The 115,343-nt window shown below is 42.2% G+C and carries 101 protein-coding genes (2 of these 101 only partly in view); 15 read left to right on the forward strand and 86 right to left on the reverse strand.

Annotated features, from left to right (window positions below; translation table 11 throughout):
- Both IGI92_RS08620 and clpB read right to left on the reverse strand, forming a co-directional pair.
- Positions 1–1,357 carry the 5' portion of an ABC transporter permease/substrate-binding protein gene (locus IGI92_RS08620; RefSeq protein WP_061054205.1) on the reverse strand. 185 nt of this gene lie to the left of the window's left edge, so 1,357 of the gene's 1,542 nt are visible here — the first part of the coding sequence; the start codon lies at positions 1,355–1,357; its stop codon lies off the left edge, out of view.
- A 167-nt stretch (positions 1,358–1,524) separates the two neighbouring features.
- The gene (gene clpB, locus IGI92_RS08625; RefSeq protein WP_042890726.1) at positions 1,525–4,128 is read right to left on the reverse strand and encodes an ATP-dependent chaperone ClpB; all 2,604 of its coding nucleotides are present in this window, start codon (positions 4,126–4,128) and stop codon (positions 1,525–1,527) included.
- A gap of 307 nt (positions 4,129–4,435) precedes the next feature.
- On the opposite strand from clpB, the gene IGI92_RS08630 reads away from it, so the two are divergent.
- Positions 4,436–5,962, forward strand: a complete 1,527-nt coding sequence (locus IGI92_RS08630) for an ABC-F family ATP-binding cassette domain-containing protein (RefSeq protein ID WP_042890725.1) — start codon at positions 4,436–4,438, stop codon at positions 5,960–5,962.
- 39 nt (positions 5,963–6,001) lie between these two features.
- Here the strand turns inward: IGI92_RS08630 and IGI92_RS08635 are convergent, their stop codons facing one another.
- From IGI92_RS08635 to IGI92_RS08690, 12 genes are all read right to left on the reverse strand, one after another.
- Positions 6,002–7,033, reverse strand: a complete 1,032-nt coding sequence (locus tag IGI92_RS08635) for a lysylphosphatidylglycerol synthase transmembrane domain-containing protein (protein ID WP_016620081.1) — start codon at positions 7,031–7,033, stop codon at positions 6,002–6,004.
- 27 nt (positions 7,034–7,060) lie between these two features.
- The gene (locus IGI92_RS08640) at positions 7,061–7,333 is read right to left on the reverse strand and encodes a DUF1294 domain-containing protein (protein WP_005235800.1); all 273 of its coding nucleotides are present in this window, start codon (positions 7,331–7,333) and stop codon (positions 7,061–7,063) included.
- A 33-nt stretch (positions 7,334–7,366) separates the two neighbouring features.
- Entirely contained in the window at positions 7,367–8,275 is a 909-nt protein-coding gene (locus tag IGI92_RS08645; RefSeq protein ID WP_016611838.1) for a diacylglycerol/lipid kinase family protein, read from the reverse strand.
- Positions 8,276–8,376: 101 nt separating this feature from the next.
- Positions 8,377–9,609 carry a peptidase T gene (gene pepT / locus IGI92_RS08650; protein ID WP_301389208.1) on the reverse strand — a complete coding sequence of 411 codons (1,233 nt, stop codon included), beginning with the start codon at positions 9,607–9,609 and terminating at the stop codon, positions 8,377–8,379.
- A gap of 11 nt (positions 9,610–9,620) precedes the next feature.
- On the reverse strand, positions 9,621–10,739 hold the full coding sequence (locus IGI92_RS08655) for a Nif3-like dinuclear metal center hexameric protein (protein WP_301389207.1): 1,119 nt from the start codon (positions 10,737–10,739) through the stop codon (positions 9,621–9,623).
- Positions 10,736–11,431 (reverse strand): tRNA (adenine(22)-N(1))-methyltransferase, encoded by a 696-nt coding sequence (locus IGI92_RS08660; RefSeq protein WP_008380063.1) that lies wholly within the window; start codon positions 11,429–11,431, stop codon positions 10,736–10,738. Before IGI92_RS08660 ends, IGI92_RS08655 begins: the two co-directional genes overlap by 4 nt.
- Before the next feature lie 95 nt (positions 11,432–11,526).
- On the reverse strand, positions 11,527–11,985 hold the full coding sequence (locus tag IGI92_RS08665; protein WP_008380064.1) for a hypothetical protein: 459 nt from the start codon (positions 11,983–11,985) through the stop codon (positions 11,527–11,529).
- A 23-nt stretch (positions 11,986–12,008) separates the two neighbouring features.
- On the reverse strand, positions 12,009–12,941 hold the full coding sequence (gene dnaI, locus IGI92_RS08670) for a primosomal protein DnaI (protein ID WP_008380067.1): 933 nt from the start codon (positions 12,939–12,941) through the stop codon (positions 12,009–12,011).
- Complete coding sequence (locus tag IGI92_RS08675; RefSeq protein ID WP_301389206.1) at positions 12,941–14,317, reverse strand: replication initiation and membrane attachment family protein; 1,377 nt, start codon at positions 14,315–14,317, stop codon at positions 12,941–12,943. Before IGI92_RS08675 ends, dnaI begins: the two co-directional genes overlap by 1 nt.
- A gap of 13 nt (positions 14,318–14,330) precedes the next feature.
- Positions 14,331–14,801, reverse strand: coding sequence for a transcriptional regulator NrdR (gene nrdR, locus IGI92_RS08680; RefSeq protein ID WP_005226004.1), 471 nt, complete (start codon positions 14,799–14,801; stop codon positions 14,331–14,333).
- Between the two features lie 203 nt (positions 14,802–15,004).
- The gene (locus IGI92_RS08685; protein ID WP_301389205.1) at positions 15,005–15,646 is read right to left on the reverse strand and encodes a FusB/FusC family EF-G-binding protein; all 642 of its coding nucleotides are present in this window, start codon (positions 15,644–15,646) and stop codon (positions 15,005–15,007) included.
- 246 nt (positions 15,647–15,892) lie between these two features.
- Positions 15,893–16,222, reverse strand: coding sequence for a hypothetical protein (locus tag IGI92_RS08690; protein ID WP_008380072.1), 330 nt, complete (start codon positions 16,220–16,222; stop codon positions 15,893–15,895).
- A gap of 177 nt (positions 16,223–16,399) precedes the next feature.
- On the opposite strand from IGI92_RS08690, the gene IGI92_RS08695 reads away from it, so the two are divergent.
- Positions 16,400–17,179: an ABC transporter ATP-binding protein gene (locus IGI92_RS08695; RefSeq protein WP_016620074.1), complete on the forward strand. Its 780-nt coding sequence runs from the start codon at positions 16,400–16,402 to the stop codon at positions 17,177–17,179.
- Positions 17,180–17,354: 175 nt separating this feature from the next.
- Here IGI92_RS08695 and coaE read toward each other — a convergent pair whose 3' ends face one another.
- The 27 genes from coaE to IGI92_RS08830 form a co-directional block, all read right to left on the reverse strand.
- Positions 17,355–17,948 (reverse strand): dephospho-CoA kinase, encoded by a 594-nt coding sequence (gene coaE / locus IGI92_RS08700; RefSeq protein ID WP_086299408.1) that lies wholly within the window; start codon positions 17,946–17,948, stop codon positions 17,355–17,357.
- A complete protein-coding gene (gene mutM, locus IGI92_RS08705) occupies positions 17,945–18,787 on the reverse strand; it encodes a DNA-formamidopyrimidine glycosylase (RefSeq protein WP_016620072.1) in 843 nt (280 codons plus the stop codon). Before mutM ends, coaE begins: the two co-directional genes overlap by 4 nt.
- Positions 18,788–18,802: 15 nt before the next feature.
- Positions 18,803–21,448, reverse strand: coding sequence for a DNA polymerase I (gene polA / locus IGI92_RS08710; protein ID WP_086299407.1), 2,646 nt, complete (start codon positions 21,446–21,448; stop codon positions 18,803–18,805).
- A 126-nt stretch (positions 21,449–21,574) separates the two neighbouring features.
- Positions 21,575–22,267: a Bax inhibitor-1/YccA family protein gene (locus IGI92_RS08715; protein WP_087664096.1), complete on the reverse strand. Its 693-nt coding sequence runs from the start codon at positions 22,265–22,267 to the stop codon at positions 21,575–21,577.
- Entirely contained in the window at positions 22,260–22,733 is a 474-nt protein-coding gene (locus IGI92_RS08720) for a MaoC family dehydratase (protein ID WP_005235769.1), read from the reverse strand. The genes IGI92_RS08715 and IGI92_RS08720 overlap by 8 nt, the downstream gene beginning before the upstream one ends.
- Before the next feature lie 141 nt (positions 22,734–22,874).
- Complete coding sequence (gene murC / locus IGI92_RS08725) at positions 22,875–24,209, reverse strand: UDP-N-acetylmuramate--L-alanine ligase (protein WP_301389204.1); 1,335 nt, start codon at positions 24,207–24,209, stop codon at positions 22,875–22,877.
- 114 nt (positions 24,210–24,323) lie between these two features.
- Positions 24,324–24,788, reverse strand: a complete 465-nt coding sequence (locus IGI92_RS08730; RefSeq protein ID WP_301389203.1) for a SprT family protein — start codon at positions 24,786–24,788, stop codon at positions 24,324–24,326.
- Entirely contained in the window at positions 24,785–26,971 is a 2,187-nt protein-coding gene (locus IGI92_RS08735) for a Tex family protein (protein ID WP_301389202.1), read from the reverse strand. Before IGI92_RS08735 ends, IGI92_RS08730 begins: the two co-directional genes overlap by 4 nt.
- A 135-nt stretch (positions 26,972–27,106) precedes the next feature.
- Positions 27,107–27,841 (reverse strand): metallophosphoesterase family protein, encoded by a 735-nt coding sequence (locus IGI92_RS08740; RefSeq protein WP_194188481.1) that lies wholly within the window; start codon positions 27,839–27,841, stop codon positions 27,107–27,109.
- A gap of 163 nt (positions 27,842–28,004) precedes the next feature.
- Entirely contained in the window at positions 28,005–28,376 is a 372-nt protein-coding gene (locus IGI92_RS08745; protein WP_008380092.1) for a VOC family protein, read from the reverse strand.
- 22 nt (positions 28,377–28,398) lie between these two features.
- Positions 28,399–28,812, reverse strand: coding sequence for a DUF1149 family protein (locus IGI92_RS08750; protein WP_008380094.1), 414 nt, complete (start codon positions 28,810–28,812; stop codon positions 28,399–28,401).
- 93 nt (positions 28,813–28,905) lie between these two features.
- The gene (locus tag IGI92_RS08755; RefSeq protein WP_005235759.1) at positions 28,906–29,958 is read right to left on the reverse strand and encodes a SepM family pheromone-processing serine protease; all 1,053 of its coding nucleotides are present in this window, start codon (positions 29,956–29,958) and stop codon (positions 28,906–28,908) included.
- Complete coding sequence (coaD, locus tag IGI92_RS08760) at positions 29,948–30,442, reverse strand: pantetheine-phosphate adenylyltransferase (protein WP_301389201.1); 495 nt, start codon at positions 30,440–30,442, stop codon at positions 29,948–29,950. The genes IGI92_RS08755 and coaD overlap by 11 nt, the downstream gene beginning before the upstream one ends.
- A gap of 1 nt (position 30,443) precedes the next feature.
- Positions 30,444–30,998 (reverse strand): 16S rRNA (guanine(966)-N(2))-methyltransferase RsmD, encoded by a 555-nt coding sequence (rsmD, locus tag IGI92_RS08765; RefSeq protein WP_430606771.1) that lies wholly within the window; start codon positions 30,996–30,998, stop codon positions 30,444–30,446.
- Positions 30,999–31,098: 100 nt separating this feature from the next.
- Positions 31,099–31,443, reverse strand: coding sequence for a YlbG family protein (locus IGI92_RS08770; RefSeq protein WP_005235753.1), 345 nt, complete (start codon positions 31,441–31,443; stop codon positions 31,099–31,101).
- Positions 31,430–31,858, reverse strand: coding sequence for a YlbF family regulator (locus IGI92_RS08775; protein WP_301389199.1), 429 nt, complete (start codon positions 31,856–31,858; stop codon positions 31,430–31,432). The genes IGI92_RS08770 and IGI92_RS08775 overlap by 14 nt, the downstream gene beginning before the upstream one ends.
- Positions 31,845–32,975: a CAP-associated domain-containing protein gene (locus IGI92_RS08780; protein WP_005235750.1), complete on the reverse strand. Its 1,131-nt coding sequence runs from the start codon at positions 32,973–32,975 to the stop codon at positions 31,845–31,847. The genes IGI92_RS08775 and IGI92_RS08780 overlap by 14 nt, the downstream gene beginning before the upstream one ends.
- 15 nt (positions 32,976–32,990) lie before the next feature.
- Positions 32,991–36,419, reverse strand: a complete 3,429-nt coding sequence (locus IGI92_RS08785; protein WP_005235747.1) for a pyruvate carboxylase — start codon at positions 36,417–36,419, stop codon at positions 32,991–32,993.
- Between the two features lie 22 nt (positions 36,420–36,441).
- The gene (locus IGI92_RS08790; protein ID WP_042890716.1) at positions 36,442–37,605 is read right to left on the reverse strand and encodes an FtsW/RodA/SpoVE family cell cycle protein; all 1,164 of its coding nucleotides are present in this window, start codon (positions 37,603–37,605) and stop codon (positions 36,442–36,444) included.
- Between the two features lie 2 nt (positions 37,606–37,607).
- Positions 37,608–37,907 (reverse strand): YlaN family protein, encoded by a 300-nt coding sequence (locus IGI92_RS08795; RefSeq protein WP_010748186.1) that lies wholly within the window; start codon positions 37,905–37,907, stop codon positions 37,608–37,610.
- A 370-nt stretch (positions 37,908–38,277) separates the two neighbouring features.
- Positions 38,278–39,312, reverse strand: coding sequence for a diacylglycerol kinase (locus tag IGI92_RS08800; RefSeq protein ID WP_016620058.1), 1,035 nt, complete (start codon positions 39,310–39,312; stop codon positions 38,278–38,280).
- Between the two features lie 10 nt (positions 39,313–39,322).
- Positions 39,323–40,753, reverse strand: a complete 1,431-nt coding sequence (gene gatB, locus IGI92_RS08805; RefSeq protein WP_005225979.1) for an Asp-tRNA(Asn)/Glu-tRNA(Gln) amidotransferase subunit GatB — start codon at positions 40,751–40,753, stop codon at positions 39,323–39,325.
- The gene (gatA, locus tag IGI92_RS08810; protein WP_430606775.1) at positions 40,750–42,222 is read right to left on the reverse strand and encodes an Asp-tRNA(Asn)/Glu-tRNA(Gln) amidotransferase subunit GatA; all 1,473 of its coding nucleotides are present in this window, start codon (positions 42,220–42,222) and stop codon (positions 40,750–40,752) included. The genes gatB and gatA overlap by 4 nt, the downstream gene beginning before the upstream one ends.
- The gene (gene gatC / locus IGI92_RS08815) at positions 42,222–42,527 is read right to left on the reverse strand and encodes an Asp-tRNA(Asn)/Glu-tRNA(Gln) amidotransferase subunit GatC (protein ID WP_005225977.1); all 306 of its coding nucleotides are present in this window, start codon (positions 42,525–42,527) and stop codon (positions 42,222–42,224) included. The genes gatA and gatC overlap by 1 nt, the downstream gene beginning before the upstream one ends.
- Positions 42,528–42,742: 215 nt before the next feature.
- Positions 42,743–44,773: an NAD-dependent DNA ligase LigA gene (ligA, locus tag IGI92_RS08820; protein WP_301389198.1), complete on the reverse strand. Its 2,031-nt coding sequence runs from the start codon at positions 44,771–44,773 to the stop codon at positions 42,743–42,745.
- A 13-nt stretch (positions 44,774–44,786) separates the two neighbouring features.
- Positions 44,787–47,030 carry a DNA helicase PcrA gene (gene pcrA, locus IGI92_RS08825; protein ID WP_101699062.1) on the reverse strand — a complete coding sequence of 748 codons (2,244 nt, stop codon included), beginning with the start codon at positions 47,028–47,030 and terminating at the stop codon, positions 44,787–44,789.
- A 214-nt stretch (positions 47,031–47,244) separates the two neighbouring features.
- Positions 47,245–48,711 carry an alpha-amylase gene (locus IGI92_RS08830; RefSeq protein ID WP_005235728.1) on the reverse strand — a complete coding sequence of 489 codons (1,467 nt, stop codon included), beginning with the start codon at positions 48,709–48,711 and terminating at the stop codon, positions 47,245–47,247.
- Between the two features lie 205 nt (positions 48,712–48,916).
- Here IGI92_RS08830 and IGI92_RS08835 point away from each other — a divergent pair, with 205 nt between their 5' ends.
- Genes IGI92_RS08835 through IGI92_RS08845 form a run of 3 tightly spaced genes read left to right on the forward strand, consistent with a single transcriptional unit; the run spans position 48,917 to position 52,524 of the window.
- Positions 48,917–49,672, forward strand: coding sequence for a DeoR/GlpR family DNA-binding transcription regulator (locus IGI92_RS08835; protein WP_005235726.1), 756 nt, complete (start codon positions 48,917–48,919; stop codon positions 49,670–49,672).
- Positions 49,669–50,586 carry a 1-phosphofructokinase gene (gene pfkB, locus IGI92_RS08840; protein ID WP_016620054.1) on the forward strand — a complete coding sequence of 306 codons (918 nt, stop codon included), beginning with the start codon at positions 49,669–49,671 and terminating at the stop codon, positions 50,584–50,586. Before IGI92_RS08835 ends, pfkB begins: the two co-directional genes overlap by 4 nt.
- Positions 50,587–50,598: 12 nt before the next feature.
- Positions 50,599–52,524: a PTS fructose transporter subunit IIABC gene (locus tag IGI92_RS08845; RefSeq protein ID WP_005235722.1), complete on the forward strand. Its 1,926-nt coding sequence runs from the start codon at positions 50,599–50,601 to the stop codon at positions 52,522–52,524.
- A 42-nt stretch (positions 52,525–52,566) separates the two neighbouring features.
- Here IGI92_RS08845 and IGI92_RS08850 read toward each other — a convergent pair whose 3' ends face one another.
- Complete coding sequence (locus IGI92_RS08850; protein ID WP_016611865.1) at positions 52,567–53,898, reverse strand: hypothetical protein; 1,332 nt, start codon at positions 53,896–53,898, stop codon at positions 52,567–52,569.
- 130 nt (positions 53,899–54,028) lie between these two features.
- On the opposite strand from IGI92_RS08850, the gene IGI92_RS08855 reads away from it, so the two are divergent.
- Positions 54,029–54,205 (forward strand): SPJ_0845 family protein, encoded by a 177-nt coding sequence (locus tag IGI92_RS08855; protein ID WP_005235717.1) that lies wholly within the window; start codon positions 54,029–54,031, stop codon positions 54,203–54,205.
- 111 nt (positions 54,206–54,316) lie between these two features.
- Here the strand turns inward: IGI92_RS08855 and IGI92_RS08860 are convergent, their stop codons facing one another.
- Positions 54,317–55,198 (reverse strand): helix-turn-helix transcriptional regulator, encoded by an 882-nt coding sequence (locus IGI92_RS08860; protein ID WP_005235716.1) that lies wholly within the window; start codon positions 55,196–55,198, stop codon positions 54,317–54,319.
- A gap of 316 nt (positions 55,199–55,514) precedes the next feature.
- Here IGI92_RS08860 and tnpA point away from each other — a divergent pair, with 316 nt between their 5' ends.
- Positions 55,515–55,967 carry an IS200/IS605 family transposase gene (tnpA, locus tag IGI92_RS08865; RefSeq protein WP_008382269.1) on the forward strand — a complete coding sequence of 151 codons (453 nt, stop codon included), beginning with the start codon at positions 55,515–55,517 and terminating at the stop codon, positions 55,965–55,967.
- A 129-nt stretch (positions 55,968–56,096) separates the two neighbouring features.
- Here the strand turns inward: tnpA and yihA are convergent, their stop codons facing one another.
- The 7 genes from yihA to IGI92_RS08900 all read right to left on the reverse strand — a co-directional run bounded on the left by yihA (position 56,097) and on the right by IGI92_RS08900 (position 62,797).
- Positions 56,097–56,681: a ribosome biogenesis GTP-binding protein YihA/YsxC gene (gene yihA / locus IGI92_RS08870; RefSeq protein WP_008382206.1), complete on the reverse strand. Its 585-nt coding sequence runs from the start codon at positions 56,679–56,681 to the stop codon at positions 56,097–56,099.
- A gap of 70 nt (positions 56,682–56,751) precedes the next feature.
- Positions 56,752–57,996 carry an ATP-dependent Clp protease ATP-binding subunit ClpX gene (gene clpX / locus IGI92_RS08875; protein WP_005235713.1) on the reverse strand — a complete coding sequence of 415 codons (1,245 nt, stop codon included), beginning with the start codon at positions 57,994–57,996 and terminating at the stop codon, positions 56,752–56,754.
- Between the two features lie 225 nt (positions 57,997–58,221).
- Positions 58,222–59,505: a trigger factor gene (gene tig, locus IGI92_RS08880; protein WP_005235710.1), complete on the reverse strand. Its 1,284-nt coding sequence runs from the start codon at positions 59,503–59,505 to the stop codon at positions 58,222–58,224.
- Positions 59,506–59,624: 119 nt separating this feature from the next.
- Positions 59,625–60,572: a hypothetical protein gene (locus IGI92_RS08885; protein WP_301389851.1), complete on the reverse strand. Its 948-nt coding sequence runs from the start codon at positions 60,570–60,572 to the stop codon at positions 59,625–59,627.
- 37 nt (positions 60,573–60,609) lie between these two features.
- Positions 60,610–61,440, reverse strand: coding sequence for an RDD family protein (locus IGI92_RS08890; protein ID WP_301389852.1), 831 nt, complete (start codon positions 61,438–61,440; stop codon positions 60,610–60,612).
- A 2-nt stretch (positions 61,441–61,442) separates the two neighbouring features.
- The gene (gene sppA, locus IGI92_RS08895; RefSeq protein WP_005235703.1) at positions 61,443–62,474 is read right to left on the reverse strand and encodes a signal peptide peptidase SppA; all 1,032 of its coding nucleotides are present in this window, start codon (positions 62,472–62,474) and stop codon (positions 61,443–61,445) included.
- Positions 62,475–62,506: 32 nt separating this feature from the next.
- Positions 62,507–62,797: a hypothetical protein gene (locus tag IGI92_RS08900; RefSeq protein ID WP_005235701.1), complete on the reverse strand. Its 291-nt coding sequence runs from the start codon at positions 62,795–62,797 to the stop codon at positions 62,507–62,509.
- Positions 62,798–63,242: 445 nt separating this feature from the next.
- On the opposite strand from IGI92_RS08900, the gene glmS reads away from it, so the two are divergent.
- On the forward strand, positions 63,243–65,054 hold the full coding sequence (gene glmS, locus IGI92_RS08905; RefSeq protein WP_008382201.1) for a glutamine--fructose-6-phosphate transaminase (isomerizing): 1,812 nt from the start codon (positions 63,243–63,245) through the stop codon (positions 65,052–65,054).
- A gap of 289 nt (positions 65,055–65,343) precedes the next feature.
- Here the strand turns inward: glmS and glmM are convergent, their stop codons facing one another.
- The 4 genes from glmM to nifJ all read right to left on the reverse strand — a co-directional run bounded on the left by glmM (position 65,344) and on the right by nifJ (position 72,662).
- Positions 65,344–66,699: a phosphoglucosamine mutase gene (gene glmM / locus IGI92_RS08910; RefSeq protein ID WP_244731747.1), complete on the reverse strand. Its 1,356-nt coding sequence runs from the start codon at positions 66,697–66,699 to the stop codon at positions 65,344–65,346.
- Between the two features lie 39 nt (positions 66,700–66,738).
- A complete protein-coding gene (locus IGI92_RS08915; RefSeq protein ID WP_430606783.1) occupies positions 66,739–67,830 on the reverse strand; it encodes a CdaR family protein in 1,092 nt (363 codons plus the stop codon).
- The gene (gene cdaA, locus IGI92_RS08920; RefSeq protein WP_005235688.1) at positions 67,827–68,708 is read right to left on the reverse strand and encodes a diadenylate cyclase CdaA; all 882 of its coding nucleotides are present in this window, start codon (positions 68,706–68,708) and stop codon (positions 67,827–67,829) included. The genes IGI92_RS08915 and cdaA overlap by 4 nt, the downstream gene beginning before the upstream one ends.
- 270 nt (positions 68,709–68,978) lie before the next feature.
- Positions 68,979–72,662 carry a pyruvate:ferredoxin (flavodoxin) oxidoreductase gene (gene nifJ, locus IGI92_RS08925; protein WP_430606784.1) on the reverse strand — a complete coding sequence of 1,228 codons (3,684 nt, stop codon included), beginning with the start codon at positions 72,660–72,662 and terminating at the stop codon, positions 68,979–68,981.
- Between the two features lie 227 nt (positions 72,663–72,889).
- Here nifJ and IGI92_RS08930 point away from each other — a divergent pair, with 227 nt between their 5' ends.
- Positions 72,890–73,405, forward strand: a complete 516-nt coding sequence (locus IGI92_RS08930) for a DsbA family protein (protein WP_005235682.1) — start codon at positions 72,890–72,892, stop codon at positions 73,403–73,405.
- 88 nt (positions 73,406–73,493) lie between these two features.
- Here IGI92_RS08930 and whiA read toward each other — a convergent pair whose 3' ends face one another.
- The 7 genes from whiA to uvrB form a co-directional block, all read right to left on the reverse strand.
- On the reverse strand, positions 73,494–74,429 hold the full coding sequence (whiA, locus tag IGI92_RS08935) for a DNA-binding protein WhiA (RefSeq protein ID WP_005235679.1): 936 nt from the start codon (positions 74,427–74,429) through the stop codon (positions 73,494–73,496).
- Between the two features lie 18 nt (positions 74,430–74,447).
- Complete coding sequence (locus IGI92_RS08940; protein ID WP_008382192.1) at positions 74,448–75,449, reverse strand: gluconeogenesis factor YvcK family protein; 1,002 nt, start codon at positions 75,447–75,449, stop codon at positions 74,448–74,450.
- The gene (rapZ, locus tag IGI92_RS08945; protein WP_301389335.1) at positions 75,446–76,336 is read right to left on the reverse strand and encodes an RNase adapter RapZ; all 891 of its coding nucleotides are present in this window, start codon (positions 76,334–76,336) and stop codon (positions 75,446–75,448) included. Before rapZ ends, IGI92_RS08940 begins: the two co-directional genes overlap by 4 nt.
- Before the next feature lie 113 nt (positions 76,337–76,449).
- Positions 76,450–77,160, reverse strand: coding sequence for an amino acid racemase (locus IGI92_RS08950; protein WP_005225951.1), 711 nt, complete (start codon positions 77,158–77,160; stop codon positions 76,450–76,452).
- Between the two features lie 3 nt (positions 77,161–77,163).
- Positions 77,164–78,417, reverse strand: a complete 1,254-nt coding sequence (locus tag IGI92_RS08955) for a hypothetical protein (protein WP_016611874.1) — start codon at positions 78,415–78,417, stop codon at positions 77,164–77,166.
- A gap of 308 nt (positions 78,418–78,725) precedes the next feature.
- Complete coding sequence (uvrA, locus tag IGI92_RS08960; protein WP_301389334.1) at positions 78,726–81,542, reverse strand: excinuclease ABC subunit UvrA; 2,817 nt, start codon at positions 81,540–81,542, stop codon at positions 78,726–78,728.
- 13 nt (positions 81,543–81,555) lie between these two features.
- Positions 81,556–83,547, reverse strand: coding sequence for an excinuclease ABC subunit UvrB (gene uvrB, locus IGI92_RS08965; protein ID WP_008382187.1), 1,992 nt, complete (start codon positions 83,545–83,547; stop codon positions 81,556–81,558).
- Positions 83,548–83,817: 270 nt separating this feature from the next.
- Here uvrB and IGI92_RS08970 point away from each other — a divergent pair, with 270 nt between their 5' ends.
- Positions 83,818–85,971: an amino acid ABC transporter substrate-binding protein/permease gene (locus IGI92_RS08970; RefSeq protein WP_430606788.1), complete on the forward strand. Its 2,154-nt coding sequence runs from the start codon at positions 83,818–83,820 to the stop codon at positions 85,969–85,971.
- Position 85,972: 1 nt separating this feature from the next.
- Positions 85,973–86,710 carry an amino acid ABC transporter ATP-binding protein gene (locus IGI92_RS08975; protein ID WP_005235668.1) on the forward strand — a complete coding sequence of 246 codons (738 nt, stop codon included), beginning with the start codon at positions 85,973–85,975 and terminating at the stop codon, positions 86,708–86,710.
- A 52-nt stretch (positions 86,711–86,762) separates the two neighbouring features.
- Here the strand turns inward: IGI92_RS08975 and IGI92_RS08980 are convergent, their stop codons facing one another.
- A complete protein-coding gene (locus IGI92_RS08980; protein ID WP_008382185.1) occupies positions 86,763–87,002 on the reverse strand; it encodes a hypothetical protein in 240 nt (79 codons plus the stop codon).
- Between the two features lie 390 nt (positions 87,003–87,392).
- Here IGI92_RS08980 and IGI92_RS08985 point away from each other — a divergent pair, with 390 nt between their 5' ends.
- Positions 87,393–87,935 carry a hypothetical protein gene (locus IGI92_RS08985; protein WP_086299387.1) on the forward strand — a complete coding sequence of 181 codons (543 nt, stop codon included), beginning with the start codon at positions 87,393–87,395 and terminating at the stop codon, positions 87,933–87,935.
- A gap of 105 nt (positions 87,936–88,040) precedes the next feature.
- Complete coding sequence (locus tag IGI92_RS08990; RefSeq protein ID WP_086299386.1) at positions 88,041–88,796, forward strand: Tat pathway signal sequence domain protein; 756 nt, start codon at positions 88,041–88,043, stop codon at positions 88,794–88,796.
- 94 nt (positions 88,797–88,890) lie between these two features.
- On the opposite strand, the gene IGI92_RS08995 is transcribed toward IGI92_RS08990, so the two are convergent.
- The 11 genes from IGI92_RS08995 to IGI92_RS09045 all read right to left on the reverse strand — a co-directional run bounded on the left by IGI92_RS08995 (position 88,891) and on the right by IGI92_RS09045 (position 101,112).
- A complete protein-coding gene (locus IGI92_RS08995) occupies positions 88,891–89,346 on the reverse strand; it encodes an S-ribosylhomocysteine lyase (protein WP_008382180.1) in 456 nt (151 codons plus the stop codon).
- A 12-nt stretch (positions 89,347–89,358) separates the two neighbouring features.
- Positions 89,359–90,003, reverse strand: coding sequence for a class I SAM-dependent methyltransferase (locus IGI92_RS09000; RefSeq protein ID WP_005235661.1), 645 nt, complete (start codon positions 90,001–90,003; stop codon positions 89,359–89,361).
- A 2-nt stretch (positions 90,004–90,005) separates the two neighbouring features.
- Positions 90,006–91,151 (reverse strand): cystathionine gamma-synthase, encoded by a 1,146-nt coding sequence (locus IGI92_RS09005; protein WP_301389333.1) that lies wholly within the window; start codon positions 91,149–91,151, stop codon positions 90,006–90,008.
- Positions 91,141–92,106 (reverse strand): PLP-dependent cysteine synthase family protein, encoded by a 966-nt coding sequence (locus IGI92_RS09010; RefSeq protein WP_005235659.1) that lies wholly within the window; start codon positions 92,104–92,106, stop codon positions 91,141–91,143. Before IGI92_RS09010 ends, IGI92_RS09005 begins: the two co-directional genes overlap by 11 nt.
- A 406-nt stretch (positions 92,107–92,512) precedes the next feature.
- Positions 92,513–93,613: a glycerol dehydrogenase gene (locus IGI92_RS09015; RefSeq protein ID WP_008382170.1), complete on the reverse strand. Its 1,101-nt coding sequence runs from the start codon at positions 93,611–93,613 to the stop codon at positions 92,513–92,515.
- A 187-nt stretch (positions 93,614–93,800) separates the two neighbouring features.
- A complete protein-coding gene (gene dnaJ / locus IGI92_RS09020; protein WP_005235650.1) occupies positions 93,801–94,970 on the reverse strand; it encodes a molecular chaperone DnaJ in 1,170 nt (389 codons plus the stop codon).
- Between the two features lie 126 nt (positions 94,971–95,096).
- Complete coding sequence (dnaK, locus tag IGI92_RS09025; protein ID WP_005235649.1) at positions 95,097–96,926, reverse strand: molecular chaperone DnaK; 1,830 nt, start codon at positions 96,924–96,926, stop codon at positions 95,097–95,099.
- A gap of 52 nt (positions 96,927–96,978) precedes the next feature.
- A complete protein-coding gene (gene grpE, locus IGI92_RS09030) occupies positions 96,979–97,566 on the reverse strand; it encodes a nucleotide exchange factor GrpE (protein ID WP_005235647.1) in 588 nt (195 codons plus the stop codon).
- A 38-nt stretch (positions 97,567–97,604) separates the two neighbouring features.
- Positions 97,605–98,648 carry a heat-inducible transcriptional repressor HrcA gene (gene hrcA / locus IGI92_RS09035; RefSeq protein WP_005225934.1) on the reverse strand — a complete coding sequence of 348 codons (1,044 nt, stop codon included), beginning with the start codon at positions 98,646–98,648 and terminating at the stop codon, positions 97,605–97,607.
- Between the two features lie 182 nt (positions 98,649–98,830).
- On the reverse strand, positions 98,831–100,021 hold the full coding sequence (gene hemW, locus IGI92_RS09040; protein ID WP_301389331.1) for a radical SAM family heme chaperone HemW: 1,191 nt from the start codon (positions 100,019–100,021) through the stop codon (positions 98,831–98,833).
- Positions 100,022–100,464: 443 nt separating this feature from the next.
- On the reverse strand, positions 100,465–101,112 hold the full coding sequence (locus tag IGI92_RS09045; protein ID WP_005235640.1) for a hypothetical protein: 648 nt from the start codon (positions 101,110–101,112) through the stop codon (positions 100,465–100,467).
- A gap of 117 nt (positions 101,113–101,229) precedes the next feature.
- On the opposite strand from IGI92_RS09045, the gene IGI92_RS09050 reads away from it, so the two are divergent.
- Positions 101,230–102,096 (forward strand): aldo/keto reductase, encoded by an 867-nt coding sequence (locus IGI92_RS09050; protein ID WP_301389329.1) that lies wholly within the window; start codon positions 101,230–101,232, stop codon positions 102,094–102,096.
- Positions 102,097–102,232: 136 nt separating this feature from the next.
- On the opposite strand, the gene iadA is transcribed toward IGI92_RS09050, so the two are convergent.
- The 4 genes from iadA to truB form a co-directional block, all read right to left on the reverse strand.
- Positions 102,233–103,417 carry a beta-aspartyl-peptidase gene (iadA, locus tag IGI92_RS09055; protein WP_005235636.1) on the reverse strand — a complete coding sequence of 395 codons (1,185 nt, stop codon included), beginning with the start codon at positions 103,415–103,417 and terminating at the stop codon, positions 102,233–102,235.
- 30 nt (positions 103,418–103,447) lie between these two features.
- Positions 103,448–105,139, reverse strand: a complete 1,692-nt coding sequence (gene yfcC / locus IGI92_RS09060; protein ID WP_430608491.1) for a putative basic amino acid antiporter YfcC — start codon at positions 105,137–105,139, stop codon at positions 103,448–103,450.
- Positions 105,140–105,378: 239 nt separating this feature from the next.
- Positions 105,379–106,332, reverse strand: coding sequence for a riboflavin biosynthesis protein RibF (ribF, locus tag IGI92_RS09065; protein WP_008378129.1), 954 nt, complete (start codon positions 106,330–106,332; stop codon positions 105,379–105,381).
- 2 nt (positions 106,333–106,334) lie between these two features.
- Positions 106,335–107,261 (reverse strand): tRNA pseudouridine(55) synthase TruB, encoded by a 927-nt coding sequence (truB, locus tag IGI92_RS09070; protein WP_430606795.1) that lies wholly within the window; start codon positions 107,259–107,261, stop codon positions 106,335–106,337.
- 122 nt (positions 107,262–107,383) lie between these two features.
- On the opposite strand from truB, the gene IGI92_RS09075 reads away from it, so the two are divergent.
- Positions 107,384–107,962, forward strand: coding sequence for a phosphatase PAP2 family protein (locus tag IGI92_RS09075; protein ID WP_005235629.1), 579 nt, complete (start codon positions 107,384–107,386; stop codon positions 107,960–107,962).
- 51 nt (positions 107,963–108,013) lie between these two features.
- Here IGI92_RS09075 and rbfA read toward each other — a convergent pair whose 3' ends face one another.
- The 9 genes from rbfA to thrS all read right to left on the reverse strand — a co-directional run.
- Complete coding sequence (gene rbfA / locus IGI92_RS09080) at positions 108,014–108,364, reverse strand: 30S ribosome-binding factor RbfA (protein WP_144330617.1); 351 nt, start codon at positions 108,362–108,364, stop codon at positions 108,014–108,016.
- Positions 108,365–108,396: 32 nt separating this feature from the next.
- Positions 108,397–111,129, reverse strand: a complete 2,733-nt coding sequence (gene infB, locus IGI92_RS09085; RefSeq protein WP_196044286.1) for a translation initiation factor IF-2 — start codon at positions 111,127–111,129, stop codon at positions 108,397–108,399.
- A gap of 12 nt (positions 111,130–111,141) precedes the next feature.
- Entirely contained in the window at positions 111,142–111,444 is a 303-nt protein-coding gene (locus IGI92_RS09090) for a YlxQ-related RNA-binding protein (protein ID WP_016612174.1), read from the reverse strand.
- A complete protein-coding gene (gene rnpM / locus IGI92_RS09095) occupies positions 111,437–111,733 on the reverse strand; it encodes an RNase P modulator RnpM (protein WP_005225922.1) in 297 nt (98 codons plus the stop codon). Before rnpM ends, IGI92_RS09090 begins: the two co-directional genes overlap by 8 nt.
- A 16-nt stretch (positions 111,734–111,749) precedes the next feature.
- Complete coding sequence (gene nusA / locus IGI92_RS09100) at positions 111,750–112,964, reverse strand: transcription termination factor NusA (RefSeq protein WP_008378144.1); 1,215 nt, start codon at positions 112,962–112,964, stop codon at positions 111,750–111,752.
- Positions 112,965–112,985: 21 nt separating this feature from the next.
- Entirely contained in the window at positions 112,986–113,459 is a 474-nt protein-coding gene (gene rimP, locus IGI92_RS09105) for a ribosome maturation factor RimP (protein ID WP_008378146.1), read from the reverse strand.
- Between the two features lie 207 nt (positions 113,460–113,666).
- Positions 113,667–114,020 (reverse strand): DUF2752 domain-containing protein, encoded by a 354-nt coding sequence (locus tag IGI92_RS09110; RefSeq protein ID WP_034695542.1) that lies wholly within the window; start codon positions 114,018–114,020, stop codon positions 113,667–113,669.
- Positions 114,005–114,439 (reverse strand): DUF4234 domain-containing protein, encoded by a 435-nt coding sequence (locus tag IGI92_RS09115; RefSeq protein ID WP_008378150.1) that lies wholly within the window; start codon positions 114,437–114,439, stop codon positions 114,005–114,007. Before IGI92_RS09115 ends, IGI92_RS09110 begins: the two co-directional genes overlap by 16 nt.
- Before the next feature lie 174 nt (positions 114,440–114,613).
- Positions 114,614–115,343, reverse strand: the final stretch of a protein-coding gene (gene thrS / locus IGI92_RS09120) for a threonine--tRNA ligase (RefSeq protein ID WP_005235617.1). 1,211 nt of this gene lie beyond the right edge of the window; 730 of the gene's 1,941 nt are visible here — the last part of the coding sequence; its start codon lies beyond the right edge, outside the window — the gene reads right to left on this strand; it ends in the stop codon at positions 114,614–114,616.

The raw sequence follows: 115,343 nt of genomic DNA on the forward strand, positions 1-115,343 counted from the left end.
TCAAAGGCGCTCCTTGATAAGGTGGAAATAGTTCTTGATCGTCTTCTAGAATAACTAAGCCATATTGACGCAATTCACTGTCCGTGGAATAGGCATCCAGTAGATTGATGTCGCCATTATTGATGGCTTGATAACGCAATGCTGGTTCCATACTTTGGACACTTGGAAAATCTAGCCCATAGAGTTCTTGGATGCCCGCATAACCGTCCGTCCGATCAATGAATTCGAGGGTAAAGCCGGCTTTGATTTGATTTTCGATTTTCTTCAAATCAGAGATCGTGGTTAGTCCATTTTCCTCAGCAAATTCTTTTTTCACAGCCAACGCATAGGTATTTTGATACGCCATCGGCTGAAGCAAGGTCATCTCAAACTGATCCTTTAACAGATTGACTGCTTCGGTATAGGTTTCGTCAGAGTCAAGTTTTTGACTAGCGGTTTTTTCCGGTACATCCACTAAACTCTCCAACACAGTTCCAGTAAATTCTGGATAAATGTCGACTTGGTCATTGTCTAAAGCACTGAATAAGAAAGAAGTTTTCCCAAAGTTAGGTTCCAATTCAACCTGTGCATCAGGATCTTCTTGCTCAATCAATTCTTTGTACATGTTGATCAAGATATCAGGTTCAGACCCTAACTTCCCAGCGATAGTAATGGTTTTCGGCGCGAAAAATCCGCTCTGTGAAAAAGAAACGCCGCCAATCAGCAAGATGATCGCTGCCAGCGTAATCAAGGTATAGCGCGGTTTCAGGTGTTGTAGATAACGGATCAACGTACTGAAAATAATAGCCAGTAAAGCAGACCCGATCGCGCCGATCAACGTTAATTCAGGGGCATTCCGATCGATCCCCAACAAAATAAAGGAACCTAGCCCACCAGCGCCAATCAGAGCGGCTAAAGTCGCTGTTCCGATGATCAAGACCAACGCCGTGCGAATCCCCGAAATAATGACAGGCAAGGCAATCGGCAATTCGACTTTGATCAATCGGCGCATCCGAGACATACCAAATGCCGCCGCAGCTTCTTCGATTGATGGATCGATCTCCGAAAGGCCAATATAGGTATTTTGAAAGATCGGCAATAACGCATAAATAACTAGTGCGATCAACGCAGGCGGCGTTCCGATCCCCACAAATGGAATCAATAAACCTAACAGTGCCAGTGATGGAATCGTTTGTAGCACACTCGTTATTTGTAGGCCGACTTCCGCTGCCCGTTTATGATTAACCAGCCAAATGGCTAACGGGACAGCAATAACGATCGCCACCAGCAGCGCAATGATTGACAATGACAAATGCTCAAAGACAGCTGTCAGCAATTCCCCTTTTCGCTCATTCAACGTTTCAAAAAAAGTATTCATCTTTTCATTCCTCTCCTACTCCATAAGAACAGTATAATCGAAGTGCGAATTTCCTCCAAACAACAAGCAAGGGGAACTTTTTTGTCTTATGTTGAGCGGCAAAAAAACGACGGCTGCCAATGAAACGGCAACCATCGTTTTGCATTTATCCATTTTTTATCTTTTTATTACTCGGTAATTGGCGTATTTTCAAAAACCAGCTGTTCGTTCAATAATTCAATCGTGACTTGGGTCTTTGGTAAGACTCTGCCAGCAACGATTTCTTTTGCCAATGGGGTTTCGACTTCTCTCGTGATAAACCGACGGAGAGGTCGCGCACCATATGCTGGCTCATAAGCATTTTCAGCGATCCAGCGTTTGGCTTCTTCAGTGATCGTCAACAGTATATCTTGGACTTCCAGTCGTTGTGACAGCTGTGCGATGATCTTGTCGACGATGCCTGTCACATCGTTTAGACTAAGCGGTGTGAACAAAATCGTGTCGTCGATCCGATTTAAGAATTCTGGTTTAAAATGCCCTCTCAAGAGATTACGGACATTTTCAGCAACGTTTTCTGGGATCGTCCCTTCTGCGGTCACGCCATCTAGCAAGACTTGAGAGCCGATATTGCTAGTCATGATCAAGACTGTATTTTTGAAATCAACGACTCGCCCTTTTGAATCTGTCAAACGGCCATCATCAAGCACTTGTAATAAGATATTGAAAACATCAGGATGGGCTTTTTCGATCTCATCCAATAAGACGATCGTGTATGGATTGCGTCGAACAGCTTCAGTTAATTGTCCACCTTCTTCAAACCCTACATAGCCTGGAGGGGCACCGACTAAGCGAGACACCGAATGTTTTTCCATGTATTCGCTCATATCGATCCGAACCATATGCTCTTCTGAATCAAAGAGATTGACCGCCAACGCTTTCGCTAATTCGGTCTTACCGACGCCGGTCGGACCTAAGAACAAGAAGGAACCTAATGGTCGATTTGGATCTTGCAGGCCAGCTCGTGAACGAATGACGGCATCACTGACGGCATCGACGGCTTCGTCTTGTCCGATCACTCGTTGATGCAAGGTCTCATTTAATTTCAACAGTTTTTCCCGTTCGCCTTCCACTAATTTCGCAACAGGAATCCCTGTCAAACGTCCAACGACTAGGGCAATCTCATTTTCGGTCACTGATTCTTGGACCATCCGAATGCCTTCATCTTGATTTTTTTCTTCCAGTTCAGCTAGTTCTTTTTCCAGTTGTGGAATCGTCCCATGACGAAGAACAGCTGCCCGTTCCAAATCATAGTTATTTTCAGCATCTTCCAACTCATGCTTGGCTTTATCGATCTCTGCCCGTTTGTTGGAAACTGCATTGACTTCTTCTTTTTCCGTTTCCCACTGCATTTTCATGGTATTGACTTCTTCACGCAATTCCGCCAATTCTTCTTGTAAAATGCCTAAGCGTTTTTTCGATGCATCATCGGATTCCTTTTTCAATGCGGCTTCTTCGATCTCAAGTTGCATCAAACGACGGGTAACTTGGTCGAGCTCAGTAGGCATCGAATTCATTTCCACCCGAATCGTGGCACTTGCTTCATCGATCAAATCGATGGCTTTGTCTGGTAAAAAGCGGTCCGTGATATAACGGTCAGATAAGGTAGCCGCTGCAACAAGCGCGTTGTCATGGATGTTGACGCCATGATGGATCTCGAACCGTTCTTTCAACCCACGTAAAATTGAGATCGTATCTTGAACGGTTGGTTCCTGTACCAGCACTTTTTGGAAACGACGTTCCAAAGCTTTATCCTTTTCCATGTATTGACGGTATTCATCAAGGGTGGTTGCGCCAATCGTATGCAATTCTCCCCGTGCCAGCATTGGTTTCAGTAAGTTTCCAGCATCCATGCTGCCTTCCGTCTTACCAGCACCTACAATATTGTGGATCTCATCAATAAAGAGAATGATGCGTCCATCGGCTTTTTTCACTTCTTGTAAGACAGCTTTCAAACGCTCTTCAAATTCACCTCTGAATTTAGCACCTGCGATCAAGGCACCCATATCCAGAGAAAAGATCGTTTTGTCTTTTAGGTTTTCTGGGACGTCTTTTCGCACGATCCGTTGTGCCAATCCTTCAACGATGGCTGTTTTACCAACTCCTGGTTCACCAATCAAAACGGGATTGTTTTTTGTCTTCCGAGAAAGGATGCGAATCACATCGCGAATTTCTTCGTCTCGTCCGATAATTGGGTCCATTTTTCCGCTGCGGACTTGTTGCACCAGGTCAACGCCGTATTTTTCTAAAGCTTTGTATTGTTCTTCTTGATTTTGTGAGGTCACACGATCCCCTCCTCTTAATGTTTCGATCGTTTGCTTGATTTCTTTCGCGCTGATTCCTTGTTTCTTTAAATACACCGTCAATGGATGATTTTTCAATTTCATCAACGCATAAAGGACGATTTCTGTGGAAAGATACTCGTCTTGAAATTCATTTTTTAATTGATCTGCCTCAGACAAAAGATGAAACAGATTTTGACTCATGGATTGACCATAACGAACATTTCCTCCTTCAACCGAAGGCAGTTCATCTAATAGTCGGTCGACTTCCTTTTCAAAAGCATCGACATCGAGACCTGTGTCCGTGTAAAAATTGCGGCCGAATTGATTGGCTTGCAATAAAATCTTCCATAAATGCGGAATATCAATTTCTTGATGGTGACGGGTCATGGCAATCTGCTGGGCTTCAGCGATAGCACTTTGTAATGTAGTCGTCATTTTTTCTGGGTTCATACTTTTCCCTCCCAAAATGGTAGTCAGAAAAAAGTACGCTGCAAGCAGTATCCTTTTTTCTACTCTTCTATTATACAACGTTGGTCAGTAATGGTCAAAAGTTTTCCCTCGAACATCAAGATTTTTTTCAGTATTCTTTCATGAAAATTGACAGATGGGAAGCAGCAATGGTATGCTAGGTCCTGATTGGTCAGGAACAATCGATTTTCCTGATCGTTTTGATCGCTTTTTGGCGATTTTTATTCAGTAAGATTATCTACTTAGCTGTAACGTCTACTGTTTACAGCTTTTTTATATGGAGGAAATGATGTTAACATTAACGAATATTAGCCAACAATTTGGCGACAAATTGCTTTACGAAGACGTTTCCGTTCAAATCAACCGTGGTGAAAAAGTCGGTTTGATTGGACGGAACGGCGCTGGCAAAAGTACTTTAATCAAAATCATTACAGGAGAAATTCTCCCCGATGATGGCTTCGTCCAATTTCCGAAAAATTTGAAAATGGGCTATTTGGATCAATACGTCAATGTTGATGAAACGCAATCGATCCGTGATTTTTTGCGCTCTGCCTTTGCAGAAGACTTCGAAAAAGAGCAACAGATTGCCGATCTTTATACTTCTTATGGCGAAAGCCTCGACGATAAGCTTTTAGAAAAAGCGGGCGAATTGCAAAATCAATTGGATCAAGGAAATTTCTACCAAATGGATACATTGATCGATGATCTAGCAGAAGGGTTAGGTATTTCGGTTCTCGGAATGGATACCCCCCTCGCTTCTTTAAGTGGTGGTCAACGCTCAAAACTGATCTTGGCAAAAATGCTGCTAGAAAAACCCGACATGCTGATTTTAGATGAACCGACCAACCACTTAGATGATGAGCACATCAAATGGCTAGTTGAGTTTTTACAGGACTTTACCGGTACCTATTTAGTCGTTTCTCATGATCGTCAATTCCTTAACGAAATCACGACCCATATCATTGATATCGAATTTGGCAAGCTTTCTAAGTATACGGGGAATTTAGACAAAGCATTAAAACTAAAAACGCTGCAAAATGAAAGCTATATGAAGCAATACGAAGCACAACAAGAGCATATCAAGAAAACCGAAAGCTATATTCGTAAATACAAAGCTGGTTCTCGTTCAACGATGGCAAAGAGTCGTGAAAAGCAGTTGGCAAAAATTGATCGTTTGACCCCACCGCAAGATGTCCCTAAACCCCATTTAGGATTTGATTTGGCACCAATCGTTACCACCTTGGCCTTGGAAACCACCAATCTAGTCATTGGATACGACCAAAAGCCCTTACTCTCCCCGATCAACCTAACGATCCGCTATGGCGAAAAAATTGCTATACGGGGATTTAATGGGATCGGTAAATCAACATTGATCAAAACGATTCTTGGTGTGATCCCAGCAATTGAAGGGGTCGTTTCTTACCCACAGCATACAAAATTCAATTACTTTTCTCAAGACCTTGACTGGGAATATCCATTGCAGACCCCTCTTCAATACCTTGAGGATCTTTTTCCGAAGGCCACCAACAAAGAATTGCGACGGCAACTTTCTCGGGCAGGTTTACCTAGCCAATTAGCCCAGGAAGAATTGAAGCTATTAAGTGGTGGTGAACAGACAAAAGTCAAACTAGCCGAAATGATGTTGATCAAAAGTAACTTCTTGATTCTTGATGAACCGACCAACCATATCGATCAAGATACGAAAAACAATTTGGAAGAAACCCTAGCGGCCTTTCCTGGAACAGTTTTGATCGTTTCCCATGAAGGCGAGTTTTATGAATCCTTTGTTGATCGGATCATTGATTTGAAAGACTAAAAAAACACGCTTATCCTCTATTCGAAGATAAGCGTGTTTTTAACTTTCCACTTTTTCTTTTCTTAATTCAGTCAACTCTTGGCTAATATCTTTGCGTTTTTCTTTCATTACATAAGCAAAACCAATTATGAAGGGCCAAATGAATGTTGCTAAACGGTACAGTAGCATGGAAGACGCAGCATCGACCGTGCCAACTAATGGACCAAAAAGCAGCATATAAATAAATTCAAATGATCCGATCCCTGCCGGTGTTGGAATCACCCCGGACAAGACGACGGCAAAACTGATGAAGGATAACGTCAACAAGAAATCGATCTCTGGATGCTGCACAACAAGAATCACATAAGGAATCACATACCAAGGCAGCATCTTCAAAAGATTCCACAAATAGATACGCAAGAAAGCGGTGCGGTCGGTAATGATCGCATTGACTGTTTCTCGTAAAGAATAAATTTGGGTGTTGCATTTGTCAACGATTCCTCTTAATGTCGCACTTTTGAACAGCTTATTGCTGACGATCACGAAAAAGACTTGAATGTTGATGCTGACCGAAAGTGCTAACAAAGCGGCAATGATCAAAAAAACGAGTACGATCCCCGCTAAAATTACCCAAATCATATTGGGTGCATTGTCATAGAATAGCGAAAATTGAATGATCAACCCAGCGATTGCATAAGTCAATATGGCGAACTTATACATCACCATGTGTAAGGTGGTGACCCCAACGCCCTGTGACAACTGCAAGCCATTTTTACGGTAAAAATTCACCTCTGAGATTAAGGTGCCTGCCCCAAACGTCACAATCCGATAAAAACCACTGTAACAGACGGTCAGAAACCCCGCCTTGGTTGTGAATTCCGGTTGGAAAGTCACGGCAATCTCTTTGACTGTTCGTCCTTCAATCACTAGGTACAATGTGCCAAGCCCCATAACCAGTAAGACGACGAGAAAGCTGGTCTCTCTTAGCCCCGCCAAAATATCCATCATCGAGTTACGGACAAAAAAATACATCACACCCAGAATCCCTACTAGTAAAAGTAAATTAAGGGCGAACTTCACTTTAGTTTTCATATTAACTCCTTGCTTGTTATACCGAATTTATGCAAAAAAGACCATCAGCAGGATAGCAAAAACGGTGCCAAAAGCAAAAAAGAGGTGAAACTTCTTCTTTCTTGTTTTGTGGCGAAATACGCGTTGCGCAATTAAACCGCCTAATCCTCCGCCAATCGCCCCCATAAAAAGGAGATTTGCTTCGGGAACCCGCCAACCTTGTTTCACTGCCTGATATTTATCATACCCCATCAGACAGAAAAGATAAAGATTGACTGCAATTAAATAAAACCACAATGGATTGTAAATCAGTGCATTCATCCATTTCCTCCATATGATTGATCGTAGGGATCATTATTTTGATTCTTGTGCTTCTTCAGGTACCAGCATCGTCAAACCATGTTTGATAACTTTCATCTCAATCGGTAGATCATCCGTTGGGTCGCCATCGGTTCGAGTATGAACCGTTTTTTCTTTGGCCTTTATTGAGACCTTTGCGGCAGTGAAATATTCAACACTTGGTACTTTGGCAATTCTACCACGAATAATTCTTGGTAAATACAAAATAAATCGTAAAATATTCAGTTTTGGCAAAAGAATGATATGAAACAATCCGTCATCAGGCTTTGCTTCTTCATCGAAGTTCTTAAACCCACCTGCTGAATTCGACATGACGATCGTCAGTAATTGAGTTTTCCCCTGCCATTTCCGTTCGTCAGCAATGACTTCTAATTTGTATTGTTTCTTTTTGATCAACAGATGAATGAACCGTTTCATAAACGCTAACGGCCCATATTGCTGTTTTTCTTCTTGGGAAGTGGCTGCGGCGGTATCTGCCAGAAGACCAATGGTCATGGTCGAGATCATGACTTGATCATTGACCGTCCCGTAGTCGATCGATCGCTCAACCCCCGTTAAGATCGTCTCGAAGGCCTCTTCGGGCTTCACCGGTATCCCCAACATTCTGGCAAAATTATTTACGGTTCCACCAGGAATGATGCCGACCTTCAACACATCTAACTTTTCTTTAAAGGTTTGCAATCCATGATGGATCGTCCCATCTCCACCAATGATCACAATCGTATCGACTGCGTGTTTTTCGGCAGCCTCTCGAACGTCTTTGGGATCGACGTCTGGATTTGAGGCCTGCAAGAACGCTTGATGCTCTTCGCCTTGTTCTTTCACATAGGCTTGGAATTTTTCTGCTGTTTCTTTTGCTTCACTTTTCCCCGCTGTATCATTGTATAAAACGAGAATTTTCATCCTATTCACATCCTAAAAAGGCCGGGTCTTACGCAAGACCTGCGTGAAGAGTTCCCAGCCCAAGAGTTTTTCATTTATTCCAACAAATCAAAAATCAACGTTTATGCTTGAGCATTCAGTTCGGCGATTTTTACAATCACATCGGTCGCTTTCATCATTGATTGTAGTGAGACGAACTCATAACGTCCGTGCATATTTTCTCCACCAGCAAAGATATTCGGTGTTGGAATCCCTAAATAGGAGATTTTCGAGCCATCGGTTCCACCACGAACAGGTTCTGTGATCGGAGTGATTCCCACTGCTTCCATCGCATCTTTTGCTAGATCAATGATACTCATATCTTTTTCGATGATTTCTTTCATGTTGTAGTATTGATCATATAGATGAACGTGTACTCTCGGTTCATCAAAGCGGGCATTCAAGCTTTCTTGAACCGCTAATAATTGTGCTTTTCTTTCTTCAAAACGGGTCCGGTCATGGTCTCGAATAATGTATGCCATTTTCGCTTCTTCTACTGAGCCGCTGAGACTCATCAAATGGAAGAACCCTTCTGTCCCTTCGGTTTTCTCAGGAACTTCATCAGCCGGTAGCGCATTTTGAAAATCGACTGCTAGTTGCAAAGCGTTGATCATGGTGTCTTTAGCAGTTCCAGGGTGGACATTTTTTCCTTGGATCGTAATTTCAGCTTGCGCCGCATTAAAGGTCTCGTATTGCAATTCTCCTACTGGACCGCCATCCATTGTATACGCAAAATCAACATTGAAATCTTCAACATCGAATTTATCTGCACCAACCCCAATTTCTTCATCAGGGCCAAATGCGACTTTGATTTCCCCATGTTTGATCGTTGGGTTTTTAAGTAAAATTTCCATGGCTGTCATGATTTCTGCAATACCTGACTTATCATCAGAACCTAATAAAGTAGTACCATCAGTAGTGATCAAGGTTTCCCCAGCATAATTTTTTAAATTCGGAAAATCTTTTGTGTTTAATGTGTATTTTCCTTCTTTATCTAATTTAATGGTTGATTCGCCATCGTAATTTTCGATGATCTGCGGATCAACATTCTCTGCATTAAAATCGGCGGTATCCATATGGGCGATAAAACCGATGGAGCGTACGTCATGATCCACGTTACTTGGTAATGTTGCGATCACAAAACCATTTGATTCATTGTAATGAACATCGCTTAATCCTAATTCTTCAAGTTCTTTTTGCAGTTCTTTGGCAAACGCGACCTGTGTTTGGGTAGAAGGTGTTGTCGTGCTTGTCGCATCAGAGCGAGTTTCTGTTTTTACATAATTCAAAAAGCGAGGCAATAAATTTTCGTACATAAAAGATTCTCCTATCTATAGTCAAATGGATTTGTTGAAGTGGTGGAAGGAACAAAGGTCACAGCCCAGTTCTCTTCTGCTTTCCACTGGTTGAATTTCTCAATAAACCGAGGAATACATTCCTTTTCGATATTGTGCCCTGGATCGATCCCAATCAACCCATTGGCTTGCATGTCATGGGCGAAATGGTAACTGATATCGCCAGTGATGTACACATCCGCTTGATGGCGTAAAGCATCCGAATAAAACGATTGGCCACTGCCGCCGCAAATGGCGATTCGCTGAATTTTTTCAGGTGCACCAGGAAAGCTGACGAGGCGTAAAGCAGTCAAACCAAAGCGCTCTTTGACACGTTCGACAAACTGATCAAGGGAAAGAGGCTCAGCGAGGTTGCCAACCCGTCCGATTCCATAGGTTTTCGGCAAATTGTCTAAGGCATACAGATCATAAGCTGGCTCTTCGTAAGGATGAGCAGCGATCATTGCCGAAAGCACCTTTTTCTCGATCGTTTCTGGAAAAATGACTTCGATCTTCGCTTCTTGCACCTGTTCTTCTTTTCCGATCTCACCAATGGCAGGATGTGCCGCTTGCTGTGGCGTAAAGCGACCGGTGCCAATCAAGGAATAGCTGGTATTTTGGTAATTGCCTTGCTGACCAGCACCTGCTTTACCTAATGCCTTTCGTAACGCTGGTGCCGATTCAACAGGGGTAAAAACAGCTAGCTTCTTCATTTTTACTTGATGGGTTTGCTTCAAATACGTGTCGGGTTCAACTTCTAATAGTTCACAAAACCAATCGTTCAAACCATCTTCAATAATATCCATATTGGTGTGGGCGGCGTAAACGGCAATATCATGCTTGACGAGATCCATTAGCATCTTTTGTTGTGGATCATCTGTCAGCAAGCGGTTCAAAGGCCGAAAGATCGGTGGGTGTTTGGCAATGATCAAGTCGATCTTTTTCTCGATGGCTTCTGCAACCACTTCTGGACGTACATCAAGAGTCATCATGACTCGCTCGAGCGGTTTGTTTAATGTGCCAACATGTAGACCAACAGGATCGCCTTCTTCTGCCAACCACAAAGGGCAGTATGCTTCAAAGCGTTTGATAAATTCTTGACCAGAAATCATGCCAACACCTCCTTGATCCATTCGATCTGATCCTTTAATTCATTGATTTTTTCAGCAGGTGGTTCTTTGGCTTTCTCTAACTCTTTAATGACGCGTTGTCGTTGCTTTAATTCATGTTGCCATTTTTTAAGGAAAACTGGATTTTTTTCTTTTAATAAAAAAGGACCAAAAAATAATTGCTGGGACGTATACGTCGTTTTTCCAGTTTCCGCAACGATAATTTCATAGTTTTTGTCGTTTTCTTCTAAAAGTACTTCATGAATGATTATAAAGTTGTTGCTAACGAGCCATTCTCGCAAAGTCCGTTCCCCAACATTCGGTTGTAAGACCAAGCGTTTGACTCCCGCTAAGCGATTTTTCCGGCTACCTTCTTCTAAAATCGAACGTATCAGTGTGCCGCCCATTCCAGCAATGACAACGGTGTCGATGTTGTCTTCAGGTTGAATCGCGTCCAGTCCATCTGCCAAGCGAACCACGATTTTATCAGCTAACCCGTTCTTACGCACTTGTTTGCTGGCAGAATCATAAGGTCCTTGAACAACTTCTCCAGCTACAGCATAAGAGATTTTGTTCTGCAGCATCAATGCTACAGGCAAGTAAGCATGGTCGGAACCGATGTCGGCGAAACGTGCTTGGTCGGGAATTTGTTCGCCCACGCAAGCCAAACGATCCGATAATGCATGTTCGTTCATATTGTCACTCCTTCTTTTGTAGTATAACACGCTTTCCATAAATAGAAAAAAATGTGCGTCTTGACTGTGGTGCCATTGCCAAGGCGCACATTGCATTAATCGTTCACTAATTCAACCTTTTGAATCGAGTTACCGGGAATTTGCGGTGGGATCGACATCGTCATGATCGGTATGCCTTGCAACGTCACCTGGACGGTAGCACCTTCCGTCAATTCCTCCAGATCTCCTGAATAAGCCTCGACTGGGACATGTAGGATGACCCCATCATTTTGAAAACTTTGGACGACTTGATCGTCATCTTCCACTGCCGCCACCTCTTTCAAAAAGAGTGAAAAGGTATCATCCGATCCTGCTATCGCATCTTCTTGGATAACACCAGTAAAAATTGCGGCTGTTTCCGTTTCTGATGTACTATTTGATACGGAACTGGTCTGCTCGCTAGTTTCAGAAGTTCCAGTCTCCCCATTTGCAGCGCTGTTTCCCTGATTGCCGCAAGCTGTTAAAAGCAGCATTGCTGCAAAGGATAATCCTATTATTACCTGTTTTGTCATCATCTTCTTCCTCCAGTAATAGTCAGTTATTGGCCATCATTTCGTCGGTTTTTACCAGTCATTTGAATTTCTTGTGTCAAATAACGGATACGTTCCATAATGCGCTTGGCTTTTAATGGTTCGGATTCACCTCGTTGCGTCACCGAAAGATGCTGTTCCAACTCATGCATAGTAAAATTCGAAGTAAAGAAGGTCGGCAGTTGTTCTTGCATGCGGTATTGCAATATGACACCGAAGACTTCGTCGCGAATCCAGCTGCTCATCGCATCAGCACCGATATCGTCCATCATTAAGATTGGGGCTTTTTTCACTGCGTTCAGCTTATCCCCCACCTGATCTTTGCCGATTGCTTGCTTCATCTCTACTGCAAATGTCGGGAAGTGAACCAATGTCGTCGTGTAGCCTGCCTCCGCTAAATCTCTGGCGATCGCGCCAAGCAGATAGGTTTTTCCGATCCCAAAACTTCCCACAAAGTAAAGTCCTTTATGAAATTCTTGCGGATTCGCTGTCAACTCACTAATAAAATCAACGGCGGCTGCGATAGCCTCCATGCGTCCAGGCGTTTGCTGATAATCTGCAAAGCTCGCTTCTTGAATATCTTTAGGCATATCCATCGCTTTGATGCGACTGCGAATTTCTTCTTGTTTTTGATATGCCAGTAGTTCTTTCGTTGGTACATAGGTGACGTCAATAAAATGAAAATTTAATGCTAAGCGCGGCTCATAGCCCGGTGCGATCATGGATGGATCATTGATGCGGAATTTCCGCTTTTCTTGGACGAACTCATACAGTTTCGCATAGCTTTTTTGAATATCTGCTTCGGTCAATACCTCTTCATTTTCGGCAATAAACGCTTTGACATCAGGATCTTGTAAAACCTCTGCCATCATTGCTGAAAACTGATCACGGTAATTGCGTTTATCCAATAGTTTTCCTAAGTTTTTCCCTACATCTTCCATTACTTGTCACCAGCTTTCTTATGCAAGTAGTTTTGCAGTTTTTTATCTAATTCTGCTTGTCGCTCTGGTGTTAAGGCTGTCTCTTCCACTGGTTTTTCAGCCCAAGAAGGCAGCTTTTCTTCGCGAATGATTTTTTTGCCACTAGTTTGTGGTCGGCTGCGTTTTTCCTTGGCACTTCGAACAAGGCTCCGAACATGTTTGATGGCATCTTCTGCCGTGCCGATTTTTAATTCTGACCATTGGGCGGCGATATTGTTCACATAATTCCCTGACAAAGCGGCATTGTTTTGGACCACCAAGACATAATGAACCAGAACATTGATCACACTATTAGGCAATGGTGACCGTTCGACAAGGCTCTTGATCAGCCATTGTTCTGAATCCGTCATGAAACTGTTTTTCTCCGCTTTGATCGCCTTTAGAAAAGCGATCGGTGCATTGTTCTCACTTTCTTGAATCAATAATACATCATTTTCTGAAAAACCATTCTGTTTTAAGGTATTGAAGCGGCGCAACTGACTTTCCGCTTGGGGATCTTCTCTTTTTGATGTTTTCGTGAATGTTTGTCGTGATTTCTTCATGATGGCTTGTTCCAGCTTTTTCTGGTCGACCTCGCCTGTTGTCAAAGAAACATTGTCCGCCATCAAATCCAACAATTCCAACACATCATAGCCATATAAGGAATAATATAGAACTAACTTTTGTCGAAAACTTGGCGTGAAATTAGCGGCACGGATATACCGACGCTGCGCTTCATATAAAAGAAAGTCCCAATCCAACTGCTTTTCGTCAAGCACCAAGTTCGCATTGGTTTCTTGAAAAGAATCACTGACTGCCTGTAACGTTTCTTCATGGGAAGCAAAACGTGCGGTATTTAACCCATAGGCGGCTGAGAAGGATTGAGTCACTTCCTGATAATCGGTCAAGGAACACTGCTTTGGCTGATACAGCTTGACCAGCTGATTAAATTTACGCTCTCCGACTCTTTCCAACAACAGATAGGCATACAATTCATCTTGAAAAAACGCTGCTGGATGGACCGGTTCTTGCAACCAATACAGATAGGAGGATCCGTTTTGCAAATCTGCTTTTTCATATGATTTCAGCAAGCCGATACCTTCTAGGTTTTGCTTGGCTTTTATGAAGCGAGGCATTCCGACATTCATGGCATTCAAGATATCTAGATGCACGGTCGTCATCGACTCCTCGCCAGAAATGCTTTGGGCTTGGACATCGCTTGCTAGTGTCAAATACAACGCTAAAGCATCACTTTCAATAATTGGTTGATACAAATAAATGAGGGCGTCTTTCCCTTCCGTTGTAAGTGGACGGCTTTTGAACACTTTGTACGATTGATTCGGTAAACTATTGCCCACTTGTTGTCCCCCTCTATTCTTGTGGTTCTTTCGCTTTTTCGACGATGTCTTGTAGTTCTTTTAAGAAAACTGACATGTCTTTAAACTGGCGGTATACACTGGCAAAACGGATATAAGCGATCTCGTCTAAATCAACTAGATCTTCCATCACATACTCACCAATTTGTGTCGTAGATATTTCATTTTCACCAAGAGCACGGACACGACTTTCCACATGATCGACGATTGTTTCCATCTGATCCATTGTCACTGGTCGTTTTTCAGCAGAACGAATCAAGCCCCGTAAAATTTTTTCTCGGTTGAATTCTTCACGGGCACCATTTTTCTTGATCACAAGCAACGGTGCCTCTTCAATACGTTCAAATGTTGTAAAGCGATAGCCGCAATTTTCGCACTCACGACGACGGCGAATCACACGTCCATCATCGGCTTGTCGACTATCAACTACCCTCGAATTGTTATGATGACATTTTGGACATTGCATAGTTCCACCTCATTTTCTCTCTTATGCGCTTACGTTTTCACGTAAAGTCATCGGTTTCTATGATTAATTATAACATGAAATCCATTGGTACAATAGCCAAAGTGGTTTATTCTGTTCATTTAATACAAAATTTAAATAATGCTATAACTGTTGTTTTTTTCAATGAGAAAAAACGGCAGAAAGATTTCTGCCGTTTCATTTCGTTATTTATCTTTCATTTGCAGCAAAGAAACAAAATCATGCAAATTTGCTGGCTGTTCCAACTGCTGATTGCACCTTTGGCTATCACGGCAAATATAATTCCCGCGTTTCGTATATGTTCCATCGCCGTTGCTCTTGGTCAAAGAAAGAAACATCGACACATTTCCTTCATGCTGGCACAAGGGACAGATCCCTTTTTTGACCTCGGTTGACACATGACCGTGAAGTCCTGTAAATCCCTGCTCAGTGGCTATGATCATAAACTTGCTTTGACTACCGATATCATCCCAAGCAAGATAAGTGGTCTCTTTTAAATCAACGGAAGCAAAATCAGGTATTTTCAGTTTTTTTACTTTCCGAAACATTTTTTCAATTTGTTTTGTTGTCGGCACCTGAAAGGGTCGGACGTACTCTTTGAGTTCTGTTAACAGCTCATTGCTGCGACTGATCGTCATCCCCTGTTGAAAGAAAGCAGTTAAAATTTCACGTGGTGCTGTTTCTTCTTCAGGAAAAAAATGTTCTATGGCGTCTTTGGTCATCGTTTCAACCGTTTTGATCGTTCGAGGATCATTCACCGATTGATAGGTTCGAACTAATTGGTATACTTGATGTTTAATTGAATGAAATTGGTAAGGTTCGATCATAAAAAAGCCTTCTTTCTAATTTTCCGTTTCCTATTGCGGCTGTTCTACTTTCTTGACAGTCGTACACAATGCATAAATAAGCATTTGATGACCACCTCCCAATTTCTTTGCTTCTCTCTATGCGATCTTAATGGATTATAATGAGATGTTGAGCAATTGTCAACTGAGCAGTAGTCTCTTGACTCTTCATCCACTCTGGTTAACAAAAAAATGCCTCGTCTAGAAGACGAAGGCATCCGTGTTCAGTTATAATTTATCTTCAATTCCAGTATAATGCTTCAGCTGGTCTGCATCTCGACGATCGGCAGAAGAAATTTTATTGGCATCAGGATTTTCAGCTCGCAACAATTCTTCACTGCTGACATTTTCTGGGGTAGTTCGATCATTGCGGGCATCGCGCTCGTCATTTTGATCTTCTAATTCATTGACTCTTTTTTGATCGTGCTCTTTCTTGATCTGACCTTCGTGTGCTTGTTCTTTCCCAGAATGGGCAAGTTCTTCATTATTGGTCCACTCACCGATTTTTTCTTTAGCCTTGCCAACGATCACATCTTTTTCGTCTTTAAAAGTACCCATAGTTATCATCCCTCCTGTATAGTTTCATCATAACAAGCATTCTGAATTCTGACAAAAGATATGAATGCGATACCAAACAGTCAGCAAAATGTTTTTCTTTATGCTATAATATGAGCGATTATTTTCTGAATATTCTTACAACTGGAGGTGAAGAACCTGTTTAAGGTTCGACAATAGATGACAATCCTCGATTTCCAACAGGTTTCATTCGTTCGCGACAAGAACTATTTATTAAAAGCGATCAATTGGCAAGTGAAAAAAAATGAGCATTGGGTGATTTTAGGTCTGAATGGTGCTGGCAAAAGTTTATTACTCCAAATGATCACGGGAAGTTTATGGCCTTCTTCTGGTCAACGAACGGTCTTAGGTGAGCGTTACGGAAAAACGTCTGTGCCCGATCTTCAACGGCGCATTGGTTGGGTCAGTTCAGCGCTGCAAAGCAAGTTTTATGGTCGCGATCTTGCCGAAGAGATCGTTCTTTCGGGGCTTTATTCCAGTATTGGTCTTTATGAGTCCTATGAAGAAGAGCAGCTGATCCAAGCAAAAGCGCTTTTGACTGACTTAGGTTTGTCGCATTTGATCAATCGTTCCTATCACGTCCTTTCTCAAGGGGAAAAACAATTTGTCATGATCGCACGGGCCATGATGGCACAACCAGAGATCCTGATTTTGGACGAACCTTGTACGGGCCTTGATCTATTTGCGCGAGAAGAACTGCTAACCCGTCTGGAGGCTTTTTCACAACTGCCGAATACGCCGACTCTTCTTTACGTTACCCATCATACAGAAGAGCTACTACCGATTTTCACTCATTTGCTGATGTTAAAAAACGGCAAAGTCCACGCCGCTGGTCAACGAGAGACGATTTTTACTGAGGAGGTTCTCACCTCTTTTTATGATCAGCCGATCGTTCTTCACCCCTTTTCCAGCAATCGCGTGATCGTGACCCCAAAATAAATCAGGGCTGGTACTTTGATATTTAACCATTCATAAACGATCGTCTTACTTTCCAAACCAAACAGTTTCCGACATGTTTCAGCGCCAGTTGTTTTTTGGAAATGATAGGGCTAGGTTTGCTATTGAAAGATAAAATAGCAGGTTCCCTTTAGTGAAAGGGAACCTGCTGCTTTACCTATTTATTTATAGATGCGAGCCAATCATCGATCTGCTGATTGAGTTGGGCGATCGTTCCTTGATTATCAAAGACAATATCGGCCCGTTGTTTCTTTTTCTCAATTGAAAGCTGACTGTCGATTCGTTGTTGCGCGTCTTGCTCATTCAATTGATTACGTGCCATCAACCGCTCTTTTTGAATCGCTTCTGGCACATAAACGACTGCGGTTTGATCCATGTATTGGTCGTAGTCGGCTTCATAAAGCAAAGGAATGTCAACGATCAACAAGGGCACTTCCTGTTTTTTTTCTTCGATCTGAGACAAAATCTCTTGTCGAATAAAAGGAGATAACGTCTGATTCAGCATGCGGCGTTTTTCTGGATCGTTAAAAATCAAAGCACCGAGGGTTTGTCGATCTAGGTGCCCATCATCGGTCAAAATCTGCGGACCAAAGGCTTGCGTCACCGCCTGCAAGCCCTCCGTATTCGGTTCAACGACTTCTCTTGCGATGATATCGGCATCAATAATCGGTAAACCCAGTGATCGAAAATGCGCGACTGCAGTACTTTTTCCAGTGGCAATTCCCCCAGTGACGCCTAAAACAAAACTCATTTGTTGGACCTCACATGCAGTTTTTGACACTGAGGACAAAAATGCGTCCCCCGTTGGGCAACTTTGATCTTGACGATTGGTGTGCCACATCGGCCACAAGGATTGCCTGTCTGGCCATAGACATTTAATGACATTTGGAATTTCCCGGCTTCTCCTAGTGCATTGAGATAGGTCCGAATGGTAGTTCCGCCTGCTTCAACAGCTCGCTCTAAGACATCGATGATTGCTTCATGCAGCACATCTACTTCAGTTGGCATTAATGAATCCGCTGGTTGCTCTGGATGGATTTTTGCTTGCCACAGCGCCTCATCTACATAAATATTGCCCAAACCAGTAACGAGCTTTTGGTCAAGCAATAACGGTTTGATGGCTTTTTTCGAACGCTTCAATCCTTGTTCAAATGCTTCTAATAAAAACAATTCAGGCTTAGGTTCAGGACCTAATTGCATGATCCCTTTATAGGCTGCGCTTTGGTCTTTATCCACTAAGGTCATACGACCAAATTTTCTTACATCATGGTAATTTAACTGACTGCCATCTGTAAAATGGAAAATGACATGTGTATGTTTATCGACAATCGGGTCTGACTCAAAATACTCGTACTTGCCTTCCATTCGTAGATGAGAGATCAGATCATAATCTGTCAATTTAAAAATCAAAAATTTTCCACGTCGTTCAAATTTTTCAAAACGTTGCCCTTTCAACAGTGCCGAAAAGATCGGCACTTCAGGACTTTCGATGATTCGCGGCCAAAGGATCTCGACCGATTCGATCGTTTTATTTAAAACAAGTTTTTCAAGTCCTTTGCGGACCGTTTCAACTTCTGGTAATTCCGGCACCTCTGTTCACCTCATTTATTTTGCATCGTACCATGTTTTGCCCCAATTGCTGTCTGTCAGTAAAGGGACATGCAATGCAACGGCTTGCTCCATCACTTCTTTCACTAAAGCGTCAAGACGAGGCAATTCAGATTCAGGTACTTCAAAGACTAGTTCATCGTGTACTTGCAGCAGCATCGTTGCTGCTAATTTTTCTTCTTTCAAACGTTTCGCCAGATCGATCATGGCAATTTTTAAGATATCCGCCGCACTTCCTTGAATCGGTGTATTGATGGCGGTTCTTTCAGCAAAAGTTCGAATATTGAAATTGCGAGAATTAATATCAGGTAAGTAACGACGGCGATGATACAAGGTTTCAACGTACCCTTTGTCCTTCGCCTCACGAACCACATCCTCCATATACGTTTTCACACCAGGATATTTTTCAAAATACGTATCGATGTATTGTTGGGCGGCTTTTCTGGTGATTCCTAGATTCTGTGATAATCCATAATCAGAAATACCATAAACGATACCGAAGTTGACCGCTTTGGCTTGACGACGCATATTTGGTGTCACATCTTCTGCTTTTTCGATACCAAAGACTCGCATCGCTGTGCTTGAATGGATATCTTGACCTTCGATAAAGGCTTCTTTCAAATGGGTATCATCTGAAATATGTGCCAACACCCGCAATTCGATTTGAGAGTAGTCAGAAGAATAGATAACCCAATCAGCTTCTCGTGGCACAAAGGCTTCGCGGATCTTTCGACCTTCTTCTAAACGAATCGGAATGTTTTGTAAGTTTGGATCGACAGAACTTAAACGACCAGTTTGGGTCAAGGTTTGTACATATCGCGTATGGACTTTGCCATCTCCTTGGATCACTTTTAATAAGCCTTCTACATAGGTTGATTGGATCTTAGCGATTTGACGATAAGTCAAAATGTCTTCAACGATTGGTGCTTGCTCTTTTAGTTGTTCTAACACATCGACTGCGGTCGAATAGCCAGTTTTGGTTTTTTTGATAACTGGTAAGCCCATTTTTTCAAATAAAATCACACCCAGTTGTTTCGGCGAGTTTAAGTTGAAGGTTTCTCCAGCTTCGGCGTAGATTTTTTCTTCAATTTCATGCAACCGTTGTGCAAATTCGCCCTTCATCTGATGCAAGCGAGACGCATCAACTTTGATGCCGGTAATCTCCATCTCAGCTAAAATCATTGATAAAGGCAGTTCCATTTCTTCAAAGAGCGCTGTTTGATTTTTTGCTGCCAATTCTTCCGTAAGTTTTGGTGTTAGGTTTGTAATCGCCGCTACTTTACGGGCTAAATGAGCAAAGAAGTCTTCCTCATCCGCCGGCAGCCCTTTTTTCGCTCCTTTTCCATAAATCGCTTCATCCGATTGGATCGCATCATAGCCATAGTGAGCAGCAACACCTGCGATGTCATTATTCGTATCATTCGTGTCTAAAAGATAAGCTGCCAATAAAACATCAAAAGCGATTCCCTTTGGTGCTGTCGTGTACCGGTTTAACGCCACGTACGTGCGTTTGGCATCATAGACGAATTTTTTACGTTTCTCGTCTTTTAACCAATCGGTAAAGGCTGGACTTTCAAACAATTCTTCACGATTGCTGACATAAATTTTTTCTTGATTGCCCCAAGCAACACCGACAATGTCTTCCAAATGATAGTTATCCCCCATCATCTCGACATACAATGCTGTGTCTCCCTGGAACATATCTTCCGTTACTTCTTCAACGACCGAAAACAAAATGTCTTCCATCTCAACTGGTTCAGCTGTAATTTGCAGCTTATCTAAGAAGCTATTAAAGTTCATTTCTTGGTAGAATGGCACCAATTTCTCTAAATCTTTGCCTTCATATTTCAGTTTGTCGACATCGACCTCAATGGGCGCATCCACATCGATGGTTGCTAATTGTTTTGAAAGAAAGGCGATCTCACGGTCATTGATCAAGTTTTCTTTCATCTTGCTTTTTTTCATTTCATCGATGTGTTCATAGATTCCCTCAACGGAGCCATATTCCTTTAAAAGCTTAATGGCTGTCTTCTCACCAATTTTGGTGACGCCGGGAATATTATCGGAAGCATCGCCAGCTAGTCCTTTCATGTCGATGATTTGTAAGGGTGTTAGGCCGTCATATTTTTCAGCCACATGAGCGGGCGTATAACTTTCAATTTCGCTAACGCCTTTGACCGTAATGTCAACTTTCACGTGCTCCGTTGCCAGCTGGGTCAAATCGCGATCGCCAGATAAAACGACGACATCAAATAGCTCTTTATCGACTTTATTTGCCAATGTGCCAATGATATCATCGGCTTCATAGTTATCTAATTCGTAGTATTGAACACCTAACGCGTTGATCAATTCGCGAATGTAAGGCATTTGTTCTTTAAATTCCCCAGGGGTTTTTGAACGCCCACCTTTATAATCTTCATACATCGCTGTCCTGAAGGTGGTTTTTCCAGCATCAAAAGCCACTAAAACATGTGTTGGCTGTTCTTTTGCCATCACATTTTCAAACATAGTATGAAACGCATAGATGGCATTTGTGTGCAGCCCGTTGGCATTTTTAAACCGTTCTAATGAATTATGCAACGCAAAAAACGCGCGAAAAGCCACACTATTCCCATCAACGAGTAGTAATTTATTTTTTGGCATTTGATTACTCCTTTTCTCAAAAAGTTCCTCTTTATTCTATCAAAGAACGGGCACAAAAGCGATGAATTGCTTTGTTTTCTCTCTCATTTTATACAAAAAAAAAAGGCGAGTTTCCTCGCACTTTTTTTAGTTGTTTTTGCCAAAGATTCGCAATAACGCTAGGAATAAGTTGATGAAGTCTAAATACAGTTGTAATGCCATGAAAACGGCCACTCCTGTATTTGCGCCACCATTCGTTGCGAAGTATACATTGCGGATTTGCTGATTGTCATAAGCGGTGATTCCCATAAAGACAAAGACGGTCACGATCGATAAGAAAAAGTCAACCGGTTGACTGCGTAAAATAAATACATTCAAGAGCGTTGAGATGATGATCCCGATCAACAGACCATAGCCGATACGACCAACCACACTTAGATCACGTTTGGTCATGATCCCAAATGCTGACATGACACCAAAAGTGACGGCTGCTGAAACAAATGCCCCCACGATCGATCCAAAGTCATAGATCATCAATGTCACAGACAAGGTCAATCCATTCAAGAGCGAATAGACTAAAAAGCCAGCAACGGTCAAGGACGGATTTTTCTGCGCCTTCACACCTAATACAATGACTAAAATGATCTGTAAGATCCAAAGACCGGTAAATCCTAGCGGAAAATTGTTGATAAATTGCAGGGTTTGCGCTTTGAAGACTTCCCCAAAAATATAGGCCGAGATCGCACTGATCGCAAGCCCAACGCCGAAGAATAAATACACTTTTGAATAAAAGCGATTTAAGCCTTGAGCTTGGACGGTTTCATTGTTTAAATTATTCATCTTGTTGTTCCTCCTCATTTACTGCTACTGCTTTTGGCGGCTGGACCATGACCACAGCATCTAAAATACGATGATCTTCTGTGTTGATCGCTTCAACCGAAATAGTTACCACGTCTTTCATTTTATCCACTTTGATCACTTCGAATTCAAAGGTCAATGTTTCATAATGATATACAGGTTCAATAAAGTTCACCGAAAAATTGACTACATGAGAGCCAGGACCAGGCAAATGTTTCGATACGGCACTGGTGATGATCCCCATCAACATGATGGATGGTACGATGGGACGCTGATACTCAGTATTTTGCGTGTAGTCATGTTGAATATACAAAGGGTTTGCATCATTAGTAAGTCCTAAATATAACAACAGTTGATTGTCTTCGATCGATTCTGTTAAGGATAACGAATCGCCTTCCTCGATATCTTCAATACTTTTCCCTATTTTTCGCGGTTTTCCTATATTCAAAATTTAATTCCTCCAAAAAGAATAGTTTCATCTGAGTATATTCTATCAGATGCCGACAAAAGTGCAAGTTCGCGGTGCTGCTTTTGCAAAAACTTCAGATGTAAAAAACTCTTGCAGCAAACACGCCACAAGAGTCTTTGATTACAATACGTTACGAGTTGTATTGCTTAGTAGTTTTTCATAGGCTGTTTCAAATTTTTGCACATCGCCTGCTCCCATAAAAATCACGACAGCATTTTGATGATCTAGTAGCGGAGAAACGTTCTCTTCTTTGATCACAGTTCCGCCTCTTTGAATTTTATTGCCCAGATCTTCAATTTTAACATCCCCTCGGGATTCACGAGCAGATCCAAAAATATCACATAGATACACATGGTCTGCAAGATCTAACGCTTCCGCAAATTCATCCATTAAAGCGATCGTACGGGTAAAGGTATGTGGTTGGAAAACAGCAATAATCTCTTTATCCGGATATTTTTGACGAGCGCCATCAATCGTTGCTTTGATTTCTGCAGGATGATGGGCGTAATCGTCTACGATCGTCATATCCGCTACGATTTTTTCGCTGAAGCGACGTTTCACTCCAGGGAATGAGAGCATCTCAGCGGCAACTTCTTTCATGTCCAATCCTTCTTTGTAAGCCACAGCGATCACACTGAGTGCGTTATTGATGTTGTGTTGACCAAACGCTGGCAACACAAAATGGCCAATATTTTCACCATGGATAAAGACGTCGAACTCTGAACCTTGGGTGGTGCGTTCAATGTTTTTTGCTTGAACATCGTCGTTATCGTTGACTCCGTAATAGTAGATTGGGACATCTGCTTCAAGTTTACGCAGGTACTCGTCATCACCAAAAGCAAAAATGCCTTTTTTTACTTGACTTGCCATCGATTGAAAGGCTGAGAAGACATCGTCAATCGAGTGGAAATAGTCCGGATGATCAAAATCGATGTTGGTCATAATTGCATAGTCCGGTGAATAAGCTAAGAAATGACGGCGGTATTCACAGGCTTCAAATGAGAAGAATTCCGCATCAGGTTCCCCATGACCGGTACCATCGCCAATCAAGAAACTTGTTGGCCGGATGCCGCTTAAGACATGAGAAAGTAATCCTGTCGTACTGGTTTTTCCGTGAGAACCAGTCACAGCAATACTCGTATAGGGCTGAATGAATTGGCCAATAAAGTCATGATAACGAGTGACTTCTAAACCAAGTTCTTTGGCCCGTATGATTTCTTCGTGGGTGTCAGGGAAAGCATTCCCTTGGATAATGACCATTTCTGGTTGAATGTTTGCTTTATCGAAAGGCAACAATTTGATTGCTGCTTTTTCTAGATCACGTTGAGTGAAGAAATATTCTTCCACATCAGAGCCTTGTACTTGGTAGCCTTTTTCGTGCAGAATCAAAGCCAATGAACTCATACCGGAACCTTTGATTCCAACAAAATGATGTATTTTGTTTTGTTTTTCCATTATTATAATCCTCTTTTCTCAAATCCGCGTCGTAAAAAAACGCGTGTATTGACAAATATCAGGTTGTCACACGACCTACATTATCATACAAAATGAAAAAAATAGCAACGAGTTTTATTTTTCGACTTGACTTTTCTCATCATTTCCTATTTCTAGCAAACGTCCACGACATTTTCCACAATCATATTTTTTGATATCCACACGCCGCTGCCGCCGAATCTCGCAGCCGCAATTTTGACATCGATAGCGATGTTTAGCTGTCCTTTTGGCAGGAGGTGCATACCGCAGGCCTCCCGTTTTTGCCAGCAATGCTTTAAAAGCAGGATCTTGGTGACGATGACCAAGACCTGCTAAATGCAAATGATAGTGACATAATTCATGCTTGATAATGCCGATAAAAACCTCCATCCCGTGTTCAGTAAGCATCACTGGATTGAAATCCAAGTGGTGATCACTTAGATGGTAACGGCCACCGGTTGTTTTTAAGCGAGAATTAAATACCGCTCGATGCGTAAATGGTTTATTGAAAACAGACAGCGAAAGCTCTTCCACCAAACGCTGCAATTCTTGTTGGGTCATTTAGCATTTCCTGGATCGACCATTGTTAAACTGATACGGCCTTTTTTGACATCTACTTGCTCGATCCAAACGGTTACGACGTCACCAACGGAAACAACGTCTTTCGGATGTTTTACAAACGAACGGCTCAGCTTCGACAAATGAACCAGTCCATCTTGTTTGACACCGATATCGACGAAAGCACCAAAGTCGATCACATTTCGAACAGTTCCTTTCAGTTCCATTCCCGGTTTTAGATCCTCCATACTCAACACATCTTTGCGCAATAATGGGGCTGGCATTTCATCCCGCATATCACGTCCTGGCTGCATTAACGCTTTTAAGATATCTGTGATGGTTTCTTTCCCGACAGACAATTTAGCAGAAAGTTCTGCTGGACGCATTTGCGCCAACTTCACTTTATTTTCTTCCGATTGTTCTTTCCCAAGCCCCGCTAGAGAAATATCCGCGAGCGCCAAAATTTCTTTGGCAGTGTCATAACTTTCTGGATGAATCCCGGTATTGTCCAAAATGACTTTTCCGCCAGGAATCCGCATAAAACCGATCGCCTGTTCATAGGCCTTTGGCCCTAAGCGAGGGACTTTTTTCAGTTGATTGCGCTGCGTAAATACCCCCTTTTCTTCTCGATAAGTCACAATATTTTGAGCGGTCGTTTTATTTAGACCAGCCACGTGCTGTAAGAGTGCCGCACTTGCGGTATTGACATCAACGCCTACTTGGTTGACGACTGTTTCAACGACAAAATCCAATTGTTCGGCTAAGCGTTTTTGTGAGACGTCATGCTGATATTGCCCGACGCCCACCGATTGTGGATCAATTTTGACTAATTCTGCCAGCGGATCTTGCAGACGGCGACCAATACTGATGGCACTGCGTTCTTCCACTTGCAGATCAGGGAATTCTTGCCGGGCGATCGGACTGGCCGAATAAACAGAAGCGCCTGCCTCATTCACGATCACATAATATACCTCTTGATCGATCAATTTTAATTGTTCAGCGACGAATTGCTCTGACTCTCGACTCGCCGTCCCATTACCGATTGCGACCATTTCAACTTTATAGGTTTGCAATAAGCGACGAAACGCTGGTCCAGCCGCTTCTCGTTTATTCATCGGCGCCGGTTTATGGGGATAGATCACTTCGATCGCTAATACTTTTCCTGTCTCATCAACGACGGCCAATTTACAGCCCGTTCGATACGCTGGATCAAACCCTAAAACGACTTTCCCCTTCAACGGAGGCTGCAGCAGCAGATTGCGAAGATTTTCTCCAAAAATCGCAATTGCTTGTTCGTCGGCTTTTTCTGTCAACTCATTGCGGATCTCTCGTTCGATCGCTGGTAAGATAAAACGTTTCAAGGCGTCAGCAGCAGCAGTTTGGACAAAACTGGCTGCGGGTGAATCACTATTTGTGATCAATTTCCGACGTAGGTACTCCATGATTTTTTCTTCATCTGCCACAAGCGTTACCTTCAAAATGTCTTCTTTTTCTCCACGATTGGTGGCTAAAACCCGGTGGGAAACCATCTTATTGATAGGATGTTGGAAATCGTAATACATTTCATAAACGCCTTTTTCATCTTTTTCAGCATTTTTGACCGTGCTCTTATACAGTCCTTTGTTAGAATAATAGCTCCGAATCCAACTTCGAAATTCTGCAGTATCACCAACGCCTTCTGCAATGATCTCATGGGCGCCAGCCAAGACATCTTCTACAGTAGGAACAGCATCACTCATAAATTCGGTCGCTTTTTCTTGTACGTCACCTATTTTTGAGAAGCTTAACAGCCACTGAGCAAATGGTTCCAAGCCATTTTCTTTGGCGATCGTCGCTTTGGTGCGTCGTTTTTGTTTATAAGGACGATACAGGTCTTCGACGGCCTGCATTTTTGTCGCAGCTAAAATCGCCTGTGATAGTTCAGGCGTTAGCTTTTCTTGTTCTTCTATCAAGCGCAAAACTTCTTGCTTGCGTTTCTCTAGGTTTTCTAAGTACTGATACCGCTCTTCGATTTCTCGAATCTGAACTTCGTCAAGTCCATTCGTCATTTCTTTACGATAGCGGGCAATAAACGGAACGGTATTTCCTTCTTGCAACAACTGTAACACCGTACTGATTTGTTTTTGGGTAAAAGAGGTTAGTTCTTGTTTCACTAAATCAAGTACCTCTTGATTCATTTCTGCCATTCGTTCTCACCTTTCCTTTGTTGCTTTTGCTATTTTAACATAAAAAAGTCAGCCATTGAGGAAACAAGAAGGCACGAAAGGAACATTGCTTCGGGGCTCTTGTAATGGCTGCTTTTCTCTTTTTAGAAAAGACTTTTAAAAGTCTGGTTGCCAAGGTCCTGCTAAATTTTGATATTCGATATCTTGAAGGACCCCTTTGTCATCAAAAATCACGCCATGCACCGATCCACCAAATACTGCCCCGCCATCGATGCCGATCTTGTCGTCTTGTTGCCAAAGATCTGTTGTCTGCATATCTCCATGCAGCATGGGCGTGATGGTATGGCCAAAAACGATCGTTTTTCCTGTACGGTTTTTCCCTTTATGAAAAGGTTCGCGAATCCAGATAAAATCGTGGTCGGTGGTCTTCCGCCAATCTTTTTTACTTAAATCCACGCCCGCATGGACAAAGAGGTACTTTCCCCACTCGTAATAAAGTGGTCGCTCCATTAAAAACTCTATTAAGTCTCCATACCTACTTCGAATCATTAAGGCGATTTCCGTCGGCGAATACTCCTCAGTGGCGCCTATATGCAAAAGACTTTCAATCGTTTCTTTGCCACCATTGCGTACGTAGGCGGCGAACCAATCCTCAGGGGCATTTAGAAATTGCAGAAAATACTCTTCGTGATTGCCACGTAAATAAATCGCTTGATGTTCTTCGACTAATTTCTTTCCAAGCAATAAACACTCTTTGGACATTGGCCCTCGGTCATTTAAATCACCAATCAAAAGCAACTGATGGATTTTCGGATCATATTCCGCAAGAAGACTTTTAAAAAGATCGGCCATTCCATGAATATCACTGATTGCATAAAGATAGTTTTGCATAGTCATTCCCTCCTTAAAGGCAATTGAGTCTCTTATTATCAATTTTAGCCCTTTGGCTGCAAAATGTCTTGCATTAAAACAAAAAACAATCATTCGCCTTGAACGGTTCGACAGCATAGAGTCGGGTTCATAAAGACGAATGATTGGTTACGATCGGCAAAACCTATTTTCCTGATACAGCAAAATAATTGCCATCTGGATCGGCAAAATTGAAAACCAGTTGTTCTTCCATCTGAATCAATTCACCCACTTCTGCTTCCATCTCTAAAAGTTTTTTATAGAGAGCTGTAATGTCCTCAGCAAAAAACATGATCGATGGAGAATTCAATGCGACTTCAGGTGAGTGCGTTTCGATGAACTCACGGTCATATAAGACAAAATGAGCCTCTGCCTCTTTTGAAGGAGCGATTTCGACGACGGATGTTCCATCGATCGTTTGCTGTTCAATGATCACAAAGCCTAATTCTTGCCAAAACTCGACAGCTTTCGTCACATCATCAACGTAGAGCATCACTTGCATTTGGTTGGAAAACAATGGAAATCCCTCCTATTTCAACTTATTTTTCTTCTTCGGTCGATTCTTGTGTGGGGTTCGAGTTGGTATTGAAGTTCAGTTGGAGTCCTGGTTTATCGGTCACGATTTCTGTCACCTCATACGTCAAGCGTTTAACGATATCAAACAATGGCTCAACCAAACGATCAGTTTCAGCTTTTGTTAGATCTTCTCCAGAATTGACTTTACGATTCAAAATATGATTGACCTGTCCGACACGTCCTGACAAAACATAATCAGGGAACACTAATTGAAATTCTAGCCGGGCGCCAATAATACTGTTTTTTTCCATATATTCTTCATCTTTGACTTTTAACGGCGCAAAGCCGACATTCAATTTGGTTTCCATTTCTTTGTCTTTCGGTTTCATATCGAAATGATATGCTTCAACGATCGGTTGTTGTCTTTTTAATTCCACTAGATTCACACTCCTTATCTAAAAGTATAGCATAACCTTTTCTTTGAGCCTACTGTATTCTTTAGACAATAAAAAAAAACGGCGAGTGCCGTTTTAATTTGCTTCTTTTAGTGTTGCTAGATAATCCAAGGCATCTTGGACATTGGCGATCGGAACGATTTTCATATCCGTGTCTAACTTTTTCGCTGCTGCTACTGCCTCTTCATAATTTGTTTTGATGGAAGGATCTATTTCACGCTCTTCGTCAGTGATTTCATCATCTGGGGCAAAGAAGATTTCTGCACCACTTTCACTGGCACTCGCTACTTTTTTATCGATCCCACCGATTCGACCAACGGTTCCGTCAGCTGAGATCGTTCCTGTCCCAGCTATGTTGTGACCTTTACGTAGGTTATCTCCGGTCAACTGTTCATAGATTTCAAGGGTGAACATCAAACCAGCGGAAGGTCCTCCGATATTGCCAGAATCGATCACGATCTCTTCATCAGAAGTGATCTCTGTATGATCGACGAGGGAGATGCCGATACCGGCTTTTTGATTGCTCTCCAGTTCAATTAGTTTGCCCGTTGCTTCTTTTTCTTCGCCATCTTGCAAGTAAGTCACGGTGATTTCATCACCAATGGTTTGACTTTGGACGTAGTCGATAAAATCTTGACTGCTTTTAAATTCTTTACCATTGACTGCGGTGACGGTATCTCCAACGGATATTTTCCCAGCAAAGCTGGAATTTGGATCGATCCCCATGACATAGACCCCTTTATAGGTCATTTCATAAGGTAAGTCTGCCAGCTTTAATGCTTGCTCAATCGCACTATTTTGCGAGGATTCCATATAGTAGCGTTGAATGCGGTTGTACTCCTCATCTGTCGCACCGCCTAAAAGTTCTTCCTCACTGATCAAGTCTTGGAATTCATTGAATTTCGTTCCAATCGCTGTGAACACGGTAGCTTGTCGAATCCCAACACTGGTCAAAGAAAAGGAGCCGGCTGATGTGTCTTCTTTTTGATTGACGGTAATCAGCTCTTTTAAATCGATCGTTGCTCCTGGTTGCTCGATATAATAGGGAATCGGCAAAAAGGCACAAGCGGCGATGATCAGCGCTAAAACAAACAAGAGAACATATTTGATCGTTGATTTAAGATTCATTGGTATCACGCTTCTTTACTATAGCATCGTAGATATTTTGAGGTAAATATTCGGCAACATCGCCGTCAAAGGTCAAGATTTCTTTCAACAAACTGGAACTGATGAAACTGTGCTTTGCGTCTGCTAAAAGAAAAACGGTCTCTAATGAGGGTTCTAGGTGATGGTTCATTTCCATAATGTCCCGCTCATATTCATAGTCTTTCACACTGCGAATGCCTCTAAGCAGAAACTGGGCACCTAATTTTTTCGCAATCTTGACTGTTAGCTCTGTTTCTTGTGCCAGAATTTTGACGTTAGGAATATGGGCGAGGGCTTCTTCGATCAAATGAACTTTTTCTTCACTAGTAAAAAAACTTTTTTTATTGGTGTTTGTAAAAACGCCGACGATCAATTCATCGAAAAGCGTGGCTCCTCGCTCGATCAGATCAACATGACCGGATGTCAATGGGTCAAAACTCCCTGGAAATAAAGCAATCTTTTTCACGTTATCCCTCATTTCTATAGATCGTCACTGCCGATATGCCATAGGTTTGGGCACGGACCAAATGCAACGAGCCGATTTGTTCTGGTAAGTTGATGGACTTGTCTGTTTCGCAAACTACGTATGCAGACGGGCGAATCAATTCATCCTTCAGCATAGATTCTAACTGATGCACAATCTCTTGCTTTGCGTAAGGTGGATCTAAAAAAAGATAGTCAAAACTTTGTCCCTCAGCTGCAAACTGCCGTAAAGCTTGATTCGCATCCATTTTTAGCACCGTGAACTTTTCGGGTTCTTTGGTTATAGCAATATTTTCGCGGATCACTTTGGTTGCTGGAAAACTACGGTCGACACAAACCGCATGATTGGCACCACGAGAGATCGCTTCGATAGCCAAGCCCCCGCTTCCGCTGAATAAATCCAGTACAACTCCTCCATCTAAATATTGCCCTAACATGTTAAAAATCGCCCCTTTTACTTTGTCTGTCGTGGGGCGAGTGTTGTCTCCAGCGAGACTTTTTAATCTGCGGCCACCATATTCTCCGGCTACTACACGCATGCTTTTTTCCCTCCAAGATCTTCGTAAATACAAATATAGCACTGTTTCTATAAATAGCAATAAAAAAATGGCGGTGACTCAAGGCACCCCCACTTTTTTATTACACGTTTTCTGCCAATCGAATCATCGTATTTTTTTCTTCGATATCAAACCCTTCATCTTTCACTGGATAGGCTGCTGACGTACCAATTTTTTCAGCAAAATCCATTTCGACATCTGGTCGATAGGAAGCTTCAACTTGTCGAACAAAGTGAAACTGCTCGATTTTTGTTTTTTTGCTTTCGTATTCTTCTTCGTTCAAATACATGACCACGTATTTCATCTTGCGTGACACATAATGAACAAAACCAAAACGGCGCAAATTCTTTAGTTGACGTAGGCTGTAAACCCATACGATCAATCCTCGACGCTTTTGCATCGTAAAAGGCTCTTTATCCTCGTGCATGACAATTTCCTCCACAACTTGATTTTGATTGAAAAAAGGGACTCCCAGCGTCCACTTTGACAGAGGGAGAAAAACAAGTAGAGATCGCCACAGTCAGTTCATCCAGCAAACGCTGCAGTTGTGTTTCACTCCAGCGATACTCACTTACTTGTTCATTAAGATCCAACTGCCGCTTGGCTGTGCGCAACGCCCGTTTTTTTTCTTTGAAATCAGGCGCATACTCACCGTAAACTTCAATTCTTTCAAAATCTAGTTTTTTTTCTAAAAACGATCGCATCAATGTCTGAACATCAGGGTCTTGATGCATGACCTGTTTCGCTTTTTGATAGGTTTTACACGTTTCACTTGCTTTGATTGCCTTCACAAGTGCTTCGATTTGATCTTCAATCTCAAAAAAGGCTTCATCGTAAATCATCTGACGTACTATCCTCGGTCCCTTCCACATCTTCTTGCACTAAGACTACCATATTTGCTTCAGAAAAAGCAATTCCTATCTTTTCTGATTGTTCATGGGTCAGGCGCTCAGTAAATCTTGGATTACTGAACCAAGATAAAATTGTAAAAGTTGGATCATAAACAGGCGCTTCGAAGATTGAAGCAGATGCTTCCAATTCCTTTTCCGCTAACAACTCTCGCCATTCGTCATTCGATAAGACAAAATTACTTGTCTTTTCCGAAGAAAGTGCTCGTTGATAAGAATGGATTCGTTGAGAAGTCAAATAGTCTGATAGGTTATTCGTCAAATTAAATAAAAGTCCAGCTGCTTCTTGATGTGTTTGGGTATCCTGTGAGAAGCTATCTAAGCCGATTTGCTGGCGAATTTTATCGATGATAACAAACGCCAGGGTCTCTTTTTCAAGGTTGGCTTGGGCTTGGTCAATTGTTTGCGAAACTTGAAACAGCGGTCGCTGCCCTTCCGTCAAAGGATAAGGTGCCAGTTTAAGTAATGTGGTCTGATCCAAGTAAGTGACGGCTTGCAGTTGGGCAGTCTCCTGATCAAAGAACAAAACAGCAAATGTCCCGTTGTCAAAAGCCACTAATGGACGGTAGTTCATATCTTCTTCCATCAATTCGAAACTGATCGCACGATCATTTTGTGTCAAGGTAAAGTTAGGATAGATCATGGTCAACTCCGTCAAGTCAGTCAAGGTCATGCCCATCGTAAAAGGTGCCAGGGAAGAGCCCCCGGCGCCGATTACTTTGATTGCTTGCACACTTTCACCATCGGTATTGATCTCAACATACTGTTGATCGTCTAATTGATTGTAGACCCGAATTTCAAACTCGTAACCTGAGCGATACGTTTGAACTGGAAGACCATAGACTTCTTCGAAATCCGAAACAGGTTCCCCGATCAATTCAGCTAATCCTTGAGCTGCGATTGGTTCGTAATTCATGTTTGTTGGTGCTTTGATTGGGTTTTCGATCGTCACTCTTGAATCTGAAGCGTTTTGCATGAATACTGGCTGCAAATACACGATTATTAGGGCTAGGACAAATAAGCCGCAAAACAATAATCCTCTTCGCTTCATCTGTGGATCGACTCCTTACTTCTCTTTGACTTCAATCAAAAGATCTCCTGACTGAATTGGTTCCCCATCGGTTACATACACATGTTCAACTACGCCTGAGAAGCGGGCCTCAACCGAAGTTTCCATTTTCATCGCTTCCGTGACCATCAAGGTTTGTCCGCGTGCCACCCGGTCGCCTTTTTTGACTAATACTTCTAAAACTGAGCCACTCATCGAAGCACCGATCTGTTCTTTGTTCGTTGGCTCTGCTTTACGTTTCGTTTGAACAGAGCTGATGATTGAGTTGTCCTTAACGACGATTTCTCGGCGTTGTCCGTTCAAGTTAAAGAAGAGTGTTCGGTTGCCTTCAATATCTGGCTCACCGATCTCATCTAGACGAATGATCAAGATTTTGCCTTTTTCTAATTCAACATTGATCGTTTCACCTAAGCGCATGCCGTTAAAGAAAGTTGGAGTATCAAGAACTTTCACATCTGCAAACTGTTCATAAGCTTTTCGATAATCAAGGAAGACTTGCGGATACATCAAGTAGCTCAAGACTTCTTCATGTTTTGGTTCATAGCCGATTTTCTCCGCTAGTTCTTGCTTCACATCAGCAAAATCAACTGGCTTCGCGAATGTTCCAGGACGTTCGGTAAAGGCTGGGCGTCCTTTCAAGATAATGCGCTGTAATTCTTTCGGGAAGCCACCAACTGGCTGACCTAACTCACCTTGGAAGAATGTGATTACTGACTCAGGGAAGCTTAATGTATCGCCTTTTTCAAAAACATCTTTCTCAGACAAGCCATTTTGAACCATAAAGAGTGCCATGTCCCCAACGACTTTCGAAGAAGGCGTCACTTTCACGATGTCTCCAAACATCATATTGACTTCATGATACATTTCTTTGATTTCATCCCATTTTTCGCCTAAACCAACGGCTTTGGCTTGCTGCTGGAGATTGGTATATTGTCCCCCCGGCATTTCATGCTTGTACACTTCCGTTTGAGGTGCGTTCAAGCCATTTTCAAAGGAATGGTAGTACATGCGGACATCTTCCCAGTAGTGGTTCAACTGTTGGATATTGTCTACATTGATTTCTGGGCAGCGTTCGCCGTTCAATAGTGCATAATACAAACTACTCATACTTGGTTGACTCGTTGCGCCACTGACCGCTGACATAGCGACATCCACGATGTCAACACCGGCTTTAGTAGCTGCTGAGTAAGTAATGATCCCATTTCCACTCGTATCATGGGTATGCAGATGAATCGGCACATCGATCGTATCCTTTAGCTCACTGATCAAACGATAAGCCGCTTGCGGTTTTAATAATCCAGCCATATCCTTGATAGCAATGATATGGGCACCAAGGTTTTGCAATTCTTTCGCCATATCTTTGTAGTATTGTACTGAATATTTTTGACGGGTCGGATCATTGATATCCCCGGTATAACAAATCGTTGCTTCTGCAATTTTTCCTGTATCGCGAACGGCTTGAATACTTTTCTCCATTTGTGGAACCCAGTTTAAACTATCAAAGATTCGGAACACATCAATTCCTTGCGCTGCAGATTCTTTGATGAATTCTTCCAATACATTGTCTGGATAATTGGAATATCCCACAGCATTGGAGCCTCTAAACAACATTTGCAACAAGGTATTCGGCATTTTTTTCCGGAACATCCGCAATCTTTCCCATGGATCTTCTGTTAAGAAACGGTAGGCAACGTCGAACGTTGCTCCACCCCACATTTCACTTGAGAACAATTGTGGCAGGCCAGCTTCCGTCATCGCGGCAATTTTCTTAAAGTCATGGGTTCTTACACGAGTTGCCAACAAACTTTGATGGGCATCTCGGAAGGTTGTATCCGTCAGTAAGACATTGTTTTGTTGACCGATCCATTCAACGACACCCTCGGCACCTTTCGTATCTAAAATATTTTTGGCGCTGACAAAATCAGGCGTTGCTTGGATGTGTTGTGGCATCCGTGGCTCATTATAAAATGGTTTCTTTTGTTTTTCGATCCCCGGAAATCCATTGATGGTAATTTCCCCGATATACTTCATGGTTTTGTTTCCACGATCACGAATCCGAGGGAAATTGAATAGTTCCGGCGTATTGTCGATAAAGGTGGTTTTGGCTTCACCCGAACGAAAGGCTGGATGAGAAACGACATTTCGCATGAAGAGAATGTTTGTTTTTACCCCACGTACACGAAATTCTTTCAAACAGCGCATCATTTTCTGAATCGCTTGATCAAAGGTTGCCGCATGTGTACAGACTTTTACAAGCAGTGAGTCGAAATACGGGGTTACCACCGCACCTGCGTAAGCATTTCCGACATCCAAACGAACCCCAAATCCACCTGGAGAACGGTAGGTATCAATCTTACCAGTATCTGGCATAAAATTATTCGCTGGATCTTCCGTTGTCACGCGACATTGAATCGCAACCCCTTCGAAGCGAATATCTTTTTGTTCAGGAATCCCAATTTCTTTATGCAGATCCTTGCCTTGTGCAATTAGTATTTGTGTCGTCACGATATCTAAATTGGTGATCATTTCAGTGATTGTATGTTCCACTTGGACCCGAGGGTTTACTTCGATGAAGTAAAATTTATCGCCTTCAACTAAAAATTCCACTGTTCCGGCATTGATATAGCCAACATGCTTCATCAATTGAACGGCAGCTTGACAAATTTTTTCCCGTTGTTCAGTCGTCATTGACACACAAGGTGCCACTTCGACTACTTTTTGGTGACGGCGCTGAACAGAGCAGTCACGTTCAAATAGATGGACGACATTTCCGTGCGTATCCCCTAGAATTTGGACTTCAATATGTTTTGGATTACTAATATATTTTTCAACGTAAACTTCGTCACTACCAAATGCCGCTTTCGCTTCACTTTTGGCACGTTCGTAGCCATCACGTGCTTCTTTTTCATCATGAGCGACACGCATGCCTCGACCACCGCCGCCAAGAGCTGCTTTGATCATGATTGGATAGTCATGTTCGTCAGCGAATGCTAAAACGTCGTCAATCGATGCCACTGGACCGTCAGATCCGGGAATGGATTGAATCCCCGCCTCGATCGCTGCTGCTTTTGCTTTGATCTTGTCGCCAAAAATATCTAAGTGGTGAGTGGATGGTCCGATGAAAATCAAACCTTCTTCTTCACAGCGCTGAGCAAAGCCCAGGTTTTCTGATAAAAAACCATACCCTGGATGAATCCCTTCAGCCCCGGCTTTTTTCGCTGTGCGAATAATATCTTCAATGTCTAAATACGCATCAATCGGCCGTTTGCCTTTCCCCACTAAATACGCTTCGTCTGCTTTAAAACGATGGACGGAGTATTCATCCTCCGCAGCATAAATACCGACTGTTTTGATTCCTAACTCCGCACATGCGCGGAAGACACGAATCGCGATTTCTCCACGATTGGCAACAAGAATTTTCTTCATCTAATCCACTCCATTCAATTGATCAATAATTCAAATAATATTGTTTCCTCTTTTCTTCGGCACTGATATTTAATACAAAACCAATACAAATCGACAGCATCAGCAAACTTGACCCACCCTGACTTAAAAACGGAAAAGTGATTCCCGTCAATGGGATCAAACCAGTGATCCCCCCTAAGTTGATGAAAATCTGAGACATAAATAATGTCCCTATGCCGATACACATCATGGAATTAAAGGGATCTCTTGAACGGATACCGACAAGAAAGATCCGTCCCACCATATAGAACAAAACGCCTAAAATGATGATCGATGGGATCAAGCCTAATTCTTCCATAACGATCGAAAATATATAATCGGTGTGCGCTTCGTTTAAGAAGCCACGTTTTTGGATACTATTTCCAAGCCCGCGCCCGAAAAGTCCACCGTTGAACATTGCGTAATACCCATTGACCATTTGATGACCTGTATTGTATTCATCAGCAAACGGGTTCAAAAAGGATGAAAAGCGACTATAAACATAAGCTGGTAAAAGCTTACCGCCAGTTAGATTCACAAATAGGACAATCAACATACTCCCAACGATACCTGCCAACCCCAATATCAAAGTGTACAAGTAATTCAATCCACTAGATAATAAAACGACAAAAGCCAGTAGCATGACGATCACAGCATTCCCTAAGTCGGGATAAAAGGCCATGATCCCGGTGTAGACGAAAACGATTCCGATTGGACGCCAAACCGTTTTCCAAAATTCTTGTTGGATACCTTTTTGACGATAAGATAGCGTCACCGATAAAAACCAAATCACAATAAACTTTAAATACTCTGCTGGCTGAATGGAAAAGCCAGCAATCGATAACCAACCGAGTGCCCCATTTCTTCTTGGGAAAAAGAAGGCAGCGATCAATAAAAACAAGATGACGATCATGGCGATCTGGACAAATTTTTTGTTCCGAAAAACATCCGTTTTCATTTTATACATGACAGTGATCGCTATTAGGCTCACCAACCAAAATAATGTTTGATTGATGACGTAAGAAGCAGCTGTGGTCGGTTGTGTGGCGGTCATCGCAACGTAAGATGTGGAACTATAAACCATCATCAAGCCCGTGACACACATAACAATATATGGTAATAAAATACTATAATCTAATAAATGTCTTTTCTTTACTTTCTCTGGCAAGTTTATGCCTCCTTGCCGATGTCAGGTGTCCGCTGGTCCTCGTAGACCTCGCTATACAATTGGTTCAAATCTTTTTCAAGATCCGCCATCAATTGCTGCCCTGTTTGATTATCAACGATCCCCAAGCGGATCGCAAATGCCACTTGTCGTGATAGACCATACATCTGGGTATCAACCACTTCTTCAAATGCTTTGCATTGTGCGATACATAAACTATTTTCTTGGTTTCGGATCAGCTTTTTGATTCGTTCTGCGTCATCTCTCAGCAGATCAAGCGCTTTTGTAGAATCGATTTGCTCCATTCCGGTCCCCCCATTTCTTCGTTTCACCATTATAGCATATTCTTATTCGCTTTTGCATCCATAGATTGGATAGAAATACGGAAATAACGAACTTTAATGAGCATATATTCGAAAAGTTCGCTTTTTGACGATTATCATTCGTGTTTTGAAAATTTTATTCGTTTTATTTATATGATCAGCGCCCGATCTCGTGAAACAAAGACAAATCGTGAAACACTTTGTAAAAAACGTCCTTTACTAAAATTTAAGAAAAGCTATTCTATCAAGTATTCGAAAAAAAATCGGTGCCTGCTTTTCCACAATTTCGTTTTAAAAAAAGAACAGGTCCAAAAGTCCCTGTTCTTTCAACTCGCATGAAAAGAAAAATCGTTTACTTTGTTTCGTCGCCGATCTTGCCATCCCCATTGATGTCCTCATCGGAAAGACGTTCGACTTCTTTAATAAACCCTTCGCTCATCTCTTGATAATTTTGCTCACCAACGACCGCATCGTCAGGGATTTGATCGACATTTGCAAAAAACTCAATATGATTGTGTAGGTTCTCAAAGCGCATAGGAGCATCTCCGCCGTATTCGCCATCAAGGTTGATCATTAAACGATTGACCTGTTCTGGTGCGTCTACTTCAAGAAAAGATGTTTTCGTATAAATCAGACGACGATCGTTGATGTGTTTTCCACCATTCATCATTAAAGCAACTAAGTGGACGATCTCAAAAATATTGGCCGTTTTGACAATGATCAACGAAAATTTCCCATCGTCAAGCTTTGCATCAGGCGCAATCTGTTCAAAGCCCCCCACTGAATTCGTCAGCCCTAAAAAGAACATCGACGCTCCGCCAATGTATTCTCCGTCTTCATACTTTAGATGCATTTTGATTGGTTTGACACGAGGGAGTAATTCCGCTCCTTTTGCTAGATAAGCTAAGTAGCCAAAAACACTTTTCAGTTCAGAAGGAACATCGTAGGTCAATTCCGTTAAGTGCCCACCAGCAGCAATGTTGATAAAATACATGTTGGGTGTTTTTCCGACATCCATTTTCACTGTCTGCTGCTTCAAAATAACTTCCGCAGCTGCTTTGATATCCGTACGGGGAATCTTTAGTGCTCGTGCGTAGTCATTGGTCGTGCCTCCAGGAATGATCGCCATTTTTGGTCGCTTTTCTATAGGAGCGATCCCATTGACGACTTCATTGATCGTGCCATCACCACCGGCAGCTACCACCAAATCAAAACCAGCTTCGCCAGCTCTTCTTGCTTCATCACGGGCGGAAAATGGTGCAGCGGTGGTGGCAAACGCACTCGCCTCATAACCGCCTCTTTCCAAAACATCTAAAATATCTGCTAAATTTTTTCGAATCAATTCTTTCCCAGATGTCGGGTTATAGATTACTCTTGCTCTTTTCATCGCTTGCCTCTTATCGCTTTGCTAGTTCTTCTTGCAACAGCTTGTTCACAACGCCTGGATTCGCTTGTCCTTTGGTTGCTTTCATGATTTGACCAACTAAGAAACCAACTGCGCGGTCTTTTCCGTTTTTAAAGTCATCGACGGATTGTTGGTTGTTATCTAGTACTTCATTGATCATTGGTAGTAATTGCGCAGGATCTGATAATTGGATCAATCCTTTGGCTTTTACGACTTCTTCAGCGTCGCCGCCGTTTGTGATCAATTCTTTGAAGACTTTTTTCGCAATCTTCGAGCTGATCGTGCCATCGGCGATCAAACGAATCATTCCCGCTAAATTGTCTGGGGTTAATTTCGTTTCTGGCAGTTCCAATTTTTCACTGTTCAGATACGCTGAAACTTCCCCCATCAACCAGTTAGAAGCTTGTTTGGGATCAGCACCGGCATCAATGGTTTTTTCAAAGAAATCGGACATTTCTTTTGATAAAGTCAAGACCATTGCATCGTATTCTGGCAAGCCCAATTCAGAGATGTAACGGGCACGACGTTTTTGCGGCATTTCTGGCAAGCTTTGACGTACCCGTTCGATCCATTCATCATCGATCACAAATCGTGGGATATCTGGTTCTGGGAAGTAACGATAATCAGAAGAACCTTCTTTGACACGCATCAATAAAGTTTTGCTGGTTGCTTCATCAAAACGACGAGTTTCTTGTTGGATCTCGCCTCCAGAAAGCAATACTTTGGCTTGGCGTTTTTCTTCAAATGCTAAACCTTTTTTCACGAAGGACATAGAGTTTAAGTTTTTCAGTTCTGTTTTTGTTCCGAATTGTTCTTGGCCGTAAGGTCGCAACGAAATATTCGCATCGCAACGCATAGATCCTTCTTCCATCTTCACATCGGATACTTCTGTAAACAAGATGATTGAACGCAATGCTTCTAGATACGCATATGCTTCTTCTGGTGAACGCATATCCGCTTCGGAAACGATCTCGATCAAAGGGGTTCCTTGACGATTTAGATCAACATAAGAATAACCGCCTTTGCCGTGCATGTTTTTCCCGGCATCTTCTTCCAAATGAACTCGCTCAATGCGGATTTTTTTCTTTTTACCTTCCACTTCGATTTCAATCCACCCATCATGACCGATCGGTTGATCGAATTGTGAAATTTGATAGGCTTTTGGATTATCAGGATAGAAATAGTTTTTGCGGTCGAAATGTGTTTCTTTTGAGATTTCACAATTCAACGCAAGCGCAGCTTTCATCCCAAATTCGATAGCCGCTTTGTTCATTACTGGTAAAACACCTGGATAGCCCCAGTCGATCACATTCGTGTTGCTATTTGGTTCAGCGCCAAAGTGAGCAGGTGCTGGAGAAAAAATCTTTGATTCTGTTTTTAATTCTACGTGGACTTCAAGCCCAATGACTGTTTCGAAGTTCATGCCTTATCCCCTCCTAAAATCACTGGTTTTTTCGTGTGGAAATCAGTTGCTTGTTCAAAGGCATAAGCCGCTTTATACATGGTTGCTTCATCAAAATGTTTCCCAATGATCTGCAAGCCGACAGGCAGTCCTTCAGAAAAACCTGCTGGAATCGACATCCCTGGCAGTCCTGCTAAGTTCACAGGAATGGTTAAAATATCATTCAAGTACATAGTGATCGGATCATTGATATTTTCTCCAATACCAAATGCTACCGTTGGGGAAGCTGGGCCAATGATCAAGTCGTATTGGCTGAAGACCTTATCGAAATCTTGTTTGATCAACGTTCGTACTTGCCCGGCTTTTTTGAAGTAGGCATCGTAGTAGCCAGCACTTAGTGAAAACGTACCTAACATGATCCGACGTTTTACTTCTTCCCCGAATCCTTCACTGCGCGAATTAACATAGACATCTTCTAAATTGCTGACATTTTCTGAACGGAAACCGTAACGGATGCCGTCAAAACGTTGCAAATTAGAACTTGCTTCTGAAGAAGCGATGATATAGTAAACAGCTACCCCATACTTTGAATGTGGCAAGCTGACTTCTTCCACGGTCGCTCCTAACGCACGGAAAGTGTCTGCAGCTTTTAAGATCGCTTCTCGGACGCCCGCTTGAATTCCTTCGCCTAAGTATTCTTTTGGCAAAGCAACTTTCATGCCTTTGATATCACCAGTCAAACCTGCTGTAAAATCAGGAACAGCTGCCCCGGCTGACGTACTATCTTTTGCATCAAACCCACTGATGGCATTTAATGCGATGGCATTGTCTTTCACACCACGGGTCATTGGACCAATTTGATCTAACGAAGATGCAAACGCGATCAAACCAAAACGAGAAACCCGTCCGTATGTTGGCTTCAACCCGACGATTCCATTGAAAGCTGCTGGTTGGCGAATCGAACCACCCGTATCGCTACCTAATGATAAGGGGATTTGTCCCGCTGCAACGGCAGCCGCCGAGCCACCTGATGAACCACCAGGTACTTTTGTCTCGTCCCAAGCGTTTTTTGTTTTCTTAAAGAACGACGTTTCCGTACTCGCCCCCATCGCAAATTCATCCATGTTTAACTTACCTAATGGAATCATGTCTGCTTGGTAAACTTTGTCCATGACGGTTGCATCGTAGATTGGGTCAAAGTTGCCTAAAATTTTAGAAGCAGCTGTTGTGCGTAGATCTTTGGTAACAATGTTATCTTTGATCCCAATGGGAATCCCTGCCAACACATTGCTTTCAGTGATACCTTTTTGATCGATAGCTTGCGCTAACGCATGGGCTTTTTCTTCGTTCAATGCAAGAAACGCATCGACTTTTGGCTCTGTTTCTTTAATGCGAGCAAAGGTTTCCCTCGTTAGATCTGTCGCAGTAATTTCCTTTGACACTAATAAACTATGCAATTCTTCTAAGCTTTTATTATATAGTTCAGTCATTATGCACCCGCCTCCCCATTGTCAATGATTGCAGGCACTTTAATAAAGCCTTCTTCGGATTCTGGAACATTTTTCATTAATTCATCACGGTCCCAGCCACCTGTCGTTACATCTTCACGCATCACATTGATCGTTTCTGCGACATTCGATGTAAAGGGTACTCCTGTAGTATCCACTTCTTCAAGTGTTTCTACCATATCAATAATTTTTCCTAGCTGAGAGGTAAACTCATGTAATTCATCATCTGAGAATGAAAGTTTTGCTAGTTTGGCAACGTGTTTGACTTGTTCTTCGCTGATCGCCATAAAATCCTCCTCTTTCTCGCATCCGTAATCTACGTTTACGTTTTTCCAATGTATTGTATCATTTTTTTAACAAATCATGAAATAGAATTTGAAAATTATCAAATATAATTGCAAATAAAAGCAGAAATCATTTCTTTCCTCGGATTGCAGGGAAGAAATGATTTCAATTAGACAAGAAGAAACAACTGCTTCTCGTCTGTGACAATACTTAACAGTTATTGATCTGCCGAATGACTGCCTTCGATCGCAGCCACCATTTGAGCTTCATCCCAAACGGTAACGCCTAGGGACTGTGCTTTGGTCAGTTTACTGCCAGCCTCTTCCCCGGCAACAACGATATCAGTCTTTTTCGACACACTGCCTGTTACCTTCCCACCGAGATTTTCAATTCGTTCCTTGGCTTCTTCGCGGGTGAAATGACTCAATTTTCCTGTCAAAACAACTGTTTTCTCTTTAAATGGCGACTCCACTTCTTCCAATTGATCCGTTCTCAGCCCTAAATAAGCAAAGTTAACACCCGCTTTTTCAAGTTCATCTAAAAGGTCGTGAACTTCTTGATTGTCAAAATACGTAACGACACTTTCCGCAATTGTAGCACCAATGGTTTCCAACGAAATGATCTCTTCTTCTTTGGCTTTGCTAAGGGTTCGAAGGTCACCAAAATGTTCCGCTAAAATCCGAGCCGCTTTGGCACCAACATGACGGATGCCTAGCCCGAAAATCAAGCGCTCAACTGAATTTTCTTTGCTTTGATGGATGGCACGCAAAAGGTTATTAGCTGATTTCTCTTTGATTTTATCGAGGGTCAGCAATTGTTCTTCTGTTAAAAAGTACAAGTCGGCCACATCTTTAACTAAGGATTTATCGAACATTTGCTCTAAAACACGTGGCCCTAAACCATCAATATTCATAGCATTTCGGGAAACAAAGTGGCTTAACCCCTCTTTGATCTGCGCCGGACACTTCGGATTGATACAACGCAAGGCAACTTCTTCATCTAAATGGATCAGCTCACTCCCGCATTCGGGACAATGTGTAGGCGATTCAAAGGGTTCACTTGTTTCCGTGCGTTTTTCTTCCAAGACTTTCGCAACCTCTGGAATAATGTCCCCCGCCTTATAGATGATGACCGAATCGCCAATGCGAATGTCCTTCATTTTAATGAAATCTACATTATGCAAACTGGCGCGGCTGACCGTCGTTCCGGCAACCCGGACAGGGGTCATAACAGCGGTCGGTGTCACAACACCCGTTCGTCCCACGGTCCATTCGATCGTTTCGATCACTGTTTCCGCTTCTTCCGGTGGAAATTTATATGCCGCCGCCCATCGGGGTGCTTTTACGGTAAAGCCTAGCGCATCTTGGTCTTTAAAATTATTGACTTTGATGACAACACCATCAATCTCGTAAGGAAGCTCACTGCGCTTGTCATGAAACTCTTCGATATATGCCCACACCTCATCGATGGTGTGGCAAACTCTGCGTTCGTGATTTGTACGAAAGCCTAATTGATCTAATTCATTCAATGCCGAAAATTGATCATTGGCTTCAATCGGACCAAAATCAGCCAGTGTGTACAAGAAGGTGCTTAAGTTTCTTTGGGCTGCGATCCGTGTGTCTAATTGTCGCAAGCTTCCAGCAGCTGCGTTTCTCGGATTGGCAAAAACCTCCACCCCTTCTTCTTCTCGCTGTTGATTCAATTTCAAAAACGAAGCCTTTGGCATATAGCATTCGCCACGAACTTCCAACGAGATCGGTTCTTTTAATTTCAGTGGGATCGATTTGACAGTCTTTAGGTTTTCTGTAATGTTTTCACCTACCGTACCATCTCCTCGAGTCGCTCCCCGAACAAAGCGCCCTTCTTCATATTTCAAGGAAATTGACAATCCATCGATCTTTAACTCGCAGACATAATCTACCGCTTTCCCCAATGCTTTTTGAACACGAGCATCAAAAGCCACGATTCCTTCTTTGTCAAAGACATCGTTCAGGCTATAAAGTGGGATATCATGGGTGACTTTTTCAAAGCCAGGTAAAATGATGCCGCCTACTCGTTGGGTGGGCGAGTCTTCGGTTATTAGCTGCGGATAATTGGTTTCAATTTCAACCAGTTCTGCATACAGCTGATCATAGAGATAATCTTCAACAGAAGGTTGATCTTTTACATAGTATTCGTACGCGTACTGATTTAATTGCGTACGCAGCTCTTCTGCTCGTGATTGGATTTCTTTTGAAGGGACATCCATCCTAATATCCTCCTTATTTTTCAACTTTTTCAATCGGCGCAAAGGCCGCCAACAATCGTTTGACGCCTTGTTGTGGGAACGCCACATCTAATTCGATGTCTTGCGCGCTGCCAGTCGTCCGAACGACCGTACCGATTCCCCATTTTTTATGTTGAACTTTCTCGCCTACTTGCCATGTATTACCAGCTGCAGAGGTCTGTTGCTTAGAAGCGACGGTCGTTTGACGCGGCTGTGTATAGCTCGGTTTAAAGACTTTTGGTTGAAACGGTGCAGCAGCTTTCGGTTGTGAACGCTCGCCTAATGATTGCAGCAGATCTTGTTCAATCTCCTCGATAAACCGTGACGGACGATTGTATTGGGTACGACCGTATAATGTTCTGGAAAAAGCGTTGGTCATAAAGAGCTCTTCCTCAGCACGAGTGATTCCCACATAAGCAAGGCGCCGTTCTTCTTCGAGTTCGCTTTCTTCCATTAAAGCCCGAGAAAGCGGGAAGATATTTTCTTCCAAACCAATCAAGAATACCACTGGAAACTCCAGTCCTTTTGCAGCATGCAAGGTCATCAAAGTCACTTGACTACTTTCTTCTTCATAACTATCGACGTCTGACAATAAAGCTAAGTCATTTAAGAAAACACTCAACTTCTCATCTGGTGCATCTGCATCGTCTTCGTTTTGCGCCTCAAATCGTTTATCGAATTCTTGGGTAACCGATAAAAATTCTTCCAGGTTTTCAAGTCTAGCTTGTGCTTCTAAATTATTCTGGTTGACTAACTCTTGACGATAACCCGTCTTTTCTAATATTTCTTTCGTCAGTTCAGTTACTGAGAGGTAAGGAACCATTTGGGCGAAGCCATCCATCATCATCCCAAAGCTTCCTAATTCTTTGCCGGCCTTTCCAGAAATATTCGCCAACTCGACGTTCATGGCTGCTTCTAGCAATGACCACTCATGAAGATTCGCAAAATCTCGTAGTTTTTCGACGGATGTCGCACCGATCCCACGTTTTGGTACATTGATGATTCGTTCCAAGCTGATGGAATCACGAGGATTGGCGATCGCCGATAAATAAGCCAAAATATCACGGATTTCTTTGCGGTCATAGAACTTTCTGCCGCCGACCATCGTATAAGGAACGTTGGCTTTTAAAAGCATTTCTTCAATGATCCGTGACTGGGCGTTGGTCCGATACAAAATCGCAAAATCACCGAATTTACGGTTCTTTTCTGCAATTTGTTTCTGCATTTCACTGACGATAAATCGCGCCTCATCTCGTTCACTATCCCCGCGATAATAAGTGATTTTTTCCCCATCACGATTTTCTGTCCACAGATTTTTGTCTGGGCGGTTGCGGTTATTTTTGATTACTTGGTTTGCCGCATTTAAAATCGTTTGCGTTGAACGATAGTTTTGCTCTAACAATATCGTTGCGGCATCCGGATAGTCTTTTTCAAAGTCTAAAATATTTTGCATGTTGGCGCCACGCCAACCGTAAATACTTTGGTCCGCATCCCCAACGACACAAAGATTTCGAAAACGAGCGGCCAATAAATTGACTAGCGTGTATTGGGCATGGTTGGTATCTTGGTATTCATCGACATGGATATAGTGGAATTTCCGTTGATAAAATTGCAGCGCATCTTCATTGTCTTGGAAGAGGCGGATCGTATTCATGATTAAATCATCGAAGTCCATGCATTGATTATTACGCAGCTCTTTTTGATATTTTTCATAACAACGACCTACGATTTGCTCAAAGAGACTACCTTCCATGGCTTGGTAAGCTTCAGGTGTCAACAGCTCATTCTTTGCATGAGAGATCGTTCCCAAAATAGAACGAGGATCATATTTTTTGGGATCGATATTCAATTCTTTTAATACTCGTTTCATCAGCGTATTTTGCTCAGAAGAATCAATGATAGTAAAATTCTTCGAATACCCGATTCGATCAACATCCCTGCGCAAAATTCTGACACACATCGAGTGGAAGGTTGAAACCCAAACGTCTTCACCACCCGATCCTAATAGTTGACTGACCCGTTCTTTCATTTCACGTGCCGCTTTATTCGTAAATGTGATGGCTAAAATATTCCATGGATTTACATTTTTTTCTTCTATTAAATAGGCGATTCGGTGGGTTAGGACACGGGTCTTCCCGCTTCCTGCCCCTGCCATCAGCAGCAACGGCCCTTCCGTATGCATAACGGCTTCTTTTTGCCGTGGATTCATGCGTTTAAGTAATTCACTTTTGGATGACATGCTTTTAAACATCCTTTCTTTCTCAATCTTCTCAATTATAGCATTATCCGTGAATGGGGAAAACCGAACGCTTTGAAAACTTTTAATTAAAAGCGCTTTGATTTTAGTACTCACGATGCCATCAGTTTTGAAAGAAAAAAGTCAGTCCGTTGTTTGTTTACATAATAAAAAGGCTGTAAACTTACCAGCCTCTTATTATGACTATTGAAAGAGATCAGCTAAAGTATTTCTCTACTAGCTTTTCATTCACATAAATTGACACTTGCCCATCATTGACCGGGAAAACACCTTTTCCGGTATCATCTAAAACAACTTTCGCTTCATTATTTCTCAATATATCCACGAAGGTCTCTCCACCATGGATCGCGCTGATGGTCATTTCTTTTTCCGCACCTTGAGCATTGGTCATCACGACCGCCAATCCAGAAAGTTCGTGTTCATAATCCCCCGTTAATACCCAACCAATACAATTAGAATCATCAAAATAGTCCACTTGATTCCCAAATGCAAGCTTCTCTCGAAGTTTTAACATATGGATCAAAGCATCACCAACAGGAGCGATTTCTTGCGCTGGGATTCCGAATAAGTCACCCCAGAAAACAACCGGTACACCCGCTTTTCGTAAAAGGATCAATGAATAAGCATGGACTTTAAACCAACCGTCTATCCAAGATTGTAAACTTTGACCAACCTGTGTATCATGATTGTCCACAAAAGTCACGGCATAATCTTCGCGCGCGGCAGTCAGTGTACCGGCAAAAATTTGACTCATATCATATTCGCCATTTGAGTGAGATGCTTCATATAAATTATAGTGCAAAGGCACATCGAATAAATAAATCAGATTTCCTGAAGAATCTAAATACTCTTCTAATTTTGGCAGATCCCCTGACCAATATTCTCCCACAACGAATAGCGGTTTGCCTTTTTCTTCCCGACGGTTCAAGATCCAGTCCGCATAATAATTGAACTCAATGTGTTTGACCGCATCTAAGCGATAGCCATCAACACCAGTCAGCTCTTGGTACCATTGCCCCCATTTATTGAGCTGTTCCACCGTCTCAGGGTTTTCCATGTCCAGATCACAACCCATTAAGTAGTCATAATTGCCCATCTCATCATCCACTTGGCTTTCCCAGCCCTTATCAGCGAAGTTAAAAATCCCGTGGTCTTTGTTACGGTCATCATAATCAACACCAGAAAAATTATGCCACGTCCAAACGTAATCATTGTACGTCCCTTGACGTCCTGGGAATGTGAACTTGGTCCAGGCTTCGATTTCTTCCTCATCACTGATCGGTTCATTACGGTTTTCGGTATTGTATTTAACCGCTGGAACGACTTCTTTTTCATCGGCACCAATCAAGTGATTGAAAACGATGTCGGCATAAACCTCTATTCCTTGTTCTTGCAGTGCTTTGATGGCTTCTAAGTATTCATCCTTTGTCCCATATTTTGTTGGCACCGACCCCTTTTGATCGAATTCGCCTAGATCATAATAATCATAGACACCATATCCAACGTCTTCGGACCCAGCTGTCCCTTTATAGGCAGGCGGCAGCCAAATTGCGGTAAATCCATACTCTTTGATTTCTTTACTCATTTCTTTCAATTTGTTCCAGTGTTGGCTATCTGCCGGCAGGTCCCATTCGAACCCTTGTAAAATGACTTTGTTATTCATTTATTTATCCCCCCTTAATTCAATTAAGCCAAATAATAGTAAAAATTGTCAAATATAAGGACAGCAATCTCAGGAAAATGAAGGTTAGCATGACCGTTTGTGACCGATTTCTATTATTCGCGCTTTCATTTTGAATGTTTTTTACAGTTTATGATTGATTTTGAATGAATCATATGTTACTATGGCAGGTGAAGAGGTGATGTAAATGCTTACAGAGGAGCGGCATCAAGCGATTTTGGCACGATTAGAGCAAGAGGAGATCGTCAAAGTCAGTGAACTGATCCAACTGCTGGATGCTTCAGAATCAACGATCCGCAGAGATCTCCAAGAACTGGAAGATAAAGGGTTTCTAGTTAGAATTCACGGCGGGGCCAAAAAAAGCCAGCAATTAGGTTTTGAACCCAACATGTCTGAAAAAAAAGCGAAATTTCAAACAGAAAAACAAAAAATTGCTCGCGCAGCCGCACAAACGATCAAAAATGGTGAAGTCATTTATCTAGACGCAGGAACAACGACCCTTGAAATGATTCCTTTCTTATCATCCATCACAGCGCTGAAAGTTGTCACGAACTCCGTCAAGCACGCTTCCCTACTGATTGATCACGGGATCGACACCATGATTTTAGGGGGAACCATTAAGATAGCTACGAACGCTGTTTTAGGAATCAATGCCGGTGAACAGTTGCGTAAATTGCGCTTTAACCGCTGTTTTATGGGCATGAACGGTGCTCATTCGGAAGCTGGTTTCACCACACCCGATCCTGAAGAAGCCCTGATCAAGCAGATTGCACTAGAGCACAGTCAACAAGCCTATGTCTTGCTAGACCATTCCAAGTTTCAGCAAACAACTTTTGCTCAAGTTGCTTTTATTGAAGGTGCAACGATCATCACCGATTATTGCCCAAAAAACTATTTAGCGAAATTCAGAGCAAAAACAACCATTATGGAGGTAATACAATGATTTACACAGTAACACTCAATCCATCGATCGACTTTATCGTCCACGTCGATCATTTGGAGATCGGTACCCTTAATCGAATGAAACAAGACTTTAAACTACCTGGTGGCAAAGGAATCAATGTCTCACGGATTTTGAAGCGAATTGGCATCTCCTCGACTACCCTTGGTTTTGTTGGCGGATTTACTGGTCGTTTTATTGAAGAGTGGCTGACCAAAGAGGAAATCAACAGCAATTTTACGCAAGTCGCTGCCGATACCCGGATCAATATCAAATTAAAATCCGGCGAAGAAACAGAAATCAACGGCCTTGGTCCAGTCATTCAAGAGCAAGAAATCGCTGAATTGAAACACCAATTAGCCGCTCTTTCTGCCGAAGACATCGTCATCCTATCAGGAAGTAAACCAGCTGGTCTTCCAGCCGACTTTTATAAAGAATTGATCAAAATCGTTAAAGAAGCTGGTGCAGAATTTGTCATTGATACGACTGGTGCGGAACTATTTGATGCCTTATCCGATCAGCCTTTGCTGATCAAACCAAATAATCATGAATTAGCGGAACTTTATGAGACTTCTTTTTCAACGATCGAAGATATCTTGCCTTATGGCCAAAGAATGCTAAAGGATGGCGCTAAAAATGTCATCGTCTCTCTAGGTGGTGATGGTGCCCTGCTCTTTACTGGCAATGAGATCTATCGCTCCAATGTGTTGAAACGACCTTTGAAAAATTCAGTTGGCGCTGGAGATTCCATGATTGCTGGATTCATTGGGCGTTACGCAAAGACCAAAGATGTGGTTGAAGCATTCAAATGGGGGGTCGCTTGTGGCAGTGCCACTGCGTTCTCAGATGATTTAGCTGAGGCGTCATTTATCGAAGAATTACTACCGGAAGTCATTATTAAACAAGTGAATCTATAGGAGGATGGAAAAATGAAAATCAATGAGTTGATGCTGAAAGATGCCATGATCATGGACTTGCAAGCAACAGACAAAAAAGGTGCCATTGATGAAATGGTAGCAAAATTATATGCTGTCGGACGGATTTCAGATGTCGAAATCTACAAAGAAGGAATTCTTGCCCGAGAAGCCCAAACCTCAACAGGGTTAGGTGACGGCATCGCAATGCCCCATGCCAAAAACAGTGCAGTCAAAGAAGCGACGGTTTTATTCGCAAAGAGTAATGCGGGTGTCGACTATGAGGCGTTAGATGGACAACCAACGTACCTCTTCTTTATGATCGCAGCACCAGAAGGAGCAAATGATACTCATTTACAAGCGTTAGCAGCTCTATCTCGCTTATTGATCGATCCAGATTTCGTTGCTAAACTAAAAACAGCGACAACTGCTGATCAAGTACAACAACTTTTCTCAGAAGCTGAGGCACAGCAAGAAGCCGATGCTTTAGCAGAAGAAGCGGCAAACCAAGAAGCAGCACCTGCTAGCGAACGTCCCTATATCGTCGCAGTTACAGCTTGCCCGACAGGGATCGCCCACACCTACATGGCAGAAGATGCTTTGAAAAAGAAAGCCAAAGAACTTGGTGTTGACATCAAAGTCGAAACAAATGGTTCAGAAGGAATCAAAAATCGTTTAACAGAAGCTGATATCGCCCGAGCTGCTGGTGTGATCGTAGCTGCCGATAAAAAAGTTGAAATGGATCGCTTTGACGGCAAACATTTAGTAAACCGTCCTGTGAGCGATGGTATCCGTAAAACCGAGCAATTAATCAATGAAGCATTGAGCGGAACTGCTCCTGTTTTTCACGGTAGTGGCCAAGCTTCTGATAAAGAGGACGCTTCTGCTGATGGTTCAGTCGGTCAACGAATCTATAAAGATTTGATGAATGGTGTTTCTCACATGTTACCATTTGTTATTGCCGGTGGAATCATGATCGCTATTTCCTTCATGGTGGACCAGTTCATGGGTGTCCCTCAAGATGCCTTGAGTCAATTAGGAAACTACAACCAAGCCGCTTCTTGGTTCAATCAAATCGGTAGCGCGGCATTTGGTTTTATGTTACCTGTCTTAGCTGGTTTCATCGCTTCAAGTATCAGTGACCGACCTGGATTGATCGTCGGTTTCGCAGCAGGTGCCCTAGCAAATACGGGTGGTGCTGGATTCTTAGGAGCATTGATTGGCGGTTTCTTAGCTGGTTATGTCATCAAGTTCTTGCGTTCATTATTCAAAGGTTTACCAAAATCATTAGAAGGAATCAAAACGATCCTTTTCTACCCTGTTTTCGGCCTATTGATCACTGGCTTCTTGATGTTACTGATCAACGTGCCAATGAAAGCCATCAATGACGGTTTGAATAGCTTCTTGACTGGCTTAAGTGGTACCAACGCCGCTTTACTTGGTGCTTTGTTAGCAGCAATGATGGCAGCCGATCTAGGTGGCCCAATCAACAAAGCCGCTTATGTTTTCGGTACTGCAACATTGGCAACGACCGTTGCTGAAGGTGGTAGCGTCGTGATGGCATCTGTAATGGCGGGCGGAATGGTTCCTCCATTGGCAATCTTTGTCGCAACGTTATTGTTTAAAAATAAATTCACCAAAGACCAAAAAGAAGCTGGTTTAACAAACATCGTCATGGGGCTATCCTTCGTCACAGAAGGTGCGATCCCATTTGCAGCAGCAGATCCATTGCGGGCGATCCCAAGCTTTATCGTTGGTTCTGCACTGACTGGTGCGCTTGTCGGTGCCTTTGATATCCAATTAATGGCACCACATGGTGGGATCTTCGTTGTTCTATTATTATCTAAACCAATTTTGTTCTTGCTATTCATCTTAATCGGTGCGATCGTTTCTGGCGTTGTATTCGGTTTGTTGAAAAAAGCGCCTGAACAAGCTGCCTAATTGAAAAGACCCGCAAGATCCTCGTGATCTTGCGGGTCTTTTTCATTCTTGATTGGTAAAGAGCTGCTGTTCGACTAGCTTTTGGGTATTCATAAAATACACTCGAAGTTTCTTGCCATTCTTTTTTAGATTGACCCACGTATATTTGCGCGTGCGGTGCAAATACCCAAAATGAACATCCGGCATCGCTGCTTTCAATCCGTCTATCGGCAGCTCCTTCAAGGCTGTTTCTGGTAAATAAAATTGTAAGCAAGCTGTGTAGTCTTTAAAGCGATCCTCTGAGTAATCAATTTCGAGGTGATTCCGAATATAAAAGGCATATGCCTCGACCCCATCATCTACAGTCAATTCCGGTTTTAATACAATATAATCCATCATGCGCAACCGATCTTGGTCGATCCAAGGAAAATACGCTTGTGCATTCAAGTAACCTTTCACCCGTCGCTCCTGGTACTCTTCGTTCACCAAATCGAAGCTTCGAGTGACGAAATGTGTCGCGTTACGCTTAGTCGTCGGCTGCAGCCGATCATTTTGGTACTGGATGGTTTGGATCAATTGGTCGCCAAAGGCGTACTCAATATATGGTTCCCTCAAAATACCGACGCCATTATCCCATGTCAATTGATCGATCCCAGTTTGATCGCGAAACAAACGCTGGTATGAAAGATTCAACTCGTGATCCCACTGAAACGGATCGCGATACAATTCCACCATCACGATTCCCTGATCTCTAACTTGGACCTGCTCGACTTGTTGCGCATCCGTAATGATCACCTGAGGAATAATACGAGCATAGAATACCGAAAAGTACATTCGCCAACAAGAGGTCAGTGTGTAGCCATTGTAAAAAACATCGTACCCAGCAAATTGATTGCAATCAATAACGATCTCTTGTTCAAAATTTTTCCGCTTCGGTAACGCGTTGATTTCAGCAATCGATTGAAAATTTTGTCTTTTCTCGATTCGCTCGACGTTATGCATCAGGTACTCATCATATGAACGCAAATAGCCAAACATTCCATCTCTTTGCATCGTTTCATCGAAGTAACTTAAAATCACTGTTTTCTGTGTGGAAAATACGTCTTTCGTAAACAGGTGCCGTTGTAAAACAGCCTCTTGAATGATATGGATACTGGACTCATTTTGGCCGTCCGTCACAATCAATTCAGTATTGATTTCTTCAGGGGCGCTATGCAGCAGTTGACTGACCTCATCAAAATCATAAGGTTTCTTTTCTTGCTGATTGTAATAGTATTCCGTCGGCTGATAGCTAAGACGAACCAAAGCGAACCAATTTTCAATCAACAAACGCAACTGTGATGCTTCCATTTGTGTCGATTGTAGAAAGCCGTAAATTTTTTCAGTTTTGATCATCGCTATCCCTCTTTTCTATCCCCTTTCTTTAATTATAGTAAAGGGAGAAACGATTGAACACTATTTCGCTTTTTTTTGGTGAAATCTACGACCGTTCGTGGTAAACTAAAGGCGCTTGGAGGTGAACCTTATGGGCTTAAAATTCCAACGAGAAGACTCGCTAGATAAAATGTTTGATGATTTTGCCTTTCTTCCCGATAACGATAAGGACAATAAAAAGCAACAAAACGATATTGAACGTTTCTTAAAAAACGAACCTGATGATGAGAATAAAAAACAACCAAAAGATAGTAAGAAAGCAGACTAATAAAAAAGGCAAAGGACGCTTCCGTCCCTTGCCTTTTTACTTATGCGAATAGAAAATGAGCCACTGAGTCTACTTAAATGCAGCAATCAGAATTGGCATCTAATGGTTTCCTTATAGCTCTTCATACATCATGCTTTGACGTAAGCGCACCAAGCCAATGGTCAACAAGCAGAGAATAAGGAAGACGGCTGCTAAGATCGTCATCACGAAGATCACCACAAAAATCGGTGAATTTGTAAAATGAATCATTGGTTCAAAGATAGTGGTCTTGATCAAGTCAGGGATCTCCGAAGCTAAGAGTTGTTGAATGGCTTGGTTAAAATCCTCTGTGGTTGAATTTGATGGCAAAACAGCCATAAAACTCCCCACGCCGTAATTGGCAACCCCAATCCACGCAATTGCGACATTTGCTAAAGCGAGCCAGCCAATGCCAAGATTACCGACAACAATCGAGCCGACAGCAAGATTGCCAATCCCAACTAAAAAGCCAAAACAGAGGTTCCCTATTGCAATAACACCGGTGCTGACTGTCCCAATCCCCAGCATTCCGAAGGACAATAAGCCAATCGATAAAAAACCTAAGCTGACAATTCCCAAAGCAATAACCCCTTTGGCTTTGACACCAAGACTAAACCAGCCGCTGGCAGTTGGTACCTCTTTCATCAGAACAAAAAACTCTCGAACGCTCGTCACTTGATTCAGTAATAAGAATAAATTGGGAATCAAAATGTGCATTAACGGAAGCCGTAGAACCCTCCGTTCACTTTTGTATTCATAATAGTAGGTTTCTTTCTTTTCTTTTAATAGCTCTTCCACTGGAGTGCCTAATAAATCGGCGAGACGAACCAATGTCTCGATGTCTGGCAACCCATTTCCTCGTTCCCATTTTGAAATGGCCTTATCAGAAACAAATAACCTCGCAGCTAATTCCTTCTGGGTTAAGTTATGTCTTGATCGATAGTCTTTTAATTTTTTACTTAATGTTTCATGCATTCGACCACACCTCCTTGTTACAAGTTTAACAAATATTAAGGAGATTTTCGCTGAAATTGGGCAAATTTGGCACTCTACGCTCCGTAGAATAGCCTAAATCCCCAATTTTTACTTTTAAAAAGCAAAAAAACGAAGGGAGCGACTTGCTCGCTTCGTTTCTTTATTAATGACTTTAGTCAGTTTCGTTCGCGTAGCGTACGAAACAAAAAAACCGCGCGTTTCTACGCGTGGACGAAATAGCTTTAGCGATAAAAAACTCCTTTCGATATACTAATAGTGGCTACCAACCGCATATCAGATCGAAAGGAGTTTTTTTATGTCTAACGACGATAAAAGTTTAGCACATACCAGATGGAATTGTAAGTATCACATAGTCTTCACCCCGAAGTATCGACGAAAAGTGATTTATGGAAAGTTAAGAGTAAGTATTGGTCAGATATTAAGAAAATTGTGTGAGATGAAGGATGTTGAAATCATTGAAGCTCATGCCATGCCTGACCATATTCATATGTTAGTAAGAATACCACCAAAGATTAGTATTTCTAGTTTTATGGGCTACTTAAAAGGACGAAGTGCAACCTTAATCCATGAAAAACATGCGAATTTGAAATATAAGTATGGGAATAAAAGCTTTTGGTCCAAAGGATACTACGTGAGTACGGTTGGGTTAAATCAAAAAACAATCGAAAAATATATTCGAGAACAAGAAGCAGATGATCGAATAAGAGATAGTATAAGTAAACAAGAGTATGTAGATCCATTTAAATAGTTAAAGAGAGATAGGGCTATGAGCGGTTGGTGGTCATTTAAAAAGCCCCTTTTAAGGGGCTAGCGAGTGGTGAGCCCTTCTAGGGCTGTTAAAAAGCCACCCGTTTCACGGGTGGATATTTACTCAAAATTATTTGATTGCTGCTTCGATGGCTTTCCATGCTTCTTCTTTTCCTTGTTTGGTAATGGAAGAAAAAAGAATGAACGTATCAGCTGGATCAAAGGACAACGCTTTTTTGATCATACTTTCATGCTTATTCCATTTCCCACGAGGGATTTTGTCTGCTTTGGTGGCAACAACGATCACAGGGATCTCATAATACTTTAAAAATTCATACATTTGAACATCTTCTTGGGAAGGTGCATGGCGCAAATCTACCAAAGATACTACTGCTCGCAGCTGCTCTCTTTGTTCGAGGTACGTTTCAATCATTTTTCCCCATTTTGCTCGCTCGGTTTTTGATACTTTTGCATAGCCATAGCCAGGGACATCGACAAAATGCAGCGTATTTTCAATCAAATAAAAATTCAATGTTTGGGTTTTCCCCGGTTTTGACGAGGTTCGGGCTAAGTTTTTACGGTTAATCAATGTATTGATAAAGGAAGATTTACCGACATTGGAGCGCCCTGCTAAGGCAATCTCCGGTAAGGGTGTATCTGGGTATTGTGCTGGTGAAACAGCACTAATGACGATCTCAGCTTCATGTACTTTCATTGGATCGCTCCTTTTCATTTTTTTCAAAAAGAAAGCCGGATAGCAATGAAACTATCCGACTTGGTCTCGATTAGACTGCTTTTTTTGTCTCTTCATTGTAAATGATTTTTGGTTCGCCAAGTCCTTTCGCAGCTTCTTCCGTAATAGTGACTTTTTGAATCGACTCATCAGAAGGAACATTGAACATGACTTCCATCATGATATTTTCGATGATCGAACGTAATCCACGAGCACCGGTGTTTCGCTCAATTGCTTGCGCAGCAATCGCACGTAAAGCCTCTGGCTCAAATTCGAGTTCTGTGTCATCTAATGCCATCAATTTTTGATATTGTTTGACAAGGGCATTTTTTGGTTCAGTCAAAATATGCACTAAATCATCTACCGTCAATTTCTCTAAAGCAGCCATCACTGGCAAACGGCCGATAAATTCAGGGATCAAACCGAATTTAAGCAAATCTTCAGGAATGATCTGTTGCATCACGCTCTCGCCTTCTTCAAGACGTTTGTTGTTTGTACCAAACCCAATGGTTTTTTCACCTAAGCGGTTTTTAACAATTGTTTCGATCCCGTCAAACGCCCCACCAACGATAAAGAGAATATTGGTCGTATCGATTTGGATCATCTCTTGATGCGGATGTTTCCGTCCCCCTTGAGGCGGCACACTAGCAGTGGTTCCTTCTAGGATTTTCAGCAAAGCTTGCTGAACACCTTCACCGGAGACATCACGAGTAATCGATACATTTTCACTCTTACGGGCGATTTTATCGATCTCATCAATATAGATAATCCCTTTTTCAGCCATTTCTACATTATAATCAGCAGCTTGTAAAAGCTTCAAAAGAATATTTTCCACATCTTCACCGACATAGCCGGCTTCTGTTAAACTGGTTGCATCAGCGATTGCAAAAGGCACATTCAGTGAACGTGCTAGCGTTTGTGCCAAAAATGTTTTACCTGAACCTGTTGGTCCGATCAAGCAAATATTGCTTTTCTGTAACTCCACATCTTCAGCTGTCGTTTCTACATTGACGCGTTTGTAGTGATTATAAACCGCTACAGCCAATGTTCGTTTGGCACGATCTTGTCCAATCACATATTCATTGAGGACATTCAATAGTTCTTGCGGTTTCGGCACTTCGGTAAACTCCCGAACTGCTTCTTCGTAAAACTCTTCATCAATGATTTCTTTGCACAAATCAATGCACTCATTACAGATATAGACCCCAGGCCCTGCAACGATCTTTTTCACCTCTTCTTGCGTTTTTCCGCAAAAAGAACAACGAACAGCTTCATTACCGTTTGTATTATCGTACATACTGTTCACCCCTTGAAAATTTTCCAACCTATTTAAAGGAGTGGAATTTGGTTTACTAACTTTGCAGTCTTAAACAATCATATCATAACTTTTTTGAAAGAAAAAGTCATTTTTACTTTGCCTAACGTTTTCTTATCATTTGTTAGTAATTCCGAAATACCCCCTATTTACTCCCATGAAAAAACGGCCAACACCACTAGATGTTCGCCGTTTTTAGAGTTTTGCCTACGCTTCTTTTGCAGTACCTGTTACAAGTTCAACTGCTTTTTTCATTGTAATATCATGTTTCAACATGTCTTCTGTTAAGACGCGTTTGATTTGATCTACTGGCATATTGTAAGCTTCAGAAAGTTCTTTGATTTCTTTTTCGATATCTTCTTCTGTTGCTTCCAAACCTTCTTCTTTAGCGATTGCTTCAATGACAAGGTTTGTTTTCACGCGTGTTTCTGCTTCGCCTTCAAATTGTGTGTGAAGATCTGCTTCAGTTGAACCAGTTAATTGATAATACATTTCTGGTGAGATTCCTTGACGTTGCATATTGTTCAAGAACTCATCCATTGAACGGTGTACTTCATCATGTACCATTGAATGTGGTAATTCAACGATTTCTGCGTTTTCAACTGCTTGACGGATCGCAGCTTCATCTTTTGCATCTTCTGCTGCTTTTTCTTTTGTTTCAGTCAATTCAGCACGATATTTTTCTTTTAATTCAGCTAATGATTCAACGCTGTCATCAACGTCTTTTGCGAATTCATCATCTAATTCAGGAAGTTCTTTTGCTTTTACTTCGTGAACCGTTACTTTGAAGACTGCTTCTTTACCAGCTAAATCTTCTGCTTGATAATCTTCTGGGAAAGTCACGGTAACGTCTTTGCTATCGCCAGCTTTTGTTCCTACTAATTGTTCTTCAAAACCAGGGATGAATGAGTTTGAGCCAAGTTCAAGTGAGTAGTTTTCACCTTTGCCGCCTTCAAATGTTTCTTCTCCTAAGAAGCCTTCAAAGTCGATAACGACTGTGTCGCCATTTTCAGCTGCTTCGTCTTCTTTGATAACTAATTCAGCTTGTGCTTCTTGTTCGCGTTTGATGCGTGCATCAACGTCTTCTTCTGTTACTTCACGGTCTTGTTTTTCAACAGTTAAATCTTTGTAATCACCAAGTTTTACTTCAGGTTTTACAGTAACTTCTGCTTTGATTACCCAGTCTTGACCTTTTTCCATGCTGTCAACGTCGATTTTTGGTTGCGAAACAGGATCGATCCCTGCTTCTTTTACAGCAGCTTCATAAGCTTCTGGAAGAACAGCGTTCAATGCATCTTCATACAACGCTTCTTCGCCGTACATACGGTTAAATACTTGGCGTGAAACTTTCCCTTTACGGAAGCCAGGTACGTTAAGATTGCCTTTCACTTTATTGAATGCAGTCGTCAAGCCTTTTTGGATTTCCGCTTGAGCGATCGTAAATGTCAAAACACCATCATTGGTGCCTGTTTTTTCCCATTTTGCAGTCATTTATTTCCCTCCGAATATTAATTGATTTACATATGAAATAGCTTCATGCATACCTTTAAATAGTACACTAACGTTGTTTAATTGTAAACATTTTACCATGAAAGTTGCGAATTTTTCTTTCAGCGAATGCTCAAACGTAGGATATTGCGCAAGTGTCGTTTGCGTTCTTCTATTTCATTGTCTGCTTTTGGCTGTTCTTTTTCTTCAAATAACCCGCGATAATCTTCAATGTAGCTTGCCACCCATGCGTTTGCCTCTTCTTTTGCCGGTAAAAACGGGTAACTTATCGTTAAATGATCATCGATTTCTGCTGAGACACTTTCCGCTAAAATCGGGTCCTCTTGGGCGATCGTTTCTTCGATCGCTTTATGGATCGCTTTAACAGCGTCATCCTCCTGTAAAAGTTTTAATTCTTTCGGAACGATTTGCTGCATATTCCCAAGGTAATCGATTAGGTCAAAAGGTTCGTCCACTTCAAGACGCACGAGCTCATCCACTAATTTAGGTAGCAAATACGGATTTTTGATGGAAGCCAACGTGTCATGCATCAGCGAGATAAATTGTGATTTGGTAATTGCTTGGGTAAAAACGTGCCACTCTGTTGCACTCACCGGTTGATTGGCTTCATCTAATGCGCGTAAATGCTTGCGTTTCCCATGAAAATCTTCCAATCCTAAAATTTGTTGTACTTCTTCTACTTTAGCTAGTTCACTAGCCAACTGTTCCTGATAGCGTTTTGGAATTTTTGTTTTCTGACCTAATGTAAGCCAGCGCCGAGTTTTTAAGTATTGACCATCCAAGATCAGCAGATGACCAATTTGTAAAAAACCATCAGTTTGTTTCAAATAATCATCTAGATAGTCTTCCGCAAGATCTAACGCTTTGGCAAAATCATTCAGCTGTTGCAAGCATTCCACGAGCCATTGATTGATCTCAAAACTGGCGTTTTTTTGATAAAGTTCATTGTACAAACGATAAGCCTGCAAAAACTCTTTTGACTGGTAGGCTTTTTCTGCCGCCAGACGAAGCCGCTCATTTGGTCCTGGGAAATCAATCGTCTCACCCATTCACGATCCCTCCTTTACTAATTGCTTGATCTGCTAGTTAGTTTTGTGCACCAATCATTACGTGATTGGCATCCACCTGTTTATTAAAGGCCTTGATCAAATTGATGGTTACCACACTTGTTTCTGCAAAATAATCCGCAGCCTGCTGCTTATTTTTATTAAAGACGATTGGTAAATAACCGAGATAAAAGAAAACATTGAATTGCAGCACATAGCGCCCGCAAAGTTCGCGAATCAAGACCGTTTGCCAACTGAGTTCTTCTTCTACAAAAGAAATAACTCGGATGCCAAAGAGCATTTTCCCAATTGTTTGGCCATGATTCAGCTTCGTCATCAGAACAAAATAGCCCAGATAGATCGCTAAGGCACAGATGTTGTAAAGACCAAACCGCTGATTGGTTGCCGTTAGATTCGCTAGATTATAGATACTGCCAATCGTTATTTGCGTGATTGCCCGGATCACTAGAAGATCCACTAAAAAAGCAAACAAACGAATCCAAAAACCGGCAAAAAAGTAGCTAGGAAAGTCATTAAAGAACCGTTTGTCTTCGGTCTGTTTTTCAGGTTCTTCAAAATGCTGCCACGCTTTTTGTCTTTCTTCGATCTCACTTTGGTTATACTCTTCTTCTTGAAAAGACGTCAAGACTTGTTGATAAAAATCATCGGGATGGTTTACTTGTGCGTTCTTCATCGCTTTGCTGGCGTTTACTGGTTCGGCTGTTTCTGAAACCTGCGCTTCAGTTCGTACATCCGTATGACCGGTTGACGGTGTGGAGGTTTCGCGCTGTTCCCTTTGATCGATTGATGTACTTGTGTGATTGTCATCTGTTGACGATGCGGCAGCGGAATACTTGTTTTTATCTGTCATAGTTATTCACCTCCATAGTAATAAAGAGGTTTAGGGGCATCGCTTGTTCCTAGGCTTTCCATCAATTGGATCACTCGTTCTGTATTTGATTCTTTTAGTCCTTGCAGTTCGGCTAAACTTGAACCTAACCAAGTAGAAGCAAATCCAGTAGATGAAACGTCATAGCTGAAAATCTCTGCATCTTCCAAGCCTAGATCTGCTTGCATTGCTGCTAATGTATCTTCAGGAAAACCGATTTCATCCACTAAGCCAACAGACACTGCTTGCTGACCATCATAGATGCGGCCATCAGCGATCTTTCTAACGGCTTCTTCTGTCATGCCGCGTCCTTCAGCCACAATTTTAACGAACCGACCATACGCATTGTCGACATAGGTCTGCAAGACTTCTTTATCGGCTTCTGTTGGCTCTCTCGTTGCTGAACCTACATCTTTTAGTGCACCACTTTTATACGTATTGTCTTCGATCCCTAGCTTTTCGAATAAGCCGGCATAGTTGAGCCCCGACATGATCACTCCGATCGAACCGGTAATCGTTTCATCCGTTGCGAAAATTTTATCAGCACCTGCCGAAATATAATAACCGCCACTGGCTGCCATGTTTTTCATACTGACATACATCGGAATCCCTAACTCTTTGATTTTTGCTAATTCACGAGCAATCTCGGCACTTTCATAGACGCCGCCTCCTGGGGTATTGACTTCCATCAAGATGCCCCCAATAGTTGGATCTTCTTGGATCATCCGTAGTTCTTCTAAAAATCGCTGATGATCATAAGATTCTGTTGTGAATAAGCCGCCACTGGAGCTGCTGGCGATCGTTCCTTCTAAAGATAAGCGAACAATGCGATTGTCTTGATCTCCGGCAACTAACGTTGTCTCTTCGATCGCATTACTTCCGTAGAACAAAGCATTTAAACCTTGCAGCGTTTGAGTTTCCTCTTGCTCTGGACGATTTGTGATTACTGAAAAAACCCCCGAGCAGATAAATAACCCTGCTGCGATCGCCGCTGCGATCCATCTTCTTTTATTCATTTTCCCACCTAACTTTTCACCTTTCCCATAATTTAGTATAGATTTTTGATGACGATCACTGCTTCTTCGTCTCCAACCGCATCAAATTTCTCGCTTTTTTCAGCTAAGACGTAGCCGCCAAAAAATTCCTTTGTTAGTTCATCCTGGACTTTGAATGTTTGCGCGGTTTCCACGGTGACTGATCCGGGTAAAATTTCTTGCAAGCTGTCCCAGCCCGTATCCAACATGACCTTTGTTTCATCTGTGACATTAGGATCTTTTTCTATCGCAGCTACTATTTTCTTTAGCTCTGAAAAAGTCATACAATTTACAAATTCTGGCATTTCATTCCCTCACTTTCTTACTTTTTTATTGTAGCGAACTTAAAAAAAAAAGCATAGCTTTATGAGGAAATTTCTTGGGAATCTTATTCGACAAAGCTATGTCAGCTATTTTGATTCCCTTTAGACTGGTTCAAATCAACCTTACCAATAACTATACCAATTATTTTCATATAACTTACAGTTGACAGAAACAGGAATAAATATTATGATATTGCTTGTATTTCTATAAAATATTTCACAAGGAGGATAGATAGACCAATATGGATAGCGCCTGATCTGGAAACAGATGACGAGGAAAGAGTTTATCGAAACATTCGGCGGATGACTCTAGGGACTGCACTCTACAGGCAAGAACAAATCTCATCGTAAGATGATGACAAAGACTTGCTGCGCAGATAGAAATACATAATGCCAAACTAAATTTTTTGAAAGTAGGATTATCATTATGTGTGGAATTGTAGGAATCGTAGGAAAATCAAATGCAGAACGAATTATTTTAAACGGATTGGAACGCTTAGAGTATCGGGGCTATGACTCAGCAGGCCTTTATGTCGCTGATCGGACTTCGGATCATTTAGTGAAAGCCCAAGGAAGAATCAAAAACTTGGAAGAAAAAGTGACTTCTGAAGTAACAGGAACGATCGGTATCGGACATACCCGTTGGGCGACCCATGGCAAGCCATCAGAAATGAATGCTCATCCTCACACTTCGGCAAACCAAGCACTCGTTTTGGTTCATAATGGTGTGATCGAAAACTTTGAAGAGCTTCATCAAGAATATTTAAGCAACCACCAGTTTGAAGGTCAAACAGATACCGAAATCGTTGTTCATTTGATTGAAGTGTTGAAAGAGCAAGACAACAGCACGACCAAAGCGGCCTTTAAAAAAGCTTTGTCCTTGATTCGCGGCTCTTATGCCTTTGCTTTAGTAGAAAAAAAAGATCCAGAAACCATTTATGTTGCTAAAAATAAAAGTCCCTTATTGATCGGTTTGGGAGATGGATTTAATGTCATTTGCAGCGATGCCTTAGCAATGCTCGATCAAACGACTCATTTTGTTGAGATAGAAGATGGCGAAATGGTGACCGTAACAGCCGATGCGATCGAAATCGAAGATCCAAAAGGAAACCTTGTGTACCGTGAATCTTATGAAGCACAACTAGATCTGACTGACATCGAAAAAGGAACGTACCCTTACTACATGTTAAAAGAAATCGATGATCAACCAACCGTGATGCGCCGCTTGATCCAAGAATATCAAGGAGAATCCGGTGAAGTAGTAATCGATCCAGCGTTAAAAAACGAACTTTTAGCTAGCGATCGAATCTACATCATCGCATGTGGTACCAGTAATCATGCTGGTTGGGCAGCAAAATCCATTTTAGAAAAGCTAACACAGATCCCTGTTGAGGTTCACTTATCTAGTGAGTTTGGCTACAACATGCCATTGTTGTCAGCAAAACCCTTCTTCTTGTTCTTATCACAAAGTGGTGAAACGGCAGATAGCCGTCAAGTATTAGTGACGATCAACCAGTTAGGTCTTCCTAGTCTCACGATTACCAATGTTGCTGGTTCTACTCTTTCTCGAGAAGCGAACCATACCTTATTGCTTCATGCTGGTCCAGAAATCGCCGTTGCCTCTACAAAAGCATATACCGGACAGATCGCTGTCATGACCTTATTAGCAAAAGCCATTGGTGATGAAAAAGCTGTCCCTGAAGCATTGGATTTTGACGTGTTCCATGAACTAAGCATCGTTGCTTCTGCAATGGAGGCTTTAGTGGATGAAAAAGCTGTTATCAGTCAATTTGCTGAAGATTTTCTTTCCGAAACCCGTAATGCATTTTACATTGGTCGTGGGAATGATTACTATGTATCAATGGAAGCGGCATTGAAATTAAAAGAAATTTCTTATATCCAAGCGGAAGGCTTTGCGGCTGGTGAATTAAAACACGGCACCATCGCGTTGATCGAAGAAGGTACACCAGTGATCGGTGTGATCACGGAAGAAGTGACTGGCTCTCATACGCGAGGCAATTTGAAAGAAGTCGAATCTCGTGGGGCTCACACCCTTGTGATCGTTAGTCAAGAGTTAGCAAAAGCGACTGATCAAATCATTTTGCCAAATGTTCATCCATTGGTAACCAGCTTAGTGGCAGTCGTTCCAACACAGCTGCTGGCTTACTTTGCCACTTTACAACGCGGATTCGATGTTGATAAACCAAGAAACTTAGCAAAATCCGTTACCGTTGAATAGTTTTTTAAAAAACTGAAACCGAATTGGTTATCTTCTGTTTAATAAAAAGAACTCCTCGTTCGATGACTCGATCGTTCATAGGGGTTCTTTTTTCTTGTTTTATGCACAACAAATCCGAAAAGACTTTTAAAAGCAACTATACTTCGCAAGGCTTGCCCACGGCGTGTTCCCTTTTAAGCGTTGTCGACAAATTCGTTGACAAGTTTCTCTAGTTCGCAAGTTGGCTTCTTGCTGGTAAGTAGACAAAAAAGACGACCAAAGAATATCTTTGATCGTCTTACTTCTTCATTTATTCCGCACCGATTTCTTCTCGAACGACCGCTGCGATTTTTTCAACATAGTAATCGACTTTTTCAATGGTTGGTGCTTCTGCCATCACCCGAAGCAATGGTTCTGTTCCTGAAGGACGAACCAAGATACGGCCTTCGCCGTTCATTTCTGCTTCTGTCTCTTCCACGATTTTACGGATAGATGGAACATCCATCGCACCATTTTTATCTGTCACTCGAATGTTGACAAGTTTTTGTGGATAGATCGTTACCTCTCCTGCTAATTCCGACAGTTTCTTGCCCGTTTGTTTCATGATATTCAATAGTTGAATTCCTGATAGTAAACCGTCACCTGTCGTATTGAAATCCAAGAAAATCATATGCCCTGATTGCTCGCCACCGAAATTATAATCGTTTTTACGCATTTCTTCTACGACATAACGGTCACCGACTTGTGTGATCACATCTTTCAGACCAATTGCTTCCACTGCTTTGTGGAACCCTAAATTGCTCATGACTGTTGTAACGATCGTTCCTTGGTTCAAGCGTTTTTGTTCTGCTAAATATTTTGCACAGATATACATGATCTTATCGCCATCAACGATATTTCCTAGTTCATCAACTGCGATGACCCGATCGCCATCTCCATCAAATGCAAGACCAGCATCGGCCCCTTTTTCAACGACGAATTCGGCTAATGTTTCGGGGTGAGTCGAACCAACACCATCATTGATGTTCAACCCATCTGGGGAAGTTCCCATTGTGAAGAATTCTGTTTCTAGATCGGCAAACAAACGATTAACGCTTGTAGCTGTTGCGCCATTTGCTGCATCGACACAAACCGTGATCCCTTCTAAATCGTCAGGAATCGTTTGACGTAGAAATTGAGAGTATTTCAATAACCCTTCTGGGAACTCATCCACCGTTCCTAAGCCATCGGCAGAAGGTCGAGGAAGTGTATCTTCCGGCGCATCAAGCAATGCTTCAATTTCAGCTTCTTGTTCATCGACTAATTTAAAGCCATCATTTCCGAAGAACTTGATCCCATTGTCTTGTGCAGGATTGTGAGAGGCAGAGATCATCACACCTGCGCTTGCTTTTTGTACTTTCGTCAAGTATGCCACTCCTGGTGTGGAAATAACGCCTAATTGAAATACCTCGATCCCAACGGATAACAAACCAGCAATCAATGCGCTTTCTAGCATTTGTCCAGAAATTCGTGTGTCTCGCCCAACCAATACGCGAGGACGACGGTCCCCGGTTTCATGTTGACTTAGTACATAGCCGCCGTAACGCCCCAATTTAAATGCTAACTCAGGTGTCAATTCCTTGTTAGCTTCTCCTCTAACACCATCAGTACCAAAATATTTTCCCATTTTAATAACCTCTCTTATTCATTCTCTACAGTCAAACGACTAAGAACTACTTGTCGTCGTGCTGCTTGCGGAATTCTCTGTTTGTTCGTTCGTCGTGTCGTCTGTTGAAGAGTTGTCTTGAGAATTCTCACTATTCACTGCTTCATTGCTATCATTGTTTGATTGATTCTCCGTAGTAGCTTCTGCAACCGGTGTGATTTGGATCGTCACGACCGTTGGATTGATTGTTGTCCCCTCAGGCACTGGAATGGTTACTGTCCGTTCCGTCGTTGTCGTGATCTCACTAACGTCCACCGGCACACCGATCTGTTGGGTTTCATCCAAGATACTTTGTGGTCCTGTCAGAACGGCACTGATACTGCTCATGCGATAAATGTAATGGGAGATCCCGTCTGGAGTTGTCCCTTGTTGTGTAACAAACAATTCAATTTCTTTGCTTGGAGCCTCCATCACCAATGCAACATCTACCGAATCAGGATCCGCGATGATCGCTAATGGATTGTTGTCGCTATCCCAGGCTTCGATGGTTCCATTGGCAGTGATCGAATCCCCAGTGATATCATCTGGATTTACGATTGCTACCACTCGGTCGATTTCAGCTAATGTTTGATCGCCAGTTGTGATTTCTACTTTCTGCGGATCGACACTCATTGAATCGACGCCGTAACCACTCGTTGCTCCGTCAGTGGAGATGACGGGTTCAACGGTAAACGTTTGGGTCACTTTTTTCTCGATCGTCACAGTGACTGTTTTTGGTTCGATTTCAGCTGTGACGCTTGAACTAAGATTTTTTACTTCTAAAGGGACCTCATGGGTTCCTTCATCGAGCCCAGTCAAATCAGCTACGACTCGAAAGCTCCGTGTTTCCTCACTACGTTCTGCATTCAATTGTACACGATTTCGACTAGATAAAGTCACATCCACTGTTGTTTCAAATCCTTGGATGAAGTATTCATCCGTGTCGTAGGTGGTCTGAATCGGTACATTTTCGATCTCTTCCTCATAAGGATTTGATGTTCCCGCAAGATTGACTTGCAGACTTGATCCGCTGGCGATGAAAAACAAAACCAGACTAAAGAACAGCGCTAGTATACCATAAAATACGTTTTGACGACGCTCTTTCTTGATCATTTTCTTCCTCCTTTGTTGACCCCTTCAAAGAAAGATTGCAGCAAGTTGCGTTTGCCAGGTTTTTCTTCCGGAACTAATTCGCGATTCAACACGTCGAGATACTCTTGGCGCGAAAGTTCAGTCAACATGCGATTATTTAGCGTAATACTAACGTCGCCGGTTTCTTCTGAGACGATAATGGTCAATGCGTCACTGACTTCTGATATCCCAACAGCTGCTCTATGACGTGTCCCGAATTCTTTCGGAATCAGTGGACTTTCTGACAATGGCAAGTAGGCACTAGCAACAGCGATCTTATCATCTCTTAAAATGACTGCACCATCATGCAGCGGTGTATTAGGAATAAAAATATTGATCAGTAGTTCGCCCGTCACATCCGCATCTAAGGGAATCCCAGTTTCGATGTATTCTTCTAAACCAGTCGTCCGCTCGATCGTGATCAATGCACCGATCTTTCGTTTTGCCATATATTGAACAGCTTTGTCCAGTGCTTGGACCAAAACTTCATCCCGCCGTTTTTCGTTTTTAGAAGTCTTGAAGAAAGAGCTGCGTCCAAGATGCTCTAGCCCCCGTCGAATTTCTGGTTGGAAAATAACAATTGCGGCGATCACCCCATAAGTAATGACTTGATCCATCAACCAAGATAGCGTCTTTAATCCTACGATACCAGCCAAAAACCTTAGAACAATGAACAGTCCGACTCCTTTGAACAACTGGATCGCTTTTGTCCCTCGCACAAGCTGGATAAGCTTATAAACCAAGTACCAAACAACGATCACATCTAAAACATTTACTAAAAAAGACCAAGAAAATATATCAAATGAGAGCAATTCTCTCCAATAATCTAAATTAAAAAAATCCCTGAAATTTATCAACATAAACAGCCTTCCTTTATTCTTAAGACTTCAGATAATAGTATAACATAGGACCTCTTCAAAGATTTGAAAAAAAACAAATTTATGAAAAAGTTTTGAAAAAATAAACAGCTCTTTTATTTAGTTTACCATTATCATGAAATCATTGTTTGTCAAAGGTCTTAGAAGATTTCATCTAAAAGAGCTTCTTGCACGCATTTCATAGGAAAAACAACAAACGACCCTGAAAAAACGTGATAAAGCGTTTTTCCAGGATCGTTCCTCAGCTAGCGATTATTCTTGCTGACGACGTTTTGCGCGCGCTGCACGCCGTGCTGCTCTTTCAGCGAGCTGTTCTTCGCTTAACGGCTGTTTTTCTCTTCGCACACGCTCCGTTTTTACTGCCATTGGTTGTTCTGTATCAGTACTTACATTTTTTTCAAGCTTTGCTCGAATTTTTTCTTCTTGACCTGCTAAGCGGGCATAGTTATAGAAACGAATTTTCGCATCTGAAACGGTTTTTTCAAACAAGGCTTGCGCCGCATTGGGATTGGCAGACTGCAAGGAAGCAAATCGGACTTGGGTCTGCATAAAGGCAGGCATTTGATCAAATGCTGGCTTTTTGAAATCGAGCGTCATTGGCTGTTTCCCATTTTCTGCCAACAGCGGGTTATAGCGGTAGAGACTCCAATACCCTGATGCAACTGCTTCTTGCGCTTCTTTCAAGGATTGACGCATTCCGCCAGCAAGACCGTGAGTGATACATGGCGTATAGGCAATGATGATTGACGGTCCCGGGAACCGCTCGGCTTCTTCAAAGGCTTTGATCGTTTGCATTTGATTAGCACCAGATGCGATTTGTGCGACGTAGACATGTCCGTAGGTCATCGCCATCATTCCTAAATCTTTTTTGGAAACAAACTTGCCACTAGCAGCGAATTTAGCAATAGCCGAAGTTGGTGTCGCTTTGGAGACTTGCCCCCCCGTATTGGAATAAACTTCATTATCTAACACAAGAATATTGACATCTGCACCAGAAGCGAGAACATGATCGATACCGCCAAACCCAATATCATATGCCCAGCCATCGCCACCTATCATCCATTGGCTTGGCTTAACAAACAAATCTTTTTCCTGCAGGATTTTGTTCAGCTGAGGTGTCGTGGAAGCCTCAGCTTCTAAGGCGGCGATCAATTTTGCTGCTCGCTGCTGTGTCCCAGCACTTTCTTCTCGATGAAGGTCCCAATCATCAATCAAAGCCTGCAATTCTTCTGATACAGCGGCTTTCAATGACTGCAACTGGGCTGCTAATTTCTCCCGTCGGGTTTGGTTGGCTAAGAACATGCCATAGCCATATTCGGCATTGTCTTCAAACAGCGAGTTTGACCAAGCTGGACCCTGTCCTAAGTGATTGGTTGTATAAGGGGATACTGGTGAGGTTCCACCCCAAATCGAAGAGCAACCGGTCGCATTGGCGATCATCATGCGATCACCAAACATTTGGGTCAGAAGTTTGACATAAGGGGTTTCCCCACAGCCCGCACAAGCACCAGAGAACTCCAATAAGGGCTTATTGAATTGGGAGCCCAAAACAGTTCCTGGTTTTGCTGGATTTTCCTTTTGGCGTAAAGTCATCGCAAAAGCCCAATTTAAAGCTTGCTCTTTTTGTTCTTCGTAAGGACGCATCGTCAAGGCTTTCCCTTTGGCGGGACATGCCTCCACACAAAGGCCGCAACCTGTACAATCTTCAACGGAAACTTGAATTCGATATTTTTGGCCGTTCGCTCCTCGCATCTCTCTGACGATAAAGCCTTCCGGTGCTTCGGTTAATTCATCTTCATCTGCCAAAAACGGGCGGATCGCCGCATGAGGACAGACGAAGGCACACTCATTGCACATGGTACAGCGATCTGATAGCCACTCGGGCACTTCAACAGCGATGCCCCGCTTCTCAACCGCTGTTGTCCCGACAGGGATCACCCCTTCAGTCATTTGGTTCCTTACGAGGGTGCCGACGGATAGTTGATTGCCTTCTTGACGGTTGATGGGTTCCACAATTTCCCGCACAAATTGTGTCATAGCAGTGGATGTCCTTTCCGGCACTTCGATTGTTGCCCACTCGCTTGGAACAGGGATTTCTTGTAATAATTCGATGGTGCGATCAATGGCTGCTTGGTTCTTTTCAACGATCGCCATCGATTTGTGCCGATAACTTTTCAGCGCCTCTTCTTTTAAAATCGGCAAGATTTCCTCGGTCGGAATGATGTTTGCCAAGTAAAAGAAGGCTGTTTCCATCGCGGTATTGATCCGCCCACCTAAGCCAACTTCCATTGCCAACTGCATGGCGTTGATGGTATAAAAACGGATCTCGTTTTCAGCAAGATAACGTTTCATCTTCTTCGGTAGATTATTTAAAATTTGCTCTTGTGACCAGGTCGTATTTAATAAAAAGGTTCCGCCTTTTTTGAGTCCTTTCAGCAAATCATACGTATGCAAATACGCAGGCGTATGACATGCAACGAAATCCGCGTGTTCGATCAGATAGGTAGAACGAATGGGGGTATCCCCAAATCGCAGATGGGAAACCGTTAGACCACCAGATTTTTTCGAATCATAGTGGAAATAGCCTTGCACATATTTTTCGGTATGATCACCGATGATTTTGATTGCTGACTTATTCGCCCCAACGGTCCCATCAGAGCCGAATCCCCAGAATTTCGCTTGGAAGGTGGATGGATCAGTTAGATCTAGCGTGCCTTTTGAGGGCAACGACAATTGCGTCACATCATCCGTGATCCCAATGGTGAAGCGTTTCTTTTGGCTCGCTTTTGGCTTAATCAATTCGTCATAAACGGCAACGATTTGATCAGGCGTTACATCTTTTGACCCAAGACCATAGCGTCCACCAATGATCGTCGGCCGAATCGCTGCATCATACATGGCACTTTGCACATCCAAAAGCAAAGACTCTCCGTTGGCACCAGGTTCTTTGCTGCGATCCAATACAGCGATACTTTTGACGGTAGCAGGCAGTTTTTCTAAGAAAACTTCTAATGGGAATGGTCGATACAGATGGATCGACAAGACTCCCACCTTGCGTCCAGAAGCGCACAAATGATCCACCGTTTGCTGGATCGTTTGCGTCGAGGACCCCATCGAAACGATAACTTCTTCGGCGTCCGCAGCACCATAATAATCCACTAAATCATAGTTGGTTCCTCTTAAAGCATTGATTTTCTTCATGTAAAAACGAACGATCTCAGGCAATGTTTGATAGTGCTGATTGATCGTTTCCCGCTGTTGAAAATGGATATCAGGATTTTGATTCGTCCCACTCGTTGTTGGGTGATTCGGATTCATCGCTTTTTGACGAAAAGCAGCCAACTTTTCATGATTAACCAGTTGTGCGAGTTCTTCATAGTCCAGCACCTCGATTTTTTGAATCTCGTGACTGGTTCGGAAACCATCAAAAAAGTTTAAAAATGGAATGTTGGCTTCAATTGCTGCTAAATGAGCGACTGGCGCTAAATCCATTACTTCTTGAACACTGCTTTCCGCTAGCATAGCAAAGCCTGTTTGTCGAGTGGCCATTACGTCGGTATGATCTCCGAAAATATTCAATGCATTGGTTGTTACTGCTCGGCTGGCGACATGAAAGACGCCTGGCAGCATTTCCCCAGCAATCTTGTACATATTTGGTACCATTAACAAAAGTCCCTGAGATGCCGTATAGGTCGTCGTTAAGGCGCCGGTTTTTAATGAGCCGTGAACCACACCCGCCGCCCCTGCTTCAGATTGCATTTCAACCACTTTCACCGGCTGCCCAAAAAGATTATGCTTTCCCTGAGCAGACCACTGATCCACTAATTCAGCCATGGTTGAACTAGGGGTTATCGGATAGATCGCCGCAAGTTCCGTAAAGGCATAGGAAATATAGGCAGCTGCCGTATTGCCATCCATTGTTTTTCTTTTTCTCATCTATATAACTTCCTTTAATCATCATTTTGCACAATAAAACACAATTCATTATAGCTGAAAATCAAGGAATATAAAAGCACCGGCTGGGTAATTTTCTTTATTTCGTGAAACGAAATACATAGTATTTAGCTAATTTCCCTCCTCATTTCACAGACTCGAATCAAAAGACCTGAGGCTTTTCTTTCAGTAGAAACTTCGGTAAACTAAAAGAAAAAGGAGGAATCTTAATGGATATTTCAATCATCAAAGCACAAGAAACAAATGCGGTAACAGGGATACATATCGGAGACCCTTCCGCTAAACCGATCGTCGAATTTATGAATTTGCGTTGTCCTTATTGTCGGCAATGGTTTGAGGAATCGTTACCGACCTTAAGTGAAGCTGTCACAGCTGGGAAACTACGCCGTGTCATCAAATTATTCGACAAAGAAAAAGAATCATTGCAACGAGGCAATGTGATGCATCGGTTTGTTTCCAGTACAGATCCTCAGGCAACGATCGCTGAGATTACAAAAATTTATCAAACACAAGACGAATGGGGTCATTTATCTTTAAATGAAGTGGCAGAATATGCGAAAAATACCTTAGGGCTATCTGAACAAAATCATCCTGCGATCGCCGGAGAAATTGTGGAAGAAGCGAAAAACGCCAACATTCAATTTGTGCCAACGATTATCTTAGATGGGCACATTTTTGATGAATCGATCACTGCTGAGGAATTAACTGCATTGATCAATGAGTAACCACAAATAAAAGAGCAGGAGCAGATTTGACGCGAACATCCACGTCAAATCTGCTCCTGCTCTTTTGATTCATTTTTATTCCATTCGACTAGCTGACTTGTTCACGAAGATGATCGGCAAATTCGTTGATTTTTCGAATGCGATGATTGATCCCTGATTTCGAGATCGCTCCTGATGGAATCATTTCTCCTAGCTCTTTCAAGCTGACCTCGGGATGTTCCAAACGTAATTCGGCGATTTCTTGCAGCTTTTCAGGTAGAGCTTGCAAGCCAACTCGATCTTGAATAAACTCGATATTGTCGATCTGCTTCGAAGCAGCATCGATCGTTTTGTTCATATTGGCGGTTTCACAATTCACCAAACGGTTGACTGAGTTACGCATGTCTCGCACGATCCGCACGTCCTCGAATTTCAACATGGAATTGGTGGCACCGATCAGTGTCAAAAAATCAGCGATTTTCTCAGCGCCTTTCAAGTAAGAAATATACCCATTTCTACGTTCTAATGCACGGGCATTCAAACCATATGCGTTTAGCATATCGCAAATATCTTGGTTATGCTCCTCGTAGATGGAATAAATCTCTAAGTGATAGCGGCTGGTTTCTGGATTGTTGATCGATCCTGATGCCATGAAAGCCCCTCGTAAATAGGAACGCATTTTTTGAGTATTGCCCATGATCTCATCAGAAACATGGCTTTGAAACATCAGCCCATCCATGATATCTAAGTCCAAAAGCACGCGCTTTGTCTCTTGCTTCAAACGAACGATGTAGACGTTGTTCTTTTTTAATTTCATTTTGCGACGGACCAGCAACTCGCTGCGCACGTCGTAATGATCTTTTAGTAAAGAGTAGATGCGTCTGGCAATCGCCGCGTTTTCTGTTTGAACGTTTAAAACAAATTGCTGGTTGTTGATACTTAATGACCCATTCATCCGAATCAAAGCTGCCAGTTCTGCCTTGGCATGTTCGCGATGAACTTCTAATGCAGTCAATTCTTTTTTTACTTCTGCTGCAAAGGACATTAAAAAATCCCTCCTTTCTTAGATTTTGGCCCCGTAAACGATACGTAGAAGTTCTTCAATCACTTTATCTCCGTCATGAAAAACTCCGCCATCTCTAAGCTCCAGAAAGTCAGCTGAAATGACACGGCTGGCTTCTTCTCGCAGTCCTTGGAAATCGTGTTTCACTTGTACAAGATATTCATCATAAATCTCTGGGTCCATATATCCTTCTGGAACTTTCTCGGTGTTGACTAACACCGTATCAATAAAGGGTTTGCCTAAATGCTTATGCAAGACTCGCACATGGTCGGCATCACTAAAGTGTTCGGTTTCACCTTTTTGGGTCATGATATTACAAATATAAACCGTTTCAGCTTGTGTTTCCAACATTGCTTGGCCGATCTCGCTGATCATGAGATTTGGCAAAATACTAGTAAAGAGACTACCAGGACCCAAGACGATCATATCTGCCTCCATAATTGAAGAAACAACTTTACGAGCTGCTTTCGGCTCATCATTATTTTCTTGATTACGAACAAAGACCCGTTCGATCGTTTTGCGATCAACCGCGATTTTGGACTCTCCTACCGCTTCGGTGCCGTCTTTAAAAACAGCGTGCAACACCAATGGCAGATCTGAGGAAGGATATACTCGTCCATCGATATGCATGATTTTCGACAAAATTTGAATGGCTTCATAGGTACTGCTACGCATTTCAGCAATCGCCGCAATAATCAAGTTCCCAAGGGCATGATTGGCTAAAAATTTGTCTTCCGCTTTAAAACGGTATTGAAAAATATCATTATATAATTGCGGCATATCAGATAGAGCCGCCAGAACATTGCGCAGATCCCCCGGTGGTGAAATAGAGGAAACCAAATTGCGGATCTCGCCGCTGCTACCGCCATCATCAGCGACCGTAACGATCGCTGTGATGTCGACACCTTGATTCCGCAAGCTCTTCAGGATGACTGGTAACCCAGTTCCGCCACCTACCACAACGATCTTCGGCTTTCTGATCCGGTACGTTTTCATTTTCATGAACGATTCACCGTCTCTTTGCGCTTATCTTTGTCGCGATGAGTAATATTGACGCGATAGTCTTCTGCCAAAACCGCACCGATGCGCTCCGATAATGCAACCGAACGGTGTTGACCCCCAGTACAGCCGATAGCCACCGTCAAGCTGCTTTTGCCTTCCTTGACATAGCCTGGCATGATCGTTTGCAACAGTGTACTAAATTGCTGATAGAATTCTTCCGTTTCTGGAAAAGACATGACGTAATCATACACGGGTTCATCTTTACCCGTTAAAGGACGCAACTCTGGAATGTAATGGGGATTCGGTAAGAAACGAACATCCATCACGATATCAGCATCGATCGGCAAGCCATACTTGAAGCCAAACGAAAGTATTTCAATACGAAACCCTGTCTCATGAGAAGCACGAAATTCTTGATTGATTTTTTCTCTCAGTTGCCGTGGGGTCAACAACGTTGTGTCGATAACAATACTGGCACGCGTCTTCAAATCGTTTAAGATCGCTCGCTCTTTGCGAATGCCTTCCGTAACTAAGCCATCCATCGCTAATGGATGTGCTCTTCTCGTTTCTTTGTATCTTGACACCAATTCATTGTCCGATGCATCTAAAAAGAGCATCCGTGTGTCGATAAAATTCGTGTTTTCAATATCGATCAGCATACTTTGGATTTCTTCAAAAAACGATCTTGAACGCAGATCGACAACTAAGGCAATTTTTGTCACTTTTCCTGATTCTTTGATCAGTTCCCAAAATTTAGGGATCAAGCTTGGGGGCATATTGTCGATACAAAAGTACCCCATATCTTCAAAACTCTGGATCGCGACCGTTTTGCCGGCTCCGCTCATCCCAGTAATAATGACCAATTCTAAATGATCCACTTCAGTCATAGGTAAAACTCCTTTCTGAAACAACTCTATTATATCATGCCGGGCGTATCATTGGAACACCGGCATAAAAAAAGACGTTAGCTCAAAAAATGCCGCTAACGTCGCTATCAGCTTTAGATTGCTTGGCGATTTGCCAATGCTTTTTCGATCGTCCGATCAACTAAAATGGATTGGGCATCGACGACTGGATACGGATTATCAGTCACAAATTCATCCATCAAGGACAACTCAGTACATCCAAGCACTACGCTTTCACAGCCGATACGTTCGGTGACTTCTTCCAGTATCTCAAAGTAAAGTTCTTGATCCAAATGATCATTTTCTTTGATTCGATCATAGATCAATGTATTGACCTTTTTTTGGATCGTCGGCTCTGGAAGATAGACGTCAAGTCCGAACTTCCGCAATTCTTTCTCATAGATGCCGGCTTTGACACTGCCTTCTGTCCCAAGAAAGGCCACTTTTCCAGTGACGCCTTTTTCAAAAACGACTTTCGCAGCCTCACGAGGCATATGCAAAATCTCGATCTCAGTGGCAGCTTGCAGCTCATCAAAAAAATAATGGGCGGTGTTACAAGTCAACACAATAAAATTTGGCTTTAACAAATTTTGTTTTTCGATGTCGTCCATTAAATATGGAACAGGGTTTTCTAACGTGTTGTCTAAAATATATGCCGTCCGATCCGGTACTGTCGCATGATTGAATAAAACATAGTTCAAGTAATCTTGGTCTTTATGGGTCTGTGTCCGTCGGTTTAAAATGCGGACGAAACTTTCCGTCGCTAACGTTCCCATGCCGCCTAAAATACTAAAAAAATTCTCCATCTTCTAGCCTTCTTTCGTATGGAAATACGTTTTGAATCGTTTGTTGTACAGATGGAACATTCTCTTTAATAGAATCCAACGCTTCAGCGATAAGTCTTCTTTATAAAAGACGGTCGTTCCCCAGCGATTTTCTGCTAATAATTTTTTTGCTCGTTCTTTCGCAGGATTTTCTTTTGCATAAGTCAAGAAGATGTTTTTTGGTACCCCTAGCCATAATTTCGCTTCTGGCGCGTCAGCTTTGCCATAAACCGTTTCTGTATAAGGTTTTTCGAAGACTAAATCTTCAGTGATAAACTTTGCCAAATTCAATCCGCTTAAGGTAATAAAGAAACTGCTTCTTCCTTGACGCAAGTTGATTTCAAATAGTTTATATTGCCCGTCTCGCGCATCATATTTCAAGTCAAAATTGGCAAATCCAACATACTCGATCTCTTTTAAAAACTTACGGATCATTTGATAAATTTGATCATTTTCGTCTGGAATAATCACTACGTAATTCCCAACAGCTCCAGGGGTTGGGTCTTCTAGTAAAGGATGACCTAAGCCCATCACGCGAACTTCGTGATTCTCATCAACATAGGCATTTAAAACCCGCATGTTGCTGTCATCACCGGGAATAAAATCTTGGACGATCATTTCATATTGATAACCCGCTTGATAAATGCGAGAAACGATTTCTTCAAATTCTATTCGATTATCAATAATAAAGGCTTTTTTGCGTCCTTCAAAATCAACTGACAACCATGCTACACTATTTGCCGGTTTCAATGCCACAGGAAAATCAAAAGGCAGCTCTCCTTTGAACGTTCCTTCCGTCAACAGTTCAGGCGTTAAAATGAAGGTCTTAGGATAAGGCAAGCCATATTCCTCGCAGACTTCGTAAAAGCTGACTTTGTTGATCAACCGTTTTAGTAAAGAATAATCGTTAGCGATAAAGGTATAATAGGGCGCCAATTCTTCTTTATGCTTCGCCAACAGTTCCGCATAACCATCGCCGCAAGGAATCAACAAATATTTCATTGCAGGATCATTGTAAGTATTTTTTCCTAACTTGATCAACGTCTCAGTGAATCCGGGATCATGGTCAAAACCTTCCACTTGATTGATTTTTACAATTTTACTAAAGCGGGTTGGTGCAAGTTCGGCGCCTGCATAGGCAACTGATTGAATACCATATGCTTCGTGGAACGCTCTGGCCATACCATAAACATTCATATCGCTTCCTAATAATATGGGAAGAAAATTTTCCTGACTCATCAAAAATCACTCTCTCTTTTGAATACGAAAAACGACCTCTCTCGTTTCGTTTGATTACAATAGCATTATAATACCACAAAGAAAAAAGCAATCAAAGTATCTATCTTTGATTGCTTTCTCCCACTTTGAACGGATAGAACTTATAGGCAGTTTATTCAATGCGAATATACGTATACCTATTGCTATTCTATCAAATAAAATTTTGATTTCAAGCCCTTATCATGAAATTTGCAGATATTTCACGCTTCCTTAAACTTTAGCGAAACCTATTGACAGACAAGTGAAAAAGTGAGTGCTTTTTCATCTGCTTAAAGGACTTTTTTCAAATAATGACCGGTGTAGCTGTCTGAAACCGCAGCAATTTCTTCTGGTGTACCAGTTGCAATGATCGTGCCGCCGCCTTCGCCACCTTCTGGACCTAGGTCAATCACATGGTCCGCTGATTTGATGACATCCAAGTTGTGTTCGATCACTAAAACGGTGTTGCCAGCGTCGACAAATCGTTCCAAAACTTTCAACAAACGGGCAATATCATCCGTATGCAGACCAGTCGTCGGTTCATCTAAGATATAAAAACTCTTGCCATTGGAATTTTTGTGCAGTTCACTGGCAAGCTTCATCCGTTGCGCTTCCCCACCAGACAAAGTAGTCGCTGGTTGTCCCATAGTGACATAACCTAAACCGACATCGACGATCGTTTGCAATTTTCGATGGATTTTGGGAATATGTTGGAAAAATTTCACTGCATCTTCCACGGTCATATCTAAGATTTCCGAAATGTTTTTTCCTTTGTAATGAACTTCTAACGTTTCTGAGTTATAACGTTTGCCATGACAAACCTCACAAGGTACGTAGACATCAGGTAAGAAGTGCATCTCGATCTTGATGATTCCGTCCCCTTTACATGCTTCACAGCGTCCACCTTTTACATTAAAACTAAAGCGGCCTTTTTTATAACCACGGACTTTCGCCTCATTGGTTTTAGCAAATAAATCACGAATGTCATCAAAGACACTGGTATACGTTGCCGGATTGCTTCGAGGTGTCCGACCAATCGGGCTCTGATCGATATCGATCAATTTCTCAATAGCTTCATAACCAGTAATGGTTTTAAAGCGGCCAGGTTTGTTCGAATTCCGATTGATTTTTTGCGCCAAGGCTTTTTTCAAAATTTCATTGACTAATGTTGATTTACCAGAGCCAGAGACCCCTGTAACTGCGACGAACTTTCCTAATGGAAAATCGACCGAAATGTTTTTCAAGTTATTCTCGGAGGCACCGGTCACACGAATCTTTTCACCATTGCCTTTGCGGCGTTCCGTCGGTGTTGGGATTTCTCGTTTTCCAGATAAGTATTGACCTGTTAAAGAAGACTCATTGGCAGCGACTTCATCGGGAGTGCCTGCAGCGACGATCTCGCCACCTGCATGTCCTGCACCCGGACCGACATCGATCAAGTAGTCTGCTGCCCGCATCGTGTCTTCGTCATGCTCAACGACAATCAGGGTATTCCCGAGATCACGCATTTTCCGCAATGAATCTAGCAAGCGATCATTGTCTCGTTGGTGAAGACCGATCGATGGCTCATCAAGAATGTAAAGCACCCCAGACAGATTGGAGCCGATTTGTGTTGCCAAGCGAATTCGTTGCGCTTCCCCACCAGAGAGTGTGCCTGACGCACGACTCAAGGTCAAATAGTCCAATCCGACATTTTTTAAGAAGCTTAAACGATCATCGACTTCTTTCACGATCGGACGTGCAATCATTTGCTCTTGTTCCGTTAGTTTCAATTCTTCGACAAAGTTCAAGGCATTGTTGATCGCCATCTCACTCATTTCACCAATATGCTTCCCATTGACTTGCACGCACAGCGCTTGAGGGTTCAAGCGATAGCCATGACAGGTTTTACAAGTCAACTCTGTCATGTACAAACGCATTTGATCACGGGTAAAATCAGAGTTGGTTTCATGATAACGGCGTTTGATATTTGGTAAGATCCCTTCAAAAGCGACCTCAACATCACGCACCCCACCAAAATCATTCTCATAATGGAAATGGAACATCTCCCCATTCGAACCATTCAAGATAATATCTCTGTGTTCTTCTGGCAATTCTTCAAATGGTGTGTCCATATCGATATTGAATTCTTGACAGGCTTGTTCCAGCATTTGCGGATAATATTGTGAACTGATTGGATTCCATGGCAATAGTGCGCCTTCACGCAACGTTTTGCTTTGATCGGGAATCACTAAGTCGACATCGACTTCTAGCTTCACGCCAAGACCATCACAGTCTGGACAAGCACCAAAAGGCGCGTTGAATGAAAAGAGGCGTGGTTCTAATTCTCCAACCGTAAAACCGCAATAAGGACAAGAATAATGTTCACTGAAGAGCATTTCTTTTTGGCCGATCACATCGACTACCGCATAGCCGTCCGCTAACCGTAATGCCGCTTCAAAAGAATCAAACAGGCGTGAACGTATGCCTTCCTTCACAACAATCCGGTCGATGATGATGGCAATATCGTGCTTTTTATTTTTTTCTAATTCAGGCGCTTCAGAAACATCATAGACTTCACCGTCTACGCGCATCCTTACATAGCCTTCTCTTTGGATACGTTCGAAGACTTTTTTGTGCTGCCCTTTCTTTTGGTAAACGATCGGTGCCAACAATTGGATCTTGGTGCGTTCTGGTAATGCCAAAACTTCATCCACCATCTGCTCAACCGACTGACTAGTGATCTCGATGTGATCATTTGGACAAATCGGGTGACCGATTCTAGCGTAAAGAAGCCGCAGATAATCATTGATTTCAGTAACCGTCCCTACTGTTGATCGCGGGTTCTTGCTGGTGGTTTTTTGATCGATAGAAATCGCTGGACTAAGTCCATCAATGCTATCTACGTCTGGTTTATCCATTTGACCTAAAAACTGACGGGCATACGCCGATAGACTTTCTACATATCGGCGTTGTCCTTCGGCATACAACGTATCAAAAGCTAAGGAACTTTTCCCTGAACCCGAAAGACCAGTAACAACAACGAGTTGGTCTCTGGGAATCGTCACATCGATATTTTTTAAATTATGGGCCCGTGCCCCATGGATCACGATTTTATCATTTGCCATAGTGTTTCTCCTTCTAATCAGCAGCTTTTAGCTCAAGAATAGTATCTCTTAAGGTAGCAGCCGTTTCAAAATCCAATGCTTTCGCAGCATCTTTCATCTCTTTTTCTAGCTTCAACAACAAGGTTGCTTTTTCCTCACGACTCAGTTCTTCATAAGAAGTCGTGGTGTATTCACCGGTCTCTTCTGCCACTTTTGTGATCGCGATCAGATCGCGAATTTCTTTAATAATGGTTTTCGGTACGATCCCATGTTCTTCGTTGTAGGCTTCTTGGATACTTCGGCGTCGCGCCGTTTCATCGATCGCTCGCTGCATCGAATCAGTCATTTTATCAGCGTACATGATTACTTTTCCTTCAGAGTTTCGAGCTGCCCGTCCAATGGTTTGGACTAATGAGCGTTCGCTGCGCAGGAAGCCTTCCTTATCGGCATCAAGAATCGCAACCAGAGAAACTTCCGGCACGTCTAACCCTTCTCGCAGTAAGTTGATTCCGACCAGTACATCAAATTCACCGAGGCGCAGGTCTCGAATGATCTCTGTTCGTTCCAATGTTTTGATGTCACTGTGCAAGTATTTGACTTTGATCCCTAATTCTTTGAAGTAATCCGTCAAATCTTCAGACATTTTTTTCGTCAAGGTCGTCACAAAGACCCGTTCATTTCGCTCGACGCGCTCATTGATTTCTCCCACGAGGTCGTCAATTTGACCCATGATCGGTCGTACTTCGATCACCGGATCTAACAGACCAGTTGGTCGAATGATTTGTTGAACGACGGTATCGGTTTGATCGTATTCATAGGGGCCAGGTGTTGCTGACACATAGACGATTTGATTGACATGTTTCTCAAATTCTTCCAAGCGTAACGGACGGTTGTCCAGTGCAGAAGGCAAACGGAAGCCATAATCCACTAACATTTGTTTTCTAGCACGGTCACCATTATACATCCCACGAACTTGGGGCATCGTTACGTGTGATTCGTCGATTACTAATAGAAAATCATCTGGGAAGAAATCCAATAACGTATAAGGCGGTTCGCCTTCTTTTCGTCCATCCATGTGGCGAGAGTAGTTTTCGATTCCTGAGGTATACCCCATTTCTCGCATCATCTCAATATCATAGTTGGTTCGCTGCTCTAAACGCTGTGCTTCCAGCAGCTTATTTTCTGCTCGCAAAACTTTCAGTCGTTCATCGAGTTCACTTTGGATTGAAGCGATCGCATGTTCCATATGGTCTTCATTGGTCACAAAGTGGGTTGCCGGAAAGATCGACACATGTTCGGTGTCACTCATGATCTCGCCCGTCAAGGCATCAACTTCACGAATCCGATCGATTTCATCGCCAAAAAACTCAATGCGCAACGCTCGCTCATCACGAGAAGCTGGGAAAATCTCCACAACATCGCCGCGCACGCGAAAACGCCCCCGTTGAAAATCGATGTCGTTTCGTTCAAATTGGATCTCGATCAATTCTTTTAATAGTTGATCCCGAGACTTTTCCATCCCTACTCGTAAAGAAACAACTTGTCTTGCATACTCGATCGGCGAACCTAAACCGAAAATACAAGAGACAGAAGCTACAACAATCACATCGTTTCTCTCTAATAAAGAACTTGTCGCCGAGTGACGGAGCTTATCGATTTCATCGTTGACACTGGAGTCTTTTTCGATGTATGTATCACTGGAAGGAACATACGCTTCTGGTTGATAGTAATCATAGTAACTGACAAAATACTCGACTGCATTATTTGGAAAGAAATCCTTAAACTCGCCATATAATTGTCCAGCCAATGTTTTATTATGGGCAATGATCAATGTCGGTTTATTGACTTCCTTGATTAGATTAGAAATCGTATAAGTCTTACCGGTCCCAGTGGCTCCCAACAAAATCTGTGCTTTTTTTCCACCGACCACCCCGTCAACCAATTGATGGATCGCTTCTGGTTGATCCCCAGCTGGTTGATATTTTGATACTAAGTCAAATTCATGGGAAGTTGTTCTTTCGATCATCTTCATTCCCCCTCGATTATTCTAAACGACAACAAAAAAAGAAAAACTCGCTGCCGCTTTTCCATAAATAAGTATATCATAGCGAACATACTTTCGCCATCATTTGCTATGAAAGTTTCATGCGATTAAGCATAACTTAACATGTTTGATTTTCTAACATCTAATGTGAGGTTTAAATGATTTTGTCATATTTTTAAAGAGAAAGACTTGTGTGTTGAAGAAAAAATCCATATAATCTATAAATACGTTATATCTAAAGGGGGAATTTTCTTGAAAAGAAAACACATGTCCTTCGCTTTAATCGCGCTGATTATCAGCATTTTTACGCTCTCAGTAAAGTCAGCAAGTGCGGAGGAAACTACGTATAAGATAGGAACAGATTTAACATTTGCTCCTTTCGAATTCCAAAATGAAAATAATGAATACGTTGGGATCGATATAGATTTATTAAATGCGATCGCAGAAGATCAAGGTTTTGCAGTTGATTTACGTCCTTTAGGTTTTGACGCCTCCATTCAAGGCGTGCAATCAAATCAGTTAGATGGCATGATCGCTGGGATGAGTATCACAGATGAACGTAAAGAAACCTTTGATTTCTCTGATCCTTATTTCGATAGTGGGATTCAAATGGCAGTAGCTGCTGACAATGACAGTATTACTAGCTACGAGGATCTTGAAGGCGAAACGGTCGGTGCAAAGGTTGGTACCGAAAGTGCCCGCTTTCTAGAAAGCAATAAAGACCAATATGGCTACGACATCAAATTATATGATGACGCTACTGGACTATATGGCGCTGTACGCAATGGTACTGTGACAGCCGCTTTTGATGATTATCCAGTGCTTGGCTATGCTATCAACAATGGCGAACCAATGAAGCTTGTCGGCGAACCTGAAAAAGGCGCTTCTTACGGATTTGCCGTCAGAAAAGGCCAAAATCAAGAACTCCTTGAAAAATTCAACGCTGGTTTAGCCAATATGAAAGCTTCCGGCAAATACGACGAAATCGTCAATACTTACATCACAACGTCTGATACAGATGCAGGCACTAGTGAAATGGTGAAAGTCGAACCAAAGAAAGATGTTTACCGAATTGCCAGTGACTCAGCCTTCGCTCCATTTGAATTCCAAAATGAAGACAATGAGTACGTAGGGATCGATGTTGATTTAATGAACCGGGCGGCAGAATTGCAAGGGTTCAACATCGAATTCAATTTCATCGGTTTTTCCGGAGCTTTGCAAGCGTTGGATGGTAACCAAGCAGATGGGATGATCGCTGGGATGACAATCACTGATGAGCGTCGTCAATCCTATGACTTTTCTGATTCTTACTTTGAAAGTGGTATTCAGATTGCTGTAAAAGAAGGCAATGATTCCATCAAATCCTATGAAGATTTAGATGGAAAAACCGTCGGTGCAAAAGTTGGGACAGAAAGTGCAGACTTCTTGATCGCCAACGAAGAGAAATATGGCTATTCGATCAAATATTATGATGCTGCCGATCAATTATATGCGGCTGTTAACGGCGGACAAATTGATGCCATGATGGATGATTATCCAGTGATTGGTTATGCCATCAGCCAAGGACAAAAACTAGTGACACCGATTGAAAAAGAATCTGGTGGTCAGTACGGTTTTGCGGTGAAAAAAGGCCAAAATCCTGAACTGATCCAAATGTTCAATGAAGCATTGAAAGAAATGAAACGGACTGGGGAGTACGATCAAATCATCAATAAATACATTGAAGATGGCTCTGCCACAGAAAAACGAGTGGATGAATCAACGATCACTGGTTTGATCAGCAACAACTATAACGTCTTGTTAAAAGGATTATGGAATACCCTTTTACTAGCATTGATTTCTTTTGCCTTAGCATTAGTGATCGGAATCATTTTTGGACTATTTAGTGTTGCTCCAATCAAAGCATTGCGGGTTTTTGCAGGGATCTATGTTGACATCATTCGTGGTATTCCTATGATGGTATTGGCTTTCTTCATCTTCTTCGGCCTCTCCGATGCGATTGGTATCACGATTCCGGACTTTGCTGCTGGGGTCATTACATTGACCTTAAATGCCAGTGCCTATATCGCTGAGATCGTCCGTGGTGGGATCAACGCGGTGCCAAAAGGTCAGATGGAAGCCTCTCGTAGTTTGGGGATGACCTACACTCGGACAATGCAGAAAATCATTTTACCGCAAGCGATCAAAATCATGATTCCATCTTTCGTTAACCAATTCGTTATCTCGTTGAAAGATACAACGATCATCTCGGTTATTGGAGTCGTAGAATTATTGCAAACTGGGAAAATCATCGTTGCACGAACCACACAAAGTACCTATGTCTACTTGATCATCGCGATTATTTACTTAGTCGTGATCACAGCTTTAACGAAACTTGCAAAAGTTTTAGAAAAGAAGGTGAAATAGCATGAAAGAAAAAATCTTAGTTGAAAATCTTGTAAAAAAATACGGCGACAATACCGTATTGAACAATATCAATGTTTCAATCGCTGAAGGAGAAGTCGTTTGTGTGATCGGCCCTTCAGGATCTGGGAAATCGACGTTCTTACGCTGTTTGAACCGCTTAGAAGAACCAACCAGCGGCGATATTATCGTTGACGGCGCACATCTGATGGATAAAAACACCAATATCAATGCTGTTCGTCAACATATCGGCATGGTGTTTCAGCATTTCAATCTCTTCCCTCACTTGTCGGTTTTAGAAAATATTATTTTAGCTCCAATGGATCTAAAAAATGCTTCTCGGCAAGAAGCGGAACAAAACGCGATTCGTTTATTAGAGACGGTAGGTCTGGCAGATAAAAAAGACATGTACCCGGACAATCTGTCTGGAGGACAAAAACAACGGGTGGCAATCGCTAGAGCCTTAGCAATGAATCCCGATGTGATGTTGTTCGATGAACCAACCTCCGCCCTCGATCCAGAAATGGTTGGAGATGTACTCAATGTTATGAAGGATTTGGCAAAACAAGGAATGACCATGGTAATCGTTACTCATGAGATGGGCTTTGCCAAAGAAGTAGCAAACCGTGTGATGTTTATTGATGGCGGTAATTTCTTGGAAGACGGTACACCTGAGCAAATCTTTTCCAACCCTAAGCACGATCGTACGAAAGATTTCTTAGACAAAGTATTGAATATCTAAAAAAATCCTCTGCAACAGCTCTTTTCTCGGACTGTTGCAGAGGTCTTTTTTTTTATTGATTTTTTCGTTTGGTTTCTTCTGAAATCCGCTTTTGATTTTCACCTAAAAATACTTTTGTATCGATAGGGTTGGCTTTGTTCGCCCCTCCGACGCCAGTATCAACCATCTTTCCCCAACCCTTCAATGGCTCTTTCCCTGCTGCACGAAGTTGCGCATTTTTTAAACGTAACGCTTGTTTTTTCGCTTCTTTTTTCGCTTGATGTTTTGCTTGCCACTGCTTTAAGATGCTCATCTTCATTCCCTCCTCTCCTTGTTATGAATCCTTACATAAATTCTTAGCAACCGGTATGCTGGTTCCTGTTGATCTGGTAAGAGTATACAGGGTTCACCTTTAAAATAGCAAGTTTTTATTGAGTAGTTAAATCTATTATAACATTTCCTTTTCACCATCGTAAGCTGCAGATACTAATTTTACTAAAACCATGAAAGGACATTTGAAATCAAGTAGCCAGATCAGAAGCAACATGTTACACTTATTAAACAACACTCCCTCCAAACCAAAATAGGTATACAAACATTTTTCTTTTTTATTTTATAGCAAATGACGGGGTTTTCCTAATAAAAAACCAACATTAAAATAACAAAGGAAGGCCAAGAAAATCATTTTGGAGGAACCTATCTTATGAAAACCATCATTTTATTTTTCCCACTAATGATACTCTCCCTCTTTCTCACTGGCTGTACCTTGATTGACGAAATCATGGATGACAACACCAAAAGCAGTTTTTCACCAGAAGCAACGTCGTCTTCTCAAACTTTGTCAGCTTATTCAGAAACCAGAGCTTCTTCTTCCAGAACTGAGAACCATGCATCAGAACCCGCATCAGAAACAACTCCTTCTTCTGATGACGTTGTACAAGCTCAGAGCAGTACCGAAACAGCTGCCCCTCAATTTTCGTATTGTGAACAATTGCAGATCGGGCTGCCGCGACGGTGGAATCGAACAGTCAACAAAGACTTGCTCCATCAACTGCAAATAGGAATGTCTTGCGATCAAGTTCTTGAAACCATGGGTGGCCTTCCTTCTTGGCGACTAGCAGTCGTAGGTGTGGAATCCAATGCCTGGATCAATTCCGATGGTGAAGCAATCATTGTCACTCTTATTAACCGAACCGTTTCTGATGTGGCCTGGCATGATCAGTTTTCTGAATCAGAAATTGAGTAATCCATTAAGCGATCTCACGTGACTGATATTGGTAAAACGCAGGATGAAATTCAATCACCACTTTTATCAGAAGTCATCTAAAAAACTTGGGAGTTGAAGGATCAAATGAAACTGAGTCGACTTAGAAAAAAAATCCGGGAGCATAGCAGAAGAAGCCTTTTGCTTTCTTTGGGTATCAGTTGTTTTTTGCTTGGCGCTGCCCTCTTCTACAGCGAAAACCAGCCGGCAGCTGCCTACGAGCAGTTTTTAGAGATCGATTACTTAACTGCTTTACTGGAAGAAAGACCTTCCCCTGAGTCCATCAGCGATCTTGGCCTCGATCTCATCAAACGTAGTGATCGGGTAAACCAAGAGCGCAGTGCCATCAACCGAAAGCGGCGCCGCGAAAATGTGATCGTCACAGAAGAGACTAGAAAAGTTTTTTCTCCCGATCAAGGAGCAATGGTTGATGAAGTAAGAAAAGTAACCACTCGCTTACCTGATTCAGCCATTGATTTGTTATCAATGATGGTTGATAGCAGCGCTCTCGAGACAAAAAGAGTGCCTTTAGGTTCACGGGACAAACTGTCCAAAATCAGATTTGATTTTGACTTTGATGATTCTGGTAATGAAAGATTAGCGAAAATCACATTGGTTGATGTCCCAGAATTTTTCGGTATTGATTTCTCACAATTCGAGAAAGAGGCTGATGTTGAGGAGATCAAAGAGACATTGATCGTACAGTATGGTTTAGATGCTCACATCAGGGACGTTAGCGCCATTCGGAGACTTTTCTTTGTTCATGAAGGATTTGAGTTTTACATTAGTCATACCTACAATCCGAATGGAGTCGGCATCACCGTCCAAGCGGTAGAACCATAAACGAAAAATAGTTAATCCCCCTCTCTTTGCGGGATTAACAAAAAAAGCGTCCGCGAATACAAACGCAGGCACCTTTTTTCTACTTCTATTTTGTTTAGGCAAAAACGGTCGACCAATTGTCACGTTCATCAAGAAATTCTTGCGCTAATTTTTGCGCACCTTCTAAGGTATGGTTCGCCGCCCAACCGCATTGCACTTCATTGCTGGCAGGTACTTCAGTTGCTTGCAAAACATCCTTCATGGTTTTTTCTAGGACTGTCAAAATCTCTTCATAATCGTCATGATTCAAGACAGTCAGATAGAAGCCGGTTTGGCATCCCATGGGTGACCAATCCACGATATAATCTGCATGATTACGAATCAACTCTGCCGTCAAATGTTCTAAAGAATGCAGACTTGCCATATCCATATGTGCTTGGTTCGGCTGCTTCAAACGAACATCATATTTGATGATGGTATCATTTGTTCCTTGTTTTTTATCGGCAACCCGTACATAAGGTGCTTTGACTTTCGTATGATCCAAATTAAAGCTTTCAACATTCATTTTCATTGTACTTCTCTCCTACTCTTTTTGTGCTTCCACAAGCCAAACATACTCATTGATTTGCTTAAAACGACTGGTAAACCCATGTTGGCGAAAATATCGTTCGATATCCGCAGTAACTGGATAGTACTCCCGTTGCAGATCAGCGGCTAGTCGCTGGTGTCCAGCTTGCCGCGCTTCATCGATTAGCTCCATTTTTCGGGCTAGGGAAAGAAACATCGTATCCCCAAAAAGCACTTTCCCGCCTTTTGGCAGCATCGCCGCATATTTGCCGATTGCCCGTTGTTTTTCGTCCTCCGTAAGATGATGAAAAACATAGGTAGAAACGATCGTATCGATTACATCCGTGATTTCAGGAAAAACCTCCATATCACCATCTACAAAAGTCACTTTAGAAAGACTGGGTTTTGACTTGGCGATCCGCCGCATCTCTGGCGATGGCTCGATTGCCAGCACGTTTTTTCCTTGAGTAAGTAGAGCTTGTGTTAGATTTCCAGTTCCACTACCAAATTCTACCACAGACCGCCCTGCCTTTTCAGCAATTTCAGCTAGTAACTGTTCATATTTGAAAAAAACCGCTCGATATTCTTCATCCTTACCTGCAACTGTTTCATCGTACTCAGCTGCCCAGTCAGAAAAAATTGGAATAAACTCTCTGCCCATCACTAGCTACCTGCCTTTTCAAACGCTTGTTCTAAATCCGCCAGAAGATCCTCACTGTCTTCGATGCCAACCGACAACCGAATCAGGCCATCTTTGATCCCTGATTGCTGGAGGATTTCTTTAGGGATCGAGGCATGGGTCATCACGGCTGGCACTTCTACCAAGCTTTCCACGCCACCTAAGCTTTCTGCTAAAGTAAAAATCTTTAATGATTCAACAAATTCTGCTGTTTTCGATTCATCGTTTAGTTCAAAAGATATCATACCGCTATACCCAGACATCTGTGATTTGGCGATCTCATGACCTTCATGGTCAATCAATCCTGGATAATAGACCTTTGCAACAGCTTGATGTGCTTGTAAGTAGTGGGCAATTTTCATCGCATTGTTTTGATGTGCTTTCATCCGCAAAGCAAGTGTTTTGATGCTTCGTTGGATCAACCAGCTATCATGAGGCCCCAATACACCGCCAATAGCGTTTTGTAAAAAGGCAATTCTTTCGGCGATTAGCGGCTCTTTGGCAACCGCTAATCCAGCTACTACATCACTGTGTCCACCGAGATACTTGGTAGCACTGTGAATCACAATATCTGCGCCTAATTGTAGCGGCTTTTGAAAATATGGCGTCGCAAAGGTATTATCCACGATCGTCAAGAGATCGTGCTGGGCAGCTAGTCTCGCAACCGATTTGATATCCGTGATTTTTAACAGCGGATTCGTCGGTGTTTCCAGAAAAATCGCTTTGGTCTCCGGAAGAATTGCTGTTTCAATAGCAACTAAATCATCGGTTTTGACAAGTGAATAAGTCAACCCGCTTTTTTCTAATACTTGATGAAGCAAACGAAATGTCCCACCATAAACGTCATCTCCTAAAATGACATGATCTCCTGTCTGAAAAAGCGTGAAGATCGCATGGGTGGCTGCTAATCCAGAGGCAAAAGCAAACCCTTGAGCGCCTTCTTCAAGATCTGCAATCAATTCTTCTAAGGCAAAACGAGTTGGGTTGCCTGAACGACTGTATTCATATTGCTTTGGCTGACCAAGAGCATTTTGCCGATAGGTAGATGTTTGGTAGATTGGCACACTGACTGCACCGGTGAGTTCGTCTTCGCTGATACCGCCGTGAATTACTTTTGTATTAAAATGCATTGTTTGTTCCTCCTATGAATGGTGTGATTGCTGATTGGCCAGCATAAATCTTTTTTGATAGATAGCGGTCGCCACCATCGGGAAAGACTGTGGCGATCGAGCTTCCGGTTGGTAATTCGAGGCTTTCTTTTACTGCTGCTGCCATCACGGCTCCACTTGAACTTCCAACAAGCAGACCATAGTTTCTTGCCAAGTAACGAGTAAAGGCAAAGCCTTCGGCATCACTTATCGTATAAATGTTATCAATAAGCAAATCGTCAAAAAATTGTGGAATGAACTCAACACCGATCCCTTCAATCTCGTGGCCATGGGCAGGACCGCCGTTCAAGATTGATCCTTCCGGTTCAACAACAGCAAGACGAGTGCTTGATTTTTGCTTCTTTAAGTACGTCGCGACACCCGCAAAAGTACCACCACTGCCAGCGCCTGCAACAAAGCTGTCAATTTTTCCATGTAATTCCTGATAGATCTCAGGCCCCAATGTTGCTTGATAGGCTGCAGGATTGTTCTGATTATGAAACTGCAATGGCATAAAACTATTCGGCTGTCCTTTTGCTAATTCCTTTGCTTTTTCGATTGCCCCTTGAATGCCAGCTTCCGTTGGTGTATGAACGATAGTTGCGCCTAATGCCTCAATCAATTGCTGCTTTTCAATGCTGAATTTCTCTGGAATAACAAAAATCATTTTTAGTCCATGCTCGATCCCGGCAATAGCTAAGCCAATCCCGGTATTTCCGGCTGTCGGTTCAATTACTGTTGTCTCATGATTGATTGTACGCTCACGAAATGCCTCATCGATCAAGTACTTTCCTAAGCGGTCCTTAATGCTGCCACCAGGATTTAAATATTCAAGTTTCGCATAGATTTTACTTCCCTTTTTTCCGCCTAAAGCTGCGGCATCAAATTCAAAGAGCGGGGTATGCCCTATCAATTCTTTTACATTTTTAACGATCATCGTTTGACTCCTTATTCAGATTTTTAGGCAAAACTTGTAAGCTTCATATACCTATTTTGGCTTGCAATCATCAGCCGTCGCCATTGAAAGCGGTAAAAAAAAGCAAACAAAAAGGGGTACTGACTATTACATCAGTACCCAAAAAAAATGTCGTCTTATCCGGATAGAAGCGAATCACTAAAAAAATCAGCGATCTGCTGCGACAAAGGAACTAATAATAGGCATGACAAATGGGTATGCTGCTTTTTGCACCATACAACAACAACAGGTAGTTTGTGTGTTGAAGTTCGTCATGTCTTGTTCCCTCCTTTAATTTGCTTGTTATCAAAATAGCACGACTCTTTTTTTTTGTCAAATATTTTTTTTAATCAACAAGTATCGATCAATGAACGTTTATAAAATAACATTAAAGAGGATAATAAGCAGTCACATAGGCATCCACGGCTTTGATCGCGGCTACAACATCTTCTGCGGATACCGTGAACGGCATATTGTGAATCGTCTCCCCTTCGATGGTTGCTTGTTTACCGACTTTCATAAGCTCTGCATCGCTAACATCAGAAAGATGCATTTCAGCTAATGTCGTTGGTAATTCCAACGCCTGATACAACTCAATATATTGGTCAATTTCATCAGGATCCGCGTTTTCCAGCATCAATTGTGTAAGTGTCCCGTAAGCAACTTTCTCCCCATGAGTCAAATCATGGACGTCTCCTTCAAGGGCTGTCAAGCCATTATGGATCGCATGAGCTGCTGCCAAACCAGCACTTTCAAAGCCTAAACCACTTAACAGAGTGTTGGCTTCCACGATTTGTTCAAAAGCTTCGGTAACGACTTGTTTTTTATTTGCTTGATAGGCTTTCAGTGCATTCTCAAAAAGAATCTCTTCGCATTTTTCAGCGATTGCCATGCCGGCAATTGGTTGAATACCACCCACCATATTCTTACTATGGCTTCGGGCAACGGCGCGTGCTTCGACATAGGTTGCTAGTGCATCCGCAATACCCGCTGCAAGTAATTTGGCAGGCGCTTTCGCAATAACGGCTGTATCCACTAAGACAAGTTCAGGGTTTTTGTTGTAAAAACGATATTTTTCAAAGCGACCTTCATCTGTATAAATAACAGAAAGTGCCGAAGTTGGTGCATCAGTAGAAGCGATCGTTGGCAAAACAGCAATCGGTATGTTTAATTCATCCGCAACAGCTTTCCCAGTATCGATGGCTTTCCCGCCACCTAATGCAGCAATTACTTCAATGGATTCGCTTTTGGCTTTAGAGACGATACGATCGATTTCATTTGCAGAAGCTTCTCCACCAAAAATTTCTTTTACCGGACCTAAATCAGCCGCTTTGAGATTTTCAAATAAATCTTCCCCGGCAATTTTCCAAACTGTTTCATCGGTCAAAAGCAGCACTTTCTTTCCTAGATCTTTAATGTGAGATAAACCATCCTTCAATACTCCTTTTCCTTGAACGTATCGTGACGGACTCGCAAATATTCTTTCCATTGTATCTCCTCCTTCAATTGGTCTACTTTTATTGTGACACACTAAGCAAGCGATTTCAAAGGAAAAGAAAAAAAGATGGCCAAGAAGATTCGATTCTCGCACATACTGCACATTTATAGCCATACAAACACTCATGCCCTTATAAAACTGATGGTTTTATAAGGGCATGAATTGGATTATTTACTTGTTATTTCTTTTTCCCACCAAAAGCATCTTTCATTTTATCAAAAAACCCTTCTGGTTGTTGTTCGGTGGTTTCATGACCACTAGCTTTTGCATAAGCCCGCAATGCTTCTTTTTGTTCCTCATTTAAGTTCTTAGGTGTGATCAGCTTCACTTTGACTTGTTGATCGCCATTGCCTCCTCCCCGTAAGCGAGGTGCTCCTTTACCGCGTAAGCGGAAGTTCGTACCTGTTTGGGTCCCAGCTGGGATTTTTAACTTCACATTCCCGTGAACGGTTGGCACATTGACCTCATCTCCTAAAGCTGCTTGGACAAAGTTCAACGGCAACTCGTAATAAATCTCTGAACCGTCACGATCAAAAATATCACTTTCTTCCACACGGAAAACAACGTATAGGTCCCCATAAGGACCACCATTGGTTCCAGCTTCCCCTTGGCCAGATAAACGCATTTGTTGTCCATCTTCGACACCTGCAGGCACGTTGACTTTTACATTATGTTTTTTCTTTTCATGGCCAGTACCATGACAGGTTGTACATGGTTCTTTGATTTCTTTCCCAGTTCCATGACAAACATCACAGGTTTGACGGCTCATTACACGACCAAGCGGTGTTTGACGTTCAACATTGATAGTACCTGCACCATGACATTTATGACAGGTTTCTGGTGAAGTACCTGGTTTTGCCCCGTTCCCGCCGCAGGTATGACAGGTTTCTTCACGATTGTATTGAACAGTTTTTTCCACTCCGAAAATCGCTTCTTCAAAGGAAAGATCAACCGCATATTGCAAGTCTGCTCCTTGTCGAGGTGCATTAGGATTGGCTGCTCTGCCGCCTCCACCACCAAAAAACGATTCGAAAATGTCTTCAAATCCACCAAAACCGCCACCGGAGAATCCGCCACTGTTAAAGCCGCCGAATCCACCGCCATAACCGCCTCCGTAGTTCGGATCGGTACCAGCATGACCATACTGGTCATAAGCAGCTCTTTTTTGGGAATCACTTAATATTTCATAGGCCTCAGAAATCTCTTTAAACTTTGCTTCTGCATCAGGTTCTTTATTGATGTCTGGATGATATTGTTTTGAAAGCTTACGATAAGCTTTTTTGATTTCGTCATCCGAAGCCCCTTTTTGTAGACCTAAGACCTCATAATAATCTCTTTTGTCTGCCATTGGCTTCCCTCCACTCTATTCTTGCGTCTCTCGTATTTTAGCATATAATTCGCTCTAGAAAAATACGTTTCGCAAATTCATAAGAAAAAGCCAAAGCGGTGACTTTGGCTTTTTCACAAACAGCGATTATTTATCGTCACCGTCTACTTCTTCAAAGTCGGCGTCAACCACATCGTCTGCGCCGCCTTGTGCAGCTTCTGGATTTTCTTGTGCTTGTTGTTGTGCTGCTTGTTCGTATAATTTAACGGTTAAGTTTTGTACGATTTCATTCAAAGCATCACGTTTCGTTTTCATTTCTTCTAAGTTGTTTGCTTCAACCGCAGCTTTCAACTCATCACGAGCTTCTTCCGCTTTTTTGACTTCGTCTGCATCCACTTTGCCTTCAAGCTCTTTCAATGTTTTATCAACAGTGAACAACAATGCATCGACGTCATTGCGTAGATCAACTTCTTCTTTGCGCTGTTTGTCGGCTTCAGCATTTGCTTCAGCATCTTTTACCATGCGTTCGATTTCTTCATCTGATAAACCTGAAGATGATTTGATCGTGATTTTTTGTTCTTTTTGTGTACCTAAATCTTTTGCAGAAACATTAACGATCCCATTTTTATCGATATCAAATGTTACTTCGATTTGAGGGATGCCACGAGGTGCTGGTGGAATATCCGTCAATTGGAATCTTCCTAATGTTTTGTTATCAGCAGCCATTGGACGTTCCCCTTGCAAGACATGGATATCAACGGCTGGTTGATTGTCTGCTGCAGTTGAGAAGACTTGTGATTTACTTGTAGGGATCGTTGTGTTACGATCGATCAGTTTTGTGAAGACAGCACCCATCGTTTCGATACCTAATGATAATGGTGTAACGTCTAGTAAGACAACATCTTTCACATCCCCAGTGATCACGCCACCTTGGATCGCAGCCCCCATCGCTACCACTTCATCTGGGTTTACTGATTTGTTTGGTTCTTTATTGGTTTCTTTACGTACAGCATCAACTACTGCCGGAATACGAGTTGAACCACCAACTAAGATCACTTCGTCGATTTCTGATTGTGATAGACCAGCATCTTTCAAAGCTTGACGTACTGGAATTTTTGTACGTTCTACTAAGTCTGCTGTTAATTCATCAAATTTCGCACGAGTCAAGGTCATTTCCAAGTGCAATGGACCAGCATCGCCAGCTGTGATAAACGGTAGGCTGATTTGTGTACTTGTTACACCTGACAAGTCTTTTTTCGCTTTTTCAGCAGCATCTTTCAAACGTTGCAAAGCCATTTTGTCTTTTCCAAGATCAATGCCGTTTTCTTTTTTGAATTCTGCTACCATGTGATCGATGATTTTGTTATCAAAGTCATCCCCACCTAGGTTGTTGTCCCCAGCAGTTGATAATACGTCAAAGACGCCATCACCTAATTCAAGGATCGATACGTCGAAAGTACCGCCACCTAAGTCAAAGACCAAGATTTTTTCATCTTTATCTGTTTTATCTAACCCATAAGCTAAAGCTGCGGCAGTTGGTTCATTGACGATCCGTTCTACTTCAAGACCGGCAATTTTACCAGCATCTTTGGTTGCTTGACGTTGTGCATCGTTGAAGTATGCAGGAACAGTGATGACTGCTTTTTCAACTTTTTCCCCTAAATAGTCTTCAGCAAATCCTTTGATGTATTGAAGAACCATTGCGGAAACTTCTTGTGGTGTATACGATTTGCCTTCAACTTCTACTTTGTATCCAGCTTCACCCATATGGCGTTTAATAGAAGAAATCGTATTAGGATTTGTCACTGCTTGGCGTTTTGCAACTTCCCCTACTTGGATCTCACCATTTTTGAATGAGACAACAGAAGGTGTGGTACGGTTTCCTTCTGGATTCGTAATGATTTTTGCTTCGCCGCCTTCAAGGACAGCAACAGCTGAGTTTGTTGTTCCTAAGTCGATACCGATAATTTTACTCATAAGTAATACACTCCCTTTTTTAATTTAAACATCTACTTATAGATAGAAAGAACTATTGTGCAACGATGACCATGCTTGCACGCAAGACACGATCATGCAATTTATACCCTTTTTGCAAGACAGTAACGATTGTGTCTGCCGGTGTTTCATCAGAGGCAGGTACAGTCTGCACCGCTTGATGCAAGTTCGGATCGAACATTGCACCTTCAGCAGGAATCTCTTCGATTCCCTCTTCTTTTAAGGCTTGACGCAGACTTTCAAGAACCATTTCAACGCCTTTTTTCAAATTCGCCGCTTGGTCTTGATCGACATCTGCTGCCATCGCTCGTTCCAAATTGTCGATTGCTGGCAACAGTTTTTTGCCAAGATCTTGCGAGCGGTATTTTTGTAAAAGTTCCCGCTCGTTGCGGTTACGTGAAGTGATATTTGCGATCTCTGCACGAGCACGCAGGAATTGATCTTCCAATTCATTATTCTTTTCTTGCAAAAGTTCCAATTCGCTTTTTTCCACTGTTTCTTCCTCTGGTTGAGGAGTCTGTGCTTCAGTTTCAGTTGATTCATTTGAAGATTCAGTTGTTTCTGCGGTTTCTTCAGCAGTTTTATCTAATTCTTCATCTAAACGCTCTTCTTTTTCCGTCACGTTTCAACCATCCCTTCTACGATTTGTTTCATTGCCGCTTATTCATTGGCAGCGTCTAATGCGCGATAATAATCGGCCAATTTTTTTGCTAACTCGCCTCGAAAAACTTCCATCAAACCAAACATCCGTGAATACGGCATACTTGATGGACCTAATAAAGCGATCGTTCCTTGTCCATGACCTTCGATTTCATAGCTAGCTTGGATCAGACTCATATTTTGTAACAAGTCATTGCCAAGCTCAGAGCCGATTCTGATTTGAATCGCAGAATCTCTTGGCGCCAGCAGCTGTGTCAGCTGATCTGCATTTTTCATAAATGAATACATCGATTTGAACTGACTAACATCTTGCGTCGGTTCAAAATCCAGAAGATTCATTCGCCCGCCGACGAAGATTTTTTCTTCAAAAATGTGGCTCAGCATCGTATCAAAGAGATCAACGATTCCGTCAGTCGTTTGAAAATACTTATGCAGAATCATAGGAATCTCTGTTCTTAAACGATGGTAGACCGTCATTAGAGGCTCACCGATCAATTTGTCGTTGATGATCCTTACCATTTTTTCCAAATCTTCGCTGCTCATCGATTCAGGAAGAGTAAAGACTTGATTTTCGACATTCCCTTTATCCGTCACGATGATCGCGATGATCTGTCGTGCATTCAATGGGACGATTCGAAAACCGGTCAATTTCCTTTCCTTCATATCTGGCCCGAGAGACAACGCTGTATAGCTAGTCAAGTTGGACAAGATCGTGGCAGACTGCTGGATGATTTCATTGATTTCATGAAAATCTTTTCCAAAAGAATGACGAATGGTTTGAATTTCGTTTTGGTCAACTTCCGATGGCTTCAATAAGTGATCAACGTAATAGCGATACCCTTTTATTGACGGCACACGCCCTGAAGATGAATGTGTCTTTAACAGAAGTCCAGCTTCTTCCAGCGCCTTCATCTCATTACGAATGGTGGCAGAGCTAGCTTCAACCCCATCTTCCATCAATCGCTTCGAGCCCGTGGGCTGACCAGTATTCGTATAATTTTGGATGATGAGGTGTAAAATCATTTGTTGTCTAGGTGTCAACATTTTATCCACTCCTCCGTTAGCACTCATTCCTATTAAGTGCTAACACGATTATAAATATACCATATTTGCTAGGAATGTCAAGTATTTGCATCACTTTTTTAGCACTCTTTCTAAGAGAGTGCTAAAAAAGAAATCAAAAAAAGAAGCAGCACGAAATGGCTACTTCTCTTACTCGTTCTTTCTTATTTTTCTCCATCCAAGAGAAATGCTTCAAACACTTCGTTGCCAATAAACATCCCAGCTTTCGTTAAAAAGACACGGTCACCTTGACTAGCCAACCAGCCTTTTTGAATCAACTGTTCGCTCGTTGAACCATAGATTTCCTGAAAAGACTTCCCGAATTTTTCTGCAAACTGTATTTTTGAAATGCCGACCTTTTTACGAAGGCCTAAAAACAGTTCCTCTTCCATTTGATTGCTGGTTGTCAATTCTTCGATTTCGTGGATTGGCAACTGATTTTCCTGTAATGGTTTCAAATAATGCTGGATTGGACCTTTGTTCTTGTAGCGAGTCTGTCCAAGATACCCGCTGGCGCCTGCCCCAAAGCCAAAATAATGTTCATTGTTCCAATACACTAGATTATGCAAGGACTCATACCCTGGTCGTGCAAAATTACTGATTTCATATTGGTTCAATCCAGCTTTTGTCATCGCGGCGATCGCCTCATCAAACATCTGCGTTTCAGCTTCTTGAGAAGGCAGTGCCATTCTCCCTTGGCGAACCCAGTTCATAAACATGGTTTTGTTTTCTAAAATCAAAGAATACATCGCATAGTGAGGCAACCCGAGATCAATCGCTCGCGTCAGTGTATCACGGAAGCTTTCTATGCTTTGTCCCGGAAGTGCATAAATCAAATCGATCGTCACATTCTGAAAATCATGTTTTTCCAGCAGCTGAATAGTTGAATAAACATCTTCAGCGGTATGCTTGCGGCCAATTTTTTTAAGCAAGCGATTATCAAAGGTCTGGACCCCCATCGACAAGCGATTGACTTGATGGTTTTTCAAAACCAGCATTTTTTCTTCACTCAAATCACCAGGATTTGCTTCCACTGTAAACTCTTTGGCTGTGTGTGTTGGCAGCAATTCATGCACACCTGACAGCAATCGATCCAGTTGGTTCGCCGAAAGCGACGTTGGCGTCCCGCCGCCGATATAAATCGTTTTCGCCTCATTGAGAGGCTGACGCAAGAGGGTCAGCTCAATTTCTTTTAGTAACGCTTCGATGTACTCATCCACTGGCTGCCCTTCTAAAAACACTTTGTTGAAGTCACAGTAGTAGCAGATATGTTCACAGAAAGGTATATGTATATACGCAGAAATATTTTGCGCGCTTTTTGTAGATGGATCGTTTATTGTTTGACCTTCAGGCATTCCTAAGTAATTCTCCTCTACCTTCTTTTTTGCTCCCACCGCTGAGAGCACCGGCACTCATTGTAGCATAGTTCTTAGAATTCTCCTATCACTTGGACTATTTTTAAGCAAGAAAAAACACCACTTCCAAGAAGTGATGTCTTCAAATATTCATAGAAAAAATAAAGAGCACTACTCTTATTAAGTACGGTAAAATACCGCTTTTGTTCTTATCCCGCCCAGAAAAAAATCTGTTTGTTACAAGAACTAACACTTCCCCCAAACTGTTAGCGCCACAATAGATAAGCTGTTGTTGACGGCTTACTTAACAAGAGCAGGACTCTTATTCATGAAAGACAATTGCTTGTCTTATCTGACTTAAGTATACCTTTTTAAAAAAATTAAGTCCTATCATCTTTTTCACCAGTCTATGAAAACGATGAGAATCTTCACCTTGGTAACAGTTATAAAATGTGCAGCAAAATATCGATCAGATAGCGGATCAACCGATATGCAATAAATAAGAAGAAAATATTTCCCAGCAAGAATTGAAAGACATTGCCAATCGATCCCTTAAAGGAGCGAAAACTGAAATAACGCGACCAACGATTGAACCCGTTTTGGCGGTTTCGTTTCAAACGATACGCTTCATCATACTTCATCTCCAAGAGGTCATAATAAAAAATCATCAAGGGTTGTTGCACAAAGAAAACTTTTTTATAGCCTGCCATCAACGTGTACTGCTTATTATTGGAAGGAAAGTTGCGATTGCCGTTTTTCTTCACGCGCATCGTTGTTCCATCATTCATTTGGAACGCATAATGATCCTCAAATTCTGTCAGTTGATGAATTTGCGGCACCTGATTTTCTTCTTCGAAAGCAAGTACGACCTCACTCGCTCGCTGATAAAGTGAAACCAACCACGCCATTATGCCTAGCAATATAACTAGCAAAATGATATTTAAAAGCAAACTTTCTTGTAACAAAAGTAAATAACCTAAGATAATCAAAATCGCCACACCAAGGGCAATCATTCTTCTACGGAAATAACTGCGATACATCAATTCAAAAGAGCGCCGATAATAGGCAAAATCTTCTTTAACAAAATCCATTTTTTCCACATCTTTCTGTGTTTAGGTTGCTGATAATGTATCAAAGATCCTTTTGAAAGTCAATTTCCCTCAAAAGTTTCAGCGTCTGATTTGTTTCAAACAAGAAAACGTTTTATAATGGAAGATGTAACAAAAAAAAGCGATGAAAGTAGGTTGAGATACGTGATATTACAAGAAACATTTACCTTGCAGAACAAACTGGCAATTCCTAAGATTGGCCTTGGAACCTGGCAATCTTCTCCAGAAGATGCTTACAACGCAACAAAATTTGCCATTCAAAATGGTTATCGACATGTCGATACAGCGGCAGCTTACAAAAACGAAGAAGCGGTTGGGAAAGCTGTGCGCGATTCAGGCGTTGCCCGCGATGAAATTTTTGTTACCACGAAAGTACCTGCTGAGTTAAAGACCTACCAAGAAGCGGTTGATAGCATTGATGCTTCTCTAAAAAAACTTGACTTAGGGTATATCGATTTGATTTTGATCCATGCCCCTCGTCCTTGGAAAATCATGGGAAACAATCCAGAAAACAAAGATTTTTATCTTGAAAACATCGATGTTTGGAAAGCATTAGAAGAAGCCTACTTAAGTGGAAAAATAAAATCGATTGGTGTTTCCAACTTCGATCAAAAAGATTTGCAAAATATTTTTGATCATTGCGATGTGAAACCGATGGTCAACCAGTTTATTTACCATATTGGCCGCACAAATGAAGAACTATTGACATTTTGCAAAGCGCACGAAATTTTAGTGGAAGGCTATTCACCAATCGCTACTGGTCGTTTACTCGATAACGATGCAGTGAAGACGATTGCTGAAGCCTATGGAAAATCTATTCCACAACTTTCAATTCGTTACTTGCTACAAAAAGACATTCTGCCATTGCCAAAATCCGTTCATGAAGAATACATTGCTGACAATGCCAAAGTTGACTTTGAAATTTCTGAAGAAGACATGAAGAAATTGGATGAGTTGCAAGCTTAAGAATACTTGCGTTTAATTGAAAAAAGCAGTCCGATCAAGTCCAGTAAATGCTGGTCATGGATCGGGCTGCTTATTTTCTTCTACAACTCTGTTTAGAAAAACAACCGTTTCTTAGTCTGTTAAAACTGAATTCTTCTTATGTTAGTTGTTCAAAGGTACCCCACACTTTTACTTCTTGTTCTTCTACCATTGTTCTGCCTTTTGCTAGAACCGTTTCTACTGCTAATGAGTCTTTGTTCAGCAAGCAAATATCAGCATCCATCCCTGCTGCAAGACGTCCCTTTTGATCAAGCTTCAATACTTTCGCTGGATTGGAAGTGATTGCTCGAATGGCGATCTCCAATGGAATCTGCTCTTTTTGGACTGCTTCTTTAATGCCTACCATCAGCGCTCGCGAACTGCCGACACCCAGACCTATGAATTGATTGTTTTCATCAAAGTACGGGAGGCTGCCTTGCCCATCAGAGGTCATGGTAAATTGATCCAGCCCGATCCCTTCTGCTAACAAACGTTTCAATCCTTTACTGAAGCGAACCTCATCGTCTTCTTTTTCCCAGAAATCAGGATCTTCACTCGCCGTAAAATCGATCGTTCCACCCATTTTTGCAAAAGCAATACTTGCTTCGAAAAGCTCGCTGGTCCGATTGGCATGTGTCGGTAAAAATTGGCTGATTGGAATCTCTGTCTCTTCGATGGTTCGTAAAAGCAGCTCATATTTTTTCTTTCCTCCACCTAAGTGGACGTTTACGATGCCTGCTTTTCCAGAAAGCATCCCACCGACACGAGCATCCGCCACCGCGCGGGTAAATTCTTCGAAACTTGGTTGTGAAGAACGATGGTCAGAAACGGCAATTTCACCGATACCAATAATTTTATCGATAGTCAAAAAATCTTGGATGATGGAATCCGTGATGGGCGTCAAAGGCAATCGATACGAACCGTCATAAAGATAAGTCGTGATGCCTTCCGCCTCTAGTCCACGCGCCTTACTGATCAAGGCAGTCATATCTCTGCCTACTCCGTCAGTACCTAAACAGCCAACCACTGTCGTTACTCCTGCAGAGGTCAATTGACTCAACTTCACTTCTGGTGTCCGGTTTTGAAAGCCGCCTTCCCCGCCACCTCCTAAGATATGAAAGTGGCAGTCAATAAAGCCGGGCACAGCGAGTAACCCTGTGCCATCGATTTCTTCAAGAGGAACACCTGAGAATCCTCCTTCAATCGAATCTTGAATAGCAATGATCTTGTCTTCATTTAATAAAATATCTTTTTTTCCTAAATAGTCAGGAGCGTAAACCTCTGCTTGTCGTATCACCTTCATAAGTGCTTCCTCCTTGTGCCTGATTGCTTCTTATTGCAAGCCGATTGCGACCGCAATAAAGATAAAAATCGTTCCTAATACAAATAAGAAACCTTGCATTTTGATCTGGAATTTCGCCCATTTCACCCATTCGATTCTTGCGACACCTAAGACACCGATCAGACTTGCCGATACTGGAGTGAAGGCATCCATAAAGCCCGAGCCTAATTGATAAGCCAAGACAGCGATCTGTCTAGAGACACCTAAAAGATCGGCTAATGGCGCCATGATCGGCATGGTTAATGCAGCTTGACCTGAATTTGAAGTCACGATCAAATTGAAGAAGCTTTGGAAAATGTACATGAACCAGGCACCAATAAAAGCTGGAACATTGCTTAACAATCCGCCGATGCTGTGCAAAATCGTATTCAACGCTGACGGCACATTGGCATCAGAACCGCCGAGAACCAGAAGAATCCCTTTGGCCATCCCTACAACGATTGCAGTTCCTGCCAATTCTGAGGCACCAGATTGAAAGGCACTCGCCACATCATTCAAGCCCATATTTTCTAATTTGAAAAGAACCGCTATGATTCCTGCCCCTAAGCCCATAACAAAGAATTGAGAAGCAATCTCGGGAATATAGTAGCCTTTCTGCGTCACACCCCATACGATCCAGATCAAAACCGCCAGCATTTCAACCAAGATCAATTTATGACCTAATAAAAATGGTTTTTGCTCACTGGAGGTTTTTTCAAGATGATTTCTAAAATACGCATCCGATTGATACGTTAGCGATTTCTCAGGATTCTTGCGAATTCTTTCGGCATAGATCATGAGGTACCCTGCGGATAGTGCGGTAACCACGACCCACATGATGATTCGGAACGTTGCGCCTGAAAGAACGGGAATACCTGCGATCCCTTGAGCAACTGCCACACTAAATGGACTCATCCACGAGGTGGCATTTCCAATCTGGGAGGCGACATAGGTGACGGTGACCGCCACGATCGAATCATACCCCAATGCGATCACGAAAGGCACCATGACCATCGAAAACGGAATGACTTCTTCTGCCATCCCAAAGGTAGCGCCCCCAAATGAAAAAGCAAAGAACAACAGCGGCAATGCCAAGCGTTCTAATCCACGAGTTTTGCTGATAAATGCAAAGATCCCCGCATCAATCGCTCCGGTCTGCATGATAATACCAAACGCACCACCGACCACTAGGATCAGTGCTGCGATCCCAACTGCTGAGCCGTATTTATCACCAGAAGCCAATCCTTCAAAAACAAAATTTAAGAAGCCGAAACCGTTAAAGTCATCAGTTCCCCAAACCTTGGCTGTTTTGTGCAGTTTTTCAGAAGTATCATAAATTTTTTCGCCGTAAAGACTGTAAAGGGTGTCATCGGTTAGTCCCACCTCGTCTAATTGACTCTGGGACAACTCTTTAGGCCCTTCAGCTAAAACAGCTGCTAAAGCCTCAGGATCGACATCTAATTCTTCCAACTCTTGTGGATCCTCTTCCAATTGATTCAACTGTTGATAGACGTATTCGTTATCTAACGGGTAGGCATAACGAAACGAATCTTGCATCAAGACCGTTCTGGTACTTATTTCCCCATTTGCATCGGTATACTCGATTTCTTGTGTACTGAATTTCCCGGCGGGAACTAAGAAAGTCAGCAACCACGCCAACAATACGACCCCAAAGATGATGACATACGTATGAGGCGTTTTCATTTTAGTTAAATCTTTCTTTTCTTTCCCCTTTTTCGCTTTTTTTCCAATTGTCACTTTTTCTCTCCCTTTCCCTTTGCAGCGTTCTGCATAAATTATCATTTTTGCCTATTTTTTAGTATATCGAAAAAACGTTTTTTCCTCATGGGGAAAGCATTAGAATTCAAATAAACTACGTTATAAAAAGAAAGAAAAAGAAAAAGTGAAAAGAAGCCAGAAACGCTTCTTTTCACTACGAATGCTTAGTTTTCTTCAGAAAGCCCATCAAAATAAGTTTCAGTGTCTCGTTCATCTTGCTTTAATTGTTCGATCAACGCTTGTGCGCCATTGAAAGCGACTTGATCACGTAAGAAATGATGCCAGCGGATCGCCACGGTTTCACCATAGATATCTTGGTGAAAATCGAGAATATAGATTTCAACTGTTAACTGGCGCCCCTGACCAAACGTATCATTGTGACCAATCGATCCCATCGATGGATACCACTTGTCACCGACTTTGATTTCCGTCACATAGACGCCTTCTTTTGGCAACCGAACGGTGCTCTTTACTTTGATATTCGCGGTTGGAAACCCAAGTTCTCGTCCTCTAGCATCACCGTGAACGACGGTTCCTTCAAATTCATAAATATACCCTAACAAGCGATTGACTTGTGCCATATCGCCATTTTGTAGGGCAGAGCGAATGCGTGTGGAGCTAACCTTTTCTTCATCAAACGATTCTTGCGCGACAGTCACAACTTCAAAACGATTTTCTGCATATGTTGGTAACAGCGCCATGTTGGCTATCTCTTTCTTGCCGTAGGTATAGTCGAATCCAGCAACAACAACTTTTGCATGCAGACCGATCATGTATTCATCCACAAACACCTGTGGTGCCAGATTTGCAAAAGCAGAAGTAAACTCAATGATATAAAGAATATCTACTCCAAGCTTTTCCATATGCGCTTCCTTTTGAGCCAAGCTGGTCAGGTATTGCATTTTTTCAGGATCGACTTTTTGAAAAACGATCGAGGGATGTTGATTAAAGGTCATTAATGCCAATTTTAACCCTTTTTCTTCTGCGATCTTTCGTCCTGTTTCAATGACTTTCTGATGACCTAGATGTACGCCATCGAAAAAGCCTAACACTAAGACGATCTCCTCATCAGGAATCGTTTCGTGATCATAAGGGTGTCTCATTTCAATGATTTCCATGTTCATTCTCCTATTTCTGTACGGATGACTTTTACCGGTTTCATCATATCTTGGTATTTGTCATGAGCTTTATAGATACTGATCAATTGTTCTCGATAAAAAATCGCCACTAATTCCTCTGGGCGCTCTTGTAATCCAAACACGCTGAAAGGCAAGCGCATGCCATTTTTTACTTTCTGCCAGAGGTCCGCATCGATCGTCACTTGAACAAACTCCGATACCCCATATTCCACCGGTAGCAGTAGTTCCGAAACACGTTGTTCATCGAGTGCCTTTTGCACCTCTGCAATCGTGTAAGATTGTTCTTTAGAAAAACCACCGCTTTTTAAGCGAGTCAAATCAGACATATGCGCGGGTACACCCAGCAATTTCCCTGTGTCGACCGCTAACGTGCGAACATAAGTCCCTTTTCCACAAGAAACTTCAAAACGCCAGCTTTGCGTATTGTCCTCATGAAAAACCGGCTCTGAAATTCGTTTGAGGGAATAAATTTCTGCTTTGCGCTGTGGTCGCTCGACAGTTTCATTGTTGCGAGCATATTCGTAAAGTCGTTTGCCATTGACTTTGACCGCCGAATACATCGGCGGGATCTGGGTAATCGTCCCCGTCAACTCTTTCATTGCCTGATCGATTTCTGTCTTCGTAAACGGACGAGTTAGTGCTTGTTGTTCAACGATATCCCCCGATCGATCTTCTGTAGTGGTACTGAAGCCCAAGGTGATTTCCCCGGTGTAGACTTTTCCAGAATCAACCAAGTATTCGACGATCTTCGTTCCTTTTCCGATACAAATGGGCAAGACACCATCCACGTCAGGATCTAGTGTGCCGCTGTGTCCGATTTTTTTTGTCTTTAATATTTTTCGTAATTTAAACACGCAGTCGTGACTTGTTTGTCCACGCTCTTTCCATAATGGTAAAATCCCGTCCATCGTATTCCTCCATTTCACTTCAACTTGCTTATTATAACATATAAAAAAAATTCATTGCACGACAAAATCCTTTTCGCTCCTTCTCATTACATGATAAACTAAGCATATAAGGAGGTCCTAAAATGGTTGTTTTAACGATAGGGTCATTTATTGGATTTGCCATCTTTTTGATCATGATTCAGCTCGGCACGATGCAGCGTTGGGAAGAAGCGTTTGCTTTGCAGATCATCCAAAGCCGTACGCCTTCTTTGACGCGCATGATGCACTTTTTTACCAATTTAGGAAAAGCCTTTCCGACAGTTGCGATCGCTTTACTATTGTTTGTCTTTCCATCATCGCGGGCGGATCTTGCACCAAAAACAGCAGTCAGTATCTTCATAGTATCAGCAGCTGCTTACCTGATCAAACGGATCGTCCGACGAGATCGTCCGATCGATCATCGTTTAGTTGAAGAAAAAGATCACAGCTTTCCTAGTGCCCATGCTGCCACATCCGCTGCCATGTACGGAACGATCGCCTTGAATCTTGGACAATTGGTTCCCTCAGCAGTCCTTCCGATGACTCTGCTGGCAGTTTTGTTAAGCTTTATGATCGGCTTTAGCAGAGTCTACTTAGGGATCCATTTTTTAACAGATGTGATCGGAGGCTGGCTCTTGGGGACAGGTGTTGCTGGACTGGTAACTTTACTGATGAATACCTGATGCTCTTTTCAAATAAAAAAGAACAGCTTCGATTGGAAGCTGCTCTTTTTTTTATTCTTCTGAGTGCAATGCGCGAATCATATCATCAATTTTATTCCCGTATTGTACTGATTCATCCAATTCGAATTGGATTTCTGGAACTTTATAGAGCGTTAACGCTTGACCTAATTCACGACGAACCAAGCCAGTTGCTTTTTCCAGTCCTGCTTGGGCTTTTTGCTTATCTGAAGCTAAGTCCGTTAGGGTGCTGTAAAAGATCGTTGCTTGCTGTAAATCTCCAGTTACTCGTACATCTGTGATCGTCACATCTTGCACGCGAGGATCACGAACTTTTTTACGAAGAATTTGATTGACTTCTTTTAAGATTTCTTGTGCCACTCGGCGATCTCGATAGTTAGCCATTCAAAAAGCCTCCTTGTATAGTTGTCATTCCGTTATTTTGTCGGTACTTCTTCCATGACATAGCCTTCGATCACGTCATCAACTTTAAGATCGTTGAATTTCTCGATCATCGCGCCACATTCAAACCCTAGTTTCACTTCTTTGACATCATCTTTGAAGCGTTTCAAGCTGGCAAGTTTGCCTTCATAGATAACGATGCCGTCACGGATCACGCGGACGCCACTGTCACGGCGAATACTGCCTTCCGTTACGTAGCAACCTGCGATCGTGCCCACTTTAGATACTTTGTATGTTTCACGAACGATCATTTGACCAGTGATTTTTTCTTCGAATTCAGGATCAAGCATCCCTTTCATCGCAGTTTCGATTTCTTCGATCGCTTTGTAGATGATGCGATGCAAACGAATATCGACTTTTTCCGCTTCCGCTTGCTGTTTGGCTTGCGGTGTTGGACGGACGTTGAATCCGATGATGATGGCATTACTTGCTGCTGCTAGCGTTACATCACTTTCATTGATTGCACCAACAGCTGAATGGACGATGTTCACTCGCACACCTTCAACATCGATTTTCTTCAATGAAGCAGCTAATGCTTCAGCTGAACCTTGTACGTCTGCTTTGATGATGACATTTACTTCTTTCAGTTCGCCTTCTTTTAGACTTTCAAACAAGTTATCCAATGTCACACGACTGCTTGATGCGCGTTGCTCCATCAAAGCACGTTTTGCACGTTCTTCACCCGCTGCTCGAGCTGTTTTCTCGTCTTCAAAAGTAACGAAACGATCACCTGCTTGAGGCACATCATTCAATCCTGTGATTTCGACTGGTGTAGCAGGTCCAGCTGCTTTATCACGACGACCTAAATCATTCGTCATTACGCGAACACGACCGAAAGTATTCCCTACAACAATTGGATCACCTACATGAAGAGTCCCTTGTTGAACCAATAGTGTTGCTACAGGACCTTTTCCTTTATCAAGGCGCGCTTCAATGACTGTACCGATCGCCCGTTGGGTAGGATCAGCTTTCAAATCTTCGACTTCTGCTACTAAGAGGATCATTTCAAGCAATTCTTCAATGTTTTGCCCAAATTTCGCTGAGATTTCAACGAAGATCGTATCGCCACCCCAAGCTTCTGGGATCAACTCATGTTCACTTAATTCTTGCATCACATGTTGTGGGTTAGCACCTGGTTTATCGATTTTGTTTACTGCAACGATGATCGGCACTTTTGCTGCTTTCGCATGGTTGATCGCTTCCACTGTTTGTGGCATCACTCCATCATCAGCTGCGACAACAAGAATCGTGATATCGGTGATACTTGCTCCCCGTGCACGCATACTAGTGAAGGCCGCGTGTCCAGGAGTATCTAAGAAAGTAATTGGTTTGCCATTGATGTCGATTTGGTAAGCGCCAATATGCTGCGTAATTCCCCCAGCTTCACCACTTGTTACGCGTGAATGACGTAAAGTATCAAGCAATGTTGTTTTCCCGTGGTCAACGTGACCCATGATCGTCACAACAGGTGGTCGTGATACTAAATTCTCTTCAATTTGTTCTTCTGCTTCGAAGAATTTATCGATGTCTGCGATATCCACTTGAACTTTTTCTTGTGGTTCGATTCCGTAATCGGTAGCAAGCAGTTCAATCGTATCTTTATCTAAAGGTTGGTTTTGATTGACCATAACCCCCATCATAAAGAGTTTCTTGATGATCTCTGCTGGTTCACGGTAGATTTTTTTCGCGATATCCGCTACGTTCATGCCTTCTGAATATTCCAATACTTCTGGTAGCTCACGGAATTTACGTGCTGGAACTGGCGGTTTCTTTTCCGTCTGCTGACGGCCTTTTTTGCCTTTTTTATTGAATTTGTTGCGATTGTTATTGTTGAAATTATTGTTGCGTCCACCGTAGTTTGACTTGCCGCGGTTTTGATTTCCTCCACGAGAATCATTCGATCCTTGCGGACGGTTATTGTTACGGTCTGCCCCTTGCGTATTTCCTGCAGATTGAGCGGCCGGACGGTTTTGTTGCCCTTGGTTATTTGGACGGTTTTGCTGTCCTTGGTTTGTTGGGCGATTTTGTTGCCCTTGATTATTCGGACGGTTTTGTTGTCCTTGGTTTGTTGGGCGATTCTGTTGCCCTTGATTGTTCGGACGATTTTGTTGTCCTTGGTTGTTTGGACGGTTTTGCTGTCCTTGATTGTTCGGACGATTTTGTTGCCCTTGATTATTCGGACGGTTTTGCTGTCCTTGGTTTGTTGGGCGATTTTGTTGCCCTTGATTATTCGGACGGTTTTGTTGTCCTTGGTTTGTTGGGCGGTTTTGTTGCCCTTGATTGTTACGATTCTCTTGGTTATTCACTCGATTATGACTTCCTTGGTTATTTGGTCTGTTACTTCCTTGACTGTTCGTGCGATCTACTTGTCCTTGACCAGCAGGACGGTTATTGCTTTGCGTAGTTCGCTGTTGACTTTGATTGTTATGACGGTTTTGGAAGTTAGGATTATTTCTTTGCGTTTTAAATTTCTTTTGTTCTTGTTTTTCCGGCTGGTTGGCTGGTTTCTGATTTGCGGGATTTGAGTTTGCAGATGTTTTACCATTTGGATTGCCGCCTAATGACTGCTGCAATTTTTGCGCCTCTCCATCTGAGATCGCGCCCATATGATTTTTGACATCAAAGCCTAAAGATTGTGCTTTTTCAACAACCTCTTTGCTCGACTTATTCCATTCTTTTGCAAGTTCATAAATTCTTTTTTTTCCCATGCAATCACCTTCCTAACCTAATATTAATTCCTGCACCTTCCTTGCAAATCCTTGATCTAAGATGCCAATGACCATTCTTGGTTTCCCAATGGCCGCACTGATTTCATCAGCAGAAAATGCATCTAGGAGCGGAATTTCGTAATAAGAACTTTTGTCCTTAATTTTCTTTTGTGTATTTTTACCAGCATCACTGGCGATAATGACTAAAGCAGTTTTCTCATTGCGAATCTCTTTTAAAGTCATTTCTTCACCAGTTACTAATTTCCCAGCACGCATGGCTAGTCCTAACATATTTAATGCTTTGGTTTTATTCATTTGCAAATAACTCTTTTCGCGCTTTTTGGTGCGTTACATAGTCCAATAGTTCTTGGTAAAATTCATCTGTCAATTTCGTTTCCAGCACTCGATCCAAGATACGCTTATCCCATGCTTTCTGGGCTTCAGCCGGTTCGATCGCTATATAAGCTCCCCGACCTGGCATTTTTCCTGTCGGATCGATGGAAACAACGCCTTCTTTTGAACGAGTGATACGAAGCATTTCTTTCTTAGGTAGCATTTCGCCTGAAATCACTGATTTTCGTAAAGGAATTTTTCGTTTTTTCATCACGATCTCACCTCAACTATTTTTCGTCAAACTCAACATTTTCATAATCATCCGCAGTCATGTCTGATGGAAGGATCGCTTCATCAACTGTTTCTGCAGATTCTGTTGCTTCTGTACTGATTTCTTCAGCAGCTTCTGAAGCATTGGCATCATACTCATCGATATAGTCGCCTTCATCCAGCTTCGCATAAAATTCTTCCATGTCTGTTTCTGATTTGATATCGATTTTGAAGCCAGTCAATTTGGCTGCTAGGCGAGCATTTTGTCCGCGTTTACCGATCGCTAATGATAGTTGGTAATCAGGCACGACAACAGTACAAGCCTTCGGATTATCAACATCAAAAATAACGTCGCTGACTTCTGCTGGATTCAACGCATTGGCGATGAAGATCGCTGGATCTTCATTCCATTCCACGATATCCATGTTTTCGCCTTTTAGTTCATTAACGATCGCTTGAACCCGTTGACCTTTAGGGCCAACACAAGTGCCGACTGGATCGACGTTGGCATCAAAGGAACGAACAGCAACTTTGGCACGATCCCCTGCTTCACGAGCAATACTTACGATCTCTACAGTACCATCATATACTTCTGGCACTTCTTGTTCAAATAATCGGCGCAGCAAATCTGGATGGCTGCGGCTAACGAATACTTGAGGTCCTTTTGAAGTATTTTCAACACGAGAAACGAATACTTTGATCCGATCATGGGGTTGATAAAACTCATTTGGCATTTGGTCTTGTTTTGAAAGCACGGCTTCAATTTTGCCTAAGTTTACATAGATATAACGATTGTCTTGGCGTTCAACGATTCCTTGCAAAATGTCTTTTTCGTACGCACTAAATTCGTTATAGATAATGTTTCTTTCCGCTTCACGGACCCGTTGCAAAATGACTTGTTTTGCCGTTTGCGCCGCAATACGACCAAAGTCTTTAGGCGTTACTTCAAAGCGGATTTTGTCGCCGATTTCATAAGCGGGGTTGATTGTCATCGCTTCTTTTAATGAAACCTCTAGTTGCGAGTCCATGACTTCTTCTGTCACTTCTTTGACTGCATAGACGTGGATATTGCCTTTTTTCTGATCAAATTCTACTTCCACATTTTGTGCTTGCCCGTAATGACGTTTGTACGCTGAAACCAATGCCGCTTCCAAGGCATCGATGACAATCTCTTTTGAAATGCCTTTCTCTGCTTCTAATGCATCCAATGCATTCAACATTTCTTTACTCATGATTCTTTCATTCCTCCGTGTTTAAAATTGAATGGCTAAACGAGCTTTGGCAATATTTTTCCGGTCGATCGTTCGTTCTTTTTCTCTGGTTTTGATTCGGGTCTTCATAACTAGCTGATTTTCGTCGAATGACTGTAAAAAGCCTTCGAACTGTTTTTCTCCATCAATCGGTTGATATAAAGAAACATGAATGTACTCGCCGACTGCCCGTTGATAATCTGCTTCTTTCTTCAATGGACGCTCGGCGCCAGGGGAAGAAACTTCCAAGAAATAGGCCTGTGGAATAGGATCAGGTTCGCATTGGTCTAATTGTTCACTAAGTTGTTCACTGACAAAGGCACATTCCTCGATATCGATTCCGCCTTCTTTATCAATGAACACACGAAGAAACCAATTTTTCCCTTCCTTCACGAATTCTACTTCAACTAATTCAAATTTTTGCGCATCCAGAATAGGGGTCACTATATCTGTAACAGTTTCCACTACCGTACTCACAACATCGCCTCCTTTATTTCTCAACGAAACGAACTTCATTCCATTAAAAAGAGTGAGCGAAAAAACCGCTCACTCACTCTAAGTATCATTACATTGTAAATATAACACAATTTTCATAAAGATTCAACTACTGTCGCATGTTCCCTTCGCTTTCAGAAAAAAACAAAGTATTTTCTTAAAGATTTTTAATGCTTGGGTGAATGGCTGTTAGTGAATCACTTGACCAATCCGACGTAGTAGTTGTGGGAAAATGCTCTCTGGATCAAAGTCCATTGGCGCGTCATGTGGGAAATGAAGCCAGAGCCGACCACCATAAACCACTAGTACCAAAAGTGTCAATGTCACCCACAGATTGTGACTGTAGTAAAGTTTGCTGATTTTCGGATTTTTTTTGAATAAAACAATTCCGAATACGATCGGCACTAACCAAAACAAGGGATGAAAATGCAGCGCACCTTCAAGATCACCCTGAAATAAGTGCAAATAGGCGCGCGTCATGCCACAACCTGGACAAGGAAACCCCGTTAACCATTTAAACGGACAAATCAATAATCTACCCAATCATCTGAATCAGACGAATCGTTTGTATTGTTAGATGAGGTCATGGCATTTTGATCAGCCGCTTCCCACATTTGGTTCATATCACCTTGTAAAATCGCCATGTTGATGAAATCAAAAGCAAACAGGCTCAAGACGACAAAAAGAATTTTGTTGTCACTCAGACGAGGCATATTCGCTCGTTGTTGTGCACTCATAAAGATATCCGCAATTCGGTACCACCAATAAATTTGATACAATCCACAAGTAAGGATCGTGAGTAAAATCGACGTTTCTGGCGAAAGACGATTATCCCCGCTGTATTCTGCCAGCTCTTTGGTTGTTTGGTACATCCAAAAGAATGTATAAATGCCACAAGTAATAAATGTTAATAAAATGACCGATACAACCGATTTCTTTCTAACTCCGTAATTATAATTCATCACAAACTCCTTCTAGTTTATTCCTTTTTATCACTTACTAATTATACACGATTTTATTCACAAAAACAAAAAAAATCTAATTATTTTATTTTATATAGATTAAAAAAGGTAAATAGCACCTGCTGAAAGCAGGTGCCTATACTATAAAATCATTCGTTTTCTTTGAACCAAAAGCTATGCTCGACTATAATTTTTCACTTCAGCAGCCATTGCATCAACAAACAGATTCAATTCTTCGACTTGGGTCTCCTTGCTGCCGTAGCGACGGATATTGACTGTCGCATCATTGACTTCTTGATCCCCAACAACAATTTGGTAAGGAATTTTTTGGGTTTGTGATGCACGGATCTTATACCCCATTTTTTCGTTGCGGTCATCCACTTCCACTCGCAGTCCTTGCGCTTGCAGGCGTTCTTTGATTTCGTAAGCATAGTCGCTGTGGGCTTCGACTGAGACCGGAATGATCGATGCTTGGATTGGTGCCAACCAAGTCGGGAATGCCCCTTTATAGACTTCTGTCAGGTAAGCCACAAAACGTTCCATCGTTGAAACGATTCCGCGGTGGATCACCACTGGACGGTGATTGTTTTCGCCATCTTCACCAACATATGTTAGATCAAACCGTTCAGGCAATAAGAAATCCAATTGGATCGTTGACAAGGTTTCTTCCATACCTAAAGCTGTTTTCACTTGGACATCTAGTTTAGGTCCGTAGAAAGCTGCTTCACCGTCAGCTTCAAAATAATCCAATTCTAATTCATCCATGGCCGCTTTTAGCATTGTTTGCGCATTTTCCCACATCGCATCGTCATCAAAATATTTGTCTTTGTTTTGTGGATCGCGATAACTTAAACGGAAACGATAGTCAGTAATATTAAAGTCTTCGTAAACGCCCACCATAAGA

This window comes from Enterococcus sp. DIV2379, from assembly GCF_050542965.1.
Taxonomy (GTDB): Bacteria; Bacillota; Bacilli; order Lactobacillales; family Enterococcaceae; genus Enterococcus_D; species Enterococcus_D entomosocium.

Coding starts and splice junctions, on each gene's coding strand:
- clpB (WP_042890726.1), bottom strand. CDS start 4,128: ATGAACCCAGAAAAAATGACGACTACATTACAAAGTGCTATCGCTGAA.
- IGI92_RS08630 (WP_042890725.1), top strand. CDS start 4,436: ATGTTAACATTAACGAATATTAGCCAACAATTTGGCGACAAATTGCTT.
- IGI92_RS08635 (WP_016620081.1), bottom strand. CDS start 7,033: ATGAAAACTAAAGTGAAGTTCGCCCTTAATTTACTTTTACTAGTAGGG.
- IGI92_RS08640 (WP_005235800.1), bottom strand. CDS start 7,333: ATGAATGCACTGATTTACAATCCATTGTGGTTTTATTTAATTGCAGTC.
- IGI92_RS08645 (WP_016611838.1), bottom strand. CDS start 8,275: ATGAAAATTCTCGTTTTATACAATGATACAGCGGGGAAAAGTGAAGCA.
- pepT (WP_301389208.1), bottom strand. CDS start 9,609: ATGTACGAAAATTTATTGCCTCGCTTTTTGAATTATGTAAAAACAGAA.
- IGI92_RS08655 (WP_301389207.1), bottom strand. CDS start 10,739: ATGATTTCTGGTCAAGAATTTATCAAACGCTTTGAAGCATACTGCCCT.
- IGI92_RS08660 (WP_008380063.1), bottom strand. CDS start 11,431: ATGAACGAACATGCATTATCGGATCGTTTGGCTTGCGTGGGCGAACAA.
- IGI92_RS08665 (WP_008380064.1), bottom strand. CDS start 11,985: ATGATGACAAAACAGGTAATAATAGGATTATCCTTTGCAGCAATGCTG.
- dnaI (WP_008380067.1), bottom strand. CDS start 12,941: ATGGAAGATGTAGGGAAAAACTTAGGAAAACTATTGGATAAACGCAAT.
- nrdR (WP_005226004.1), bottom strand. CDS start 14,801: ATGCAATGTCCAAAATGTCATCATAACAATTCGAGGGTAGTTGATAGT.
- IGI92_RS08685 (WP_301389205.1), bottom strand. CDS start 15,646: ATGATCGAACCTTACCAATTTCATTCAATTAAACATCAAGTATACCAA.
- IGI92_RS08690 (WP_008380072.1), bottom strand. CDS start 16,222: ATGGGTACTTTTAAAGACGAAAAAGATGTGATCGTTGGCAAGGCTAAA.
- IGI92_RS08695 (WP_016620074.1), top strand. CDS start 16,400: ATGACAATCCTCGATTTCCAACAGGTTTCATTCGTTCGCGACAAGAAC.
- coaE (WP_086299408.1), bottom strand. CDS start 17,948: ATGAGTTTTGTTTTAGGCGTCACTGGGGGAATTGCCACTGGAAAAAGT.
- polA (WP_086299407.1), bottom strand. CDS start 21,448: ATGCCAAAAAATAAATTACTACTCGTTGATGGGAATAGTGTGGCTTTT.
- IGI92_RS08715 (WP_087664096.1), bottom strand. CDS start 22,267: ATGAATAATTTAAACAATGAAACCGTCCAAGCTCAAGGCTTAAATCGC.
- murC (WP_301389204.1), bottom strand. CDS start 24,209: ATGGAAAAACAAAACAAAATACATCATTTTGTTGGAATCAAAGGTTCC.
- IGI92_RS08730 (WP_301389203.1), bottom strand. CDS start 24,788: ATGACCCAACAAGAATTGCAGCGTTTGGTGGAAGAGCTTTCGCTGTCT.
- IGI92_RS08735 (WP_301389202.1), bottom strand. CDS start 26,971: ATGGCAGAAATGAATCAAGAGGTACTTGATTTAGTGAAACAAGAACTA.
- IGI92_RS08740 (WP_194188481.1), bottom strand. CDS start 27,841: ATGCAAAACTATCTTTATGCAATCAGTGATATTCATGGAATGGCCGAT.
- IGI92_RS08755 (WP_005235759.1), bottom strand. CDS start 29,958: ATGAATCTTAAATCAACGATCAAATATGTTCTCTTGTTTGTTTTAGCG.
- rsmD (WP_430606771.1), bottom strand. CDS start 30,998: ATGCGTGTAGTAGCCGGAGAATATGGTGGCCGCAGATTAAAAAGTCTC.
- IGI92_RS08770 (WP_005235753.1), bottom strand. CDS start 31,443: ATGCACGAGGATAAAGAGCCTTTTACGATGCAAAAGCGTCGAGGATTG.
- IGI92_RS08775 (WP_301389199.1), bottom strand. CDS start 31,858: ATGATTTACGATGAAGCCTTTTTTGAGATTGAAGATCAAATCGAAGCA.
- IGI92_RS08780 (WP_005235750.1), bottom strand. CDS start 32,975: ATGAAGCGAAGAGGATTATTGTTTTGCGGCTTATTTGTCCTAGCCCTA.
- IGI92_RS08785 (WP_005235747.1), bottom strand. CDS start 36,419: ATGAAGAAAATTCTTGTTGCCAATCGTGGAGAAATCGCGATTCGTGTC.
- IGI92_RS08795 (WP_010748186.1), bottom strand. CDS start 37,907: ATGGAGCAAATCGATTCTACAAAAGCGCTTGATCTGCTGAGAGATGAC.
- IGI92_RS08800 (WP_016620058.1), bottom strand. CDS start 39,312: ATGAAAAGAGCAAGAGTAATCTATAACCCGACATCTGGGAAAGAATTG.
- gatB (WP_005225979.1), bottom strand. CDS start 40,753: ATGAACTTCGAAACAGTCATTGGGCTTGAAGTCCACGTAGAATTAAAA.
- gatA (WP_430606775.1), bottom strand. CDS start 42,222: ATGACTGAACTATATAATAAAAGCTTAGAAGAATTGCATAGTTTATTA.
- gatC (WP_005225977.1), bottom strand. CDS start 42,527: ATGGCGATCAGCGAAGAACAAGTCAAACACGTTGCCAAACTAGCAAAA.
- ligA (WP_301389198.1), bottom strand. CDS start 44,773: ATGGATGTCCCTTCAAAAGAAATCCAATCACGAGCAGAAGAGCTGCGT.
- pcrA (WP_101699062.1), bottom strand. CDS start 47,030: ATGTCATCCAAAAGTGAATTACTTAAACGCATGAATCCACGGCAAAAA.
- IGI92_RS08830 (WP_005235728.1), bottom strand. CDS start 48,711: ATGAATAACAAAGTCATTTTACAAGGGTTCGAATGGGACCTGCCGGCA.
- IGI92_RS08835 (WP_005235726.1), top strand. CDS start 48,917: ATGCTTACAGAGGAGCGGCATCAAGCGATTTTGGCACGATTAGAGCAA.
- pfkB (WP_016620054.1), top strand. CDS start 49,669: ATGATTTACACAGTAACACTCAATCCATCGATCGACTTTATCGTCCAC.
- IGI92_RS08845 (WP_005235722.1), top strand. CDS start 50,599: ATGAAAATCAATGAGTTGATGCTGAAAGATGCCATGATCATGGACTTG.
- IGI92_RS08850 (WP_016611865.1), bottom strand. CDS start 53,898: ATGATCAAAACTGAAAAAATTTACGGCTTTCTACAATCGACACAAATG.
- IGI92_RS08855 (WP_005235717.1), top strand. CDS start 54,029: ATGGGCTTAAAATTCCAACGAGAAGACTCGCTAGATAAAATGTTTGAT.
- IGI92_RS08860 (WP_005235716.1), bottom strand. CDS start 55,198: ATGCATGAAACATTAAGTAAAAAATTAAAAGACTATCGATCAAGACAT.
- tnpA (WP_008382269.1), top strand. CDS start 55,515: ATGTCTAACGACGATAAAAGTTTAGCACATACCAGATGGAATTGTAAG.
- yihA (WP_008382206.1), bottom strand. CDS start 56,681: ATGAAAGTACATGAAGCTGAGATCGTCATTAGTGCTGTTTCACCAGCA.
- clpX (WP_005235713.1), bottom strand. CDS start 57,996: ATGTACGATAATACAAACGGTAATGAAGCTGTTCGTTGTTCTTTTTGC.
- tig (WP_005235710.1), bottom strand. CDS start 59,505: ATGACTGCAAAATGGGAAAAAACAGGCACCAATGATGGTGTTTTGACA.
- IGI92_RS08885 (WP_301389851.1), bottom strand. CDS start 60,572: ATGGGTGAGACGATTGATTTCCCAGGACCAAATGAGCGGCTTCGTCTG.
- IGI92_RS08890 (WP_301389852.1), bottom strand. CDS start 61,440: ATGACAGATAAAAACAAGTATTCCGCTGCCGCATCGTCAACAGATGAC.
- sppA (WP_005235703.1), bottom strand. CDS start 62,474: ATGAATAAAAGAAGATGGATCGCAGCGGCGATCGCAGCAGGGTTATTT.
- IGI92_RS08900 (WP_005235701.1), bottom strand. CDS start 62,797: ATGCCAGAATTTGTAAATTGTATGACTTTTTCAGAGCTAAAGAAAATA.
- glmS (WP_008382201.1), top strand. CDS start 63,243: ATGTGTGGAATTGTAGGAATCGTAGGAAAATCAAATGCAGAACGAATT.
- glmM (WP_244731747.1), bottom strand. CDS start 66,699: ATGGGAAAATATTTTGGTACTGATGGTGTTAGAGGAGAAGCTAACAAG.
- IGI92_RS08915 (WP_430606783.1), bottom strand. CDS start 67,830: ATGATCAAGAAAGAGCGTCGTCAAAACGTATTTTATGGTATACTAGCG.
- cdaA (WP_005235688.1), bottom strand. CDS start 68,708: ATGTTGATAAATTTCAGGGATTTTTTTAATTTAGATTATTGGAGAGAA.
- nifJ (WP_430606784.1), bottom strand. CDS start 72,662: ATGAGAAAAAGAAAAACAATGGATGGCAATACGGCAGCTGCCTATATT.
- IGI92_RS08930 (WP_005235682.1), top strand. CDS start 72,890: ATGGATATTTCAATCATCAAAGCACAAGAAACAAATGCGGTAACAGGG.
- whiA (WP_005235679.1), bottom strand. CDS start 74,429: ATGTCCTTTGCAGCAGAAGTAAAAAAAGAATTGACTGCATTAGAAGTT.
- IGI92_RS08940 (WP_008382192.1), bottom strand. CDS start 75,449: ATGAAAATGAAAACGTACCGGATCAGAAAGCCGAAGATCGTTGTGGTA.
- rapZ (WP_301389335.1), bottom strand. CDS start 76,336: ATGACTGAAGTGGATCATTTAGAATTGGTCATTATTACTGGGATGAGC.
- IGI92_RS08950 (WP_005225951.1), bottom strand. CDS start 77,160: ATGGAGAATTTTTTTAGTATTTTAGGCGGCATGGGAACGTTAGCGACG.
- IGI92_RS08955 (WP_016611874.1), bottom strand. CDS start 78,417: ATGAGTCAGGAAAATTTTCTTCCCATATTATTAGGAAGCGATATGAAT.
- uvrA (WP_301389334.1), bottom strand. CDS start 81,542: ATGGCAAATGATAAAATCGTGATCCATGGGGCACGGGCCCATAATTTA.
- uvrB (WP_008382187.1), bottom strand. CDS start 83,547: ATGATCGAAAGAACAACTTCCCATGAATTTGACTTAGTATCAAAATAT.
- IGI92_RS08975 (WP_005235668.1), top strand. CDS start 85,973: ATGAAAGAAAAAATCTTAGTTGAAAATCTTGTAAAAAAATACGGCGAC.
- IGI92_RS08980 (WP_008382185.1), bottom strand. CDS start 87,002: ATGAGCATCTTAAAGCAGTGGCAAGCAAAACATCAAGCGAAAAAAGAA.
- IGI92_RS08985 (WP_086299387.1), top strand. CDS start 87,393: ATGAAAACCATCATTTTATTTTTCCCACTAATGATACTCTCCCTCTTT.
- IGI92_RS08990 (WP_086299386.1), top strand. CDS start 88,041: ATGAAACTGAGTCGACTTAGAAAAAAAATCCGGGAGCATAGCAGAAGA.
- IGI92_RS08995 (WP_008382180.1), bottom strand. CDS start 89,346: ATGAAAATGAATGTTGAAAGCTTTAATTTGGATCATACGAAAGTCAAA.
- IGI92_RS09000 (WP_005235661.1), bottom strand. CDS start 90,003: ATGGGCAGAGAGTTTATTCCAATTTTTTCTGACTGGGCAGCTGAGTAC.
- IGI92_RS09005 (WP_301389333.1), bottom strand. CDS start 91,151: ATGCATTTTAATACAAAAGTAATTCACGGCGGTATCAGCGAAGACGAA.
- IGI92_RS09010 (WP_005235659.1), bottom strand. CDS start 92,106: ATGATCGTTAAAAATGTAAAAGAATTGATAGGGCATACCCCGCTCTTT.
- IGI92_RS09015 (WP_008382170.1), bottom strand. CDS start 93,613: ATGGAAAGAATATTTGCGAGTCCGTCACGATACGTTCAAGGAAAAGGA.
- dnaJ (WP_005235650.1), bottom strand. CDS start 94,970: ATGGCAGACAAAAGAGATTATTATGAGGTCTTAGGTCTACAAAAAGGG.
- dnaK (WP_005235649.1), bottom strand. CDS start 96,926: ATGAGTAAAATTATCGGTATCGACTTAGGAACAACAAACTCAGCTGTT.
- hrcA (WP_005225934.1), bottom strand. CDS start 98,648: ATGTTGACACCTAGACAACAAATGATTTTACACCTCATCATCCAAAAT.
- hemW (WP_301389331.1), bottom strand. CDS start 100,021: ATGCCTGAAGGTCAAACAATAAACGATCCATCTACAAAAAGCGCGCAA.
- IGI92_RS09045 (WP_005235640.1), bottom strand. CDS start 101,112: ATGGATTTTGTTAAAGAAGATTTTGCCTATTATCGGCGCTCTTTTGAA.
- IGI92_RS09050 (WP_301389329.1), top strand. CDS start 101,230: ATGGAAGATGTAACAAAAAAAAGCGATGAAAGTAGGTTGAGATACGTG.
- iadA (WP_005235636.1), bottom strand. CDS start 103,417: ATGAAGGTGATACGACAAGCAGAGGTTTACGCTCCTGACTATTTAGGA.
- yfcC (WP_430608491.1), bottom strand. CDS start 105,139: ATGAAAACGCCTCATACGTATGTCATCATCTTTGGGGTCGTATTGTTG.
- ribF (WP_008378129.1), bottom strand. CDS start 106,332: ATGGAAATCATTGAAATGAGACACCCTTATGATCACGAAACGATTCCT.
- truB (WP_430606795.1), bottom strand. CDS start 107,261: ATGGACGGGATTTTACCATTATGGAAAGAGCGTGGACAAACAAGTCAC.
- IGI92_RS09075 (WP_005235629.1), top strand. CDS start 107,384: ATGGTTGTTTTAACGATAGGGTCATTTATTGGATTTGCCATCTTTTTG.
- rbfA (WP_144330617.1), bottom strand. CDS start 108,364: ATGGCTAACTATCGAGATCGCCGAGTGGCACAAGAAATCTTAAAAGAA.
- infB (WP_196044286.1), bottom strand. CDS start 111,129: ATGGGAAAAAAAAGAATTTATGAACTTGCAAAAGAATGGAATAAGTCG.
- IGI92_RS09090 (WP_016612174.1), bottom strand. CDS start 111,444: ATGAATAAAACCAAAGCATTAAATATGTTAGGACTAGCCATGCGTGCT.
- rnpM (WP_005225922.1), bottom strand. CDS start 111,733: ATGAAAAAACGAAAAATTCCTTTACGAAAATCAGTGATTTCAGGCGAA.
- nusA (WP_008378144.1), bottom strand. CDS start 112,964: ATGAGTAAAGAAATGTTGAATGCATTGGATGCATTAGAAGCAGAGAAA.
- IGI92_RS09115 (WP_008378150.1), bottom strand. CDS start 114,439: ATGAATTATAATTACGGAGTTAGAAAGAAATCGGTTGTATCGGTCATT.